This is a genomic window from Paenibacillus larvae subsp. larvae, assembly GCF_002003265.1.
GTDB classification, from domain to species: Bacteria; Bacillota; Bacilli; order Paenibacillales; family NBRC-103111; genus Paenibacillus_H; species Paenibacillus_H larvae.
In genome coordinates this window covers 3995458-4110800 of the sequence record NZ_CP019687.1, presented here as the reverse complement: position 1 = coordinate 4110800, position 115343 = coordinate 3995458, and the positions used below count along the sequence as shown (strand labels likewise).

127 protein-coding genes, 11 pseudogenes, 1 riboswitch and 1 other annotated feature (2 of these 140 only partly in view) are annotated in these 115343 nt (G+C 43.5%); of the genes and pseudogenes, 17 read left to right on the top strand and 121 right to left on the bottom strand.

Annotated elements, in window-relative coordinates; translation table 11 throughout:
* The 26 genes and pseudogenes from BXP28_RS21445 to BXP28_RS21325 form a co-directional block, all read right to left on the bottom strand.
* Positions 1-674, bottom strand: partial view of a YphF family lipoprotein gene (locus BXP28_RS21445; protein ID WP_235430626.1) — the 5' portion only. Its footprint begins 121 nt before the window's first position; 674 of the gene's 795 nt are visible here — the first part of the coding sequence; its start codon is at positions 672-674; the stop codon falls past the left edge of the window.
* A complete protein-coding gene (locus BXP28_RS21440; protein ID WP_023482639.1) occupies positions 668-1021 on the bottom strand; it encodes a 2Fe-2S iron-sulfur cluster-binding protein in 354 nt (117 codons plus the stop codon). Before BXP28_RS21440 ends, BXP28_RS21445 begins: the two co-directional genes overlap by 7 nt.
* Positions 1022-1044: 23 nt before the next feature.
* Positions 1045-1635 (bottom strand): nucleotidyltransferase family protein, encoded by a 591-nt coding sequence (locus tag BXP28_RS21435; protein WP_023482638.1) that lies wholly within the window; start codon positions 1633-1635, stop codon positions 1045-1047.
* A 50-nt stretch (positions 1636-1685) separates the two neighbouring features.
* Complete coding sequence (locus tag BXP28_RS21430; RefSeq protein WP_036657892.1) at positions 1686-1985, bottom strand: 2Fe-2S iron-sulfur cluster-binding protein; 300 nt, start codon at positions 1983-1985, stop codon at positions 1686-1688.
* A 189-nt stretch (positions 1986-2174) separates the two neighbouring features.
* Positions 2175-2456 (bottom strand): stage VI sporulation protein F, encoded by a 282-nt coding sequence (locus BXP28_RS21425; protein WP_024093744.1) that lies wholly within the window; start codon positions 2454-2456, stop codon positions 2175-2177.
* A gap of 80 nt (positions 2457-2536) precedes the next feature.
* Positions 2537-3582, bottom strand: a pseudogene (locus BXP28_RS21420) (NAD(P)H-dependent glycerol-3-phosphate dehydrogenase).
* Positions 3583-3629: 47 nt separating this feature from the next.
* A complete protein-coding gene (gene plsY / locus BXP28_RS21415) occupies positions 3630-4223 on the bottom strand; it encodes a glycerol-3-phosphate 1-O-acyltransferase PlsY (protein ID WP_023482636.1) in 594 nt (197 codons plus the stop codon).
* Between the two features lie 12 nt (positions 4224-4235).
* Positions 4236-5558 (bottom strand): ribosome biogenesis GTPase Der, encoded by a 1323-nt coding sequence (gene der / locus BXP28_RS21410; RefSeq protein ID WP_036657889.1) that lies wholly within the window; start codon positions 5556-5558, stop codon positions 4236-4238.
* A 104-nt stretch (positions 5559-5662) separates the two neighbouring features.
* Positions 5663-5842 (bottom strand): capping complex subunit for YIEGIA, encoded by a 180-nt coding sequence (locus BXP28_RS21405; protein WP_024093741.1) that lies wholly within the window; start codon positions 5840-5842, stop codon positions 5663-5665.
* The gene (locus tag BXP28_RS21400; RefSeq protein ID WP_036657887.1) at positions 5839-6756 is read right to left on the bottom strand and encodes a YIEGIA family protein; all 918 of its coding nucleotides are present in this window, start codon (positions 6754-6756) and stop codon (positions 5839-5841) included. Before BXP28_RS21400 ends, BXP28_RS21405 begins: the two co-directional genes overlap by 4 nt.
* Complete coding sequence (locus BXP28_RS21395; RefSeq protein WP_023482633.1) at positions 6756-7379, bottom strand: hypothetical protein; 624 nt, start codon at positions 7377-7379, stop codon at positions 6756-6758. Before BXP28_RS21395 ends, BXP28_RS21400 begins: the two co-directional genes overlap by 1 nt.
* A 161-nt stretch (positions 7380-7540) precedes the next feature.
* Positions 7541-8589, bottom strand: a pseudogene (gene fni, locus BXP28_RS21390) (type 2 isopentenyl-diphosphate Delta-isomerase).
* Positions 8590-8625: 36 nt separating this feature from the next.
* Positions 8626-9861, bottom strand: a complete 1236-nt coding sequence (rpsA, locus tag BXP28_RS21385) for a 30S ribosomal protein S1 (protein ID WP_023482632.1) — start codon at positions 9859-9861, stop codon at positions 8626-8628.
* Positions 9862-10001: 140 nt separating this feature from the next.
* Complete coding sequence (locus BXP28_RS21380) at positions 10002-10586, bottom strand: lysophospholipid acyltransferase family protein (protein ID WP_036657885.1); 585 nt, start codon at positions 10584-10586, stop codon at positions 10002-10004.
* Between the two features lie 2 nt (positions 10587-10588).
* Positions 10589-11269, bottom strand: coding sequence for a (d)CMP kinase (gene cmk / locus BXP28_RS21375; RefSeq protein ID WP_036657884.1), 681 nt, complete (start codon positions 11267-11269; stop codon positions 10589-10591).
* 105 nt (positions 11270-11374) lie between these two features.
* Positions 11375-11617, bottom strand: a complete 243-nt coding sequence (locus tag BXP28_RS21370; protein WP_024093736.1) for a hypothetical protein — start codon at positions 11615-11617, stop codon at positions 11375-11377.
* A 64-nt stretch (positions 11618-11681) separates the two neighbouring features.
* Positions 11682-12230 carry a flagellar brake protein gene (locus BXP28_RS21365; RefSeq protein WP_235430629.1) on the bottom strand — a complete coding sequence of 183 codons (549 nt, stop codon included), beginning with the start codon at positions 12228-12230 and terminating at the stop codon, positions 11682-11684.
* 339 nt (positions 12231-12569) lie between these two features.
* Positions 12570-13922 (bottom strand): germination protein YpeB, encoded by a 1353-nt coding sequence (gene ypeB, locus BXP28_RS21360; protein WP_023482628.1) that lies wholly within the window; start codon positions 13920-13922, stop codon positions 12570-12572.
* Positions 13923-14101: 179 nt separating this feature from the next.
* Positions 14102-14260 carry a hypothetical protein gene (locus BXP28_RS23410; protein WP_024093732.1) on the bottom strand — a complete coding sequence of 53 codons (159 nt, stop codon included), beginning with the start codon at positions 14258-14260 and terminating at the stop codon, positions 14102-14104.
* Between the two features lie 63 nt (positions 14261-14323).
* Complete coding sequence (gene prsW / locus BXP28_RS21355) at positions 14324-15013, bottom strand: glutamic-type intramembrane protease PrsW (protein WP_023482627.1); 690 nt, start codon at positions 15011-15013, stop codon at positions 14324-14326.
* Positions 15014-15053: 40 nt separating this feature from the next.
* Entirely contained in the window at positions 15054-16304 is a 1251-nt protein-coding gene (locus tag BXP28_RS21350; protein WP_036657882.1) for a Glu/Leu/Phe/Val family dehydrogenase, read from the bottom strand.
* Positions 16305-16440: 136 nt separating this feature from the next.
* Entirely contained in the window at positions 16441-17049 is a 609-nt protein-coding gene (locus BXP28_RS21345) for a genetic competence negative regulator (protein WP_023482625.1), read from the bottom strand.
* A gap of 224 nt (positions 17050-17273) precedes the next feature.
* Complete coding sequence (locus tag BXP28_RS21340) at positions 17274-17573, bottom strand: hypothetical protein (RefSeq protein WP_036657880.1); 300 nt, start codon at positions 17571-17573, stop codon at positions 17274-17276.
* Between the two features lie 182 nt (positions 17574-17755).
* A complete protein-coding gene (locus BXP28_RS21335) occupies positions 17756-17968 on the bottom strand; it encodes a hypothetical protein (protein ID WP_144029538.1) in 213 nt (70 codons plus the stop codon).
* Positions 17969-17973: 5 nt separating this feature from the next.
* Positions 17974-18594 (bottom strand): CPBP family intramembrane glutamic endopeptidase, encoded by a 621-nt coding sequence (locus tag BXP28_RS21330; protein WP_023482623.1) that lies wholly within the window; start codon positions 18592-18594, stop codon positions 17974-17976.
* Positions 18587-18904 carry a rhodanese-like domain-containing protein gene (locus tag BXP28_RS21325; protein ID WP_023482622.1) on the bottom strand — a complete coding sequence of 106 codons (318 nt, stop codon included), beginning with the start codon at positions 18902-18904 and terminating at the stop codon, positions 18587-18589. The genes BXP28_RS21330 and BXP28_RS21325 overlap by 8 nt, the downstream gene beginning before the upstream one ends.
* A gap of 186 nt (positions 18905-19090) precedes the next feature.
* Between BXP28_RS21325 and BXP28_RS21320 the strand changes: the two genes are divergently transcribed.
* Both BXP28_RS21320 and serA read left to right on the top strand, forming a co-directional pair.
* Positions 19091-19579: an inorganic diphosphatase gene (locus tag BXP28_RS21320; protein ID WP_023482621.1), complete on the top strand. Its 489-nt coding sequence runs from the start codon at positions 19091-19093 to the stop codon at positions 19577-19579.
* 160 nt (positions 19580-19739) lie between these two features.
* Positions 19740-19984, top strand: a binding site (T-box leader).
* A 58-nt stretch (positions 19985-20042) separates the two neighbouring features.
* Positions 20043-21626 carry a phosphoglycerate dehydrogenase gene (gene serA, locus BXP28_RS21315; RefSeq protein ID WP_036658397.1) on the top strand — a complete coding sequence of 528 codons (1584 nt, stop codon included), beginning with the start codon at positions 20043-20045 and terminating at the stop codon, positions 21624-21626.
* Between the two features lie 123 nt (positions 21627-21749).
* Here serA and BXP28_RS21310 read toward each other — a convergent pair whose 3' ends face one another.
* The 10 genes from BXP28_RS21310 to BXP28_RS21265 all read right to left on the bottom strand — a co-directional run bounded on the left by BXP28_RS21310 (position 21750) and on the right by BXP28_RS21265 (position 31501).
* Positions 21750-23558 carry an ATP-binding protein gene (locus tag BXP28_RS21310; RefSeq protein WP_235430627.1) on the bottom strand — a complete coding sequence of 603 codons (1809 nt, stop codon included), beginning with the start codon at positions 23556-23558 and terminating at the stop codon, positions 21750-21752.
* 46 nt (positions 23559-23604) lie between these two features.
* On the bottom strand, positions 23605-24318 hold the full coding sequence (locus tag BXP28_RS21305) for a response regulator transcription factor (RefSeq protein WP_023482618.1): 714 nt from the start codon (positions 24316-24318) through the stop codon (positions 23605-23607).
* A gap of 75 nt (positions 24319-24393) precedes the next feature.
* Positions 24394-25638 (bottom strand): c-type cytochrome biogenesis protein CcsB, encoded by a 1245-nt coding sequence (gene ccsB / locus BXP28_RS21300; RefSeq protein ID WP_036657877.1) that lies wholly within the window; start codon positions 25636-25638, stop codon positions 24394-24396.
* Positions 25635-27305, bottom strand: coding sequence for a cytochrome c biogenesis protein ResB (gene resB, locus BXP28_RS21295; protein WP_036657875.1), 1671 nt, complete (start codon positions 27303-27305; stop codon positions 25635-25637). The genes ccsB and resB overlap by 4 nt, the downstream gene beginning before the upstream one ends.
* A 14-nt stretch (positions 27306-27319) precedes the next feature.
* Entirely contained in the window at positions 27320-27886 is a 567-nt protein-coding gene (locus tag BXP28_RS21290; RefSeq protein ID WP_036657874.1) for a redoxin domain-containing protein, read from the bottom strand.
* 65 nt (positions 27887-27951) lie between these two features.
* Positions 27952-28701: a pseudouridine synthase gene (locus BXP28_RS21285; RefSeq protein WP_023482614.1), complete on the bottom strand. Its 750-nt coding sequence runs from the start codon at positions 28699-28701 to the stop codon at positions 27952-27954.
* A 19-nt stretch (positions 28702-28720) separates the two neighbouring features.
* Positions 28721-29059, bottom strand: coding sequence for an N-acetylmuramoyl-L-alanine amidase (locus tag BXP28_RS21280; protein WP_036657872.1), 339 nt, complete (start codon positions 29057-29059; stop codon positions 28721-28723).
* A gap of 90 nt (positions 29060-29149) precedes the next feature.
* Positions 29150-29683, bottom strand: coding sequence for a spore maturation protein (locus BXP28_RS21275; RefSeq protein WP_023482612.1), 534 nt, complete (start codon positions 29681-29683; stop codon positions 29150-29152).
* A 15-nt stretch (positions 29684-29698) separates the two neighbouring features.
* Entirely contained in the window at positions 29699-30289 is a 591-nt protein-coding gene (locus tag BXP28_RS21270) for a nucleoside recognition domain-containing protein (RefSeq protein ID WP_023482611.1), read from the bottom strand.
* Between the two features lie 24 nt (positions 30290-30313).
* Positions 30314-31501, bottom strand: a complete 1188-nt coding sequence (locus BXP28_RS21265) for a D-alanyl-D-alanine carboxypeptidase family protein (RefSeq protein ID WP_024093721.1) — start codon at positions 31499-31501, stop codon at positions 30314-30316.
* 239 nt (positions 31502-31740) lie between these two features.
* On the opposite strand from BXP28_RS21265, the gene BXP28_RS21260 reads away from it, so the two are divergent.
* The gene (locus tag BXP28_RS21260) at positions 31741-33042 is read left to right on the top strand and encodes an ArsB/NhaD family transporter (protein WP_023482609.1); all 1302 of its coding nucleotides are present in this window, start codon (positions 31741-31743) and stop codon (positions 33040-33042) included.
* Positions 33043-33162: 120 nt separating this feature from the next.
* On the opposite strand, the gene ytfJ is transcribed toward BXP28_RS21260, so the two are convergent.
* From ytfJ to BXP28_RS21195, 13 genes are all read right to left on the bottom strand, one after another.
* A complete protein-coding gene (gene ytfJ / locus BXP28_RS21255) occupies positions 33163-33669 on the bottom strand; it encodes a GerW family sporulation protein (protein ID WP_023482608.1) in 507 nt (168 codons plus the stop codon).
* A gap of 79 nt (positions 33670-33748) precedes the next feature.
* Positions 33749-34456: a DUF2953 domain-containing protein gene (locus BXP28_RS21250; RefSeq protein ID WP_023482607.1), complete on the bottom strand. Its 708-nt coding sequence runs from the start codon at positions 34454-34456 to the stop codon at positions 33749-33751.
* Between the two features lie 165 nt (positions 34457-34621).
* A complete protein-coding gene (gene scpB, locus BXP28_RS21245) occupies positions 34622-35263 on the bottom strand; it encodes an SMC-Scp complex subunit ScpB (protein WP_036658393.1) in 642 nt (213 codons plus the stop codon).
* Entirely contained in the window at positions 35232-36014 is a 783-nt protein-coding gene (locus BXP28_RS21240; RefSeq protein ID WP_036657869.1) for a segregation and condensation protein A, read from the bottom strand. Before BXP28_RS21240 ends, scpB begins: the two co-directional genes overlap by 32 nt.
* A gap of 430 nt (positions 36015-36444) precedes the next feature.
* On the bottom strand, positions 36445-36915 hold the full coding sequence (gene ribH, locus BXP28_RS21235; RefSeq protein ID WP_023482604.1) for a 6,7-dimethyl-8-ribityllumazine synthase: 471 nt from the start codon (positions 36913-36915) through the stop codon (positions 36445-36447).
* Positions 36916-36950: 35 nt separating this feature from the next.
* Positions 36951-38180 carry a bifunctional 3,4-dihydroxy-2-butanone-4-phosphate synthase/GTP cyclohydrolase II gene (locus BXP28_RS21230; protein WP_040931955.1) on the bottom strand — a complete coding sequence of 410 codons (1230 nt, stop codon included), beginning with the start codon at positions 38178-38180 and terminating at the stop codon, positions 36951-36953.
* 34 nt (positions 38181-38214) lie between these two features.
* Positions 38215-38880 carry a riboflavin synthase gene (gene ribE, locus BXP28_RS21225; protein WP_023482602.1) on the bottom strand — a complete coding sequence of 222 codons (666 nt, stop codon included), beginning with the start codon at positions 38878-38880 and terminating at the stop codon, positions 38215-38217.
* A 3-nt stretch (positions 38881-38883) separates the two neighbouring features.
* Positions 38884-40017, bottom strand: a complete 1134-nt coding sequence (gene ribD / locus BXP28_RS21220; RefSeq protein WP_226989802.1) for a bifunctional diaminohydroxyphosphoribosylaminopyrimidine deaminase/5-amino-6-(5-phosphoribosylamino)uracil reductase RibD — start codon at positions 40015-40017, stop codon at positions 38884-38886.
* 330 nt (positions 40018-40347) lie between these two features.
* Positions 40348-40531: riboswitch (FMN riboswitch) on the bottom strand.
* Between the two features lie 409 nt (positions 40532-40940).
* A complete protein-coding gene (locus BXP28_RS21215) occupies positions 40941-41378 on the bottom strand; it encodes a peptidylprolyl isomerase (protein ID WP_023482600.1) in 438 nt (145 codons plus the stop codon).
* A 224-nt stretch (positions 41379-41602) separates the two neighbouring features.
* Positions 41603-42940, bottom strand: coding sequence for a diaminopimelate decarboxylase (gene lysA, locus BXP28_RS21210; protein ID WP_023482599.1), 1338 nt, complete (start codon positions 42938-42940; stop codon positions 41603-41605).
* Positions 42941-43061: 121 nt separating this feature from the next.
* The gene (locus tag BXP28_RS21205; protein WP_046654989.1) at positions 43062-44816 is read right to left on the bottom strand and encodes a spore germination protein; all 1755 of its coding nucleotides are present in this window, start codon (positions 44814-44816) and stop codon (positions 43062-43064) included.
* 103 nt (positions 44817-44919) lie between these two features.
* Positions 44920-45339 carry a stage V sporulation protein AB gene (locus BXP28_RS21200; RefSeq protein ID WP_023482597.1) on the bottom strand — a complete coding sequence of 140 codons (420 nt, stop codon included), beginning with the start codon at positions 45337-45339 and terminating at the stop codon, positions 44920-44922.
* Positions 45332-45970, bottom strand: coding sequence for a stage V sporulation protein AA (locus BXP28_RS21195; RefSeq protein WP_036657866.1), 639 nt, complete (start codon positions 45968-45970; stop codon positions 45332-45334). Before BXP28_RS21195 ends, BXP28_RS21200 begins: the two co-directional genes overlap by 8 nt.
* 161 nt (positions 45971-46131) lie before the next feature.
* On the opposite strand from BXP28_RS21195, the gene BXP28_RS21190 reads away from it, so the two are divergent.
* Entirely contained in the window at positions 46132-46341 is a 210-nt protein-coding gene (locus BXP28_RS21190) for a DUF378 domain-containing protein (protein WP_023482595.1), read from the top strand.
* 44 nt (positions 46342-46385) lie between these two features.
* On the opposite strand, the gene BXP28_RS25435 is transcribed toward BXP28_RS21190, so the two are convergent.
* The 12 genes and pseudogenes from BXP28_RS25435 to BXP28_RS21125 all read right to left on the bottom strand — a co-directional run bounded on the left by BXP28_RS25435 (position 46386) and on the right by BXP28_RS21125 (position 58374).
* Entirely contained in the window at positions 46386-46586 is a 201-nt protein-coding gene (locus BXP28_RS25435) for an IS3 family transposase (protein ID WP_077585202.1), read from the bottom strand.
* 446 nt (positions 46587-47032) lie between these two features.
* The gene (gene narI / locus BXP28_RS21180) at positions 47033-47731 is read right to left on the bottom strand and encodes a respiratory nitrate reductase subunit gamma (protein WP_036657864.1); all 699 of its coding nucleotides are present in this window, start codon (positions 47729-47731) and stop codon (positions 47033-47035) included.
* A gap of 14 nt (positions 47732-47745) precedes the next feature.
* Positions 47746-48399 (bottom strand): nitrate reductase molybdenum cofactor assembly chaperone, encoded by a 654-nt coding sequence (gene narJ / locus BXP28_RS21175; RefSeq protein ID WP_023482593.1) that lies wholly within the window; start codon positions 48397-48399, stop codon positions 47746-47748.
* Positions 48399-49903, bottom strand: a pseudogene (gene narH / locus BXP28_RS21170) (nitrate reductase subunit beta). The gene narJ and the pseudogene narH overlap by 1 nt, the downstream one beginning before the upstream one ends.
* Positions 49893-53580: pseudogene (locus tag BXP28_RS21165) on the bottom strand (nitrate reductase subunit alpha). Before BXP28_RS21165 ends, narH begins: the two co-directional pseudogenes overlap by 11 nt.
* Positions 53573-53854 carry a hypothetical protein gene (locus tag BXP28_RS21160; protein ID WP_024093711.1) on the bottom strand — a complete coding sequence of 94 codons (282 nt, stop codon included), beginning with the start codon at positions 53852-53854 and terminating at the stop codon, positions 53573-53575. Before BXP28_RS21160 ends, BXP28_RS21165 begins: the two are co-directional and overlap by 8 nt.
* A 367-nt stretch (positions 53855-54221) precedes the next feature.
* Positions 54222-54662, bottom strand: coding sequence for a hemerythrin domain-containing protein (locus tag BXP28_RS21150; protein ID WP_036657862.1), 441 nt, complete (start codon positions 54660-54662; stop codon positions 54222-54224).
* A 450-nt stretch (positions 54663-55112) separates the two neighbouring features.
* Complete coding sequence (locus BXP28_RS21145) at positions 55113-55307, bottom strand: hypothetical protein (protein ID WP_036657861.1); 195 nt, start codon at positions 55305-55307, stop codon at positions 55113-55115.
* Between the two features lie 194 nt (positions 55308-55501).
* The gene (sigF, locus tag BXP28_RS21140) at positions 55502-56257 is read right to left on the bottom strand and encodes an RNA polymerase sporulation sigma factor SigF (protein ID WP_036657859.1); all 756 of its coding nucleotides are present in this window, start codon (positions 56255-56257) and stop codon (positions 55502-55504) included.
* Positions 56258-56268: 11 nt separating this feature from the next.
* Positions 56269-56724 carry an anti-sigma F factor gene (gene spoIIAB / locus BXP28_RS21135; RefSeq protein ID WP_024093708.1) on the bottom strand — a complete coding sequence of 152 codons (456 nt, stop codon included), beginning with the start codon at positions 56722-56724 and terminating at the stop codon, positions 56269-56271.
* On the bottom strand, positions 56721-57074 hold the full coding sequence (gene spoIIAA, locus BXP28_RS21130; RefSeq protein WP_036657858.1) for an anti-sigma F factor antagonist: 354 nt from the start codon (positions 57072-57074) through the stop codon (positions 56721-56723). The genes spoIIAB and spoIIAA overlap by 4 nt, the downstream gene beginning before the upstream one ends.
* 121 nt (positions 57075-57195) lie before the next feature.
* On the bottom strand, positions 57196-58374 hold the full coding sequence (locus BXP28_RS21125) for a D-alanyl-D-alanine carboxypeptidase family protein (RefSeq protein WP_023482588.1): 1179 nt from the start codon (positions 58372-58374) through the stop codon (positions 57196-57198).
* 156 nt (positions 58375-58530) lie between these two features.
* On the opposite strand from BXP28_RS21125, the gene BXP28_RS21120 reads away from it, so the two are divergent.
* From BXP28_RS21120 to BXP28_RS21105, 4 genes are read left to right on the top strand one after another with little or no spacing between them, the layout of a single operon-like run.
* On the top strand, positions 58531-59100 hold the full coding sequence (locus BXP28_RS21120) for an RNA polymerase sigma factor (protein ID WP_023482587.1): 570 nt from the start codon (positions 58531-58533) through the stop codon (positions 59098-59100).
* Positions 59075-59893, top strand: coding sequence for a hypothetical protein (locus BXP28_RS21115; RefSeq protein WP_036657856.1), 819 nt, complete (start codon positions 59075-59077; stop codon positions 59891-59893). Before BXP28_RS21120 ends, BXP28_RS21115 begins: the two co-directional genes overlap by 26 nt.
* Complete coding sequence (locus BXP28_RS21110) at positions 59868-60770, top strand: ABC transporter ATP-binding protein (RefSeq protein WP_235430628.1); 903 nt, start codon at positions 59868-59870, stop codon at positions 60768-60770. The genes BXP28_RS21115 and BXP28_RS21110 overlap by 26 nt, the downstream gene beginning before the upstream one ends.
* The gene (locus BXP28_RS21105; protein WP_023482584.1) at positions 60767-61450 is read left to right on the top strand and encodes an ABC transporter permease; all 684 of its coding nucleotides are present in this window, start codon (positions 60767-60769) and stop codon (positions 61448-61450) included. The genes BXP28_RS21110 and BXP28_RS21105 overlap by 4 nt, the downstream gene beginning before the upstream one ends.
* 49 nt (positions 61451-61499) lie before the next feature.
* On the opposite strand, the gene BXP28_RS23655 is transcribed toward BXP28_RS21105, so the two are convergent.
* From BXP28_RS23655 to BXP28_RS21045, 12 genes are all read right to left on the bottom strand, one after another.
* The gene (locus BXP28_RS23655; RefSeq protein ID WP_023482583.1) at positions 61500-61736 is read right to left on the bottom strand and encodes a pyrimidine-nucleoside phosphorylase-like protein; all 237 of its coding nucleotides are present in this window, start codon (positions 61734-61736) and stop codon (positions 61500-61502) included.
* Between the two features lie 59 nt (positions 61737-61795).
* On the bottom strand, positions 61796-62173 hold the full coding sequence (locus BXP28_RS21095; RefSeq protein WP_036657851.1) for a cupredoxin domain-containing protein: 378 nt from the start codon (positions 62171-62173) through the stop codon (positions 61796-61798).
* 248 nt (positions 62174-62421) lie between these two features.
* The gene (locus BXP28_RS21090) at positions 62422-63279 is read right to left on the bottom strand and encodes a purine-nucleoside phosphorylase (protein ID WP_023482581.1); all 858 of its coding nucleotides are present in this window, start codon (positions 63277-63279) and stop codon (positions 62422-62424) included.
* A 16-nt stretch (positions 63280-63295) separates the two neighbouring features.
* Positions 63296-64117 carry a purine-nucleoside phosphorylase gene (locus BXP28_RS21085; protein WP_077585293.1) on the bottom strand — a complete coding sequence of 274 codons (822 nt, stop codon included), beginning with the start codon at positions 64115-64117 and terminating at the stop codon, positions 63296-63298.
* Between the two features lie 71 nt (positions 64118-64188).
* Positions 64189-65364: a phosphopentomutase gene (gene deoB, locus BXP28_RS21080; protein ID WP_023482579.1), complete on the bottom strand. Its 1176-nt coding sequence runs from the start codon at positions 65362-65364 to the stop codon at positions 64189-64191.
* 161 nt (positions 65365-65525) lie between these two features.
* A complete protein-coding gene (xerD, locus tag BXP28_RS21075; protein WP_023482578.1) occupies positions 65526-66422 on the bottom strand; it encodes a site-specific tyrosine recombinase XerD in 897 nt (298 codons plus the stop codon).
* A 96-nt stretch (positions 66423-66518) separates the two neighbouring features.
* The gene (locus BXP28_RS21070; RefSeq protein ID WP_024093702.1) at positions 66519-66752 is read right to left on the bottom strand and encodes a DUF4227 family protein; all 234 of its coding nucleotides are present in this window, start codon (positions 66750-66752) and stop codon (positions 66519-66521) included.
* Positions 66753-66817: 65 nt separating this feature from the next.
* Positions 66818-67939: an alanine dehydrogenase gene (gene ald / locus BXP28_RS21065; protein WP_023482577.1), complete on the bottom strand. Its 1122-nt coding sequence runs from the start codon at positions 67937-67939 to the stop codon at positions 66818-66820.
* Between the two features lie 306 nt (positions 67940-68245).
* On the bottom strand, positions 68246-68731 hold the full coding sequence (gene fur / locus BXP28_RS21060) for a ferric iron uptake transcriptional regulator (RefSeq protein ID WP_023482576.1): 486 nt from the start codon (positions 68729-68731) through the stop codon (positions 68246-68248).
* A gap of 99 nt (positions 68732-68830) precedes the next feature.
* Positions 68831-69475: a stage II sporulation protein M gene (gene spoIIM / locus BXP28_RS21055; RefSeq protein WP_023482575.1), complete on the bottom strand. Its 645-nt coding sequence runs from the start codon at positions 69473-69475 to the stop codon at positions 68831-68833.
* Positions 69476-69707: 232 nt separating this feature from the next.
* The gene (locus BXP28_RS21050) at positions 69708-70901 is read right to left on the bottom strand and encodes an endonuclease Q family protein (protein WP_023482574.1); all 1194 of its coding nucleotides are present in this window, start codon (positions 70899-70901) and stop codon (positions 69708-69710) included.
* A gap of 2 nt (positions 70902-70903) precedes the next feature.
* The gene (locus BXP28_RS21045; protein WP_023482573.1) at positions 70904-71458 is read right to left on the bottom strand and encodes an NUDIX domain-containing protein; all 555 of its coding nucleotides are present in this window, start codon (positions 71456-71458) and stop codon (positions 70904-70906) included.
* Positions 71459-71573: 115 nt separating this feature from the next.
* On the opposite strand from BXP28_RS21045, the gene mciZ reads away from it, so the two are divergent.
* Positions 71574-71750, top strand: a complete 177-nt coding sequence (gene mciZ, locus BXP28_RS23075) for a Z-ring formation inhibitor MciZ (RefSeq protein WP_155116342.1) — start codon at positions 71574-71576, stop codon at positions 71748-71750.
* Between the two features lie 19 nt (positions 71751-71769).
* Here mciZ and BXP28_RS23070 read toward each other — a convergent pair whose 3' ends face one another.
* Complete coding sequence (locus BXP28_RS23070) at positions 71770-71907, bottom strand: hypothetical protein (protein ID WP_158529832.1); 138 nt, start codon at positions 71905-71907, stop codon at positions 71770-71772.
* A gap of 122 nt (positions 71908-72029) precedes the next feature.
* Positions 72030-72724, bottom strand: a pseudogene (locus tag BXP28_RS21035) (LCP family protein).
* Between the two features lie 302 nt (positions 72725-73026).
* On the opposite strand from BXP28_RS21035, the pseudogene BXP28_RS21030 reads away from it, so the two are divergent.
* Positions 73027-74482 (top strand): annotated as a pseudogene (locus tag BXP28_RS21030) (IS1182 family transposase).
* 22 nt (positions 74483-74504) lie between these two features.
* On the opposite strand, the pseudogene BXP28_RS21025 reads toward BXP28_RS21030, so the two are convergent.
* Together BXP28_RS21025 and padC are read right to left on the bottom strand one after the other, a co-directional pair.
* Positions 74505-74894, bottom strand: a pseudogene (locus BXP28_RS21025) (arsenic resistance protein); the annotation flags it as partial.
* Positions 74895-75237: 343 nt separating this feature from the next.
* Complete coding sequence (padC, locus tag BXP28_RS21020) at positions 75238-75738, bottom strand: phenolic acid decarboxylase (protein ID WP_036654254.1); 501 nt, start codon at positions 75736-75738, stop codon at positions 75238-75240.
* A gap of 117 nt (positions 75739-75855) precedes the next feature.
* On the opposite strand from padC, the gene BXP28_RS21015 reads away from it, so the two are divergent.
* Positions 75856-76452 (top strand): PadR family transcriptional regulator, encoded by a 597-nt coding sequence (locus BXP28_RS21015; protein ID WP_077584935.1) that lies wholly within the window; start codon positions 75856-75858, stop codon positions 76450-76452.
* Positions 76453-76806: 354 nt separating this feature from the next.
* Here the strand turns inward: BXP28_RS21015 and BXP28_RS21010 are convergent, their stop codons facing one another.
* The 11 genes and pseudogenes from BXP28_RS21010 to BXP28_RS25425 form a co-directional block, all read right to left on the bottom strand.
* Positions 76807-77133 (bottom strand): ArsR/SmtB family transcription factor, encoded by a 327-nt coding sequence (locus BXP28_RS21010; protein WP_046655380.1) that lies wholly within the window; start codon positions 77131-77133, stop codon positions 76807-76809.
* Between the two features lie 212 nt (positions 77134-77345).
* A pseudogene (locus tag BXP28_RS21005) lies at positions 77346-77895 on the bottom strand (transposase); the annotation flags it as partial.
* Between the two features lie 149 nt (positions 77896-78044).
* Positions 78045-78299, bottom strand: a complete 255-nt coding sequence (locus BXP28_RS21000) for a hypothetical protein (protein ID WP_036657849.1) — start codon at positions 78297-78299, stop codon at positions 78045-78047.
* A 26-nt stretch (positions 78300-78325) separates the two neighbouring features.
* The gene (locus BXP28_RS20995) at positions 78326-78835 is read right to left on the bottom strand and encodes a hypothetical protein (RefSeq protein WP_051428068.1); all 510 of its coding nucleotides are present in this window, start codon (positions 78833-78835) and stop codon (positions 78326-78328) included.
* Between the two features lie 433 nt (positions 78836-79268).
* Positions 79269-80138 carry an IS3 family transposase gene (locus BXP28_RS20990; RefSeq protein ID WP_237087288.1) on the bottom strand — a complete coding sequence of 290 codons (870 nt, stop codon included), beginning with the start codon at positions 80136-80138 and terminating at the stop codon, positions 79269-79271.
* A gap of 20 nt (positions 80139-80158) precedes the next feature.
* Positions 80159-80680 (bottom strand): helix-turn-helix domain-containing protein, encoded by a 522-nt coding sequence (locus tag BXP28_RS20985; RefSeq protein ID WP_202973275.1) that lies wholly within the window; start codon positions 80678-80680, stop codon positions 80159-80161.
* 33 nt (positions 80681-80713) lie between these two features.
* Positions 80714-80842 carry a hypothetical protein gene (locus BXP28_RS24725; RefSeq protein WP_257125652.1) on the bottom strand — a complete coding sequence of 43 codons (129 nt, stop codon included), beginning with the start codon at positions 80840-80842 and terminating at the stop codon, positions 80714-80716.
* A 164-nt stretch (positions 80843-81006) separates the two neighbouring features.
* The gene (locus tag BXP28_RS20980; RefSeq protein WP_036657847.1) at positions 81007-81396 is read right to left on the bottom strand and encodes a hypothetical protein; all 390 of its coding nucleotides are present in this window, start codon (positions 81394-81396) and stop codon (positions 81007-81009) included.
* A 237-nt stretch (positions 81397-81633) separates the two neighbouring features.
* On the bottom strand, positions 81634-82128 hold the full coding sequence (locus tag BXP28_RS20975; RefSeq protein WP_036657846.1) for a hypothetical protein: 495 nt from the start codon (positions 82126-82128) through the stop codon (positions 81634-81636).
* Positions 82129-82326: 198 nt separating this feature from the next.
* A complete protein-coding gene (locus BXP28_RS25430; protein ID WP_367869687.1) occupies positions 82327-82500 on the bottom strand; it encodes an IS3 family transposase in 174 nt (57 codons plus the stop codon).
* 70 nt (positions 82501-82570) lie between these two features.
* Entirely contained in the window at positions 82571-82771 is a 201-nt protein-coding gene (locus BXP28_RS25425; protein WP_367869720.1) for a DDE-type integrase/transposase/recombinase, read from the bottom strand.
* Positions 82772-82910: 139 nt separating this feature from the next.
* On the opposite strand from BXP28_RS25425, the pseudogene BXP28_RS20960 reads away from it, so the two are divergent.
* Positions 82911-84062, top strand: a pseudogene (locus tag BXP28_RS20960) (IS3 family transposase).
* Between the two features lie 696 nt (positions 84063-84758).
* On the opposite strand, the gene BXP28_RS20955 reads toward BXP28_RS20960, so the two are convergent.
* The 7 genes from BXP28_RS20955 to BXP28_RS20925 all read right to left on the bottom strand — a co-directional run bounded on the left by BXP28_RS20955 (position 84759) and on the right by BXP28_RS20925 (position 89346).
* On the bottom strand, positions 84759-84956 hold the full coding sequence (locus BXP28_RS20955) for a hypothetical protein (protein WP_036657844.1): 198 nt from the start codon (positions 84954-84956) through the stop codon (positions 84759-84761).
* 946 nt (positions 84957-85902) lie between these two features.
* Positions 85903-86076, bottom strand: a complete 174-nt coding sequence (locus BXP28_RS25420; protein ID WP_024093312.1) for an IS3 family transposase — start codon at positions 86074-86076, stop codon at positions 85903-85905.
* An 83-nt stretch (positions 86077-86159) separates the two neighbouring features.
* Positions 86160-87065, bottom strand: coding sequence for a hypothetical protein (locus tag BXP28_RS20945; RefSeq protein WP_023484389.1), 906 nt, complete (start codon positions 87063-87065; stop codon positions 86160-86162).
* A 229-nt stretch (positions 87066-87294) separates the two neighbouring features.
* On the bottom strand, positions 87295-87591 hold the full coding sequence (locus BXP28_RS20940) for a hypothetical protein (RefSeq protein ID WP_036657842.1): 297 nt from the start codon (positions 87589-87591) through the stop codon (positions 87295-87297).
* A gap of 392 nt (positions 87592-87983) precedes the next feature.
* Positions 87984-88553: a manganese catalase family protein gene (locus BXP28_RS20935; protein WP_040932682.1), complete on the bottom strand. Its 570-nt coding sequence runs from the start codon at positions 88551-88553 to the stop codon at positions 87984-87986.
* Between the two features lie 41 nt (positions 88554-88594).
* Entirely contained in the window at positions 88595-88861 is a 267-nt protein-coding gene (locus BXP28_RS20930) for a spore coat protein CotJB (RefSeq protein WP_024093310.1), read from the bottom strand.
* Positions 88862-89133: 272 nt separating this feature from the next.
* A complete protein-coding gene (locus BXP28_RS20925) occupies positions 89134-89346 on the bottom strand; it encodes a spore coat associated protein CotJA (protein ID WP_077585196.1) in 213 nt (70 codons plus the stop codon).
* A 180-nt stretch (positions 89347-89526) separates the two neighbouring features.
* On the opposite strand from BXP28_RS20925, the gene BXP28_RS20920 reads away from it, so the two are divergent.
* Complete coding sequence (locus BXP28_RS20920; protein ID WP_036656200.1) at positions 89527-90210, top strand: helix-turn-helix domain-containing protein; 684 nt, start codon at positions 89527-89529, stop codon at positions 90208-90210.
* A gap of 20 nt (positions 90211-90230) precedes the next feature.
* Positions 90231-91100, top strand: coding sequence for an IS3 family transposase (locus tag BXP28_RS20915; protein ID WP_104932592.1), 870 nt, complete (start codon positions 90231-90233; stop codon positions 91098-91100).
* Positions 91101-91259: 159 nt separating this feature from the next.
* Here the strand turns inward: BXP28_RS20915 and BXP28_RS20910 are convergent, their stop codons facing one another.
* The 6 genes from BXP28_RS20910 to BXP28_RS20885 all read right to left on the bottom strand — a co-directional run bounded on the left by BXP28_RS20910 (position 91260) and on the right by BXP28_RS20885 (position 97739).
* Positions 91260-92630, bottom strand: coding sequence for a hemolysin family protein (locus BXP28_RS20910; RefSeq protein ID WP_023484383.1), 1371 nt, complete (start codon positions 92628-92630; stop codon positions 91260-91262).
* Between the two features lie 52 nt (positions 92631-92682).
* On the bottom strand, positions 92683-93807 hold the full coding sequence (yfkAB, locus tag BXP28_RS20905) for a radical SAM/CxCxxxxC motif protein YfkAB (RefSeq protein WP_023484382.1): 1125 nt from the start codon (positions 93805-93807) through the stop codon (positions 92683-92685).
* A gap of 367 nt (positions 93808-94174) precedes the next feature.
* Positions 94175-95026, bottom strand: coding sequence for an undecaprenyl-diphosphate phosphatase (locus BXP28_RS20895; protein WP_023484381.1), 852 nt, complete (start codon positions 95024-95026; stop codon positions 94175-94177).
* Positions 95027-95170: 144 nt separating this feature from the next.
* Positions 95171-96586 carry a bifunctional metallophosphatase/5'-nucleotidase gene (locus tag BXP28_RS20890; protein WP_023484380.1) on the bottom strand — a complete coding sequence of 472 codons (1416 nt, stop codon included), beginning with the start codon at positions 96584-96586 and terminating at the stop codon, positions 95171-95173.
* 184 nt (positions 96587-96770) lie between these two features.
* Entirely contained in the window at positions 96771-96962 is a 192-nt protein-coding gene (locus BXP28_RS23405; protein WP_144029662.1) for a hypothetical protein, read from the bottom strand.
* Between the two features lie 60 nt (positions 96963-97022).
* Positions 97023-97739: a collagen-like repeat preface domain-containing protein gene (locus tag BXP28_RS20885; RefSeq protein ID WP_036656198.1), complete on the bottom strand. Its 717-nt coding sequence runs from the start codon at positions 97737-97739 to the stop codon at positions 97023-97025.
* Between the two features lie 192 nt (positions 97740-97931).
* Here BXP28_RS20885 and BXP28_RS20880 point away from each other — a divergent pair, with 192 nt between their 5' ends.
* The gene (locus BXP28_RS20880; protein WP_036656196.1) at positions 97932-98264 is read left to right on the top strand and encodes a hypothetical protein; all 333 of its coding nucleotides are present in this window, start codon (positions 97932-97934) and stop codon (positions 98262-98264) included.
* Positions 98265-98342: 78 nt separating this feature from the next.
* Positions 98343-99389, top strand: a complete 1047-nt coding sequence (locus BXP28_RS20875) for an HD-GYP domain-containing protein (RefSeq protein ID WP_023484377.1) — start codon at positions 98343-98345, stop codon at positions 99387-99389.
* 194 nt (positions 99390-99583) lie between these two features.
* Here BXP28_RS20875 and BXP28_RS20870 read toward each other — a convergent pair whose 3' ends face one another.
* The 13 genes and pseudogenes from BXP28_RS20870 to BXP28_RS20825 all read right to left on the bottom strand — a co-directional run bounded on the left by BXP28_RS20870 (position 99584) and on the right by BXP28_RS20825 (position 107614).
* Positions 99584-99979: a DUF3221 domain-containing protein gene (locus BXP28_RS20870; RefSeq protein WP_023484376.1), complete on the bottom strand. Its 396-nt coding sequence runs from the start codon at positions 99977-99979 to the stop codon at positions 99584-99586.
* A 233-nt stretch (positions 99980-100212) separates the two neighbouring features.
* A complete protein-coding gene (locus BXP28_RS25810; RefSeq protein WP_472462618.1) occupies positions 100213-100293 on the bottom strand; it encodes a YjcZ family sporulation protein in 81 nt (26 codons plus the stop codon).
* 90 nt (positions 100294-100383) lie between these two features.
* Positions 100384-100647 carry a hypothetical protein gene (locus BXP28_RS20865; protein ID WP_036656192.1) on the bottom strand — a complete coding sequence of 88 codons (264 nt, stop codon included), beginning with the start codon at positions 100645-100647 and terminating at the stop codon, positions 100384-100386.
* A 19-nt stretch (positions 100648-100666) separates the two neighbouring features.
* Entirely contained in the window at positions 100667-101710 is a 1044-nt protein-coding gene (locus tag BXP28_RS20860) for a hypothetical protein (protein ID WP_024093303.1), read from the bottom strand.
* A gap of 83 nt (positions 101711-101793) precedes the next feature.
* Positions 101794-102060 (bottom strand): hypothetical protein, encoded by a 267-nt coding sequence (locus BXP28_RS20855; RefSeq protein ID WP_024093302.1) that lies wholly within the window; start codon positions 102058-102060, stop codon positions 101794-101796.
* A 410-nt stretch (positions 102061-102470) separates the two neighbouring features.
* Complete coding sequence (locus BXP28_RS20850; protein ID WP_024093300.1) at positions 102471-102797, bottom strand: transposase; 327 nt, start codon at positions 102795-102797, stop codon at positions 102471-102473.
* 116 nt (positions 102798-102913) lie between these two features.
* Positions 102914-103033, bottom strand: a complete 120-nt coding sequence (locus BXP28_RS24720) for a YjcZ family sporulation protein (RefSeq protein WP_226989792.1) — start codon at positions 103031-103033, stop codon at positions 102914-102916.
* Positions 103034-103183: 150 nt separating this feature from the next.
* Positions 103184-104302: pseudogene (locus BXP28_RS20845) on the bottom strand (IS3 family transposase).
* Between the two features lie 189 nt (positions 104303-104491).
* Entirely contained in the window at positions 104492-104896 is a 405-nt protein-coding gene (locus BXP28_RS20840; protein ID WP_036656190.1) for a hypothetical protein, read from the bottom strand.
* 263 nt (positions 104897-105159) lie between these two features.
* Positions 105160-106140 (bottom strand): pre-toxin TG domain-containing protein, encoded by a 981-nt coding sequence (locus BXP28_RS20835; protein ID WP_040931737.1) that lies wholly within the window; start codon positions 106138-106140, stop codon positions 105160-105162.
* Positions 106141-106267: 127 nt separating this feature from the next.
* A complete protein-coding gene (locus tag BXP28_RS23060; RefSeq protein ID WP_155116292.1) occupies positions 106268-106438 on the bottom strand; it encodes a hypothetical protein in 171 nt (56 codons plus the stop codon).
* A 10-nt stretch (positions 106439-106448) separates the two neighbouring features.
* Positions 106449-106748 carry an SH3 domain-containing protein gene (locus BXP28_RS20830; protein ID WP_036656186.1) on the bottom strand — a complete coding sequence of 100 codons (300 nt, stop codon included), beginning with the start codon at positions 106746-106748 and terminating at the stop codon, positions 106449-106451.
* 599 nt (positions 106749-107347) lie between these two features.
* Positions 107348-107614: a hypothetical protein gene (locus BXP28_RS20825; protein ID WP_036656185.1), complete on the bottom strand. Its 267-nt coding sequence runs from the start codon at positions 107612-107614 to the stop codon at positions 107348-107350.
* 1553 nt (positions 107615-109167) lie between these two features.
* Between BXP28_RS20825 and BXP28_RS20805 the strand changes: the two genes are divergently transcribed.
* Complete coding sequence (locus BXP28_RS20805) at positions 109168-110391, top strand: IS256 family transposase (protein ID WP_023483236.1); 1224 nt, start codon at positions 109168-109170, stop codon at positions 110389-110391.
* Here the strand turns inward: BXP28_RS20805 and BXP28_RS20800 are convergent.
* From BXP28_RS20800 to BXP28_RS20770, 7 genes and pseudogenes are all read right to left on the bottom strand, one after another.
* Positions 110384-110752 (bottom strand): hypothetical protein, encoded by a 369-nt coding sequence (locus BXP28_RS20800; protein ID WP_144029696.1) that lies wholly within the window; start codon positions 110750-110752, stop codon positions 110384-110386. The two genes, BXP28_RS20805 and BXP28_RS20800, sit on opposite strands and share 8 nt — an antisense overlap.
* A gap of 336 nt (positions 110753-111088) precedes the next feature.
* A complete protein-coding gene (locus BXP28_RS20795; protein ID WP_046655151.1) occupies positions 111089-112084 on the bottom strand; it encodes a dimethylarginine dimethylaminohydrolase family protein in 996 nt (331 codons plus the stop codon).
* A gap of 452 nt (positions 112085-112536) precedes the next feature.
* A complete protein-coding gene (locus BXP28_RS20790) occupies positions 112537-112839 on the bottom strand; it encodes an STAS-like domain-containing protein (RefSeq protein WP_023483374.1) in 303 nt (100 codons plus the stop codon).
* A 112-nt stretch (positions 112840-112951) separates the two neighbouring features.
* Entirely contained in the window at positions 112952-113620 is a 669-nt protein-coding gene (locus BXP28_RS20785; RefSeq protein ID WP_158442223.1) for a DDE-type integrase/transposase/recombinase, read from the bottom strand.
* Between the two features lie 98 nt (positions 113621-113718).
* Positions 113719-114006 (bottom strand): transposase, encoded by a 288-nt coding sequence (locus BXP28_RS20780; protein WP_036655055.1) that lies wholly within the window; start codon positions 114004-114006, stop codon positions 113719-113721.
* 648 nt (positions 114007-114654) lie between these two features.
* The gene (locus tag BXP28_RS20775; protein ID WP_024093295.1) at positions 114655-114897 is read right to left on the bottom strand and encodes a hypothetical protein; all 243 of its coding nucleotides are present in this window, start codon (positions 114895-114897) and stop codon (positions 114655-114657) included.
* Positions 114898-115157: 260 nt separating this feature from the next.
* A pseudogene (locus BXP28_RS20770) lies at positions 115158-115343 on the bottom strand (peptidoglycan recognition protein family protein) (its annotated part continues 303 nt past the right edge of the window); the annotation flags it as partial.

The following is a 115343-nucleotide window of genomic DNA, read 5'->3' as shown; positions in this document are numbered from 1 at the left end:
TTCGCTTCCAGCTTAGATGCAAGCTGCTGCTTTTCAATTTCTTTTGCCAAATCAGGAGCGATATCGATACCGACTTTTCCTGAATCATGGAGTACAAAACTTACGGTTTGATTCCGGTTAAACAGGCTTTTAAGCTGTGGATCTTTCATTCCCAACTGTATAAAATCCAAGTAATGGAACCCGTTGCTTACAGGTTCACCCTTGGGCAATTTTCCATTCTTTGTTTTATATCCCTCCACCTTAGCCTGTAACTCTTGTACGGTTTGGTATCCTTTGAGATCCATCAGACGGACTTCAGGCTTCTCTTCTACATGGATTAACACGTAGATATAGGTACCGCCGCTTTCAAACGCATTGGGTGGAAGAGTGGACATAAGTCCGCGTTCCTTCAATTTTTGAAAATCAATTACATACTTCTCATATAAAGGTGTCTCTATCTCGCTATTTTTGATAGGAAGCACACCCGTTTTTTCCCGATAGACATCCACAGCCTGCTGGACGACAGGGAGGTATTCCTGCAAATTCACGTTATTTTGCTTACGCATTTCATCAGGGTACAGACACCCGTTCAAAAGCAGGATGCAGCTAAGCGAAACAAACACTCCCCATCTTCTTAAGAAGTTCCCGGCTGTTGTCTTCCGCCTGTTTCTTTGGCCATTCCTGACTCTTACCATAGATCTTCTTCCTGTTCCTTACGTTGTTTTTCGAGTTGTGCCCGAACTGCGGCCTTTAGGGGATCTTCCGGAATAATTACCTCAGTGTTTCCTATTATTTTGGCCTGGCAAGATAAACGCGTTCCTTTGTCCGCTAAACTTCCCAATTTCCTTTTTTCCGGATCATTCGCCTTACTTAGTCCGCTTGGTTTTGTAACCTGTATCTTGCACATCAGACAGCCGGCCTTTCCTCCGCAGCGGGTGCGGATAACTACTCCCGCTTTGCGGGCAGCATCAAGCACAGAAGTACCCGGGCGTACTTCCACTACCTTTCCCTGTGGTTCGAATCGGATCGTATACAGTTTCATTTAAACTCCTACCTTTACTTCATTCATGGATGTACAGGAAGGCGGAGCAGGGATTCCACTTTCTTCAGATGGCCGGGGTCCCAATGGTTTCTGCTGATTAAGGACCTGAATGCCGGAATATGATCCCCGGGGTGCCTATTGATCTGTTCGGCTATAGGCTGATACCGGTCTGGACGGTTCCTCAGAATATTAAATAAAAATTCATGAGCCAGAGGCATCATACGTACTTCCGCCCCCCCTACAGCCACGGATTGGGCAATATGATCATATAAGAACCGTGATTCTACTTTATATATAGACCCTTCCGCTTGCACTTCAAAACCAGCGACCACTTCCGCTTGCATGTTTTCAATCGAGTAATGACTTAGTTCTGATCGGTATATCGGCGTTGTACTGAAAACAGGTTTATCTACCGCTATGTGCCGAAGAGCCTCATAAACCAGAAGCGCATCCTGCTCGTCTATATAAATATCAATATCTCTCGGTTCTCTGCCAATCTCTACGCGCTGAAGAAGGAGAGCGCAGCTTCCTCCGAGCAGCCACTTAGCCTCTGTGCGGCTCAAATCTTGAGACAGGCGGGAAACAACCGGAAGTATAGAGGTTGAATCTGTCACTTTTCCTCCATCACCTTTCCTTGCCCTCTGGATGTATGCAGCTTAAAACGCTAAAAAAAGAAATAAGGCTTATGTACGGCAATCAGGCGTCCTTCATCCTTTATAACAGCTTGACAAGCCAGACGGTATGCTTGTTCAATTTCCTCAGGTTCCAGTCTTAATTCCTCTGCTTCCGTGGAATCCTCAAGAAGTGCCGCCCCTTCCTGAATAAAACACCGGCAGCGGGCGCAGGTACCCCTTTTGCAATTATGACCCCAATCCATTTTATTCCGGATAGCCAGCTGCAGCAAAGTCTCCCCAGGAACCGGTTCAATATCTTTTTGCATGGCGCGTGTCTTTAGTGTAACCATATGGTGATGCCGCTCCTCCTTCTCAAACTGGTGTCCCCCCGCAGGAAACAGACAAAGTTTGACAATCTCACTTGATTATAGCATTAGGCGATTGCTTTGTGAATTGATGCAAGAATAGAAAAATCAGGCACAGACCCATTTTGGTCCACGCCTGCTTTTTTATCATCCTATCGTTAATTCCGGTTTATATTACTGTTTCCCCATCATCATGCTCATCAGGCTCTGAATGTTGTTCTCATCCAGCTTGCTGTTTTTTATTGCCGATATGATTTCATTTGTCGTCTTCTCGGACACTTCTACATGAACTAATGCTGAGACTTGCCTGATCAGCTCTCTGAGTTGCGCTTCATCCTTCATTGTAGAAGACTTAACTCCGCTCGCCAGCCTATTGATATCTTGGGAGCTTACGGATTTCCCAGTCTTTTTCTTTACGACATTCAACACATCTTTGGACATATCTTTACCTGCCATTCTGCCCCTCCTTACCTAGAAAGTGCATGTTGCACTAGCTTCTAAAGTAATGTATGAAGGCAGGCTTTAAAGGGTGTAGGCTAACTCATCCATTTGCGGGTATCCGGGCTCGCAATCTCCTCCAGCTCATGTGTCCTTACACGGCCCATGAGATCTCTTACTGCCTCTTCTGCATCCTTATCCTCAAAGAGAACGCGGTGGAGTTCAGCGGTTATCGGCATCGTTACCCCGTATTTGGCTGCCAGGGCATGAGCCGCTTTGGTTGTTTTCACTCCTTCAACAACCATGCTCATCTCTTCTAAGACCTTATCAAGGGGTTTGCCTTGAGCCAATAAGTACCCCGCCCTCCAATTTCTGCTATGTTGGCTGGTGCAAGTCACAACCAGGTCCCCGATTCCTGCAAGGCCGGCAAAGGTCATGGGATTGCCCCCATGGTTACCCCTAACCTGGCGATTTCAGCCAGACCGCGTGTAAGCAGGGCGGCTTTAGCATTATCCCCAAAGCGGAGACCATCGGAAAGTCCTGCCCCTAATGCGATGATGTTTTTCAAAGCTCCGCTCACCTCAACCCCGACGACATCAGGGTTTGTATACACACGGAAGTAAGCATCATTAATAAACAAATCCTGTGCGGCATCAGCTGCCTGAAGATTGCCTGAAGCCACTACTACAGTTGTTGGACATTTGTGAATAACCTCTTCCGCATGACTCGGCCCAGACAGGACTACGATGCGTTCAGGCTCCATCTGAGGAAGCTCTTCCGTAATAACCGTGGTCATTCTATGTAAAGTATCGGTTTCAAATCCTTTTGTCGCATGGATGATAAGTGTTTCGGGCTTAATGTACGGCCTAATCCGGGCCGTCACTTCCCTCATCCCGGAGGAAGGGACAACCAGTACGACGGCTTCGGAACCAGTGACAGCTTCCTGTAAAGAAGTTGTGGCAATAATCCGGGAAGAAAGCGTAACTCCTTTTAAGAACCGCTCATTCGTATGTTTGGTATTTATTTCTTTAACCTGCTGCTCATTGCGCGACCAAATCATGACATCGTGCCCATTATCGGCAAGTACGGAAGCAAGGGATGTTCCCCAGCTTCCTGCCACAATCACTGATACTTTTTTACTCAAAGTTAGTCCCCCTTACTGTGACGGCTGATGATAAAACAAGTACAAGGTTATTTGGAGCCAATTTTATTTTCCCTGCCTTGAATCAGCTTCACTATGTTTGTACGGTGGCGCACAAAGGCAAAAACGCAAACAATCAGACTGGCCCAAACAATCTCCGGCGGCCGCCCCATTCCCCAAACAAATAATGGAAGAAGTGTTGTAAACAATAGGGAACCGAGCGAAACATACCGGGTAAAAAAGATGGAAGCTATGGCTATTATGCCGGCATAAAGAGCCGGAAAGAAACAAAGAGTTGCCGTAACACCAATTGTAGTTGCGATTCCTTTGCCACCCCGGAAACCAAAATAAATAGGCCAGTTATGGCCAATAATGGCGGCTAGTCCACACCATACTGGTACCCACTCATGATCGTACGTATTTAGCCACTTACCGATCAAAACCGCAAAAATGGCCTTCAGTACATCCAGGGCAAGAACAGCAATAGCAGGTTTTTTCCCAAGTACCCGTAAAGTATTTGTAGCCCCCGCATTTCCGCTTCCGTGCTTGCGGATGTCGATGCCCCTTACCCATTTGCCGATCAAAAAGCTGAAACTGATTGAGCCAATAAAATAACTAATAATTATCGCTGCCGCTGCAAGCAATAAACCTCTCCCCTATTCCTGATCAGATTTTCTGCGAGTAAATAACCGGACTGGAGTTCCTTCAAAATCGAAAGCGGCCCGGATTTTATTCTCAAGGTACCGTTCATAGGAAAAATGCATCAAGTCAGGATCATTGACAAAGAACACAAAGCATGGAGGCTTAACCGAGACTTGGGTAGCATAATTAATGCGAAGTCTTCTCCCTTTATCAGTTGGCGGCGGATTGAAAATCACCGCATCCGATACTACGTCATTGAGTACATGGGTTTGTACTCTCATAGCATGCTTTTCGGCAACCCGGTCCACAATAGGCAGCAAACGGTGCAGTCTCTGATGTGTTTTGGCTGAAACAAAAGTAACCGGTGCGTAGGTCATAAACAGGAAGTGGTCACGGATATTCTGGGTAAACCGCTGCATCGTTTTGTCATCCTTTTCAACAACATCCCATTTGTTAACTACAAATAAAGCTGCTTTGCCTGCTTCATGTGCGTATCCGGCAATATGTTTATCCTGTTCAATAATACCTTCTTCCCCATTTAGAACAACCAATACCACATCTGCCCGTTCGATCGCTTTTAAGGCGCGCATGACACTGTATTTCTCTGTATTCTCATATACTTTCCCGCGTTTTCTCATGCCAGCCGTGTCAATGATGACATACTTCTGGCCATCTTTTTCAAACGGAGTATCAATCGCATCACGCGTTGTTCCCGCCTGGTCACTGACAATGACTCTTTCTTCTCCCAATATCGCATTAACAAGAGAAGATTTCCCTACATTCGGGCGGCCGATAAGAGCTACACGGATAACTTCTTCACCGTATTCTCCGTCCTCTTCTTCCGGAAAATGGCGGGAAGCCGCTTCGAGCAAGTCACCAATCCCTAGACCGTGTGCGCCGGAGATCGGGATTGGATCGCCAAAACCAAGACCGTAAAACTCGTAAATCTCGTCCTGCCGTTTAAGATTATCGACTTTATTGACGGCCAGAACAACCGGTTTTCGGGAACGGTACAAGAGTTCGGCCACCTCTTCGTCAGACGGGGTCAGGCCGGATTTCGCATCCACCATAAATATAATGACGTCTGATTCTTCAATAGCCAGTTCGGCCTGAACCTTGACAGATTTCATAATATGGTCTTCCCCGTCAATTTCAATACCACCGGTATCGATAATACTGAATTCACGGTTCATCCATTCTCCTATTCCGTATAGACGGTCCCTCGTAACGCCCGGCCGGTCTTCCACAATAGCTAACCGGTCACCGATGATTTTATTAAAAATCGTGGATTTCCCAACGTTAGGTCGGCCCACAATTGCTATAATGGGTCTGCCCATTTCTTTCACTCCTCACAGTCGTACAAGCTACATATCTTCGGTTCGAATACATTCTACATCATAGCAAAAAAGAGGGGCCTTGGCTAATGTTTTGCTTCCATTCCCTAATGCCTGACCAGGATTATCGTCCCGTTCTTCAGATCATGCGCATTGGCATCAAGGATTTTTTCAAGTGTAAATGCAGTCTGTTGAAGTTCCTCTATATGCTGAACGACAAAACGGGGTGCTCCCCCTCCTGATACGGTATCCTTATGCAGTGTCACTACTGCCAAAATTTTCGTCATTCTGAACGACCTCCTGATTTATGCTGAGCCGATGATTCGGATGGAAGACGTACTGCACTTTCCAGGATAGGGACCTGCCTGACCGCTTCCGCCGCCTTCTCTTCATCTTTATCCTGGGGAAGAAGAAGAACTCCCAATATACCTGTTTCTAAATCCAGCTTGGCCATGGGAATCAGTGCCGGCTCGCCGGTATCCCGGTAAACCCCCAAAATGGTAGAGGCATCATGTAAAATAGCCTGCCGCTGCCCAATGTTGGCAATAGTGACCCGGCTGTTTTTATTCTTAGGCTTGATCAGCAGGCCAATGCTCTTTTTCTTGATAATCTCCCTTGAAGAGTCAAGGCCGACGTTCATAATATAAATGGAATCCACATACAAATCCGGGCCCTCGAGTCTGACTTCAACCGGAACCACGTCAGCAATATGGGCTAAACTTTTACCTGATTTCAACAGGTTGGCCGCCGCAAGAGCAGCGATCCCTACAGCTATTCCCCAGTACCAATGAAACATAATGCTGAACAGGGAAGCCATAAATGCTGTAAAGATCACAAGATAATTGCGTCCTTCAAACACCATGGCAATCCCTTCAATATAAGCTGCCCCCCTGGGGACCAGTTCCATGCTGTCAATCTGCATAAGGCTCTGCCGCTCCATATTCCTGACATCCCGGAATTGCTGGGCTGCGACCGTCAAAAATGTGACGGCTGTATAATCCTTATTCAGCAGAGCAGGAACGGCCACTGCCCCTAACCCTGCAGCAATTACACCAAGTGCCATATGAATAACCTTGCCGTGGGGATAAGTCGGGTACTGGCGGTAATCGGTCCTCAGCAGCTGAATTCTTGCCGTAACCCCGAACAGCACCCCAATAATAATGCCAACTATATAAGATTGATTAATCAACCAGCTAAACACTATTTGGCCCCCCGTTTCTTTTCCATCCACCCTGCTACTTTTTCCCGGCTTTCTTCCACCGCTTTTTGGATTAGAATACTGGTGACGCGTACTGTTACAACCGCTGCCCACCACATATCCCGAAAAGTGCCTCCTCCAATGATCTCCCCATTAAGCGGAATCCGTTCCCGAAATTTCCATAAATCAAGTATTATCAATATCAGGGTTAAGCAGCCAATCTGAGCAATAGGGTTGTATAAAGCTGCCGATGTCAGTAATCCAAGAAGTACCGCAGTGTCTATATATTCATTCCAGATAATAAAAAAAGGATCCTTTGTAATAATCCCTTCATATAAATAACCAATCACCGTGAGCAGTCCGCTCACAACCAGGACATGAATCCGGTTCATCTCAATATGAATGTTCAAGATACTTCCAATTCCCCAAACAGCGATGATAACAAAGCCTCCGGACAATCCTATATATTGACCTTCCCATGTAAACCAACCCAAGAGGCCATAACCCCATAAAAAAAGAAGCAGGCTCTTCTGTGAGCTGCTTCCATACAGGGTTTCTTTCCATCCGCTCGCATATAAAATAAGCGTGATTACATAAAGCAATCCTGCGAGATAACCTGAGTTCATGCAGTTCACCCTACCAGACATTAATCAAGAACAGGAGTTCTTGTACAAAATAAGAAAATATAAGAATCTTCTTAATTTTCTCCAGCGTAACGGCCAGATCCCGTAAGGACAAAGCCGTCTTTCGCTTTTGTCTTAGTATGGCAAAAGGATAGTTTTCTTACTCAGTTTCCTCGTCTTGCATAAGAAACGAAATCAATGCCTCTGGCTTTACACCACTCGGCAGTCCCCCCCGAAATTACAAGCGGAACCTCGGTCAGAGCGGGGATATTCTTTGCCACAAGGGCTGTCATAACAAGCTTAATCCCCCCTTCAAGCTCTTCTATGTATTGTATAAGGGAAGAAGTTCCTCTAGTCTTCAAAATATGGAGTAACCTTCCGGCCATCCCGACAGCAGAAGCCCCGAGCGATAATGCCTTTACTATATCCAGGCTGTTCCTAATTCCTCCTGAGGCAATAACTTGGCCTTTCGGGTAGACAGTCAGAGTTTCCAGAAGTGCAGTCGATGTCATCCCCCCCAATCGTTCAGCCAATCCAACTCTATATCTCTTCGGGCATTTTCAATCGCAGCAAAGTTGGTCCCTCCACTTCCCGCAACATCTACTATGCCGACACCGATTTCGTTGAGTCTAGCAGCACTTTCTTTCATAATACCGAAGCCCACTTCCTTCACTATAACGGGCACTCCTACACGGTCTATGATAGCAGATATGCGTTCCAGGGCCCCTTCGAAGCTGCGGTCACCCTCCGGCATGATCAGTTCCTGCATGACATTCAGGTGGATCTGCAGAGCATCTGCTTTCAGCATATCAACCGCTTCCTCTGCCTGTTCAGGTGTAGCTTCACTACCGAGATTGCTAATTATTATTCCGTCCGGATTCATTCTACGGACAACCTGATAGCTGGACCGCACTTCTTTGTTCTTAATGGCAGACATTTGCGATCCTACTGCCATAGCGAGCCTTTTTTCCCTAGATACTATTGCCAGTTCCCGGTTAATTTCTTCTGTTTCCAAGGCTCCTCCGGTCATTGCATTAATAAGAATCGGCGAGCTCAGTGTGAGATCGCCGATTCTGGTATCTAATACAATGGATTCTACCGAGGTGCCGGGAAGACAGTTATGGACAAATTTCAGATAGGCAAACCCTTGCTTGCCTGATTGGCCAAGTTCAAGCGCAAATTGGACATGTTCCATTTTACGCGACATGCGCATCCAGCTTCCTCCTTAACGAAGATCCAAAAGATCAGATTATTTTTTGAACTTGGAGAGTTTATCTCCAAAGCGCTCGCCTAGTGTCAAGGAAAGACCCTGATTGCTCAAAGAGACATTCTCATTGTTGGCCAGCTCTTTTTGGTGCGAAGCTTTCTCCGCTTTTGTAGCCGGCTCTGGAGCCTCTTCCGTTTCTTTAATGCTCAGGCTGATACGCTTTTCCGCCGCATTGATATCCAAAATCTTCACTTTAACCTCTTGTCCTTCTTTCAGGACTTCTTGCGGAGTGCCGATATGGCGGTGAGCAATCTGGGAAATGTGAACCAGACCTTCAACACCAGGAGTAATTTCAACAAAAGCACCGAAGGAAGCAAGACGCTTCACTGTTCCGTCAACAATGTCTCCAATGTTAAAGTTTTGTTCTACTTTGTCCCAAGGACCTTGTTCAGTAGCTTTAATGCTGAGGCTGACTTTATCATGCTCAGGGTCAACTTTCAATACTTTCACTTTTACTTTGTCGCCCTCTTTTACCACTTCAGACGGATGATCTACATGATGCCATGCCATTTCAGAGATATGAACAAGACCATCCAGTCCGCCGATATCCACGAAAGCTCCGAATTGAGTAAGGCGCTGGACAGTTCCTTCAAACACTTGGCCTACCTCAATGCTGTTTAAAATCTCTTTCTTTTTAGCTTCATATTCTTCATCCAACACATCTTTTTGGGATAGGATGACTTTATTTTTCTCCCGGTCTAGTTCTTTTACGCGCATACGAAGTGTACGGCCCTTGTAATCACTAAAGTCTTCAACAAATTGACGTTCCACCATGGAAGCCGGAATAAAACCGCGAACTCCTACATCCACGACAAGGCCGCCTTTTACTACTTCAGCCACAACAGCTTCCATGATAACTCTGTTTTCCATGTTTTCCTGGAGAACTTCCCAGGCCTTTTCACTATCAACAGCACGTTTGGAAAGGACCAGCTTTTCCTTGTTGTCATCAATTGTTACAACCTTGGCTTCCACCTCTTGGCCAACTTCCACCGCTTTATCGGCAGTATCCACTTGAACGGAGGACAGTTCTCGAACCGGAATAATGCCGTCATATTTATAGCCAATGTCAACGAAGGCTTGGTCCTGCTCAACCTTCACAATTTTTCCTTTCACAATGTCGCCTTTTTTTAAGGTTGCCACTTGGCTCATGGCTTCTTGAGCTTCCTGGCCTGCATCTTGTGCAGCTTGAGCTTCTTGGGATTTCATTTCTTCTGACATGGTATACCCTCCTTGTTAAAAACACATCCATAAATTGATATAGTAATCTGCGAAAAACGCAGGTTATCACAAAAATCACGATTAGTATAATTCTATTCAATCATTTCCATACCTGTCCAATCACACTTTGCGAGTCCTCTTTACGCTGAAGCAGAATGGGTTTGAATCAGATTGCGTATCTCCATCATGATCTTTTCCGTAGCTTTCTCCAAATCTTCGTTAGTTCCGCTTTCAAAAGGGGTCATATCCACAGCAGGACCATAAATAACCGTCATCTTACGAAACGGTTTGTAATTACCGATAATAGCTACAGGGATAACTGCGGCGCCTGATTTTACTGCAAACATGGCCGCCCCCTTTTTTCCCATCCCGGTGTTATTGCCGCGCGTGCCTTCCGGAAAAATGCCCATTACTTTTCCTTCACGCAGCAGCTTGATAGAAAGCTTGATCGTTTCCTTGCTTACACCCCCGCGTTTAACAGGGAAAGCATTCAGTTTTTTGATCAGCCAACCGAGGACAGGGATATTAAACAATTCTGCTTTGGCCATAAAGTGAACCTCCCTCTTAATCGGAACCCCGATGATGGGAGGATCTAAAGTGCTAATGTGATTGGAGCAAAGGAGTACTCCGCCGGTTGTTGGAATATGTTCAAGGCCTATCACCGTTAATCGGTAGAGAAGCTTGAAATAGCCGTAACAAACCGCTCTTGCAAACCGATAAAACATGGTCATTTCCCTCCGCCCACATTTGCTTTGCACAAATCGAGGATACGGTCTACAACCTGCTCAATACTTAGCTCTGTGCTGTCTAGTAACACGGCATCCTCAGCGCGGACTAAAGGGGAAATTTCCCTTTGTTCATCAAGTCGGTCCCGCCGGGCAATGTCTTCCACCAGCTGTTCAAAAGTGGTTTCCATTCCAGCTTCCTGCATTTCCTGAAGCCGGCGTTGTGCCCGTTTTTCTCTGCTAGCGGTCAGAAAAATCTTAACCTCGGCATCGGGAAGAACTTTCGTCCCGATATCTCTGCCATCCATGACTACTCCTTTTTGTGCGGCAAGCTCTTTTTGCATAGCAACCAGAACTTCCCGGACCGGTCCAATGCCGGAAACGGCAGAAACATAGAAGTTCACTTCCGGCTTGCGGATCTGATTGGTTACCGGATTGCCATCAACGAATACCTGCTGACCGTCTTCGTTAGGAATGAGTTCAATTTTTGTTTGTCTGGCCAATTCGATCACTGCTTCCGCCTGATCCGGAATCAGGTTCTGCTGGAGCATTTTCCAGGTAATCGCCCTGTACATGGCACCGGTGTCTACATAAACGAACCCAAGAGCATTAGCAACTAATCTGGCGATTGTACTTTTCCCCGCCCCAGCAGGTCCATCTATTGCAATATTAAATTTTTTCAAAACTGCGGTTCCTCCTAACAAGACCTTACGAACAAAAAAGCAGGCGTTGCCTGCTACACGTTGAAAATTATACCATACCTACAAGCCTGATGCAAAAGACAAAACTTATTTTGCGCCGCTTTTTAAGTCCCCGGTCAAGGAATAAGTAGAATAGGAAACCCCTTCCACAGACTCAATTCTGCTCAGAATCCGCCTTATATCCGGGATGAGAAGCATAGACTGTACGATAATTAACAAGGTCAAGAGAACTAAAATCATCCTCTTTAACCAAGTTTCAACATGAGTGGAGCAAACAATAAATTTCTGTTCGTAAGAAGATAATGGTTGTTTTTGCGATGCACGCCGCATCGGAGATCGCCCTCCCCTATGTAGGTTGATGCTAGTGTTTCCCCGACACGTCTTATTATGCGGCCTATTTTTTACGAAAATCAAGCTGTCTTTCAAAACAATATTGGATTAATTTTTGCCTATCACGGTCCGTAATCTCGATAAATCTCACCATGACTACTTTTTTGCCGCTTTCAGCTTCCCCAATACGTACGATCTCTCCTTGAAAAGGCAGGTGTTCAATTATACCGTTTTTGTAATGAACCAGCAGCCAACAAGATATTCTCTTCCCTTTATCCAAAGTCTCGTTCCGATCATAAACAAAGGCAATTCCCCCTCCACTCACATTGATTGTTTCGGTAACAAACCGGAAAACTCCATTATAATCAACGGCAACTTCAAGTTTGGCGGGAATACGGAGATAATTTCTGCGCTGCTTGCTTGTAATTTGGCCTTCTTCAGGTTTACTGATACCAATCATCCGGATTCCTTCTTCTTTATACCCGAGCACCTCAGATTGAAAGTAATGCTTGAGTCCTCCTTCTGTTACAAAACTCATGGAAAGCAAGTCTCCAAAATGCAATTTCTTATAGCATCCCGTTTCCATATTCATTGGAATCTCTATGTACAGCATCTCTTCATCTATGTCTGAAATACGCGATTTATAGTGTGATTTTGCTTCATTCACATCAAAAGATTCAATATGAAAAAAACAGTATCATTAATGGTTAGCAGCAAATTCATCACTCCTTTATCATACTTAAGACCTAACTATAAGTCCTATAGACGATTATATCACACCCTAAATCATACATAGATTCAAATTTTATACTAATGAATCAATTTCATAACTTAGATACCCATCCGAGTTGTATTATGAAATTGATTCTAATCATAAAGAGCGTTAATCAGTTCCAGAAATATTGGCACAAAAATAAGAGTTTGCCCCCTCATGAAGGACAAACTCTTATTTTTATTTTGAGGCTTCGACATCCTCTTTGCGAATTGTTTCAATTTTTTCTTCGGTTCCTAAATCACCATTAATATAAACCCGGTAGCTCTGGTCATTCATATTCCCGATAAATTCATAACACATCACGTCTTTATCGTTTTGATCCTTTATTACAGCCATTCCATCACTAACTACCTTAAGGTTTGAATTCAGCTTCTTCCTGGCTTCATCCAAAGATAATTTTGGTTTGGCAGGAATCTGATCTTTTTTGGAAAATACATAATCCGTAGTTTGCATTCCCGTCAATTCTCCATTGTCCAGAGCAACTGTTGTTACTAATTTTTGCGGATAATAAACAATATCATCTATTTTACGTGCAAAAGTGATATTTGCAGTGTTACCGTACTTGTCAAAGCTGACGGCCGTCATATTCGGGTAACCATGCTGATCCAAAAATTCATTAGCCTTATCCCTGGCTTCCCGGACACTGAGCTTCGTTTCTTTTACCTCCCGGGGCTTCATGAAATAAATCAATTCCCCGCCTTTTTTGGTAAAGTCCATCTGCAAAACACTTTCGCCACTCGCTCCCATGGCATTAGCACTGAGTGACTGATATTCGGAAGCATTCCCGTTTTCGTTTACTTTGATTTGTTCTGCCGGGAGACCCGAGAATTTCGCCGCTTTCTGCTGGATTTCCCCAGGCGTCATCTCTTTACCTGTCAGCACGCTAACATCACGCTTGGTGTGAAGGCTCATGGAAGTTACACCTGTTGAAAGTTCATTATAGTTACTTACCTTCTTGTCAACAGTTTGAAACCCGTCAATAATGGTGTTGTCCTCCGGCTGCTTATCAGAAGCCAGGGCCAGCTCAACATCCATCCAGCGCAAGCGGTTAGCGATGACTTTCCCCTGTACTCCACGAAGTTCATTTGATATTTCATTAGAGTGTTCATAAAGTGAACTAAGTGTTTTCATTTCTTCTTTCGACAGTGGTTTTTTGTTCAAATCACGAACAGCCGCTCCGTAGCTGAATTTTGCCAGTTTTGATAAAAATTCTTCAGTTTTATTAAACTCCATAAGTGAAAGCGGCAGCTGATTGATTTCATTCTGCGCTTCGCTCGTCAGTCTCCAAACGTTTACAAGACCCTTACGGTAAGAATCAGTGGATGCCGTATGAACAGCCAGGGCATTTCCCAGTTCACTTTTAAGCTTATCCATATGAAAGGACAAATCATGAAAGGCACGCTGATATTGATTTTCTGCCTTGATCAAAATTGAATTCTTCTCCTGATGTTCCGTGTACCCCCATACACCTGTGCCGATTAACGCGACAAGCAAAATAGGGAACATAACCATACTCAGTCTGCGGTACATATTTGGGTCGGCTCCTTTCCTTCGCCCTAAATTTTCTGTTAGTTTCCTCCGGGGAAAGAAACTTTATACGCCAGGACCCAAAACCAAGAAAAAACGGCTTAATCGACCTATTCAGGAACCTCTCCTCTTCTTAAAGAATGGAAATAAAACACAAAAAAGAGACCCCCTTCCTGGGATCTCTATTCAACCTGCTCTATGTCCAAATCAGTCTCATTATTGCACAAACATTGCTTAAAACCCGTTTCAATTTTTCCCTTTTCCAGTTTACCGCGCAATATAAACCGTTCTCCGCAATGCTTGCAGCGGATAGCTACCTTAACCCTATTGACGATCGACATAAGCTCCCTCCTACCGCCTGGATATTCCCCTCAAACCAGGGGGTATCTCCAGTATGGGCAAGTTCAGCTAATCTTAATCTCGTCATCATTCTTAATTACTCTAAATGGTGACCGGGCATTGGCCCGGTCCACCTTTGTAATGGTCCTTATCCAAAGGAAAATCATGAATGGGACCATAATCCAAACCCAGTTTTCCTTGGCCACAAGAAGAATATAATCAAACAACCCATGATAAAACATAGGGATCAACATGGACATCAGCATAAATTTACGTTCAGAATGAGCCATGAATTTGGCTTTGCCCATGTAATATCCCATGATCGCTCCGAATAGAGCATGTCCGGATACGGGCAGCAAAGCCCGGATTAGGAGACCCGAAAAGCTGGTTATATTAAAGATGGCGTAAAAAACATTCTCCAGGGTAGCATAACCCATGCTTACCGCAACAGAATAGACAATTCCGTCATAAGGCTCATCAAACGAATCATGGCGGTAAATCAGGTGGTAAACGACGAACCATTTGAGGAATTCTTCCAATCCCCCGGAAATAATAAAAGCAAAGGTAAAATGACTATCCCCAAGTTCCTGGGTCATGGCCCTTTGCAGAACCAATGAAGGGAATACAAGTAAAACACCGAATAAGAACAGTTTGAATACAAGATGAATCGGTTCGGAATCATATCTGTCTTTTAAATAAAAATAAGCAAGCAAAGAAAGTCCGGGAGCTATTGCAGCAACTAGAACGGCAAACATATAGGTAAGCTCCCCTTTCTTAGCGGTAATAAACGCTACATTATACCCAGCCTCTGAAACGAGCAGCCTCAGCCATTTTTCGAACGCCTACCATATAAGCTGCAAGCCTCATATCTACTTTCCGGGTACTATGAATAGTATAGACATTTTCAAACGCATTTTCCAATACCTCTTGAAGTTTGGAATGAACTTCATTTTCTGTCCAGTAATATCCCTGGTTGTTCTGTACCCATTCAAAATAGGAAACAACAACTCCTCCGGAGCTGGCCAGAACATCAGGAACAAGTAAGGTTCCTCTTTCCGTCAAAACTTTGGTAGCTTCAAGAGTAGTAGGCCCGTTCGCAGCTTCCACTACAATTCCGGCTTTAATCCTGTGGGCATTTTCCATTGTAATCTGGTTTTCAATAGCAGCCGGAACGAGAATATCGCATTCCTGTTCCAGGATTTCTTTGTTCGTCAGGGTATTCTTGAATAGCTTGGTTACCGTACCGAAAGAATCACGGCGGTCAAGCAAATATTCAATGTCCAGTCCTTCAGGGTTGTATAACCCCCCGTGTACATCCGAAATACCCACTACTTTTGCACCGGTATCGTGCATAAATTTTGCCAGATAGCTTCCCGCATTACCGAAACCTTGAATAATGACACGTGCATCTTTTAATTTAATACCACGTTTATCCAAAGCCTTGTTGATCATGATAGTGACCCCCTTGGCTGTCGCGGTTTCGCGGCCATGGGAACCGCCTAACACAAGGGGTTTACCTGTGATAAATCCGGGTGCATCAAACTCCCTGATGCGGCTGTATTCATCCATCATCCATGCCATAATTTGCGAGTTAGTCATCACGTCCGGAGCCGGAATATCTTTATTTGGCCCAACCATCTGGCTGATGGCCCGCACATAACCGCGGCTCAGCCGTTCCAATTCCCTGAAAGACATGTTGCGCGGATCACAGATAATTCCGCCTTTTCCCCCGCCATAAGGCAAATCTACGATGCCGCATTTCAGGCTCATCCATATCGAAAGCGCTTTAACTTCATCTTCATTAACATCCGGATGAAAACGGACTCCCCCCTTGGTAGGACCAACAGCATCATTATGCTGGGCACGGTAACCTGTAAAAACTTTGGTATTGCCATCATCCATACGGACTGGTATACGAACCGTTAGTAAGCGCAGCGGCTCTCTTAATAAATCAAACATCTCATCTGAATACCCAAGCCGCTTAAGGGCTTGTTCGATTACAACTTGCGTCGAGAGAAACACATTCAAATTTTCTGTGTTAGCCATTGATACCACCCCATCTAATTTGTTGTTGTACACAAAAGGCGCACTAAAATAAAGCACCTAACAGAAAACAAAACTTTTTCGTTAGATGCTTTATTATTATATTGAAGGTGCACATCTCGAACCATCATTCCAATGTTTATTTGAAATGCCGGCACAGCAGATTCACTGCATCGGATTCCATAACTTTCTTGCCGTATTCTTCCAGAACTGCTGCAGTTATAGAACTCGCTTCCCCATATTCAGACAAGATTGCAATGAATGTATGATACTGCTGCTCTTCGAGGTCCACCGATTCAAGCTGTAAAATCCATTTTTCTTGATATGAATATAGCGTTCCTCCCTCTTCAAGTAAAGGCTGAACTGCTTTTGCCGCCTGCACGACATCTTCGAAATCACGAAATGCAAAGGAAATAACGTCAGTTTGTTCCAGTGTAACTTCCATCTCATAAACTTCGTCCGGTTCATGCATATCGAACATATCGTTCGAAGGGGACAGCATATCCATCTTTCCTCTTGTAACGATGACAACCATACCCTGGGCAGGCAAAGCAAATACTTCGACTGCCAAAGGTCCGGATGGGTCGAAGCCAAGCTCTGAATAGGCCTGATCCATCATTTCGCTAAAGAGCTCATGCACCTTCGGAATTTCTCTCCACATATCATCCTTCTGAATGCCCCGCTCCGTTAAATCATCGAACGTAAGGAAAATCCGTATCTTATCCTGGCTCAATCTTTCTATTTTCATGACAGGATCCTCCTTTGCCTGACACCTTAATTTCTTTTATAAGCTATGAACAGATTTTGAAAAAGTGTGTGCAAACAAACAGAGCTTGTTTGGTGTCATTTCCTTTATTATACCATGTTATCACTAAATTGTTAGTCCTGAACGCAAGAAAAATAAAAAAGCACGGATGCCTACAGGCAAGGCGTCCCGTGCTTCTTTACTTTCATCTTATCCATGTTCATAAATTAAGAGTAAACAGGCGTCTTCGGTTTTTGGGCTTCACTCATAATTTCATCGACAACGGTTTTGATTTCAGGATTTTTTGCAATGATATCTTGGACTCTTTGTTTATCCATGGCATTTGATGTTCTTATGCTCTGCTTACCGGCGGAAGCAGCTTCTTTGCCTGCTGTCCCGATCATATTTTCCATCGCATTCCCGGTTGAATTGAACATTGCCATCATCTTGCCGCGGTTTCGTCTTCTGAAGAACATAAATACGGCCGTCCCGATTGCCCCCCAAAACAAAAGTGAACCAAGTCTCATGATATTCCCTCCAATTCTTAAATAGGATGACATCCATTTATAGCTTGTTCTTCCGTTTAAGACGATATTCACATAATGGGGAGGGAAAGGATGGAGACAAACAGCTTAGAAGTGATTCCACCTCTAAATAAGTCGACTTTCATACGCCAAAAAAACGATTCCCGCTTCATCGGCAACGGAACTTATGGTTCTGCGGTACACTGTATCCCCCAATAAGCAAGACCAATAACGAGCAAAATGAACATAAACAAAAGGATCTGATAAAAAATTTTGGCCACCTTCCCTTTTTGTGAAGGATGTACACTGCTGCGGGGCGGCAAAAAATGAGAGTCTTTTACTTCATCCAATTGATCTTTCATTGACATGCGCTCTCTGGTTTTTTTCGATCTCGCCAATATGTTCATTCCTCCTTGCTGTAGCGAAGCAAACAACCCATGATAAAGTCAATCACAAAATGTGCCAAAATTGGTGTCCACAAAGACCCTGTTTGTTCATAGACAAGACCTAATCCGTAACTGATAAGAAAAACAAGCCCCGTAGGAATCCAATGTCTTAAATACCGGACATGGATAACCGTAAATAGTAAAGCTGTCCAATAAGCTCCCAGATAATACTGAATTCCTCCACGGAAAAGAAGCTCTTCTGAGAAAGAGACTATGAGACAAATCAAAGCAATGTGCCAAAGGGGCCTGCGGGCAAAAAGCTTATTATTGATTCCCCCGTCATCCGTATATTCTGCCGGAACATAATTTGAGATGACGATATCCAGACAAACAGCAAAAAGGGCCAGATATAGTCCGTACCCTGCTATGGACAAGCCGGGCTCTAGAGTGAACAAACTTGAAAGACTTCTGGGCTGGAACCAAAAAAATAATCCGCCCAGCAGTAAAATGCCTGCTTGGGTAATGTAAAGATTTAAGAGCAGAACACGGTCGCCGATCTCGCTAATGTCCACCTTGGTAGTCAGTTTAAATCGCTTTACCCTCTTCTTCATCTCTGCTTCCTTCCTGATATTAATCATATTGAAAGCCTCGAAGACCGGAGACCGCGGCCATCCCGCCTCTTACATTTATCACCCTCTTTTTCCCCTGCCGGAGCAAAAAGCGGCAGACCATTTCACTTCGCACACCATGTGCGCATATGACGTATACCTCCCGGTCTTCCGGTATCTCATCCAGGTGCTCAGGAATTGTTTGCATGGGCATTAAACGTGGTTCTTCCAAATGATAATAAGACCATTCTTCCGGTTCCCTTGCATCCAGAATAAGAACTTCCTTCAACAATCCCTGGTCCAGTTGGTGCAAAAAATCTTCTGGTGCAATATGATCCATATTCAGCCTCCGTGGTGAGTAAAAATCACTAATTTGTTTCTTAGGGTACCTGAAAAAAACGGCAACTTCAAGCATAGCCATTGCATTCTTTCGGTAAGATGCTTTAAAATAAGAAAGGTTACGTACATAGTTACCGGCATATCAAAAAACCAATCTTATGATACAAATAAAAGGAGGCAACCATACATGTCTAATCTGGTTGTGGAAGCATTTATTGAAATACCTACAGGCAGTCAGAACAAATATGAATTTGACAAAGAGAGAAATGTATTCGTTCTGGACCGCGTACTTTATTCTCCTATGTTTTATCCTGCAGAATACGGTTATCTGGAAAACACTCTCGCTTTGGACGGAGATCCGCTGGACATTCTGGTTCTGTCCACCTTTCCGACATTCCCTGGATGTGTGATCGAGTCCCGTGTGGTTGGTGTGCTTGTCATGTCCGATGACAAAGGCCAGGACGAGAAATTGTTGGCTGTTCCAGTAAATGACCCCCGCTGGAATCATGTTCAATCTTTGAACGACGTACCTGAACATACACGTAAAGAAATCTCTCACTTTTTCCAAGTATATAAAGACCTGGAAAACAAAACAACAAAAATCGAAGGCTGGAAAGATGCAGACTTTGCGAAACAGCTTTACGAAGATTGCCTGAAGCGCTATAAAGAACAATAATCCGGCAAGCTAAATTATTCATCAGCTTTGCGGATGAATATTTCAGTTCCTAAAGATGAAGGAAATTAAAAGGGTGACCTATCATTTCTAAATCTTTTTTTGCAGACTGGGGATTGACATAATTTGGACCTCATGATAGAGTAAATTCAAATTATTCCACAGTAAAGCGTTGACGGAGCCAAGTATAAGTATAGGCCTTTCAGAGAGCCGGTGGGTGGTGGAAATCGGCAGGGTAAATTATACGGAGCACTCCAGAGCACTGGGCTGAACATTTTATGAAAATAGGCGCAGTCGGTTAGAACCCGTTACCGTTCCTGGTCTTTAAACAAAAGACCGCAGAGGCTGTATGTGTGAGCATACAGTAAATTAGGGTGGTACCACGATGAACGAACTCTCGTCCCTTTATACGGCATCCGTATGAAGGTTGGGAGTTTTTTATATGGTAGGAGGAGGAGAAGAGAACATGTTCAAAGTTCTAATTTCGGATCCCATCAGCGATATGGGAATCCAAAAGCTTTACGACGCAACTGATGTTGAAGTAGTGAAACAAACCGGATTATCCGAGGATGAACTTGTTGCACTTATCGGTGATTTTGATGCTTTGCTTGTACGTAGCCAGACGAAAGTTACAGACCGGATTATGGAGGCGGCCCCCCGCCTGAAAGTTATCGGACGTGCAGGAGTTGGGGTTGATAATATCGATCTGGAAGCTGCGACAAAGCGGGGAATTGTCGTTATTAATGCGCCCGATGGAAATACCATCGCAACCTGTGAGCACACTTTTGCCATGATCATGGCTGTTGCCCGCAATATTCCTCAAGCTTACAAAAAGACCATCAGCGGCGAATGGGACCGCAAATCTTTCCTTGGTGTTGAGTTGCGGAACAAAACACTTGGCGTAATCGGAATGGGACGAATCGGAAGTGAAGTGGCCAAGCGAGCCAAAGCCTTCGGTATGGAAGTAATCGGGTATGACCCTTTTCTCTCCGAAGACCGTGCTGAGAAATTGGGTGTTAAATTAGGTACAGTTGACGAAATTGCTTCCGGATCCGATTTTATAACCGTCCATACTCCTTTGACAAAAGAAACCCGTCATATTCTGGGTCCAGGCCAGTTTGCTATTATGAAAAAAGGAGTACGCATCGTTAACTGTGCACGGGGTGGCATTGTGGATGAAGAAGCACTCGTAGAGGCTATTAAGGCCGGGACAGTTGGCGGAGCCGCCTTCGATGTATTTGAACATGAACCTCCTGCTGCGGATCATCCGTTCCTGAATCATCCTAATATCATCGTCACGCCTCATTTGGGTGCTTCTACCGTTGAAGCCCAAGAAAATGTGGCGATCGATGTCTCGGAAGAAGTGCTTCACATTTTACGGAATGAGCCGTTCAAAAATGCTGTGAATATGCCCCCGGTACCAGCAAGTGTCATGAGAAAGCTGCAGCCTTATTTTCAGTTAGGTGAAAAAATCGGCAAGATGCTTGGCGAAATGCTCCAGGATGCTGTTAAAGAAATTACCATCCATTATTCGGGTGATGTAGCCGATACGGATACTTCCCCGCTTACACGCTATATTGTAAAAGGCATTTTTGAGCAGCAGCTGGAAGGGGTTAATGTAGTTAATGCCATGCATTTAACAAAATCCCGTGGAATCCGCATTCTGGAGCAAAAATCTTCAGATGCTAACACCTTTACCAACCTGGTAACCGTTAGTGTAAAAACAGGTAAAAAGGTCAAAATGCTGGCTGGAACACTGCTTGCAGGTTATGGGGAACGAATCGTCCGAATTGACCGGTTCCCAGTTGATTTCGCACCTGACGGCCATATTTTACTTGTATCACATAACGATAAACCTGGAATTATCGGGAAAGTGGGAACACTCCTCGGCACGAAAGATTTCAATATCGCCACCATGCAGGTCGGACGTGAAATCATTGGAGGTTCAGCTATTATGGTTTTGACCATTGACCGTCCGGTCTCCCAGGATGTGCTCGACCAATTTGTCCGCCTGCCGGAAATTGTAAACGTACGCGCTCTCACTCTATAATAATTCATAAATAAGTCCGGGAGTAAAGTTGTTTAACGTGTTTCACGACAAACAACTTTACTCCCTTTTTTTCTACAGTATGCCGGCCGTTTCGCCAGCATACACCTGATATGTTTACTTTACCTAATCTTCCCGAGCCGGACGGTACTTCGGCAAAAAAATAGAGAAGGTTGTACCTTTGCCCAGTATGCTTTGTACCTGTACCTTACCATCGTGGGCATCGATGATATTCTTTACAATAGCCAGCCCCAATCCGGTACCACCACTCGCTCCTCTTGTCCGTGCCTTATCGGCTTTATAAAACCGTTCAAACACATACGGAACATCTTCTGCGGGTATCCCCTGCCCCTCATCCTCTACTTCAATCAGGACCGCTTCTTCCTGATTGTACATAGAAAGTTCCGCGCGCAAAGTCACGGACATATGGGGATGAGTATGGCGGAATGCATTGTCCAGCAAGTTTGTAAGAACCTGTTCCAGACGGTCCTCGTCTCCCTCTATTACCAGGTGATTCCCTTCGGGAAGTTCACAGATTAACCTGATTTCCCTTTCCTTCGCCAACCCCGAAAATTTACGCTGAATACGCTGGAATAGGGTGTTTACATCTAATTCCCGGAAAGTCATGCTCATATGGCCAGCTTCCATTTTTGCTAAATCCAGCAGATCCTTAACAAGTCTTCCCATTCGCAGTGATTCGTCATGAATCACTTGAGCCAGTTCCTTTCTCTCATCCGGTGTTCCCGCAATATCATCGATAAGAGCTTCGCTATAGCCCTGTACCATGGAAAGAGGCGTCCTCAGTTCATGAGACACATTCGCCACAAAATCTTTCCGAAGCTTATCCATACGGTGTTCTTCCGTTACATCCCGAAGTACAGCTACGGCTCCAACTACCTGGTTTTGTCCGTATAATGGCGTCATTACTACAGACCATACTTCATTCTGCACATGGAGTTTAGTAAATGTTTCTTTAGCTTCCGTGATTACATAATCAAAAAGCCGCTGCAAGGGATCTGGAAGCGTTAACGGATGGGATAACTGGCTATCGGAATCCAAAATGGCTGTAGATGCATTACGGTTCCAGTCAATCTTGCCCCAATCCTTGATAATTTTCTGTCCCTGCGGATTCGTGAGCATCACATTGCCATCAGCATCCAAAGATATCACTGCATCTGTCATACTTCTCAGTACGCTGGACATCTGCTCCTTCTGATGACTGAGTACCCGGATTGTTTCTTCCAGCTGCCCGCCCATACGGTTAAAAGTCTTCGCCAGTTCCCCGATTTCGTCATTTGAAACAATAGGCACCTTAGTAGTATAATTCCCGCGGGAAATCTGGGCGGCAGCTTTACGGAGGCGGTGCAATGGCTGGGTAATCCGGTAAAACAGGAACAAGGCAAAAAAAGTGGTCATAAGAAATCCGATCATGGCTACATATACAAACAAACGTATGACCACTTGCTGAGTATCCTCGGATGTACTCAAAGACTGATAGAGGATAAAAGCCCCACCATCCGGAGTTTTAAGCGGTACCGCTACAGCCACATACTGGCTTCCCGTAGCTACCCTGCCGTTAACATGCTTGGGCACCTTGCTTAACAATTTTTTTCCTTCAAACACCTGCTTCAGCTCATCCTCACTAAAAAAGTCAGTGGCATGAAAAGAGGCCAGCTTATTGTTCGGGTTCTCTGGTAGAGTAAGCTCTTTCATGTTCTTCGTTACCACAATAAAGCTGGCATCCTGGTAGCCGAGCAGTTGGTTAGCAAATTCAAAATATTCTTTGTCATGAACATGCTGGGAGGCTCCGTCTGCAAATTCAACGGCCATTTTGCTCAGCCGGTCGGTTTGATCCGTCGCCTGATAAAAATACTCCTGAATGAATTGTACGAGAAAGAATCCGAGTATTAACAGCACGAAAGCGACTAACGCCATGATTGTTAACCAAAGCTTCCCAACTACGGTTCTGAAAATAAACACGTTATTTCGGTACCTCAAGCTTGTATCCGACACCCCATACTGTCGTTATCATGACTGCAGCCTCGGGAGATACTTTGTTCAATTTTTCCCTGAGCCGTTTCACATGGGTATCTACTGTCCGAAGATCTCCAAAAAATTCATAATTCCAAACATCCTTCAACAATTCTTCCCTGGAAAATACTTTATCCGGAGAAACCGCCAGATAATGCAGAAGCTCATATTCTTTTGGCGTAAGCGCTACCTCTTGTCCGCCTGCCGTTACACGGTGCGCATCATGCTCAATTACAAGATGAGGGAACACGATATTGTTGCTTGAATTGCTGTCTTTGGACAAGAAAGCCGTCGCTGATGAACGGCGTAAAATCGCCTTAACCCTATATATCACTTCCCGTGGACTAAAAGGTTTCACTACGTAATCATCTGCCCCAACCTCAAAGCCGTGCACCCGATTCGTTTCTTCCCCTTTAGCTGTCAGCATAATGACGGGAGTTGTTTTAAACTGGCGCAGCCTTGCACACACTTCTGTCCCGTCCATACCGGGAAGCATGATATCAAGAAGGATCAGATCATAATCTTTATCCATGGCCAGCTTCAATGCCGTTTCCCCGTCTTGTGATTCTTCAATATCGTACCCTTCCTTCTCCAGGTACATCCGGAGCAAGCGCCGGATTCTTTCTTCGTCATCTACAACCAGAATGCTCGAACTCTGTTCCATAGGGTTTCACATTCCCTTCCGATTTTAGTAATGCATTGGAGTATGAAACGGGCTTTTTACTCCATCTATAGATTATTATACACCTGCGTAAGAATGCAACCCTGCAATGATTAAATTCACTCCCACCAAGGTAAACATGACAATAATAAAGCCGACTACGGCGAGCCAGGATGATTTTTTTCCCTGCCAGCTTCTTGAAAGGCGAAGGTGCAGATAAGCCGCATAGAAGAGCCAGGTGATCAAGGCCCATACCTCTTTCGGATCCCAGCCCCAGAATCTTCCCCAGGCCTGATTGGCCCAAATCATCGCAAATATCAATCCTCCCAGAGTAAAGACCGGATATCCTATAGCAATGGACCTGTAGCTGATTTCATCAAGGTTCTCCGGATCCATTCCCTTTAACAGCGGAGAAATTTTCTCACTGATAGGCTTTCGGATAAACAAGCGTAAAAGACCATAAAGGACCGAACCTGCAAGAATAGACCAGACAATTGTATTTAATTTTCTTGCGGCCTTTTCTCCATTCATCCAGCCCGGAGCCTCAAGCAAAGGCTTTTCCATGCCAAGAAAGGCCTGCATTTGTACAGTTTCTGCCTTATGCGGCTGAATTAGCGGTGGCATTGAATATTTGGTTTCCACTTGTTTTGGTTCTTTATTTATGACAATTTCATGTTTAAAAGAAGCCTGGTAGTGGGTAGCCGAGAAATAAAAAGTGGATATGATAAATCCGATAAGGACCACAATGATGTACATGACCAGCTCAAGCCATCTAACTTCCCGTTTGCTGGACGCGCTGCTTTTGCTAAAATCAACGGTCCGTATCAGATGCATGAGTCCTGCCGCAAAACCGATAGCAAAAAAAGCATCCCCTGCAGAAGCCATGGTGACATGAATGCTCAGCCAAATGCTTTTTAGGCTTGGAATCAGGGGCTGGACTTCATTCGGAAAAGCCATAGCATAGGCCAGAATCAGGATGCTGACCGGAATGGCAAAAGCACCAAGCACCACGGTCTTATATATCGCATAAAGGATCAGAAAAGCCGTTACGATCATCATCGCCAGAAAGGTCATAAACTCGAACATATTGCTTGTCGGAATATGTCCCGCAACTACCCAGCGGGTAAAGAAAAAACCTAAGTGACAGGCATAACCGACCCATGTTACCCATAGAGAGACACGGGACCATTTCCGTACATGATCTTCCGGATTTCGTTTTCTCCACTTCTTTCCTGTGATGGATAGCACAAACAAAAGAAAAGATAGGCAGTATACTAAAAAAGCAGAGAGCAGCAAGATCATACTTATTTTACTGAGGGTCATTTCCGGTTTCCTCCTCTATCCAGCCGTTTATCATCTTCCAGTTTGATTCCATTCTGCGAAAGAGCGGAAGCGGATTCTTTGCGAATGGCATACCAGTTTTTATTGATATGGGCTCCAAGCAGCAGTTTACGTCCGTCGATCCGGATCCAGATACGCCGGTGCTGCCAATAAAAACCCATCACTAAACCGATCATGGAGATGGCGGCTCCCACCCAGATAAAAGGAAGCGCTCTGTCCATGCGGATATTAAGTGAAGAGACGAACTCAGACAGATGAACCTTATCCATGGAATCGACAGACAGCTCAAACCGTTTACCAAGCTCTCCATTCAGATCATCTTGGCGGAACCGGATTTTATCACTTTGCTTGGGAAAATACATAAAGTTCTCACCATTTTCGGTAATGCCCGGACCATTCAATTGGAAAATAAAAGCAGGAGCCTTAGGTTCATTGGATTTTGTAACGGGCTGGCCTTTATTATCTAAGCCGAACTCCGGAAAATAGGCTTTAAGCTGTAAAGTATAAGGACCAATTTTATATTGTTTTTCAGGGTTTTGCATTTTCAAGTCAAAACTGCCTATTTGTTCTCCGGTCTGTTTGTTAACCAGTGAAGGAGTAACTGAAATCAGAACCGGGTCCATTTCGTAGCTGTATTGGTAGGCCTTTATCCCTTGATAATTAAGGGGATGATTCACCATAATATTATGGCTCGTAACTTGCTCCAAAACCGGCTCTTGTCCCGGATCATCGCAGCGGTCCGTACATTTATACAGTACAGCTTTTGTTTCGAAACTTTTTGGAAGCGTTTGTCCCTCATCCTTCATTTTCTGTGTAAGTTCATTTTCATCATAAAAGTCAACCGTAAATTTTTCATTTTTTAAATAATAGGAAGTATTGGGAATCAGCTTGGTCTCTCCTTCCCTGATTTGTATGTATTGGTCCATTTGCCATCCGGGCAGACCTCTCATTAAAACCGCGAGCAAAAAAATGATCAAGCCGATATGATTTATGTATGGCCCCCAACGGCTGAACCGGTTCTTCTCGGCAAGCAGAGCCGTTCCATCGATGTTGACACGATAATGTTTCTTTTTTAGTGTTTGTCCCATTTGACGGATCCAATCTTCGGCAGATATCCCCGCCGGCAGTTCCTGTTCCAAACTGATCCGCTGACGGCTGATAAAACTGGGATGCTTGCGCACCTGCTGTTTGTTTAGCGCCTTATAAAGGGGAAGAACACGATCCAGGCTGCAGATAACCAAAGACGTGCCAATCATGAACAGCAGCGTGACAAACCACCACGACTGATAAGTATGCGATAATCCCAGTTTGTAATAAAGCTCCCCTGTCCATCCGTAGGTATCCTTATAATAGGTGACCGGATCTATACTAAGGAAAGAGTCCTCCTGAGGATAAATGGAGCCTAAAGCAGCTCCGATTAAGGTAATGATAATCAAATAAATGGCTACTCTTACCGAAGAAAAAAAACTCCAAACCTTAATGACTACATTCCGGTCCTTGCGCTGTGAGCGGCGGACGGCTCCGTCATACCGCATTTCAAGAATGCCGCCTGAATCCTCGTACTCCTCAGTCGGTTTTCCGCAGGATTCACAAAGAACCGTTCCCACAGGATTCTGATGGCCGCATTCGCATTTTGTGTTCTGAATCATGATGGGAACCTCCCTTATTGAGTGGTTAATGAAGTCAGCCTATCATTTATATACGCATCGTCCATGCCGCCAATTTTAATCTCCCGTATATTTCCTTTGGAATCAACAAAAAACGTAGTAGGATATTGGGTCACCTGGTATAATTTGCGGACTTGATCCGTTGCGTCCAATAAAATAGGCAGATCTTTGGTGAACGGTTTCCTATACGTTTTCTCTGAATTGGCCTTGCTATTGTCGATAAAGTTCTGGATGGTTACTTCGCTTTCACCAAGATTAACCGCCAAAACCTCTACACCTTTCTCACTCCACTGCTGGTACTGATGCATAATGGCAGGCATCTCTTCCTTGCAAGGTTCACAAAATGTGCCCCAAAAATTTATCATAAGGGCTTTTCCTTTAAAGTCGGCAAGCTCATGTGTTCGGCCGTCTATCCCGGCAAGTTTAAAGTTTGGGGCCTGGTCTCCTGCTGTCAGCGCTTTCTTCTCTTTGCCCGAGGAAAGGTTGCTGTAAATAGTAAATACGCCTATAACGAGTACAACCGCCAAAATACCGATTTGTATCCATTTCCGGTTTTTGCCCATCTTTTTTATCACCTTCTATTTTTTGGCATACTACATTCCATTATAACGAAAAAAAAGGCCGTCGATTATTGGCCTTTTTGAACTTTATGTGACTGTGAAGCCTCATTCAGGAGAGCCTGTACTTCTTCTTTCCGCATTCTCCGGAACTTCCCTCTGGGCAGCCCGACAAGCGGGATGGAACCGAATTTCACCCTTTTGAGCCTCGTGACCGGATAACCTACGGCTTCAAACATACGCCGGACCTGACGGTTTTTTCCTTCGTAGATTGTTATCGAAATGACCGACTGCTTCTTATCGGGATCTATATCATGGTACTCCACTTCGGCAGGGGCAGTCATGCCATCCTCAAGTTTCACTCCTTCGCGCAGCTTTTCCAAAACAGAACCGTGTGGAACTCCTTTTACCGTTGCGTGATAAGTTTTGGACACATGATGTCTCGGATGGGTTACCATGTTGGCAAATTCCCCGTCGTTTGTCAAAATAAGCAATCCTTCTGTATCATAATCAAGGCGTCCGACAGGGTATACCCGTTCCTTTATTCCTTTAAGAAAATCACCTACGACACGCCGGCCCTCCGGGTCTGAGACACTCGTAATAACCCCTTTAGGCTTATTAAATAAAATATATATTTTCTCCTGATTTTGAATAGCTCGTCCATCCACTTTAATGACATCCTGGTGTGGATTCACTTTCACACCAAGCGTACTTACAACTTTATCGTTAACTTCCACTCGGCCTGCCAAAATGATCTCTTCGCATTTGCGACGAGAGGCCACTCCTGCTGCGGCAAGCACTTTCTGCAATCTTTCTTCCATTGGGACTCTTCACCTCTCCCTAATGATAACCGCCTGGTGAAGAAATCACAAGTTCCTCCCATGGAAACTTTTCACCGGGACAGGTACGGGTATGAGGATATATATGACCCGCATTAAAACCCATCCGATTGGACAGGGCCCCCATCAGCTTTTGAACCACAAACAGCTGCTCCTTCTGAGATGCTTTCAGCGGCAGGCCTCCGCTGAAATCCCCTTCCAGGCAGACATGAAGGAAACTGGGATCGGCCCTTTCCGGTGACAAGAGTACTGTACTGTCTTTGGTGACAAAAAAATCATACCCTTTCCCGTTAATACAAGGGCAGATTGAATGATGAAGTATGATCCCGACAATCTGCATAGGAGCACCTCTTTTTCCTGACTGTTTCTTCATTATATGAAGAGAGCGGGAAAAGAGGTGACTATCCAAATAGGTAAACATACCTTGTTATTAAGCGAATACCATATAACATACGATAATGGAAGCAATGAAACCGATAAGATCGGAAATTAACCCTACTTTAAGTGCATAGCCGGCCTTTCGAATACCTATGGCCCCGAAATAAACGGTAATTACATATAAAGTGGTGTCCGTACTTCCCTGTACCGTAGAAGCAATTCTGCCAATCATGGAGTCCGGACCAAATTGCTGGATCAAATCCGCCGTAAAGGCAAGGGAGCCCGCTCCTGTAATAGGGCGTAAAAAAGCAAGAGGCAGCACCTCTGTCGGGACACCTATACTTTCCATAAATGGCTTCATCCAACCGATCAATAAATCCATGGCTCCGGAGGCCCTGAAAACACTGATGGCCACCATCATCCCAACCAAATGGGGAATAATCTTGATGGCCGTATCAAACCCGTCCTTTGCTCCGTCTACAAACGATTCATATACAGGCACTTTGCGATAAGCTGCGTACAACGGAATAAATACGATCATAACAGGAATGGCCCAGGCCGAAATGACGGAGATCAGGGTATACATGATAGCTGCTCCTTTCTAGACAGATTTCTTCAAGGCTTTTTTCCGGTAGAATCTGTCTACGATGATGGCGGCAACCGTTGCAACAAAGGTAGCCATTAAAGTGCTTCCGACAATGTCAGCCGGATTTTTCGAGTGGAAATTCATGCGGATCGCAATCAATGTCGTTGGAATTAAAGTAATACTGGCCGTATTCAGGGCAAGTAGTGTACACATCGCTGGACTGGCCGTATCTTTTTCCGGATTAAGCTTTTGCAGCTCTTGCATCGCTCTGATTCCCATAGGTGTGGCGGCATTCCCAAGGCCTAATATGTTAGCGCTCATGTTGGACATAATATAACCGACAGCTGGATGATCTTTCGGGATGCTGGGGAATAAAAAGCGGACAATCGGGCGCAGGAGCACGGCCAGTTTCTTAAGAAGGCCTGAATCTTCGGTGATCTTCATGATTCCAAGCCAAAATACAAGTATACTGATCAAGCCGAAGCAAACGGTCACCCCGCTTTTTGCCCCGTCAAAAACAGCTTGGGTAACCACGTCTATTTTTCCTTGAACTGCGGCTACGGCAAATCCCGCTACCAGAAAAAATAACCAGATCCAGTTGACCATCAGACTTCACCTGCTTTCTCATAGTTATTCCATTCCCGAACCCAACATCATAAACAAGGAAGCTATTACGGTACGAAAAGCATCCGTTGCCTTGCTGAATGCTGACATATGGACTTCCGTCGGTTTATATTCGAAGACAGACTGCTCAGTTTTGTTCAATCCGGGACTTTCCGGTTCATACAACGGGATAGTGCCTATTGGATGATCCTCCCCAAGGTAAAAGGTAAGCAGGCCCCTTTCTCCGGTTCTATATTCCAGCGATTTCGGATCGTGGCTTACTACTTTACTGATCATCTGTTTTTGTTCATCACCATGGAAAGGGTAGGCAAAGGACCTGCCTGCTACCCAATTGGTGCCCGAGACCGTTTCCCCTTTTTGCAGGACCTGCTTCAAAGGATACGTCTCAAATCCATAATCCAGAAGCTTGGCATGATCAGCCCAATCGTTACCGTCATTTAAGGTCACGGCAGCCAGCTGCTGATTGCCGCGAGTAGCCGAGGAAACAAGGCATCTATAGGCGAGCTTGGTATAACCTGTTTTAACACCGTCAGCTCCTTCATACAGGTTGAGCATTTTATTTTTGTTTGACCAGGAGTAATCCCAGTTCGCGTTGGGATTCGGCGCTTTTTTCGTCTTTGTCTTGACAATGTCGCGGAAGACAGGATTTTTAAGGGCATAAGCCGTCAGCTTAGCCATATCGTTGGCGCTGGAATAATGTTTCATTTCCTTCCCATCATCCAGACCGGAAGGATTCGTAAAATGAGTATGGGCCATGCCCAGGAGACTGGCTTTTTCGTTCATCAGGTAAGCAAAGCCTTCGATACTTCCGCCGATATGTTCGGCTATAGTTATCGCAGCATCATTGCCCGAACGGAGCATCATACCATAAAGCAAATTATGAAGACTCATTTCTTCACCCAATTTCAAATAAAGAGACGACCCTTCTTTACCGGCCGCATTCTTGCCGACCTTCACCATATCTGATAAACGCCCTTGCTCAATCGCAATAATGGCTGTCATAATTTTGGTGGTGCTGGCAACGCGCATCTCTTTATCTCCGCTTTGTGAATATAAAATTCTACCGGAATGTACATCAATAAGCGCGGCAGCTTCAGCATGAGTGGAGATGGAAGCCGGAGCGGCAGCTGCATGCAAAGGAAGCAGTATGATACTTATCAGCAGCACGAATGTAAGTAATACTCTTTTATACATGGCTATCCTCCTACTCCTCAAATGTAGTCAGTACCGGATTTGTACATATATATGCTTGTCTGATTGGGATATGACCAAAACAGTATTTACAAAAATCCCGTGAAAGCGTATAATTAATATGGAAAACTAAATGATGCAAGTCTTGGAGGAGCCTGTTCACCACAGGCTCCTTTTTGCCTTTTTTAGCTTTTTCCGTTTGCAACATCAAGTAATAGACAGAACACAAGGAGTGATACCCTTTGCTAACCTGGATTGCCTTGGCTATCTTTTTAGTCACTTATACCATCATTATTTCCGAAAAAATTAACCGGGCAGTTATTGCCCTGCTGGGTGCCGCTTTAATGATCATCTTCGGTATCCTGGACGTCCATAAGGCCTTGGAGCATTACATAGAATGGACTACCATAGCCCTTCTTATCGGAATGATGATTCTGGTGGGGATCGCCAATAAAACGGGAGTATTTCAGTATGTTGCAATAAAAGCCGCCAAGATGGCAGGAGGAAAACCTATGAACATCCTTCTGATCCTGAGTACACTTACGGCAATTGGATCCGCCCTTTTGGATAATGTGACAACCGTATTGCTTATGGTCCCCGTCACCTTATCGATTACCAAAATCCTGCACGTGAATCCTGTACCTTTTTTAATCTCGGAAGTAATTGCTTCTAATATTGGCGGGACAGCCACATTGATCGGAGATCCTCCGAACATTATGATCGGTTCCGCTAACGAACATCTTACTTTTAATGCCTTTTTGCTGAATCTGGCCCCGATTACAATTATTATTATGGCCGTAACACTTGGTTTGCTGTATCTGATGTACCGTAAAGAACTAAAATTCAATGAGAAATATAAGCAAAAACTGATGGAACTGAAGGAGTCAGACTATATTCTCGATCGCAAGCTGATGACCAAGTCATTGATTGTACTTGGCTTTACTCTGCTTGGTTTTGTTCTTCATTCCGTCATTCATCTGGATGCATCTGTCATTGCGATCACCGGAGCCGTCGTACTGATGCTGATTGGTTTGAAGGAAGACCAGATTGAAGAGGCATTAGACACAGTGGAATGGGTGACAATCTTTTTCTTTGCAGGCCTGTTTACCTTAGTGGGAGGCCTGCAGGAAGTTGGGATTATCAACCGGCTTGCACAGGGAGTTCTTGAAATTACGGAGGGAAATATCAGCTTTGCCGCTCCTCTCATTTTATGGGGATCCGGAATTGCCTCAGCTACGATTGACAATATTCCATTTGTAGCCACGATGATTCCTCTTATTAAAGATATGGGCGTACAGCTCGGCCTCGCTGTAGATTCACCGCAGCTTAACGCTTTGTGGTGGTCGTTGGCGCTGGGGGCTTGTCTCGGTGGTAATGGGACGATAATTGGAGCTTCCGCCAACGTGATTGTAGCGGGGATTGCCAAGAAAGAAGGACACGGCTTTAGTTATCTGGAGTTCCTTAAAGTAGGGGCACCCATTATGATCGTATCTTTGTTCCTCTCTCATATTTATATTTATTTCCGCTATTTGATTTTCCTATAGGAACAAAAAACAGGGCAGAGTATTCTGCCCTCTGCCCTCCCCCTATACTACCGGAAAATCCCCTGATGTGTCATCTGTTTCGGCTTTGAAAAAACCGCCCTTCGTGGGCGGTTTTTTACTTTAGATCTGAATGTTTGGAGCGGTTGGCTCCGTTTTGATCGTGGCATTAACTTCGGTCCCCTGATCTTGGGGCTGAGTCGTCCCCGTCGCATTCTTACTCTTCATCATGTTTTGCAGCTTTTCTACAAACTGGGGAGCGGAGTCAATCAAACGCTCAACAATATGGGTTTGATTGTCCAAAGGAACTACTTTAACGCCAGGTTTACCAACAACTAAAAAGGCGATGGGGGTAATGGAAATTCCCCCTCCGCTACCACCGCCAAACGGCATAGCAACTTCAGATGTATGGGTTTGGGAACCGTCAGTCTTACGAACCTCTCTGGCGGCATTATCGGTAACAAACTGGCTTCCTCCGGCCGCAAATCCAAAGCCTACTTTACTGATCGGCATAATGACACTTCCGTCAGGGGTTTCCACAGGATCTCCGACAATGGTATTCACATCAACCATTTCCTTAATGTTTTCCATTGCCGTCTTCATGAGCCCTTGAATCGGATGATCCGACATATTGTTCTCCTCCTTGCAATTCTTCTTGGTGAAAAGGATGGAATATCAGCACTTATAATATGCCCTATGCAGACCTAAGCTATGTACTTTTGGAATATAATACTTTCCTCCAGATTTTCGGACCGCCCGGCACTTTTCTGATCCTGTTCAAAAGACGGATACAAGCCAGAATAACGGAACCTACCCGTACATGAGCCCCAATTTTTAGTTCTGTCATGAATTGGGTACGGTTATACAAAGGGTTTACCGATAAATCCGGGACGGTTTCAAGCCGGACCAAATTGACTGCAAATCCGACAAGTGTTGATTTTAATGCCCAAATGGCCCCCGTACAAATTGCTGTCTGAGGAGCATCTCCTACTCCTACATAACTGGTCCATCTCAAATCATTACAGTGAACCAGCTTAAGTGTTTGTTTAATCCATCCCTGCAAATCTACCGTTTTGTTAATCAAAAGTCTGGTTTTTAAAGAAAATCGTTTCAACCACTTTTTGTTGATGTTTTTTTCATTGTTTTTGCTGGTTTCCCTCTGTATCTGCCTGTCTACCTGTTTGGATTTCACATAAATGCCCTCTCGAATATTAACAAACTGAATAATCGGAATATGAATTTTTGTTTTAACTAATCCGTATAATCCTTTTATTTCAATTGTCAGATTATCGTTATCCTGTAATTTTGTAAACGAAATAGTACCATAAACACGGCTAAAACAAATGGCCGTAAAAGCCAGGATGCCGATCCCCGCCAGAATTATCAGGCAGTTTACTATCCAGTGCCATATAACCATGGTCCAAAGCCTCCGGTATTAACCAAATTCATGTAACAACGGTTAGTATGACCCATTTGAATAAAGACATGCAAAAAAAGGCAGTTCTGTTCTCTATCCCGGTTACATTTAGAAAACGCGGTATCCCTAAAGGGACGACCGCGTTCTTCTTCTTGATGTGAATATTCAAATATCATTTGGTTCTTTAATAGAAGACTGTGCTGTCCCGGCAGATTCATCAAAAGAAAGCTGTTCCTCTTCTTCAAATTTATCAAACAGCAGCCGCGCTTCCTCTTCAAGATCAAAACCGTCGTTAATGGTACCCGCTTCCGGCAAATCGTGAATAGAACCAAGCCCAAAGTACTCCAGAAATTTTTTGGAGGTTCCATACAGAATCGGTCTTCCGATAGCTTCAGCTCTTCCTGATTCCTCGATAAGTTCCTTAGCCATAAGGGTATGTAAAGCACGGTCACATTTTACCCCGCGGATCTCCTCAATTTCAACACGGGTGATAGGCTGCTTATATGCAATGATAGAAAGGGTCTCAAGAGCTGCCTGGGACAATGTAGACCTTGACGGAGTATAAGCCAGACGTTCAAAATAAAGGGCATGTTCCGGTAAAGTAGTGCATTGATAGCATCCCGCCACCTCAACAATTTGAATTCCCCTCTCACTTTCCTGCAAATCCTGCTTCAGTTCTTCGATTAAATCCCGTAAAGTGGATTCATCCTGATCCAGAACTTCTGCAAGCTGTTTCACAGTTATTCCTTCATCGCCCGATACAAAAATAAGTCCTTCAATAACGGATTTCATCTGTTGGTAATTCAGCATGAAGTCCCTCCTCTCTTGATTTAATCATGATGTCGTCAAAAAGGTGATATTGGAAACATTGAATACGTTTTATTTTCATCAATTCAAGCAAAGCCAAAAAAGTAACTACAAGATCCTCGCGGGTCATATGAACATCAAACAGATCGGAAAACATCATGGTGCCACCTTGAACAGCAAGGTTTCCAACCACTTCCTTCATACGGTCTTTGACTGATATCTCATCCCGCTGAATCTTTGCTACAGAGTTCCGGTGAACCATCTTTCGAAACGTCCGCTGAAAAGCCAGTACCAAGTCACCGATTTCTAGCCCTTTAACCGGATTCTCCTGTTTTTCCGGCAGAAAAGGGCTCAGATCTTCAGGCTCTCTCGTATAAACCAGGCTTCTCTCCACTTCTTTTTCCCTTAGCACATCAGCAACTGCTTTAAACTTCCGGTATTCCACAAGTTTTTGCACCAGTTCAGCCCGCGGGTCCATCTCGTCCTCCTGGTAATAATCAAAATCCATTTCGATTTCAGGAGGCTTAGGAAGCAGCATTTTGCTTTTAATGGATAGAAGAGTAGCAGCCATGACTAAAAATTCGCTTGTTACTTCAAGCTCCAGTTCCTGCATAGCTTGTACGTACTCAAGATACTGGTCGGTTATTTCTTTAACCGGTATATTATAAATATCCACTTCGGATTTATCGATTAAATGTAGAAGCAGGTCCAGGGGGCCTTCAAACACATCTAATTTGTACAGCACTTTCAATTTCAGTAGTCCTCCCCCGCGGTTTTTCTTCCTTTTATGATGATACTGTATTCTAAAGAACGTTTCCACTGTTGTACAAGGAAAAATAAATACCAAAAGAGACCTTAGCGTTACTATCCCCTTTGTTCAGTAAAATACGGTTCAGTAAAAAAATGCGGTCCAGTGAAATTACGGTTCATCGAGATTCTATATCATCTTAAAGAATATTCCAGATACTTTGGAATTAGCATGTGATTTTTTAATACAGGAAGGGTAGAGGAAGAGTTCAAGAAAAATACAGGAAAAGTACAGAAGAATAAAAAAATCCGGAAGACACGATAATTCAAAGGAAACATATTTGTATACTTCCAAAGTCACAGAAATAAAACGAAAAACCTCCCATTACACCTGATCCAGGTGAAATTGGAGGTCTTTCCTTAAATCTGTCTGATTAAGCTTGCAGCTGTTTGGTCAGATTAGCCATTTCAATAGCGGCAGATGCTGCTTCCCATCCTTTATTCCCCGCTTTAGTTCCGGCGCGTTCAACCGCTTGTTCTATAGAGTCAGTGGTCAGTACGCCAAAAATCGTAGGAACGCCGGTTTTCAAATTGATGGCTGCTACTCCTTTGGATACTTCAGCACATACATAATCGAAATGCGGAGTAGAACCCCGAATAACCGTACCTAATGTAATAACAGCATCATACTTCCCGCTTTCTGCCATTTTTTGGGCAATGAGCGGGATTTCAAAAGCTCCTGGTACCCAGGCTACATCTATTTCTTCTTCTTTCGCTCCATGCCTTTTAAGTGCGTCCAATGCACCGGAAAGCAGCTTGGAAGTAATGAATTCGTTAAAGCGGCCAATTACAATCCCGAATTTTAATTGTTCTGTCACCAAATGACCTTCAAAATATTTAACCATATATATCGCCCCTTTTATGAATTAATTTCCTCTAATTAGATGAAATGCTGTTTTTCAAATTTCAGCATATGCCCCAGTTTCTCTTTTTTGGTATGCAGGTATAAAGAGTTATCTTCATTTTCCATCATTTGAATGGGAACCCGCTCCACCACTTCAAGCCCATATCCTTCTAACCCTTTAATCTTGCGCGGGTTATTCGTCAGGAGCTTCAGCTTGCATACTCCAAGATCTTTTAGAATCTGGGCACCAATTCCGTAGTCTCTCAGATCCGGAGCAAAACCGAGCTTAAGGTTAGCCTCTACCGTATCCAGTCCTTCTTCTTGCAGCTTATAGGCTTTAAGCTTGTTAATCAATCCGATTCCCCGCCCTTCTTGACGCATATACAACAGAATACCGCTGCCTGCCTCATTAATTTGTTTTAACGCAGCTTCAAGCTGCGGACCGCAATCACAACGATGAGAATGAAATACATCTCCTGTCAGGCATTCGGAGTGAACACGGACAAGTGTGGGCTTGTCACTGCTAATTTTTCCTTTAACCAGAGCGACATGTTCCTTATTGTCTACCAGGTTCGTATAAGCGACGGCTTTAAATACTCCGAAATCCGTAGGCAATCTGGTTTCGATCTCACGCTGTACCAGCTTTTCTTTATGATTGCGGTATTCGATGAGATCCTGGATTGTAATGATCTTTAAATCATGCTTCCGGGCTATTTGCATAAGATCGGGAACCCTTGCCATTGTACCGTCTTCTTTGATGACTTCGCAGATTACCGCCGCAGGATAAGAACAGCACATTCTGGCCAAATCAACTGCTGCTTCCGTATGACCTGCCCTGCGCAGAACACCGCCCTTCTTGGCAATCAAGGGAAACATATGGCCGGGCCTGCGAAGATGCTGGGGTCCAGTGTCCGGATGAATCAGGGCTTGGACAGTCTGTGAACGTTCATAAGCGGAAATCCCTGTGGAAGTCCCGGCACCGTCCACCGAAACCGTAAATGCTGTTCCATGATAATCGGTATTTTTGGAAACCATAGGAGCCAAATCCAGCTCCATTGCCCTTTCTTCCGTTATCGGCATACAAACCAGCCCGCGTCCCTCTGTTATCATAAAGTTAATAGCCTCAGGCGTTGCTTTATCAGCCAAGACAACGAAATCCCCTTCGTTCTCTCTATCTTCATCATCCACTACGATCACGATTTTCCCCAGCATGAGATCGTAAATGGCTTCTTCAATCGAATGAAAATGCATCGATGTATCGTTCATAGCCTTTCCCTCCTGAGCAACTGTACTAAAAGCTTTACATAAAGCCGTTTTCAGTCAAAAATGTCTCGCTTAAGCTGTTCGGCTTTAACCCGCTTCCTTCTGGTTCATCCGGTACTTTCAAAAAATGCTCAATATATTTGCCTATTATGTCACATTCAATGTTCACGGTATCTCCAGGCCCTTTATCATTTAATATCGTTTCAGCCAGAGTATGGGGTATGATTGAAACCGAGAATGTCCCTTCTTTTGTATCTACTACAGTTAAACTGATCCCGTCTATCGTAATGGAACCTTTCGGAATAATATACCGGGTTAATCGCCCTGTTAGAGGCCTGAATCTATAAACTACGGCATTTTCTTCCCGGTCTTTACCAATAACAACGGCGGTTCCGTCCACATGTCCCTGTACGATGTGCCCGCCATACCGGCCTCCCGCCTGCATGGCCCTTTCCAGGTTTACTCTGGAACCTGTTTTTAGCTTCGCAAGATTCGTACTGCGGAAGGTCTCAGGCATTACATCCACCGAAAATTCCTGATCTTGAAAAGCAACAACTGTCAAACAAACCCCATTAACCGCTATGCTGTCTCCAAGATGAATATCTTCCAATATCTTTTTGGCTCCGATCGTCAAAATCAAAGCCTGTCCCTGCCTGTCAATCCTCCGCATGGTGCCGATTTCCTCGATTATGCCCGTGAACATTTCTCAGTCCCCCTTCCTGATCTTCTCCGCATCGGCCGTATATACAGGGTATCCGCTTAAACAAATATCTTCTCCAACTGGTTCTGCTTGAAACCGCTCCAGCCTAAGGGCATCTTTCATTCGTTCCCAGCCTTCCATAGAGATGGCCTGGGGAGATAGCTTGCCGCCAATAATCTTGGGAGCCACAAAGAGCATAATTTTATCAACCAGCCCCTGTTCCAGCATGGCTCCGTTCAAACGCCCCCCGCCTTCCAATAGGATGGACCCGATTTCACGCTCGCCAAGCTGTTTCATCGCGAGACGCAAATCTACCTGCGGGCCACTGCCGCATGTCAGGACTGATGCGCTGAGCTCCTCCAGCGCACGGCGCCGTTCTGGTGACGACAATTCCGTCGTCAGCACGATCGTCGGCTGCCGGTCCAGATCTTGAAGCACCTGTGCTTCAAGGGGAAGGCGCAGCCGTGAATCCGCCACGATGCGCACAGGCTGCAAGGCAGGCACGGTCAAGCGTGTACTTAATTGCGGATCATCCGCAATTACGGTATCCACGCTAACAAGGATGCCTTGGTGCTGGTGGCGCATCGTATGCACGTAAGCACGCGAGAGATCGCCGGTAATCCACTTGCTGTCGCCGGTTTTAGCGGCGATTTTACCATCGAGCGTGCTAGCTGTCTTCATCGTCACAAACGGCATTCCTGTGACGATATATTTGTTGAAAGCCTCGTTCATGGCCGAGGCTTCCTCTGCGAGCAGCCCGACATCGACTTCGATGCCGGCGCTGCGCAGACGCTCGATCCCGGCCCCCGCCACCTGAGGATTGGGATCGACAGCAGCTATGACCACGCGCTTGACTCCGTGGTCGATCAGGCGCCCGCTGCAAGGGGGCGTCTTGCCGAAGTGGCTGCATGGCTCCAGCGTTACATACGCGGTGGAGCCTTCTGCTTCGGCCCCGGCCATCTGCAGCGCGTGGACTTCGGCATGGCCTTGCCCGCGATGTAAATGGGCTCCCATACCGATAATTCGTCCGTCTTTGACCAGAACGCAGCCCACAACCGGGTTCACTCCGGTCTGCCCTTTGGCTCCTTTGGCCATATCAAGGGCGAGGCGCATGTACATCTCATCTTGTAAGAGCTGCAACTGGAAACCCTCCTTTCCACAAGCTCGGAACCATCCTGCAAAGCAAAGAGCCCCTTTGAAATATTCCAAAGGGGCTGTTTCTATCCATCGAAATTAGAAAACGTGTTCACACTCAAGAAGCCTTCAAATCAGCCATTATGTACACATTGAAAGAAACCAAAGGAGTCCACAGAAAAGTAAGACGACGGATTCGCCGTTCAGATGATCTGTTCAAAATCCTATTGCCTACTCAATCATTATTCACAACAAACAGTCGGTTTCCAATCAGAAACCCGAATTTCCATTTTCATGTGAAAAAAGGTACATAAAGCTTTAATTTCAGGTTCTACCCGTTTCCTTCTCCCATCCAGACTTTTACTGTCGGTCCCGGATTTGCACCGGCTCCACCGTTCCATTCTTAACTTGACTATTTACAAGTCGGATTGGCCCGGGTCACGGACTGAACGAAGCAGCAGAATATCGCCATCTTCGTATCACCGTCGGTCGGGAATTGCACCCTGCCCCGAAGGATTGCTCATGTATATGGTTACTTGCTTGTAAGTTAAGTATACAAACTTCCTTTAATGCTGTCCAGCCGGTTAACCAGTTCGGCAATTCACGGATTCTAAAGGCGGACGTAAACTCTTACGGAATATACCACCCACCTCTGTTTACAGGCAATTCCCCATTATAGGGTTTCTAAGCTGTCAGAGAGCACTATCAAAGTACTCCGTTTTTTAATTATCGACAAAGGCTGTGATTCATCAATACCGGCAAAAGTTTTAGCTGGAGAGCGGATAGCGGGCCCCTTTCATTCCGGGCAATAACCTTAAACGCTATTCAGATTCTCTGGAATGAACAGTGCCGGAGCAAAGTTCACCTTTTTATATCGGACATACTTTGCTCTAGATGATTAAAGAGCCTTTCGGCTCTTTATCAAGGACTTATTCTTCGTCCCACACTTTTACTTCTTCCATACGGTCACCCTGGCCAATGTCGTCGACATATTCCATACCGCTGATCACTTTCCCAAAGACAGTATGATTACCGTCAAGGTGAGGCTGGGGCTCATAGCAAATAAAGAATTGGGAGCTTCCCGTATCACGGCCGGCATGGGCCATGGACAAAGTACCGCGCTCATGCTTGCTGGTGTTGGTTGCTACTTCACATTTAATGGTATAACCGGCACCACCGGTTCCGGTACCATTCGGGCATCCGCCCTGTGCAACGAATCCTTTGATAACACGGTGAAAAGTCAGTCCGTTATAAAATCCGCTATTAGCTAGTTTCTCGAAGTTGGCCACTGTATTCGGAGCTTCTTCCGGAAAAAATTGAATGATCACTTCTCCGCCTTTAGCCAGTTTAATACTACCTTTTTTCAATTGTTTTCCACCTTTCCTTACTCAGATGGTTTCTATTGTACTCTATTTGTCCCTTCCGGCACAACTGTGCTCCTTGTTTGCATTCCTGTTTACTAACGCTTCTTCCTTGACAGCATAGATGAATAAAAAGACCTCCAAACCTATACCTTTTAAGTATAATTGGAGATCTTACATTGATCTTTTATTTGCCTTGGAAAGCAGATTCAAAGATAGTATTCTCTATCCTATTTCGCTACTAAAGGAACAACCGGGCGAAGCCGTTTTGGAATTACATCGTTACCAAGCAGATATTCGAAAGATTCCCGCTTGACTACAATATCCGCTTGACCATTCTGTACAAACACCACAGCCGGACGGCGGATTCTATTATAGTTGCTGGCCATCGAATAGTTATAAGCCCCTGTACAGAATACAGCTAAAATATCACCTGTTTGCACTTTTGGAAGCTTCACATCCCAAATCAGCATGTCTCCACTTTCACAGCACTTTCCTGCAACAGATATAACTTCAGCCGCTTCTTCCTTCGCGCGGTTAGCTAATATCGCCTCATAAACCGATTGGTATAACGCCGGTCTTGGATTATCTGTCATACCCCCATCTACCGAAACGTATTTACGTACTCCCGGAATATCCTTGATAGTTCCGACCGTATAAAGGGTAGTTCCGGCATCCCCGACAATGCTGCGTCCCGGCTCCACCCAAATTTCCGGAATCGGGTATTTGTAGCTGGCAAAACAGGTTTTAATGCTGTTTGTAATAGCTTGTACATATTGTGAAACCGGCAGAGGTGTATCCTCTGCTGTATAGCGGATGCCAAATCCTCCTCCCAGATTTATGACCTGAAAAGATATTCCCATTTCATCTCTAACCTGTACAGCAAAGGCAGCTACTTTCTCAACCGCTATTTGAAACCCTTCCACTTCAAAAATTTGTGAACCGATGTGGGAATGTATGCCCAAAAGATGAAATGATTCCAATCGGGATGCTTCCTGAACAGCCTGAAAGGCGGAACCATTTTCAAGATCGAACCCAAACTTGGAATCCGTCTGCCCTGTAGAAATATATTCATGTGTGTGAGCTTCTACCCCTGGGGTTATCCGCAGTAGAACGTTCACACGAAGACCTTGTTCTGCAGCCATGGAATGAAGAAGCTGCATTTCCACAAAATTATCGACTACGAAACAGCCAATTCCTGCCCGCAGGGCCATTTCAATTTCCTGTGGAGTTTTATTGTTTCCGTGAAAGTGAATGCGCTCGGGTGGAAACCCCGATTCGAGAGCTGTCATCAGTTCCCCGTCTGATACTACATCCAGAGACATTCCCTCTTCAACAGCCACACGGCACATTGCTTTCACGCAAAAAGCTTTGCTCGCATAAGCTACCTGGAATTTTAAGCCGGAATCACGGAACGCACTTACAAATTCTTGGCAGCGCTGCCGAACCAAAGTTTCATCCACCACATATAGAGGTGTTCCGAATCTCTCTACAAGTTCCGTTGTATCCACACCGCCAATTTCCAAATGACCTTGATTATTGACTATACCGGTACCATGCAAAAACATTGATGCGTTCCCCTCTTCCCGCCTATAAAATGCCAGCCTGCATGTTATACATTAAATTACCATAAGGGTAGTCAATTTGACAATATCAGCTTTTCATTAACCATACATTTAAACGCCGAATTCAGCTTTTTTGGTTGTTATTCCCTGAAGAATCCGGGGATTTCTCCTGTTTTGAAGGCTGGCGGGTTGAGTCGATTGGCTTGGTCAGGCTGAGTCTGGTTTTATTATTCGTAATGGGTCGCCGGATCAGGATCGAATAAAACCCCATGGCATTAAATGGGATGAACGGCCACATATACGGAGAATTGTAGGAACGGAGTAAGGTCAGATAAAGGAGCCAAAAGGTAACAGCTACCACTAATCCCGGTCCCTTAAAGAAAGAAACAGCAATCAGAAAAAGCAATCTTGCTATCCGGTTAGCCAGCCCCAACTCATAGCTCGGAGTTGAAAACATGCCGATGGATGCAATTGAGAAGTACAAAATGACCTCATTTATAAACAACCCGGTTTTGACAGCAATCTCCCCAATTAATATCGCGGCTACCAAGCCCATTGTTACCGTAAGTGGTGAAGGGGTATGCACGGAAGCCATACGGAGCAGATCAATTCCAAGTTCAGCAATAATGAACTGCATAATGATAGGGATATCTCCTGTTTTTTCAGGGCCTATGAAATAAATTGCCTCCGGCTTATGAATAGGATCAATCACCATCAAATACCATAAAGGCAGCAGGATCAAAGAAGCCAAAATACCCAGGAAACGTACCCAACGCAGATAGGTCCCCATAAATGTGTTCTGCCTATATTCTTCGGCATGCTGTACATGATGGAAAAAGGTGGTCGGCAATATCATGACACTGGGAGACGTATCCACTACAACTGCAACATGCCCTTCAAGAAGATGTGTGGCGATGACATCAGGCCGCTCTGAATATCTTACGGTAGGATAAGGATTAAAAGGTTGGGGGATTATCATTTCCTCCAATTCTTTCTCGGCAAGCGGGAGCCCGTCAACCTGTAATTCCTCTATTTTAGAGCGCATCGCCTTAACAAGTTCAGGATCAGCAATATCATCGATATAAGCCATACATACATCCGTTTTCGTCCGGCGACCTACCTGCATAATCTCAAGCTTTAATTTAGGGTCGCGAATCCTTCTCCGAATTAAGGTTACGTTTGTGAGGAGAGTCTCTACGAAGCCGTCCCGGGCCCCCCTAACAACACGCTCCAAATCAGGTTCTTCCGTTGTTCGCGCCGGAAAGACTTTGGCATCTACGGCTAAGGCAGTGGATTCCCCTTCAATAAATATGGCAGTTGATCCAGATAGCACCTGACCGATAATTTCGGCCATCGTGGAGTAAGGTTTCACCTGAATGTGCGGGAGGAGCAGCTCATTAATGGCAAACAGAGGGTTCCTGCCGATCGTTTCTTCCGGTGCATAGGACAACCTTGTAATAATGTCGGTGAGTACCGAGTCTTTGGCAAAACCATTGGCGTAAAATATTCCTACCTTAACAGAACCGAATACCATTTCCCTCATAATCAGATCAAAGGACGAATTAAATCCCGTTTCCTGCTCAAGATACTGCTTTATTTCGTCTAAAGTTGAAAGTACGGGAGTTTTATCGTTATCCAAATTTTCTTCCTTATCCCCTTCTTTGGAAGAATCATCCGTTGATTTATTTTTTGAATCTGAACCCGATTTTGAATCTTGATGAGAAGACGAATGGCCCACCTCCTCCGGCATGACGGAAGAAGAAGTTAATTTGGGCATAATGTTTCCCTGAGGGTCTATCTCAATTTCATTCTCCCTAGGAGGGATAACCAAGCGCTTACGGGGTTTGCTTTTTCGAATTTCATCCATCAGTTTACGCATCATATCAACTCCCACTAATCAAGAAATGCTCCAGTTTTCCAGCTGCTGATCCCTTGATAAAATAAACTGTTAAAAGAATAAATTTCATAAAAAAGAAATGGATTCAAAAAATTAACCATTCAAACAATGAACCTAACACTTTTCCGAGCACCATAGCCATTAGAAGCCCGACCATGTATCCTTCAATCCCTATGCGTTTTGCCAAAATGGGCAGTACATTTATAATCTCAGTCAGGGCGGCCGCCAACATCCCGATAAACCCGCCGGCAAATAATCCAAATATACCTGCCGGGAGAATACCAATCTTCATCCGCCAATCAAAAAAATCAAAGACGGTAAATAAGAAAGATCCTGCAATCACAGATACTTCGTACCAACGGATCATACCCGGAGAACGGCTTAGCTGTACAAGACGGGGAATGATATCCAGAACAATCAGAAAAGCAACCATACCGCTCCCTACTGCAATTCCACCTGCCAAACCGACAAAACACGCCGCAAGCTGGTGAATGAAATCATTCATGTCTTTTTTTTCCTGCTTGTTTTTTTCGGTATTCCTCCGTTATGACATACTGGTCCAGGTTTTCTTGATATGTAAACATCTCAACGTCAAGCGGACTTGGTTCTTCATTAAACTTCTTTTTGAACAAATGATTGAAAAAGAGAACCATACCTATCCCAATACCTAAAGAATAGGGGATTTGCAGGATTAAGGGGTGAGCTACCCTCTCCCCGGTCAAAAGCTCATAAATACGCTGGTGGACCTGAAGCATACTGACATCGGCATGAAAGTTCATAATGGTTAGTCCTGAGCCTACAAAAAGAAGCAGCCAGACAGCCGCAACCAAAAGCTTACTTGTTTTTTTCTTCCGGTACGTCGAAACTTCAAGAAGCACGTGCGGCTCCCCAAAATGGACGACTCGAAGCTCAGGAGCTGCTTCATAAAGTTTTTCCATAATCCGCATCATATCAATTAAAATACGGTTCCCGTCTTCTACCCTGGATTCATAAATAAGCAAATTGCTTACCAGTTTTTCATACTTTGATTCAGTTATCAACTCGGCAATATCCCCTAGCCGGATCTGGTCACCCATGCGTATCTCCACTTTCCGGCGAAGGCGAAGATACAAATTCGGTACGGTATCTTGAACCATAACCATCCACTCCTAAGGACATCCTTGTTCATCAGTAGTATGCAATAACCGTTATCTGGGTACTCACTTTTATTTATTCCAATATTTATCAAAGCATATTTTTCATATTGGCTTGGAATAGTAATACTGAGAACCAATTCTAAAAAAGTAGGTGAACCTTTATGGGAAGGCTTGCATTAACTTTAGTGATTATCGGCGCACTGAACTGGCTCCTTGTAGGGATTTTTGAATGGGACTTAGTTACTGCTCTGTTCGGCGGTGATATACATCGCCCATCCTCCGCATTCAGCCGGATTATTTATACGCTGGTTGGCCTTGCAGGTTTATACAGCATCTCGTTTTTTTTCCGCGATAATGTTACTGAAAGATAAGAACAGCAAAAAAGACCAGGTTTCCAATTGGTCAAGACCCCGTTTCATGAACATTGAAAAAAGACCCGAGCCGAAAACTGACGCCGGTATTCCGATCTTACCGGCATCAGTTTTTTGCGCTCGATGTCGGTTCTGGTATTGTAGTACAATTCTATATATTTATATTTTTTTCGGGCTTGTTCAGGTGTTTGAAATGTAATACCTTGAATCAGCTCTCTTTTTATGGTTTTGTAAAAATATTCCATTCATGCATTGTCATAAGAGTTTCCTTTTCTAGTGGTACTTGAAATAAGATTTTGAAATCTCACACATTCTTTTTCCTCAAGAAGACCTGAAACTTTTTTAGTAAATCGAGTTTTTTCTGAATTCCTCATTCTCGCGCTTGAGCTTTTTTATTTCATATTGAGAATAATAAAGTGCGCTTCCATGACTGGAAACGCACTTTTCCCATATTCTTCATACTCACTAATCCAACGGTAAAGGGTATTAGAATAAATCGATCATTTTTTGGCAAACTCTTTCACAAACATGTTTTCTTCCAATACTATCTGAACTGCAGCCATTTTAATTGACGATCATAGACTTTTCTGCTCATATACTTTGGAGACAAAGTTGGCTGAATATTTTCCGGACGTCCTGTACGCACTTGATCACATACCCGTACACATGAAAGCGGTCAGCAATTGCCTAATCAGGTTCTCTCCCTTCTCCGATAACTGTTTCTGGAACGGTACTGCTGCGGAGCTCTCGCCGGATAACGTGCGGGAAGAGAAAACATATGGACCAGATGAGTAAACGGAATGGAAGCGAACAGAAGAAACGCCAGGATGATGTGAAGCTGAAACACGAAAGGGACCGTTTCCATCAACCGGTATTGCGGATTGAAGGTAAACAGGCTGCGAAACCAAGGCCCGATGGTTGTACGGTATTCATAGGCCACCACAGTCGTATTGTACACGATGGTCATATAGGTCCCGATCGCAGCGACGATCAGCACTAAAATCACGGCAAAATAATCGCCAAAGTCCGCATGGGCCCTTACCCGGCGGTTGAGGATTTTGCGTACGAGCAGAAGAACCAGACCGCCGACGACCATCAGACCGGCAAAACCGCCCCCCACGATCGCGAATAGATGATAAGTCTCATCAGATACGCCCAAGGACCAATAAACGCTGCGCGGGATTATCACGCCCATGATATGACCGACAAACGCGAAAATGATCCCGTAATGAAACACGGTTGAGCCGATTCTGAGCCATCTTCTTTCAAAAATCTCCGTGGAAGGCGCCGTCCAGCTGACCTGGCGAAAAGCAAACCGATAGAGCAAGCCGAAGATCATCACGGCCAAGGTGAGGTAAGGAAACACGACCCACCAAAAGATAACAGTCATCGTTAAACCTCCATTCAATTGCACATTTTGTAGACGGGCAGATCCGAATCACTGCGAGCCGTGCCGTCCATGCCAAACAGGATGGGGTAAGGCAGCTCATCCAGATCGGCACTCTCCCGCTTGCTCTCCAGCATGCGAATCTCTTCTTCCGTAGGCACCTCGAAAACATCGGTCATCAGAAAGTTCAGCAATCCCGAATAGGGGCTATCTTCAGACAGATGCTTCCGAATCCGCTCCGTGGCTGCGGCAAGCCGGAGTTCCAGCGCACGCACATGAACATGGTCGGACCTAACCGCCAGCAGTTCATACAGCAGCGGAATGAAGTCACACAGTTCCCCGCTCGGCGGCGTAAAGCCCGCATCCCGGACAATATGCTGAAGCAGGATCAGAGCAGCCCCCCGTTCCCTGTTGTCACCCAGTTCGTGAGCGGTCAGGTAGAGCCCGGTCTTTTCCTTCCAATCGAACGTCCAAACATAGGTTTCCTGCAGCTCCCTGAGCGGACTCGAGAACAGCGCCTCCACTGCCTGGGCTAGCCGGCTCGCTAGCTCATCATTCTTTGTTTCCTCCCGGACGGCTGTAAGCAGGTCCTCTTTCATATCCTGAAAATCCTCGGCGGGATACCCGAGCAATCTTGCACAGGCCGCCAGCAAAACGGGCTTATGTCCCATTATCCATGATCCTCCCTTGCGAAAAGATGCGACATGACCGCAGATGACGGGGTGATGGATTCGATGCTGCAAGCTCCCTGCTTGTAATGAAGCTCTTGCTCGCCGTCCATTTCCCTCCGTGCGGTTGGAATCACAAATCTTTCGTTATATTTGGCAACAGCAAACAATCGGGTCATCTCTTCAATTTCCTCCACCGTAATCCCCGCCTCCTCCAAAAGCTGGCTGTGCCTGAGATCATCCATGTCGCCAACGGCCCGCTCCCGCATGTGTACGCGCATGACGGTCATTTTAAGCAAAACCCTGCGGATGACGGAGATATCCCCTGCCGTAAGCAGAGATGCCAGGTACTCCATCGGAATCCGCATCTGATCGACGGCGGGAATATAGTGATCGGTCTGAAGCTCGTCTTCTTCAATATGGTTCATAATCGGGCTAAGCGGCGGAACGTACCATACCATAGGGAGCGTACGGTATTCCGGATGAAGCGGCAGAGCAACCTTCCACTTCATGGCAAGCTTATAAATCGGCGAGCGCTGTGCCGCATCGATCCATGAATCGTTAATCCCGTTTCTCCTCGCCTCCTTGATCACTTCCGGCTCGAAGGGATCAAGGAACACCGAAAGCTGGGATTCATACAAATCCTGTGGATTCTCCACGGAAGCGGCCGCCTTGACCCGATCCGCGTCATAAAAAACGACGCCGATATAGCGGATCCGGCCCACACAGGTTTCCGAGCAAATCGTGGCTAAGCCCGCCTCGGTCCGCGGGTAGCAGAAATTGCATTTCTCCGCCTTATGCGTATTCCAGTTATAGTACACCTTATGGTAAGGACAGCCGTTTGTACAAAATCTCCATCCCCGGCAGGCATCTTGGTCCACGAGGACAATGCCGTCCTCCTCACGCTTGTACAGAGCTCCGGAAGGACAAGAAGCTACGCAAGAGGGGTTCAGGCAATGCTCGCAAATGCGGGGCAGGTACATCATGAACGTCTTTTCGTACTCCATGGCAATATGCTCCTGAAGCTTCTTGACATTCGGGTCCAGCGGTACGATCTCGCTTCCGCCGGCCAGGTCGTCATCCCAGTTCGGGCCCCATTCCGGCTTGTCCATATATTCACCGGTAATCAGCGATACGGGCCGACCGACCGGAAGATGCTTCCGTTTGGGGCTATGAATCAAGCTATCTTAATCATAGGTCCAGGGCTCATAAAAGCTGTCCAGGCTGGCCATATTCGGATTGTAAAAAATATTCGCCAACTTGGTTATCGGCCCCCCTGCCCGGAGCGCCAGTTTTCCGTTTCGCAGAACCCACCCGCCTTTGAATTTCCTCAGGTCTTCCCATTCCCGGGGTAACCGGGACCCGGTCGGGTTTCCACATTGTTGTACCACATATACTCCGTTCCGGGCCGGTTGGTCCACGTGTTCTTGCAGGTCACCGAACAGGTATGGCAGCCGATACATTTGTCCAGGTTCATGACCATGGCGACTTGCGCTTTAATTCTCAAGCCAGTCAACCTCCTTCAACGGTCGGATGATTGTCATCGTATCTCTTTGACTTCCCGTCGGCCCGTAATAATTGAACCCGTAGCTCAATTGGGCATATCCGCCAATCATATGAGTCGGCTTCATCGTAATCCGGGTCACACTGTTATGCGTGCCGCCGCGCTGCTTAGTGATGGAGGTGCCCGGAACGCCAAGCGTGCGGTCTTGGGCATGGTACATATAAGCGATTCCTTCTGGAATTCGGTAGGTCAGTACCGCTCTTGCTGCCACTACCCCATTCCGGTTGTATACCTCAATCCAATCGTTATCCTTGATCCCGATCGAGGCTCCGTCTTTTTCGTTCAGCCAGACGACCTGCCACCCGCGGAACAGCGTTGACATTTGATTGGTGTCGGTAAACATTGTATGAATTCCCCATTTTTGGTGCGGGGTCAAATAACGGATCGTGATCGATTTCCCTTTCCCTGGCACCTCTTTCTCTCCCTTGAAAAAAGGAACATGCTCCAGCGGCGGCAGGTAAATCGGCAGCCCTTCACCGAAATCCAGAATCATCTCATGTTCTAAATAGAAACTCTGTCTTCCCGTTAAAGTACGCCACGGGATGCTGTACTCCGTATTTAAGGTGAAGGGCGAGTATCTCCGGTTGTCCTTCTCCAGTCCGCTCCAGACCGGAGTAGAGATCGTATGCCGGGGCTGCGCGGTAATATCCAAAAGCGTAAAGGCCTCTTCTTCCCGTGGTTTTGAGATGTCCTCCAGCTTTTTACCGGTTTTGGCCTCCATCGAACGCCAGCCTTCCACGGCCCGTTCCCCGTTCGTGGCGCCAGACATCAGCAGAATCGCTTCGATCGCCTGTTTATCCCGGAACAGATCTGGCTGCCCTTTGCCAATCCCCTCATGTTTTGACGTCCCCAGCCGCTCCAAGAGCTGGTCGTACACCTTATCGCCGGGAATTTTAATCCCCTTTGTCCCATAACCCTTTTTAATATTGGGTCCAATGGTGATCATTTTTCCATAAACGTTCGGATAGTCGCGCTTCACCAATAAAAAATGGGGCATCGTTTTGCCGGGCACCGCCTCCGTCTCTCCCTTGCGCCAATCTCGGATTTTTCCGTGGACTTGGGCGATTTCATCGGGGGTATCATGGCCGAGTGGAGTCATGAGAATATCCTCGCAGGCCGGCAAATGTTTCTCCGCCAATTGGGAGAACGTATTGGCGATTTCACGAAAGGCGTCCCAATCGCTTTTGCTTTGCCAAGGCGGTTCAATCGCCGGATTAAACGGATGGACAAATGGATGCAGATCTGTCGTACTTAAATCGTATTTTTCGTACCAGGTCGCTGCCGGCAGCACGATATCCGAAAACAGCCCTGTGCTCGTCATTCTGAAATCCATACTTATGAATAAATCGGTTTTGCCTTCCGGCGGAACGTCATCCGTCCTTCACTGTCTCCGGCCGCCACGAATGGCTCGGGTCCGTCAACACCTGATTGTCCGCCCCGATCAAATACTTGGCAAAGTACTCATGCCCTTTACCGCTGTCGCCAAGCAGATTGGACCGCCAGTTGAAAAAGACGCGCGGGAAATTGTTCGGTTCATTGGGGTGCTCCACCGCAAAATCCAATTCCCCCTCCTTAACCATTCTCGCGATTTCCTGGATGGCCTCCTGGTCGTCCGAAACCCCTTTTTCCCGAACCTGTCTGGCCACATCGATGGAATTCTGATTAAACTGCGGGAAAAAAGGCAGCCACCCGAGCCTTACGGCCAGCGCATTGACATCCGCAGGATGCATATTGTTAAACCGTTCACCCCAGGATGGTTTCTGCTCCTCGTTTACCCTGGCCTCATAACGGAACTGCTCCGTTGCGAAGTAGAAAAAGGAAGTTCCATTTTGTAACCGGGGAGGCTTGATCCAATCTCCCGCAAACGCAATCTGTTGCCAGCCTTCCACCGGTCTCACCTTTTCCTGTCCCACATAATGGGCCCATCCTCCGCCATTTACCCCCTGGGAACCCGTTAGCAGCACAAGATTCAGAATGGACCGGTAGATTTGATCACTGTGATACCAGTGGTTCGTTCCGCCGCCCATGGCGATCATCGATTTGCCGCCCGTTTTGGCCGCATTTTCGGCAAACTCCCTCGCTACCTGAATACAATGGGATTTCTTAACGCCGGTAATCGCCTCCTGCCAGGCCGGAGTGTAAGGCTTCAGGTCGTTGTAATCAGCCGGATAATCGCCCGGCAGTTGCTGTCTAGGTACGCCCATATGAGCCATCATAAGGTCATAAACCGTCACGACCTTGAGCGTCCCGCCTTCCGCATTCGGCAAATGCTTTACTGGAACTCCCCGCCGGACCGGATCCCCCTCCGCTTCCGCAAAATAAGGAAATTCAACGAGAGCCACTTCATCCGCTTCATCAATAAATGACAACAGGGGATCTATCGCCGTCCCGTCGGGATTTTCGAGGTCCAGGTTCCACCTGCTGTCCGGATCCCAACGGAAGCCCTGACTGCCGTTGGGAACCACAGGTGCTCCCGCCGCGGCGTCCCAGACTACCGTTTTCCATTCGGCCAGCTCCTGGGCGTCGCCCAAATCTGAGGCCCGCAAGAATCGGCCCGAACGGAGCGCACCGGAATGTTCCCCCAGAATAACAAGGAAAGGCAGGTCGGTAAATTTTTTCACGTAATCCGTAAAATAAGGGACTTGCTGATCCACGTATAATTCTTTAAGAATGACGTGGGTCATGGCCATGGCGAGCGCCGCATCGGTCCCGGCTTTGGCCGGCAGCCAGATGTCCGCGAACTTTTCGTATTCGGAATAATCGGGGCTGACCCCGACCACCTTGGTGCCGTTATAACGGGCTTCCACCATGAAATGCGCATCAGGAGACCGGGTTTGCGGAATGTTGGTTCCCCAGATAATGAAATACTTAGTGTTATACCAGTCGCCGCTTTCCGGCACATCCGTTTGTTCTCCCCAAACCTGCGGCGAGGCAGGAGGAAGATCCGCATACCAATCATAAAAACTCAGGATGGTCCCGCCAATCAGCGACAAGAAGCGTGTCCCTGCGGAATAACTCACCATGGACATGGCCGGGATCGGACTAAAGCCGACGACACGATCCGGACCGTATTGTTGAATTGTATGGATAATGGAGCTGGCAATCATCTGACAGGCATCATCCCAATCCGCCCGGACGAAGCCGCCTTTCCCCCTGGCCTTGACATATCTGTCGCGCTTTTTAGGATCGCTGACGATGTTTTTCCAGGCCGTGACCGGGTCATGGACAACTGCTAGCTCCTCACGCCACATTTCGTACAAATCGCCGCGGATATAGGGATACTTCACCCGGATCGGGCTGTAGGTATACCAGGAAAAGCTGGCCCCGCGCGGGCAGCCCCGGGGTTCATACTCAGGGAAGTTGGCTCCCGTGGTCGGATAGTCCGTTTTTTGCGTTTCCCAGGTGATAATGCCGTCCTTGACAAAAACATTCCAACTGCAGGAACCGGTACAGTTTACTCCGTGCGTTGACCGGACGACTTTGTCATGCTGCCAGCGGCCGCGGTACAGGCCCTCCCAATCCCGGGATCTGGGGCTCTCCTCGGTCCATCCCTCATTAATGGCCTCTCCGCGCTTCAAGTATTTTAACGCTTCAAGCAGCTTGTTTTTATGTTCAGCCATTGCACAGATGCTCCTTTCCCTGCTGGTTTACCGGGTTAAACCTTTCTCCCGTCAGTTTGAAGCTTTCTTGTCCCGACTGAAGCTCTTCCATAAACACTACCCAATCCGCTGCGTTGCAAGCCGCGATAATCATGCGCTGAAGCTCGTTCAGATCCTGCAGCTGGCAGATTTGTTCTTGTACAGGCTGCGGCACTCCGCCGAACCTCATCTCAAGCAAGACAAGCAAATCGTTCCGGTCATCCCGGACAAACTGTTCCATTTCCACCTGATTCATCTGATTCGCCTTCTTTCGTAACAGTTTTTTACCTTATCCCGCCGGCCTCTGTCAGAATTTTATCATTTTAAAATAATCGGCAATCATTGATTTCTTTATCTTTTCTGCCGCCTGCCTAAAAAAGGTCAGGGCCTCCTCGTCGCCGTTTTCCAGCGACGCCCAGAAAAACCTCCTGCTGGTGACCTGCCCCAATTCCTCGCCAAATCGGAGGTTGACGGTAATACCGTGATCATCGGTCCGGCCGCCCGCCTTCACATCATAAGGATGGAGATGGAGCTACTCGAGCTCTTGTACCAGCAACCGGTACAGCCTCGGCTCCACAGATTGGAGCGGTTTATCGGGAAGCATCGCCGCCAGTGTATAAGTCTTATTTATCATGAAGCATCCCCTCCACTTCTTTTTCGAGCATTTTCATTTCATCTCGGTTATGCAACTCATCAACAACGATCAAGGCTTGAAAACGGGCAAGCAGCTCATCCCCTACCTTTCCTTGCGCCAGCAGTTCCTTAATCTCACCGACAATCTCTCGCATTAATTGATGATCGCGAGTCAGTGAAATAATGACTTCCTTCAACTCCGGCTTGATACCGAGGGCCTCCACATATAATCCTTCCTCTTCACTTGACGCATGCTGAAGCGTACGCGCCTCCCAATGCTCCACCGTGATATAGGCGATTTCCGCCGCCTTTTCGAGTTCGCCTTTTCTTATACTTCTGTCCAACAGCTCGGTCAGCTCTCTCGCTTCCCCCAAGGCCGCCTCATGAATCAACGAGTGACTGTCCATATGTCTCAGTGCGGGTCCTGACATGAATCCCGCCTCCTCTCTTATCGCTTTTTTGCGAAATGATTTTGCGCTAGCCGATCACCTTCCCCAATCACAGAAGTAAAATATTTCTATGGGATAATATTATCTTTGGCTTATGTAAGAAATCAGTGAAGAGATCAAGACCCAGGCCATAAAGGAGACAACAAGACTTAGGGTTTGTAATGGCAGATGATTTTTTTAACTATTTATAGCTCCCTTTGTATTTTCTATGTTTTCTAACTGATATTTTGAAAAAAAGGGAAAACATGTATATTATACAGTAGTCATTCTTCGCATTTTTCTTATGATATATACTCCCTCAACAGAGCGATCTGGTCAGAAGCCCTCTCACATATTGCGGCTGCCCATTCGGCAACTAAAATCCCCAAAATATGGTTGAAAGCCATAAAAAGAAGTCCTGTCGCCATTTTTCCTGGCGATCAGGACTTCTTTTTATTTTTTATAGCGAACAAAATCAATTTGATCGGCAATAAATTCGTTAGCTTTCTCATCATGTGATGATGCATATCTGTTTTGTGACTGGATGGAGCAAAATGACAGCTTCGCCGTTGCCGTCATCCGGCCAGCCTTCCATTCTTCATAGGCTCGGATAAACGTCTCGTCAAATGGGCTGCCGGGGCTTCCCAAACGTAACACCTTTTAAATTGACGATCATAGACTTTTCTGCTCATAAACTGTATCACCTTTTTCCCTTAACTTAGTGTCCAGTTTATTGTACCCTCTCCACCCTAGGGGGTCTTCCAATCTCTAAGGGGTGCACTTCAAATGGGATCTGGTGTTTTCTTTTAGAAGTTCATAACGGCCGGGTCATTTCCTCTTGATTATTGCGCTATCTGGTTACGGATGGACTGTAATATTTTCTTTTCAAGCCTGGATACCTGCACTTGGGAAATGCCTAACCGGTTCGCTACCTCAGATTGGGTCTGGTCCTTAAAATACCGCAAATAGACAATCAACCGCTCCCTCTCCGAAAGTCCCTCTATAGCTTCATTTAATGCCAGCTTATCAAACCATTTTTCCTGGGAATCATCCGCAATCTGATCCATTAGTGTGATAGGATCCCAGTCATTTTCAAATACAGTTTCATGAATGGAAGAAAGCGGTTTATTTGCTTCTTGAGCAAATACAACTTCTTCCGGGGTTATCCCGAGAGCATTTGCCACTTCTTTAAGTGTCGGGAGCCGCTCCAAATTTTTGGAAAGCTCATCTTTTGTTTTTCTGACCTTATTAGCCAATTCCTTCAGTGACCTGCTGACCTTCAGTGTCCCGTCATCTCTGAGAAAACGCTGAATTTCCCCGATGATCATCGGCACTGCATAAGTAGAAAACTTTACTTCGTAGGATAAATTAAATTTATCGACCGACTTGAGCAAACCGATGCAGCCGATTTGAAACAAATCATCCGCCTCATAGCCTCTGTTCAAAAAGCGTTGAACTACTGACCATACTAAGCGTATATTGCAATTTACAAGCGTGTCTCTGGCGATGGTATCGCCGGATTGGCTGAGCGCAATGAGTCTTTTTACTTCTTGATCATCAAGGTAACTGTGTGAAGCATTCTTCAGATCGACATCCATATGCAAAACCCCTAATTATACATGGCTTTGGTGGCGTTTTTTGATTCAATCCTTTTCTTCATGATGATTTTGGTTCCTCTGCCTACGGATGAATATACTTCAACGTCGTCCATGAAATTTTCCATAATCGTAAATCCCATCCCGGACCGCTCCAGCTCCGGCTTAGACGTGAACAGCGGCTGTTTGGCCAGCTCCAAGTCGTCGATACCTGTACCCTCGTCTTCCACAGTAATCCGGACCTCATCTTCCATTATCTCTGCTTCAATGGTGATAATTCCATCCGGAGCATTATCATAACCATGAATAATGCTATTGGTTACCGCTTCAGAAATCACCGTCTTGATCTCCGTCAGTTCTTCTATATTAGGGTCCTTCTGGGCAATAAATGAAGCAACGGCAACCCTGGCAAACCCTTCATTCTCGGATAAGCTGGGAAATTGCATTCTCATAAAGTTTCTCGAACTCATAATGCCACCTCCAGACTGGAGATTGCCTTTCTCTCGTTATCTTCAATCGCTACGATTTTGAATAAGCCGGATAGTTCAAACAACCTGTAGATAGAGGGGTTGACATCACAAACAATCATCTTGCCACCTCTTCCGGTTATCTGCTTGTACCGTCCCAATATGACACCAAGACCCGAACTATCCATAAAGCTTAAATCCCGCAGACTGAGCACGAGATTCCGGGCATCCCCTTTAGCAATGGCTTCTTCCATACGCGTTTTCACCATATCGGCTGTGTGGTGGTCAAGTTCTCCTTGCAATCTGACAATTAACGCTCTTCTTCTCTGCTCGAATTCAATTTGCAAACTCATGGTCAATAGCTCACTCCTTCCATCGTGAACAATGACTTCGATTTTACCTTTGTTAATTCCTGCCACTTGACAAAACTAGAAGAAAAGCGCTAAAACCCGTCAAAATAAGTGTTTTCCGCAATTAATTTGTCTGAAACAGGCTGCCTACTCCCCGCTTAAAAATGGTCCACCATCCGGCTTTCTCTACAGCGACCGGACTTGTAAGCGAAAATTCCTTGAGTTTGACATCCCCTTTATATACCACCAGTTTCCCAATCGGCTCGCCTGCTTGAACCGGTGCCTTAAGGTCAGGTAATATCTGGACTTCATGACGGATGCCTTCCTTTCCCTCACTCTTTTTAAGCAATACACCGTAAGGATGCTTGGCAATAAGAGGAACTTCTTGCACCTTCCCTTTGCCCACACGGAACGATCCTATCTGGTCACCGGCTTTAAAGATGGGATAATTGGTGTACTGGGAAAAAGAATAATCAAACAGCTTCGTTACTTCCGCATTCCTAGTTTTGGTATCCGGCTCGCCCATAACAACGGCAATCATACGCAAATTGTCTCTCTTCGCCGTGGCCGCAAGACAAAATTTTTCCTCACTGGTGAAACCGGTTTTAAGACCGTCTGCCCCGTTATAAAAACGAACCAGCTTATTGGTATTCACAAGCCAAAACGGTTTTTCGCTATCCTTACGCAAGTAATCCTGATATGCACCTGTAAACGCAGTAATTTTCTCGTGCTTGAGCAATTCACGGGACATTAGAGCAATATCATAAGCGGTTGAATAATGATTTTCCGCAGGCAGTCCGTTGCAGTTAGCAAAATGGGTGTTTTTCATGCCTAGCTGCTTGGCCCGTTCATTCATCATTCGTACAAAGTCTTCTTCCGTTCCCGCAATTTTTTCGGCCATAGCCACAGACGCATCGTTCCCGGAAGCCATCGCAATGCCTTTAAGCATTTCTTCAACCGTCATTTCTTCTCCCGGCTCCAGAAAAATCTGGGAACCTCCCATTGAAGCCGCGTACTCGCTGGTGCGGACTTTCTCATCCATTTTAAGAGTGCCTTTATCTACTGCTTCCATAATGAGCAGCATTGTCATAATTTTGGTAATACTGGCCGGAGGCAGTTTCGCATCTTTATCTTTTTCCGAGATAATGGTACCTGTATCGGCATCAAGCAATATCGCAGACTTGGCGTTAGGCGTAAGATCCGTCTGCTGCGGGACTTTTTCCTCAGCATGAACATAGGAAAATCCTGTCCAGAACAACAATTGGCTGCAAAGAAGCAGGCTTGTCACCCACTTGGTTTTCATAGGTTGTACCCTCCAGAATATTCGCAATTTAAGCAAGAAGCTGCTTCTATACAGTTTTAACCCATTTGAAGATAAATATTCCATGTCTTTTTTTTGAGGTACAATTAAAACCTGATGCCCCTTTAACCGTCACTTATATAGATAGGGGGAAAACATGTGTTAACAGATGAAGAATTAGTAGAAGAAATCAGGCGGGGAACCCAAAGTTCAATGGAATTGTTAATCCAGCGGCATTATCCTATGATTTTCGCGTATTTATACCGGATGACTGGAGAATATCACAGTGCATGTGATTTGACTCAGGACACATTCGTAAAAATGGTAAGATATCTTCCTAACTACCGTGGAGAAGGCAAATTCAGGTCATGGTTACTTTGTATCGGAGTAAATACTGCCCGGGACTATTTTAGAAGTACGGTTTACTCCAACTACAGCAAATCGGGAGAGATAGAAGATACAATTCCTTCTAATGATAAGAGCCCTTTGGAACTCGTCAGTTACCGGATGGAGAGCGAAGAAGTGAAAAAAACAGTTCTACGCCTGCCTGATTATCAGAAAGAAGCGATTATCTTAAGGTATTACCATGATTGCTCAATTAAAGAGATTGCCGAACTAACCAACGCCGGGGAAGCTGCCGTCAAATCCAGGTTATATCAGGGAGTTCAAAAATTGAAAAAATGGCTTGGAAAGGAGCATAACGATGAGCAAATTTCCAAAAACGTATGAGAATAAAAATGCTGATAAGGAAACTATGTTGAAGCAAAAGCTCGAACAGTACCAAGTCAGATTCCCGGATGAGTATGTGATGAAATCGGCAATTGAAGCGGCGCGCACAGCTATGCTTGAATCTTCATCAGAATCCCAAAAGAACCCTGCGGGTACGTCCAGGTCTTTAGTCAATTTACTTGTGTCCGACGCATCTGCTGTACACCCATGCTTTTGGTTATTCAGTTGTATATGTTTCACGGCAACTTCCTTTTTATTAATGCATTTGTTGAGTGTCGAAGCAGCTATCGGGTTCACAGCCCCACTCCCGCTCCTCATCGGCATTAACGATGTTTTTCGCAGCCGGGATAAAGGTCTGTTCGAACTTGAGATGGCCTGTAAATTTACAGGATCTGAACTCCTTCTGGCCAAGCTTTTCCTGATTGGTTTATACAACTTTTTATTAATTGTTTTGTTTTGTTTTGGCCTTACTATCTTTGATTTTACTTCCGCTTCTTGGAGACTGCTGTTTGACGGGATGGCTTCATTCCTCGGTCTTACCGGAATTTCGCTCTATTTTGCTCTACGGTTTAGGGCAGCTTATGTTTCTTTTCTTATGTTTCTTTTGTGGAGTTTTAGCATTCTGGCCCTTGAGGTACTGCCATTTTTAAAAGAAGCCTATCTATTCGTTCGCACACCTTTTACGTTTTTTTCCTTCATCTTCGGTGCGCTGCTGATACTATTCCAGATGAAAAAAATTTATTCACATGATTTATTCACAGGGAGGAATGAAAGTATTGAAATTGGATATTGAGAAACTCACCAAACGATTTAGTCAACACGTGGCTGTTCATGAGATTCAAACCGTTTTATCACCGGGAATTTACGGTCTTGTAGGACCAAATGGTGCCGGTAAAACTACTCTGCTTCGTATGCTTGCAGGTGTCATGCACCCTACAAGCGGCCATGTGCTCTGGAATGGACAGTCAGTGAAAGGTAAAGCAGGGGAACAATACCGGAATCAACTGGGTTACTTACCCCAGGAATTGGGATTATATCCTTCTTTTACAGTAGAACGCTTTTTACGCTATATTGCCGCTTTGAAAGGTCTCTCTAAAGCAGAAACCGGAGAATCGATCGAACGCGTACTCAATCTGGTAAATTTGAAATCTAAACAATCAGTAAAGATTAAGGAACTGTCTGGAGGAATGAGGCGAAGACTAGGCATCGCCCAGGCATTGTTAAATGATCCCAAAGTTATGCTGCTGGACGAACCCACTACAGCCTTGGACCCGGAAGAGAGGCTCCGTTTCCGAAACGTCATTCAAAGTTTATCCGGTAACCGGATTATCATTATTTCAACACACATTATGTCCGATATCGAACAACTTGCAGATTATTTACTTATCTTGAAAGAAGGCCGTTTGGTAGCAAACCATTCACCCGGAAAATTGATTGAAGAACTGGAGGGAATGGTTTGGAATGTAACTGCAGATACAGAATTGCTTCATACATTAAGCAGGAACTATTTAATCGGTAATCTGGGCAAACAGGAAGACCATTATCGGGTAACCGTTATTGCGAAAGAGCCTCCTTCCCATAAAGCAGTCCCACAACGGCCATGTCTTGAAGATGTCTATGTTTGGCTGTTTGGATCTATTGAACTACCTGTAGAAGGAGTGCAGCCATGATAGAATTAATCAAAATGGAGGCAGGGAAATTATTCAAAAACCTTCCGGGCTTGGTTATTTGGGCTGCGGGCGGGTCCTACAGCTATGAATATGCAAAAAGAATGGATCAGCTCATCTTCAGTTCCGGTACGGGGAGAAGAAAGGTGTTCTGGGCCAAGCTTGTGGCGCTATCGATGTATACCATTGCGATTACCCTTGCCTCTACCATCTGGATTTTACTAGCACATACAAGTAATTATGGATTTGGGGGCTGGAACTCTAAACTAATCCAATTGGACAACGCTTTTAATCGAAGAGGATTTTATTTTGACCTTCCGGTATGGCTCTTTATATTGCTTTTTGCAGGTATGATTTGGGCTGGTTTACTTGCTCTGGCTGTGTTTGTCCAGTGCTTGTCCTCGCTTACTAAGCTGGCTTGGTTGCCTTTTATTATAGGAGGAATTCTATATATCCTCGGAGCCTTCTACGAATACCAATATTCGTATGACCCCAGTAAAGTCGTACAAGCATTCAGCTACAGTGCATTGTTGTATTTGGAAGACTTTGGAAAAATTGAATACCGCTCCCTAGCTGGGATTCCTGTTCCTCTTCACATTTGGTTTTTACTGCATTCATTAATATTGCTTATACTACCCTTGGGATTTCTTTCCTGGAGCTGGAAACGGAAACAAGCCTACTGAAAAAATAATACGCTCTAAGGATACGTTATCTCGTCCTTAGAGCGTTTTGTTAAATTTCTGTCTTATCATTGAATGATTTCATAAACCATCTCCGGTACTTCCGGTTTTTTTCTGAGATGATAAAGCTCCCAAGTGATGCTACCAGAGGGGAGATAATCAAAGTAAGCTTGTCGCCAACTCCGCCAGTGGAATGTTTATCTACAATATGATCACTGATCTCAGACAGATCAATACGGTCTCCTGAGTGGACCATAGCATTGTCATATAAGTAATTTAATTTCTTCATCTACCTAAAGGGGATAATATCATACTCCGCTACTCTTTTGTCCATTTATTCTTATGAAATTATTCTACAACTAATTTGGATACCATTTGATCATGACCTTCTCCGCATGGCAGAATGCATTTCACTTCATAAGTTCCAGGATTATCAAATTTCACTTTTTGACTCGGCGTGTTTTTGTCAAGCTTCACGTTCATACCGACGATTTCCATTGCATGCAAGCCTTCTTTGCTAGTGAAAGAAACGGTCTTTTCTTCTCCCGCTTTTACTTTGTATACGTCCTCATTAAATTTAAAGTTCACAGCCAATATTTTCAAATCATTCTTAGTTGCCTTTTCATTAGCCATTTCAGCCTGTTTCTCCGAAATATTCTGATACAGGACGCTGATTCCCAATACAGATGCAGCAATCACCAAAACAGACATAATCCACTTGTACATGCCAATTCCCCTGTAACGTTTATCACACTTCTCCTATTTTACACTAAATCAACTAAAATTTCCGCTTTTTTACATGTCAAATCTTTGAAATATTTGTGTCAAAATTGTGAAAACGCGAGATTTGTCCTTGCTGTCTGTATAGAAAAAACCTGCTTTTAGTACATGAATGTGAGGGAATTACCGGTAACAGATAAGCATTTTCTTTTTAAAAAGCCGCTTTCATCCGAAAATGAAAGCGGCTTAACCATTTATAAAGTAGAATCAAACCGGCGGACAAATGTTTTGACCAGCTGAATAAATTTGGGCTTTGCTTTATTGGCAACTTCCACTACCTGCTCGTGGGTCAAAGCCTCCAGTTCTTCCCCAATTGCCATATCCGTAATACAGGAGATGCCCAGTACTTTCAGTCCGCAATGGCGGGCGGCAATTACTTCCCCGACGGTTGACATGCCAACCGCGTCCCCGCCTAATTTGGCAAGCATAGTCAGCTCCGACGGAGTCATGTAGGTGGGCCCTGTAATTCCCGTGTAAACCCCTTCCTGAAGTTCCAGTTCTTCTCCATCGGTACCGCGAACATCCTTAGATATCTCATGCGCAAGCTGGCGGTAAGGCCGATAATAAGCTTCCGACATATCCGGAAACCGGACACCAAGTTCAGCGGAATTAGGTCCAATTAAAGGGTTATCTCCGGTCATATTAATATGATCCGTGATGAGCATAAGATCCCCCGGCTGGAAGGCCCGGTTCATTCCTCCGCAAGCATTGGTTATGACAAGTGCTTTGACTCCTAACTGATTTAAAACGTAAACAGGAAAAACTACTTTTTTCATGGAATAGCCTTCATAATAATGAAAACGGCCTTGCATTACAATGACAGTTCTGCCTTCCAACTCCCCGATGACAAATCGCCCTGCATGGCCTTCTACAGTAGATACTGGAAAATGCGGTACGTCTTGATAATCAATGGAAACGGGTGACTCCACCTGTTCAGCCAAATCGCCTAGACCCGATCCCAAGATCAGCCCAATTTCAGGTTTTTTACCTTGCAGCCTGGCCTCAATGGCCTTCACCGCTTCTTTAATCTGTTCAACATAACACAATCCCATGTCGATCCCCCTTGTTTCACAGCGCTTCGATAATACCAAGAACCAATTTCAAGAATTTCGGCTTCACACGCTCTGTTGTCTCAATAACCTCCTCGTGCGAAAGCGGCTGATCCAAAATACCTGCTGCCATGTTTGTTACGCAGGAGAATCCCAATACTTCAATACCGGCATGACGGGCAGCAATGACCTCAGGCACAGTTGACATCCCAACTGCATCCGCCCCTATCGTACGAAGCATACGAATTTCGGCGGGGGTCTCATAAGAAGGCCCCATCACAGCCGCATACACGCCTTCCTGAAGCTTAAAGTTTTGCTCTGCGGCTACTTCATGGGAAAGCTGCTGAAGTTTTTTGCTGTAAGCTTCGGACATATCCGGAAACCGGACGCCAAGATCATTGTTGTTAGGTCCGATAAGCGGATTGCGGAACATGAAATTGATGTGATCTTTAATCACCATCAAGTCGCCCACGTTAAAGGAGGTGTTCACTCCCCCCGCGGCATTCGTAACAATTAATTTGGTTACTCCCAGCTGCTTTAACACGCGTACAGGAAACGATACTTTGACCAGATCATAACCCTCGTACGGATGGAAGCGGCCTTTCATCATGATCACATTTTTCCCTTTAATCTGTCCCGCTACAAGTTCACCTGCGTGTCCTTCAACCGTAGAAACCGGGAAATGCGGAATGTCCTGATAAGCTATTACTTTGGCATCTTCAATAAGGTCAGCAAGTACACCCAGACCCGAACCCAGGATTAGACCGATTTGGGGGTTAAATCCAATTTTCTCTTCAATAAATTGGGCAGCTTCTTGAATCTGGTTTTTTACCAATGGCATCATCGTCGTTTCTCCTCCTTAACATCAACCGTTCTATTGAACCCATTCAATGTTCTGCCTTATTCACCGGGTTATTTTAATTCATTCAGGAAGCTCGTTCCGTTTCCGGTAGAGGCAACCCCGAAGTTCTCCGCGATGGTAGCCGCCAGGTCAGAATAAGTCTGCCTTACGCCGATCGAACCCGTCTGCTTGAATGAAGGGCTGTAAAGCAGGATCGGGACGTATTCACGAGTATGGTCAGTTCCGCTATGAATGGGATCATTCCCATGGTCGGCCGTTAAAACAAGCAGGTCATCTTGACCGATTTTACTGAGAAGCTCCGGAACATGCTCGTCAAATTCCATCAAGGCGTCGGCGTAACCCTCCGGATCTCTGCGGTGTCCGTATAAAGAATCAAAATCTACCAGATTAGTAAAAGCCATTCCCGTAAAATCTTCAGACAGCACCTCGATTGTTTTATGTATTCCATCCAGGTTGCTTTTGGTTGGAGTAGCCTTTGTTATACCTTCCCCTGAGAAAATATCATTAATTTTGCCGATGGCAATGATTTCATAACCGGCGTCCTTAATATGATTGAGCACGGTTGCTTCAGGCGGCTTCAAAGCATAGTCATGTCGGTTCGGAGTTCTCTTGAAGGCACCCGGCTGCCCAACATAAGGACGTGCAATAACGCGGCCTACAGCAAACTCATCCTGAAGTGTCAATTCCCTGGCAATCTTGCATGCTTTATACAGTTCTTCAAGAGGAATAATGTCTTCATGCGCAGCGATCTGGAAGACACTATCAGCGGATGTGTATACGATCCAGGCCCCTGTTTTCATTTGTTCTTCGCCGAGTTCGTCCAGAATTTCAGTACCTGAAGCCGGTTTATTGCCAATTACCTTGCGGCCGGTCAATTCTTCAAATTTTTGAATCAGTTCCGGAGGGAACCCGTCAGGATATACTTTGAAAGGGATCATCACCTTCAGACCCATTAATTCCCAGTGACCGGTCATCGTATCTTTTCCAACGGAAACTTCGTTCATTTTCCCGTAATAAGCCTGGGGCTTCTCGGCAGGTTCAATTCCTTGCAGTGCAGCAATATTACCAAGCCCTAACCGCTGCATATTCGGTAAGGTTAGTTTAGAAACACGCTCCGCGATGTGACCAAGCGTATGCGAGCCCTTATCGCCGAACTTATCGGCATCCGGAAGTTCCCCAATACCTACACTATCCAGTACAATAACACCGATTCGTTTAAAACGCATATGAGTTGCCTCCTAATCATGTTTAACCAAGTTCATTATCTCATTATCGCCTGACGAATGCAAAAATACCCTGTTCTCTGAACGCGCTGCCTTTTCCTTTTTTTTCCTGAACCTATCAGAACAAAAAAAACGGCCACTTCCAGTGAAGTAAACCGTCCTATTTATAATTTGGCCCGGGGGTGCGTAAGGTCATACACTTCCTTCATTTTGGTTTTGGTGACAAAGGTATACCTTTGTGTCGTGGACAAATCCGAATGTCCGAGCAATTCCTGAACAGCCCGTAAATCAGCCCCGTTTTCAAGTAAATGAGTGGCAAAGCTGTGCCTTAGGGTATGCGGGGTAATTTCTTTATGGATTCCGGCCTCCGTGGCGTATTTCTTCATCATTTTCCAAAAACCCTGCCTGGTCATCCTTGTGCCTATGTGGTTAAGGAATAATGCCTTGTCCGGCTTGCCTTCCTTGAGCAGAGCCTCTCGCGCTTCATTCAAGTAACGTTGAATCCATAAAGTGGCAACTTTGCCCATCGGAACGATCCGTTCTTTCCCTCCCGTGCCTGTGCATCTAACGTATCCCAGGTCGGCATATATATCCCCTTTATTTAACGTAATTAACTCAGAAACCCGGATTCCGGTTGCATACAAGAGTTCCAGCATAGCTTTGTCTCTTAATCCGCTGGAGGTACCTGTATTGGGTACGCCGAGCAGGTTGTCCATTTCTTCTACAGTCAAAATGACAGGGATCTTCGTTTCCGCTTTAGGGCTCTCAACTTGGCCGGATGGATCAAGGGTCATCACTTGCTCTCGGATTAAGTAGTGATACAAAGCCCTGATGGATACAAGTGTCCTGGAGATTGTGGCAGGGGCCCGTCCAAGCTGCTTTAAGTTATTCATATAAGTGATAACATGTACGCGCTGGGTTTCCTCCCAGGCAAGAATTCCTTCAGACGAAAGGAAATCCGCATATTGGGCAAGATCCTTCTTATAAGATTCCACTGTATTTGGGGCCAGACGGCGTTCGTCCTGCAAATAGATAATAAATTCATCCAGCTTTTGTTTCAAGGCACATTCTGCTCCTTCTCCTAGTGTTGTTCCATAAGCTGATCTACAGATGAATATATGTTCAACACGTAAGAACCAAATTCCTGCTTGCTCCTGTCATTCTCCATACCAATAAAAAAAACGGAGGCGGTCAAGCATCCGGACTGGTTCCGTCTGATCCTTAAATTGGCTGAAAGCTTTAACAGATTCCCCATCCGGTTCTTTATATTTGTGTATCGGTTCAATCCATACGGAACATATCCTGAGGGCCTGATACATGATAAAAGTAAGCACTAAGAACAGGAAAAGAAACTTTAACCGGGCCATCCATTTGCGCAAAGAAAAAATCATAAGCTGCCCTCCTTATAGGACAGCTTATGATCGTTTTTTAAAGCTTATACCTTTTAAACGGGAATTTAACCGATTAAAATCTCGGTAAGACCCTTATATGGAAGACTGACCGCCTCAGCAACCGCCCTATGCGTAACTTGTTCTTCATACGTATTCACACCGTGACTGAGCATCTCATTCGTCATAATGGCACCTTTTACACCTTTGTTTGCCAGTTCCAATGCGTAAGGAATTGTCACATTAGTAAGTGCTAGGGTGGAAGTTCTCGGTACAGCCCCCGGCATGTTGGCAACAGCATAATGGACAACACTGTGCTTAATATATGTAGGCTCGCTATGGGTGGTTACCCGGTCCACGGTTTCAATCGTTCCGCCCTGGTCAACCGCCACATCTACTATAACGGCACCCGGTTTCATCTGTTTTACCATTTCTTCAGTAACCAATTTTGGCGCCCGGGCACCTGGAATCAACACGGCTCCAATCAGCAGATCCGCTTTTTGAACAGCACTTGCTATATTATATGGGGTAGACATCAGGGTCCGAATTCTGCCCTGGAAAACATCATCCAGATAGCGCATCCGGTCGGGGCTTCGTTCAATTACGACCACATTGGCACCCAGCCCCAACGCCATTTTGGCGGCATTAGTCCCCACGATGCCTCCCCCTAAAATGATTACATCAGCCGGTGGTACGCCAGGCACACCCCCAAGGAGAATTCCTCTGCCCCCTAAAGGCTTCTCTAAAAACTCGGCTCCAACCTGGACGGACATGCGGCCCGCCACCTCGCTCATAGGGGTGAGAAGCGGAAGTCCTCCGCCCGGCTGCTGAATCGTCTCATAAGCGATTCCTGTTACGCCGCTTTTCACAAGCTGATGAGTTAACTCCGCTTCAGCCGCGAGATGAAGGTAAGTGAATAGAACCAGATCTTTACGGAAAAATTCGAATTCCTCCGAAAGAGGTTCTTTGACCTTCATGATCATTTCCGAGCGTCTCCAGACTTCTGCATCCTGTTCAATCAGAAGAGCGCCTTCGCGTGCATACTCTCCATCTGTAAAACCGCTTCCTTCCCCGGCCCCTTTCTCAACTAATACCTGATGTCCTGCTTGAGTAAGCATACCAGCACCGCCGGGAGTAAGTGCAACCCGGTTTTCATTGTTCTTAATTTCTTTCGGTACTCCAACTATCATGGTATTTCCTCCTTAGATCATATCGGATTGTGCCCAAAGACAAGTATAACGTACAATTGCTGAGCTTAACACCTTTTTTTACAGCCGTTTGCCCCGCCGGTGAAGATTCCAGTCACTTTCCTCTTTAAATACTTATCCCTCATAGAGACCGCTTACATCTGCTCGGGCCGCCTCGATTTGAAATGATAAATATTGAAAAAAAGAAGCAAATAACCCGGCTGTCTTTTTTAGAGCAACCGGGTTATTTGATGTTTCTATATGATTAACTTTCTGACTTTAAAAAACCTTCTACTTGGTAATATCAAGTCAGAAGGTCTGATGGGCGGGTTTGGTTTCTTCCGGTTTTTTTTCCTTTTCCCTGCAACGGTGGCAAATCCCCTGAAAATCAAGCCGGTGATCCAGCACTTTAAAGCTATACTCTCTCTCTAGACGATCCTCCAGAGGCCCTAGCCAATCTTCCATAATTTCATCCACTGCACCGCATTGCACACAAATAAGATGATGGTGGTGATGGTGTGAACTGTCATTTCTCAAATCGTATCTGGCCACGCCATCTCCAAAATTCATTTTCTCTAAGACGTGCAATTCGCTCAGCAGCTCCAATGTACGGTATACTGTGGCCAATCCGATTTCCGGGGCTTTATCCTTAACCAGCATAAATACATCTTCTGCACTGAGGTGGTCTTCTTCGTTCTCAAGCAGCACACGAACAGTCGCTTCACGCTGAGGAGTCAACTTATAACCTTGGGATTGCAGCTGCTGTTTGATCTTATCTATTCTTGATTCTTCCATAACTCCTCCCCCTACTCTGCATTACATTGTACGTTCGGCGCATGAAGCCCCTTTTTTCATTATAGGGGGTTAGTACTTGATAAGTCAACGTTCTCCCCTCTACCCGGGATAGAGCGCAGCCAAGATAGGCGTGACCCACCTCATCATATGAGGAGAAATAAAGCCTTCAAATAAGGCTACGGCCAGTAATACGGCAGCAGCCGTCAAGGTGATACCCGAATGCCTCATAAAAGGTTCATGTATACTTCCTTTCCGCTGGAGCAGTCTGAATTTGATTATATATAGGGAAAATGAAATCGCCGATACACTGCAGATCAATAGTGCCGGTATTATAATCAGATTTTGCGGAGCTACAGAAACAAGCGAAAAGAGCATGCCTTTCCAGGAAAGCTGCCCAACCAGATACCCGACTGTAAATCCGACCAAAACACCTTTTAGAAAATCAAGAATCAAAATCAAAGGAAGCCCAATAATAGAAAGACCTAATACCCAGATTAGGAGGACCCACCTTATGTGCATCCCAAAAGTTTGAAAAAAGGAGTCTTTTCCATCCAGTGAGGACCCGTCGTTAACGGATTGAAAAAAACTCCCCAAATGGCGGGACATATCCTGTTTTTGTTCCAAAGACAGTGCATTCACCATTACAGCACCAAATATAACCCCTACCACAAACAAAACGGACACAAATACATATAACGTCAAATTTTCCTTCAAATAAAGCTTCATCGTTTGCTTCTTTAACATCCGTTGTTCCTCCCCTTACAACAACATACCCCGTTTCGGAATTTATCTAAGACTACTATATGAGTCTCAAAGGATTGATATGATGAATAAGCAGCTAAAAAATCCCGCGAAAAGAAACAAAAATGCCAAACCCCGCCCGGGGTCTGGCATTATCTATTAAACAGGATGTTTAGTATCAGTAGGATTCGTGTATCCCTTTTGCTAGGTTTAATCAATGAAGGAACGGATTTCTTTATACGATTTGCCCTTTTTTTACCTTGCCATACTGTCCCCCGCCGCCAGTTTGCAGTTCAAGCCTTCCTTCCCGGGCCAAATGGATCATGTGAGCAATATCTTGCCCCGCCACGTGGACAAGATCCTGCTCCCTTGCTTCGTGTAAAATATTCATTTCCGTACCAAAATGATTAAGTAAAGCAGCCATCTTCCGTTTACCAAGACCCGGTATGAACTCAAGAGGAATTTGATAATGGTAAGGGGGCCGATAATCGGGCAAAACCGGAAGCTCCCGGTCGGCAATACTTTGGATCCTGTCCATAACTCCACGGAGCATTTTAGAACTTCCACAATACAAACAGCGTGAAGCAGCAATTTGTTCTTTATCCAGAAGGCTGCTGCAATTCAGGCAATACGTGCGGTGATATTTACCGAGCCGGGGATTCAGGCCATAATTTGCTTCCACATGGCGGCCCTCTTCACGGTGAAGCGCCTTAACTACTTCCTCATAAGTGGGGTTTGCCAAAGCCATCCGGTTATACTCTCTCCCGATTTTAGGCAGGGAATGGGCATCCGAATTCGTAAGAAATGTGAACGGGTCAAGTTCCGAGATCAGCCCCGCCATCGTGGAATCCGCACTCAGCCCCAATTCAACAGCACTAATCAGATTAAGTTCAAGCAGGTGTTCCATACGGGTTGACCCGCTGCCATATATACTTTTATGAGGAGTGAAAATATGGGCCGGTACAAGAATGCCGCCTCTTGCTTCCACCTCGCTTTGCAATACTTTCGCAGGAACATACAACCTTTGTGAACTGAGCTCGACATTTTTCATATGAAGACGCAGCCAGGACGTAAAAGATTCCATTGAGGACAAATCGGGCAAATAGACCAGTAAATGGACCGGTCCCATTCCGGGATCTCTGACTTCCAGCTCACAACCGAGAAGTACTGTCGTTTGATGATAGCGGATTCCTCCCCCTTGCAATTCCCTCATTTCACCGGATTTTACATATTGCCTAATCTCGCGCTGCACACCGGGAGAATGACAATCAATGATGCCAATTACTTCAATTCCCTTACGTTCCGAAGCCTCATGTGCAATATTATAGAAGGTTAGGTTGTTCGCGGCACTGATTTTAACAGCTTGTCCGGCCTCTGTCCTTCCAATGTGAATATGCAAATCGACGTAAACAGAATGCAGTGTATCCACTTTTACAGTTGTCCTCTTTGGATATGCTGCTCCCAGACATAAACGGCCAAAATCGTCTTTGCATCACTGATTCTTTGTTCAGCTATATATGCTTTGGCTTCTTCAAGCGTAATGGCGTCATTTTCCAGAAATTCATCCTCATCCAGTTGAAGGGTTCCCTTTGTAAGCTGATCCGTGAAATATAAATGAATTAGTTCATCTGCAAAACCAGGGGAAGTATAAAAGGAATGCACCAGCTTTAAGTTTTCGGCCTTATATCCGGTTTCTTCCTCTAATTCCCGTTTAGCTGCATCAAGCGGGTCTTCACCCGGATCCAGTTTACCTGCAGGAATCTCAACTTCACATCTGCCAAGAGGCTTACGATATTGGTCCACAACCAGCATTTTACCGTCCCGGATCGCGATTACTGCAACAGCCCCCGGATGGCGGACAATTTCCCTTTTGGAGGTTTCCCCGTTTGGCAGCTTTACCTCCTGTACTTCCACGTTAATGATTTTCCCTTGATAAATAGACTTTGTTGACAAAGTAACTTCTTCAAATTTATGTGCGTTTGTCACTATTCTTCCGGCCTCTCTTTCCCTTTTTACGAAAATGACTATCCCAAGTATAACTTGTCTTCTGAATGCATATGGTCTTATTATATCAAATTCGCAGAGGAAAAGAGGCATTTGAATGAACAGACATATGACGGACAATCAATTTTGCCTGATCGGAAAAGGATGGGAAGTCCGTGAATATTGGAAACAGGCGGCCAGAGAGAATCCTGGGATGACAATGGAACAATTTTTGCAGCGGAAGAGAAAAGGTCTTATCCGCCGAATTAAAAGTAACCTTTCCCCCGTGAAATAAAGCAAAAAAGGGTTTCCGGTCAATCATCTACCCCGTCTGTAGATTCATGAATATATGATTTTGTACTTTCTTCATTATTTACTGCAACATCCTCTCCAACTGCAATGCGTTGAAGGAGTTCCGAAATCCTTTTTTGTTCCTGATTCGTCACCTTCATGTATGAGACCCCTCCGATACTGACCGGAGCTGCTTTCAAGGTAAGAGTCGATACATCGTTTCCTGTTAAAGAAGGTACTTTTGCAGCTAAAGTGGTTAGCAGAGTGAATGGAATATCTGTTTTTACATTATCCCCATTACTGAAAGCAGTCTGTTCAGTTTCAGAACATTCCGGTAATTTGTTGTTTGGTTAAGTAATTCTTTCACCACCTGCTGCTGCCGGCGCATTCTGGCGAAATCCCCCTCTGCATCTCCGCGGTACCGTGCATAGTTAAGTACCTGCTCCCCATTCAGCTTTTGCCTTCCCTTCTTTAGTCTGAACGGTTTATGGGTAATCCGGTCCTGAAAAACCATATCTTTTTCTACATCGATTTCAATCCCCCGAGTTCGTCCACAAACTTCTTAACACCATTGAAATTGAAAGCGACATAATAATTTACCGGGACATCCAAAAAATATTCTACTGTACGGATTGAACTATTTACTCCACCGTATGCATAAGCATGATTGATTTTATCATATCCTTTTCTTCCATAGATGTGTACGTAGGTATCTCTTGGTATGGAAAGGAGCCACACCTTATTCAGTCTTGTGTTCAGGTGGGCTAGTATAATGGAATCCGATCGGCCTACCTTGACATCTTCAGAATCAATTCCCAGAAATAAAAAGGAGTATACATTTTCCAGATTTTGAACCGCAGGGGTCGGTGCATTTTGGTCTGTTTGAGGAGGCCTTGCCTCATACACCTTTCCCCACTGAGTATATATCCGCCAGACGGCAAAACCGGCTATAAGTAAAATGATGATCAAAGGAATCATCCAAATTAGCCTTCTTGTCTTTTTTTTCATATCTGCACCCTCTTGATGTGAAATGGCCTCAGCTTTGCCATATCGCTACACAAGCTTATCAAGGCGTCGTTCTTTTTTGATTATTCCCTTAGAAAGGCTATGTGATTGCATGCAGAATCTGGGTTGGCAGCCAAATAAAAAACACCCTTTTCAGGGTGTTTCAGACTGTCGACAAAGTCCTGTCGACAGTCTTTTTTACGAAAATACACCAACCATTCACCGCATTCATATAGTATCATATAGGTAAATAACTAGTGCGGGAGCGCTTGAATATGTTGCGAAAAACCGGTTACGAAGGACGTTCTCAAATTTCCATGGTCTCCTTGGACGAGCTTGTACCTATAGATCATTTGGTCCGCAAAATCGAATACGCCATCGATTTTAGTTTCATCTATGACATGGTTCGGGATGTTTACTGTGAGGATAACGGCCGCCCTAGCATTGATCCGGTTGTTCTTATTAAAATTGCGCTTATTCAATGCCTTTTTGGTATTCGCTCCATGCGTCAGACCATCAAAGAGATTGAAACCAACGTCGCGTACCGTTGGTTTATTGGCTATGACTTCAGTCAGCCCATTCCTCATTTCTCCACGCTGGGTAAAAATTACGTGCGCCGTTTTCGGGATACTGGACTGTTTGAGGGAATCTTTCATCGCATCCTCGAAGAAGCTGCCCGGCATGGTTTCATTGAACCTGACGTACTCTTCATCGACGCGACACATGTTAAAGCAAGCGCGAACAAAAACAAATATGTAAAACAGATCGTTCAGGAGCAAAGTCGAAAGTACCAGGATCAGCTTGATGAAGAGATCAATCAAGATCGGGCTTTACATGAGAAAGAAACCGTTCGAAAAAAAGCCCAATGTCACGCAGAAGGAGGTGAAGGTGAGCACGACTGACCCGGAGTGTGGTTTGTTCGTGAAGGGAGAGTAAGAACGTGTTTTCGCCTACAGTTTCCATACCGCGTGTGATCGGAACGGGTTTGTACTCGGCGTCAAAGTAACCCCTGGAAATATCCACGACAGCCAAGTATTTGAAGATGTTCTACACGAGGTTACTCGCGTAGTTCCGGCTCCACAAGCGGTTGCCGCGGATGCAGGTTATAAAACACCAGCCATCTGCAAAATGCTGCAAGAACAAGAGATTCGTCCCGTCCTGCCGTATACCCGTCCCAAGACGAAAGAAGAATTCTTTAAAAAGCATGATTACGTTTACGATGAGCACTACGACTGCTACCTGTGTCCGGCAAATGCCATACTGTCTTACGAAACAACGAACCGTGCTGGTTATAAAATGTATCGCTCGAATCCGGCAATCTGCCAAGCCTGTCCTTTCCGGACACAATGTACAGAGAGTAAAGAGGCAGTGAAGCGTATTAGTCGTCATGTTTGGGCTGAATGTGTGGAAGAGGCGGACCACCTTCGCCATACAGAAGAAAACAAACGGATTTACGCAGAGCGAAAAGAAACCATAGAGCGAGTTTTTGCTGATTTAAAGGAGAAGCATGGTATGCGGTGGACGACCTTACGAGGACTTAAAAGCGTCACCATGCAGGCAATGCTTGTTTTTTCTGCCATGAACCTCAAAAGAATGGCGACCTGGCTCTGGAAGAGAGGTCGCCCATCTGATAAATTCAATTTTGTATTTGAAATAGGGATAAAAAACATAAAGAACTCCCGCTACTGTAGTATTTCGCGGGACTTTGTCTTCAATCTGAAAGGAGCCTAATAGGGCTCCTTTACTGTTTGACTTAAGTGAAATATTTGTGTTTGAATCGCAATGATATATTGACCAATGCGATCATCACAGGAACTTCTACAAGCGGACCTATCACGGCTGCAAATGCGGATCCTGAGTGGATGCCAAAGACGCCTACAGCGACGGCAATAGCCAACTCAAAGTTGTTGCTGCCTGCTGTGAATGCCAACGATGTACTGACTTCATAGCTTGCACCTGCACGTTTCGATAAGAAGAATGATACAAAGAACATAACGACAAAATAAATCAACAATGGAATCGCTATACGGACAACATCCATCGGCAGTTCAAGGATTTTATCGCCTTTTATCGAGAACATGATAACAATGGTAAACAATAAAGCGATCAATGTCAGGGGACTAATTTTCGGTATAAACGCCTCCCCTGTATCTTTCAATTTCCAATGAGTATGGTGTCATTCTGAGGCATACCTGATATGGACAGCAGCCCCCTACTGATGATAGGTTCCTGACTTTTGGACTTGTTTATAATTTGTATGAGATTGAAATTGCTTTAAATAGCAAAAGAATAACTACGAGCAAGCAAGTAGTTATGGGAGCCAAGACTCTATTAAATTTCATATGTCAAATATGTCCAAAGACTAGCGGCATACAGAATTAGAAGTTGAATCTTTTGATAAGCCGTGCCTTAGTATGGCACGAATGGTTCAATCAGGCGGAAACTATAAGAGTGGTTTTCCTATTTTAATTCAATCCAATTTTTCATTAAAAGGTTAACTTTCCTGAACGAATATCATTAGTCATCCCATTATACGGAGCCTGAGATATAACTTTTTCATTATTGACTCCCTCATTTTTGTAAAAAGTGATGTCAGCAAACTCGGGGACAACATACTTAGGATAAGTCTCATATCTTAAGCGGGATTCTTCCATTAAGGTGATGAAGTCATTTTGGTAACAAACCGTTATTTCTGGATGTTCATGAACCCATTTAGGAAAGAAAATAACTCCATGCATTCGATTATCATTAGGCATAAAATTGAGTGAAACATCAGTACCTGTCGGTTCAGTCCATGAAACTTTAAAAACTCCATCCACGATTTTAACAATATCTGCTTTTTGGTCGCGAACCCAGCGTCCTCCTACCATTCCACTATGGATTCGATAATCGACTGTATCTTCATTTTTAATATAAAATTCATATTCCCAACCATTTCTATAAGTGTAAATGAAGTGACTTCCTAAAAATTCATTTAGATCTTTCATCAAAATTCGCTCCTTAATTATTATTAAATATTAAACATGTAATATGTTACATGTTATAGTTTTGAGTATAATTTTGTTTTATAATAATGTCAAGATCTAGTAAACGGAGGTTATATGGTGAGTCGCCGAATTTTAAAACACGCTATTTTAGGGTTAGTAAGCAGAGAAGATATGAGCGGATATGATATTACATCTGAATTTAAAAAAGCCATTGGACAGTTTTGGAGTGCAAAGCACAGCCAGATCTATGTTGAATTAAAAAACTTATTAAATGACGATTTAATCACGCAGTATATAGAGATGTCTGGGGCCAAACTTGAGAAAAAGATGTACAAACTTACTGAAAAAGGAAAGATGGAGCTAGAGAAATGGCTGCTTGACATGGATAACAGTGTAGAAACTGAAAAGGATGTTTTTGCTTTAAAGGTTTACTTTTTGAAGGATATCCCAGAAAAGGGTGTGTTATTCAAAAACCAATTAAAAATAAAGAAGGATAAGTTACTTTATCTTAAAGAACAGTTCAATTTACTATTTGGAGCAGAGAAAAATCCAAGGGATCTGAATACGGAAGAATTAGGCCATTATTTGGTTTTGACAAAAGCTATTTACCGTGAAGAGGCTTATATTTGCTGGCTAAATAAAAGTCTGGATTTAATAAATATCCATCGAGATAGCTCTAACTATACGAGTAAAAGGGGTGTTCTCAAAGCTTAACTATACTTATCATCAGAACTAAATTACTCTGCTCACATTGCGCTAATGCCGATCACGAACCGACCGTACTTCGGAAGCATTATACGCAATCTGGCCGCCGAAATAACCTTAATCTCAGGAATGATGTGATGTTTGGCATAGAAGTGTAACTGTCTCGCACTCTTGAGCAGCGCTTCATAACTTTTAAATCTGGAAATTTAATAAATTCTAGTAATTTTTTAACTCAAATAGCAATGCCTTAGCTAATTACGCTCAATTAATAATCCTTAGCGTGCTATTTTTTCCGTTTCGTGAGCAGACCCCTAAATGATCTTTTTGTTTGAGTTCATCTTGATGACCACCTTGTAATTAAGATTAAAGACACGTCGTGTTCTTTATTTTTAGATAAGATTTTACGACTTCACTTTTAGAGGGAAGGGCATTAATGATCTCTCTGACATAGGGTTCTAGTTCAGTATTGAGACGAACATGCACCCATGTGCCAACTTTACGCTCTGTGATGATATCCGCTTTTTTGAGCTTCTTTAAGTGCTGACTAATTGCAGGTTGTGACAACCCAAGCAGAGCCACCACATCGCATACGCACAGCTCCTGATTCACTAAGCAAGCGATTATGGATAGGCCCAGTACCAGCGTAGCTGACACAGACCGCAAAGTAACTTGAAAACACTTAAGAAACATTGTAACCACAACGAGTTAGCGAAGTTCCGAATTTATTTTTGGAATCGGAACTTGGCATTTTTACCAGACATAGACTCAGACAATCAGGTGGAAAAGGGCCTTGCTAGGATTGAATTAGTTCCGATACTCACCATTTGCGGAACTTTCAATAATGGACATCCATTTTTTAACAGGCGCTTGCGGGTGGTGTCAGCAACGCTGGTACTACCCCTTAGCGTACGTTTTCCGCGTTTTGTTGGCGGTACCCCATCAAGCTGATCCTGGTACTTTCGACTTTGCTCCTGAACGATCTGTTTTACATATTTGTTTTTGTTCGCGCTTGCTTTAACATGTGTCGCGTCGATGAAGAGTACGTCAGGTTCAATGAAACCATGCCAGGCAGCTTCTGATTCCCTCAAACAGTCCAGTATCCCGAAAACGGCGCACATAATTTTTACCCAGCGTGGAGAAATGAGGAATGGGCTGACTGAAGTCATAGCCAATAAACCAACGGTACGCGACGTTGGTTTCAATCTCTTTGATGGTCTGACGCATGGAGCGAATACCAAAAAGGCATTGAATAAGCGCAATTTTAATAAGAACAACCGGATCAATGCTAGGGCGGCCGTTATCCTCACAGTAAACATCCCGAACCATGTCATAGATGAAACTAAAATCGATGGCGTATTCGATTTTGCGGACCAAATGATCTATAGGTACAAGCTCGTCCAAGGAGACCATGGAAATTTGAGAACGTCCTTCGTAACCGGTTTTTCGCAACATATTCAAGCACTCCCGCACTAGTTATTTACCTATATGATACTATATGAATGCGGTGAATGGTTGGTGTATTTTCGTAAAAAAGACTGTCGACAGTCTGAAACACTTGGGGATTATTCCCAAGTGTCTTTAAATAAATGTACAGTATACAATCATTTATTTATGGAATCAATCAACTTTTTTGCGTCCAACATAGACATTCCCTTTTCTTTTCTTAATTTCTTTATGACCTTTATCTCTGATTCTTGTTGAAGTAACTTTTTTGCATAGGACTGTAAATGAGCATTTTCTGTTGGATTATGATGCAATTGTTGCCTAAGTATCTTTATTTTATTAGATTGGATTAGAATTGCTACAAAGAATACAATAATGATCAGAATAGAAGAAAGAGCAGTATAAACCTTCATACCTTTTCACTCCTTCCTATAGAGTTTTAATCCCAACATGCTTTTTTAACAGCTGTAAAACCGGATAACTCAGCAATTAGAGCACCTAAAGCCCCTAATTTTTCAGAAGCATTTGTTGCACCTACAAGTAATTTTGCCGTATTCCAGACTCCACCTAAAGCTTTAACATATTCTTTTATTTTTACTATTTTAGCTATAGGCAGGGCATTCATCACTACTAATTTACCAATTTCTAGAGAACATTTCCATACGCCTCTTTTTGCCCTCTTTAGTATTACTTCATCATTTAAAGATTCCTTCTCACTAGTCACATATAAATCGCTATTTATAGAATTTAAATGATTCTTTATTGCAGAGGCATCATTTGTTTTTATTAATTCCAAAGGAATACTTTCTATTTCCTGCAATAAATTATTTACACTATAAATGTCAGCATCTACAAATATATTCTCTTTAGAAAAACCATCATTATTTCTCGCTGAAACTCCATTTGGAACAAGAACAAAAAAAGTAAGAAAAAGATCATAGCAAAACATAAGTTTTTTTGTTCAAAATCACACTCATTTTTCTTCAACAATCTCCTTTTCAAGTAAAATATAGGTTAAATGGAAATAACCGAGATAAGATTAACACGACTTCAATTACATGTCAAACATAAATTAAATTCAACATGTAGCTATTCTTAATGGAAGTCCGCGATTTTTTTTCACCTTATAAGCACCTCTTTATGTTTTTGCAACCATTCTCCAATAATGAACCTATTTTTGCAACCAGAACGTTTTATCAAGAAAACACAAAAACCAGCCAAATGACTGGTTCGTATGCTGATTAATGGTTCAGCGGCTGAATAAAAACCGCCTATTAAAGTCAAAAGAGCCTTGAGGTGTGAACTGACCCCTGTCAAGTAGACAGTGTAAAAAACAAAAAAAGTTGTGGCACTAACCGTATCCCCATGGTTGGTGCCATTTTCTATGCTGCTGAACTTAGAAGGTATTGCCTATATTCCAACGGCGTCATACAATTAAGTCTTTTCTGGTATCGACGAGTATTGTAGTAATCGATGTATTCTATCACGGTTGCTTCCAGTTCCTCATATGTATAGAACTTACGAAGATAATACATTTCGGATTTCATCATTCCCCAGAATGATTCCATTGGGCCATTATCTATACATCTTGATACCCTGGACATGCTTTGAGTCATACCTGCATCGTCTAGTTTTTTCTTGAAGATTTTACATGTATATTGGAAACCCCGGTCACTGTGAAAGAGGGGTATAGCGTCAGGATAAGTCATATGGGCGATATCAAAAGTTTTAAATACAAGTTCATTGTTGTTGGAATGCCCCACCACAAAAGAAACAATGCTTTTATCCGATAAATCAAGGATTGCACTAAGATAAGCCTTGTTTTGGTTGCCATACTTCATTTCAGTCACATCTGTGAGCCATTTTGTACCGAACTCAGAGGATTCAAAGTCTCTGTTCAAGATATTTTCCGCCGTAATTTCAGGCGTGGAATGGATGTAGTTTTTTCGCTTCCTGCGGCATACCGATTTAAGGCCTAGGATGCCCATAAGTCTGTATATTCGCTTATGATTGACAGTTAAATGGCGTTCCCGGTTTAGTTTAATGGTCATCTGGCGATATCCAAGGATGCCATCCTTTTCCTCGTAGGCATCTTTAATCATGGGAAGCAACGCTTTATTAAAGATCTCATTCATGCTTTCTTTCCGGTTGATCCATTTATAATACGATGAACGTTGGATCCCAATAAGATCACATAGTTGACATATGGGATATGACTTCGTTTCATGGAGCTCGCGTATTGCAAGGTATATCGTTTCATACCTTACCTGGCTTAGAACCGCCTCCTTTCGATCTCGTCCAGCTTTTTTAGCAAATCGATCTCCATCTGCTTCCTTCTGTTCTCAGCCTGTAACAGCTTATTCTGAGCCCTTAGTTTCTCCACTTCGGACATCTCATCCTCAGATTTTCTTTTCCCGCGTCTGTCCTGAAGTGCATCCACACCAGATGTTAAGTATTTATTTGTCCATGAATACACTTGCTGATAGGATACCTGGAATTTATCAGCTGTCTGGGCATAATTGTGTTGATGTTCAATGCAGAATCTGACGATTTCAACTCTCTCATCGTAAGTAGTTGTTCGTCCTTTTGTCATGATCGGCGCTCCTCCCGTTCCAAAAGTGTTCAACTTCTCATGACCATTATACTTCAGAATCCAATCGCGCAATTGGCAAGTTGACTTAATGCCATATCTTTTACAAATATCCATGTGAGAACCGCCGCCAGCCAAATAGTCCTCGACAGCTATTCTTTTTAACTCTGCGGAGTAAGATGCATTCTGTGATGTTTGAAGCAATCCGTTTGGGCCTAGTGACTGGTAAGTCTGAAGTCATTGCCTAACGGATGAATGGTGTACATCAAGAAGTGCTGCTAAATGATTAAGCGAATCTTCTCCACGTAAATACTTTTCAACAGCTGCAATCTTTTCTGATCCTGATACTTTTGCTTTATGGGACATGAAAAAATGCTCCTCCTTACAGTAAACAGTTTTATTATTTCAACTGTCTACCGCAAGGGGAGCATATCAGTGCTTCCTCAAAGGCTCTTTTTCTTCTGTTTGACTGGATGTATTTGTATACGTGGTTTGTAGTACCTATGTAGTCTAGAATTCCTTTACATGAATTACTCAATTACTTTCTCAATGGTAGGTAAGATTGCAATTGGTGGATTCGAAGGATGCATGATTTGATAAAAGACATTTACTTTATCCCCAACCACAAATTTTTCGTTTTGTGGAACAGGAACAAGTAATACTTTATTTTGATTGACTAAATCTACCCAATTTCCTTTCAAGGCCTCTTCTTTTGTGGAGGCGTCTACAACTGTTGCATACACATCACCAATGGAAGTGATGTATCCAGTGAATTTAATTTGATCCTGTTTTTCAACAGAAGATACGGACGGACTCAGAGTGTCGTTTGAATGTGCAAAAGTGGGGGTAGCTCCAGCCGCGAATCCTAAACCTAATGTAAGAGAGGTTGCTACAGCTACTAATTTCTTCTTTGTGATCATAGTTCTAATCCTCCTTGTATTTTTTGGTTACATAAACTTATTTCTACAAACAGATTGAATATCCTTTATATTTCCATTTATTTAATAAATTTGTCACAAAAGAGAAAAAGAGTACTCAGGAAATTATCTAGGCACTCTTTTTTGTATTAGCTCTTAAAGCCCGGTTGCAAAAACATGGGTTTTTAGGTAAGACAGTTACAATGAGCTTCTGTCAAGACCTCTTACCAAAATTGGATGCTAATCAATTTGCTCTAGCACAAAACCTTGTAAAGAAACCTCTGGGTCACCCCATAAAGCAAATCTAACAACAGGACCTTCAGCTGTAAAAACATGAGTAATATTATTTCCATGATTATCATTGTCTTCCCATTCAAGATCTTTATTCTCGCTTAGACCTACACCAACAACTAAACTACCTTGAACTTTTTTTAATGTAATTTTATATTTCTTTCCAGGTTCTACTTTTATAAGATCGGTAACTACCATTCCTAATATCGAATAGTTTAAGGATAACGTTCCATTATTTATAGTAGCCGCCTTATGAGAAAGGGGTACAAAAATACTACTGTCCCAACTAGCAAAGTTATCCTCCGCTATTACTTGTGACTTAAAATGGTTACTTTCAATGGGGATTTTCTCAGTCTGATCTAACGAATTAGCTTGAACCAGCCCTACTGTACTACTTCCAGCCAACATTCCCACCAACGCTATTGATGCTATTATCTTTTTCATAAACTATAGCCCTCCTTTTATTGTATTAGGGAGATAATAGATATCCCCCCTTTTAGTTTAAATCATAACACATTTTACCTTTATATGGAATATTTTTGAAAATTCTGCCGAAGAAAATGTAACGCAAGCCATTGGAGAGCTGGCGTCGGTACTCTGATCTTACCCCCGTCAAGTAGACAGCATTAAAACTGATAGGTCCTAAGCAACCTTAGTACGGTATTCCACCGGACTAAGGTTGCTTAATTTTTCCTGGAACCTGTCGTAATTATAAAACCGTATGTATTTATCTATAGCGGTTTTGAGTGCCTCTTCAGATTCAAAAGATTGTATGTATAGACACTCTGATTTGAAATGCCCAAAAAAACTCTCCATACAGGCGTTATCCAAACAGTTGCCCTTTCGAGACATACTTGCTTTCATCTTGTATTGTTTCAGAAGTTTGCTAAAATGCCCTGGAAGTATACTGATACCCCTGGTCACTATGGAGGAGGACACCTTTTGTTTTACGTACTTTTCGAGCTTTCTCCAATGTATCAATCACTAGTTGTAAGTCATTTCTGGTACTTAGGTGGAAAGCAATGATTTCGTTGTTGAATAGATCGCATATAGCGGACAGGTATAGGTTTTTCTGTTTATATGGAATGTAAGTAATATCGGTGACCCATTTTTCATTTGGCCGGGTTGCATGGAAATCTCGGTTTAATACATGATGCTAGACTTTAAATTGGACACAGAGAACTGAGAGTGCGACAATAAAAACATTCATAATCGAGGTGTCCGACATGACGAAAAAGTATGACAAGGAATTCAAACTTCAATCCGTAAGACTTATCCAGGAAGAGGGAAAATCGGTGGCGCAGGTAGCCCGGGAAATGGGCTTGCATGAGAACACGCTTTACCGCTGGATCGCGGAATTTAAGAACGCTGGCAATCAGGCATTCCCTGGTAGTGGACAACTAAAGCCGGAGGACAAAGCTTTACGCGACCTCCAGAAGCGAATTCGCAATCTGGAAGAGGAGAACGACATCCTAAAAAAGGCGATGCACTACTTCGCAAAAGACCGGCGCTGATTTATCCATTCATCCATGATCACCGCTTCCAGTTCCGTGTCACGAAGATGTGCGCTCTGCTCAGCGTTTCCAAAAGCGGTTATTACGAATGGACGAAACGCAAGGAAAGCGAACGCCTCAAACGTCGCAAAAAACTCGAACGATGGATTCGCAGAACTTTCTTTGATTCCAGGCAGTTGTACGGCAGTCCAAAAGTGTGGTATGCATTGAAAAAACAAGGTATTCACGTCTCTCAGAAGACCGTTGCTCGTATCATGAAGGAACTTGGTTTGAGATCCCGTACCGTTAAGAAGTACAAGGCGACGACGAATTCGAAACACAACCTTGCCCGTAGCGGAAAATGTCTTGAATCAATCGTTTGCTGCGGAAAAGCCCAATCAGGTCTGGATGGCGGACATCACGTATATTCCGACTGACGAAGGATGGCTCTATCTCGCCAGTCTGGAAGACCTGTGCACACGTAAGATCGTCGGGTTTCACATGGGCGAGCGAATGACCAGGGAGCTCTGCCTGAGGGCGTTGGATCAGGCGTATCGCCATCAACGGCCGAAAGGAACCGTGTTGCATCATTCGGATCGCGGTAGCCAGTATACGTCCTCGGACTATCAAACGCAGCTACGACAATACGGCATGACAGGCAGCATGAGCCGTAAGGGCAATTGCTACGATAACGCCTGTATTGAATCGTTCCACAGCGTGCTGAAAAAAGAACTCGTTTACCTGCATAAATTCAAAACCAGGAAAGAAGCCAAGAAGAAGATTTTTGAGTACATTACGTGCTTTTACAATGGAAAAAGAATCCATTCCTCTATCGGATATCTTACGCCCAATCAATGTGAACATATGATCTGTTTAGCTGCATAATTCTCTCGGTTTTAGGTGTCCAATCTATTGACAGAAGTCCAATCCACTTATCCCCTAGCCATGTGGACAGTTTAAACCAGCCATCCAGCCTTTTTTCTAAGACCTTTACTTTTTGCGGGCTTATCGTATAGATAGTTTTCGTAGAGAAAGAGGGAGCATCGTAGATCGCTGTTTCCTTCTCCAAAGTTAACCTTGTTTCTTCTGCAAAAATGAAAAAAACATCATCGCATTGATGAATAGAAAAGATCTGGTTGTAAAAAAGGATTCATTATTGGAGAATGGTTGCAAAAGCATAAAGAGGTGCTTGTAGGCGACAGAAAAGGTGTCTTATTAAACAAAAGGACTATTCTTGAACTGGGGTAAAAAATCGAAAGCCATACCTTTTAGACGAATGGGCATGGTTAATAACAATTACGGCAAATAGCCTGTAGAATAGAAAATAGGCCATCACGGCAACGCTTTTGTGTCCAATCCTGGATGCTAAGCGAAAAACCGTGCGGCCTATTTCCTTCTGCCAGAAGAGAAGCACCACCCCCACAACCTGAGAATTCCGTTCATGACTCAAAGGGGAAGTCTAAGGGTGGTAATACCATAATATGCTGACAATGTATCGTTGATGCACGAATTTATGACGGTAAAGAAAAGCCCGCCATAGCGAGCTATAACGGACTCTCCTTGGCAGAGTTTAAATTTTGTTTATTCATCTTGATCCTGGTCTTGTTTTTGATCCTGGTCTTGGTCTTGGTCTTGTTTTTGCAAGGATTTTGCAAGAGCGTCGGCAAAGGCTTTAGATGTAGCTTGTGCATCTACGAATACATGGGAATTTCCTCTCTTTACTACCCTTGCAATATTAACGTCATGATCGTGATTGTGATTGTGACTGTGCTTACTCATAGCTTTAACCTCCTTTCCATCTAGATACTTCATACTATGAAAGTTAAAGAGAAAGTTTCAGGCTTTTTACTAACTTTATAGAAAATAGATTCATATCTTATAAAGGGCTTTTTACTAATATTAGTGCATTGACTGTCAAACTTGGTTGCAAAATCATGGTCTTTTGGGTGAGATGGTTGCAAAGAGCTTTTGTCAAGACCTACATTAAGTTTTTATTGGCAATTTTGCAAACAACCAATTTATTTCTACCATTTACACCATCTCCTATAAGGAGATCAGTTCAATTCTTGTTAATAGAGATAAAGTATGATAATCTTATGTTGTACATCCCCTTGTCAAACACTTGTGCTACCAATTTTTAGAAAAAATTACATTGGCAACTCTAAGCCTTTGTGGTTTTTTTTACCAGTATATCTAACCAATACTTTCCATGTCTTATAAGGACATCAGTTCTTGTCTGTAGTTATAGAGTATGTTATCATTATATCGTTGGCTTACCTCGAGCGAGATCCAATGTTCACAAAAAAAAGAAGATCACGAAGGCGCGAACTTTGCCAACGTGATCTTCTTTTTATGCGTAAGGAGAGTAACCAGATTTATGGTACCCCAGAACTAAGAAAGATATCCTAAACTGTTAGATCATGTTTTCAATTAGGTGCGTCTTGATCGATGACCATTCCTTCATCGGTTACTACCACATATTACCTGGAATAATATCGCAACGTATGTTATTCTTGCATCACATCTTTTGTTACCCAACCGAACATTTTCATATTGGCTCCCTGCACCGGGAGCTCTTTTTTTTGTACATTGCCATAAAAAGCGCGAGCGCCTAGGAAATTTGGTCTTAACCCCCTCAAGTAGACAATAAAAAAGAGCATGTTTATGAAGCGACCGCAAACCTGTATTCTTCAAGTGACCGGTCGCCTATTTTTTTCTGAAATCGCTAATTTTTGTAGAAGCGAATATATTCATTCATCATAGCCTCGGCTACTTCTAACGTCTGAGGCTTCTCTAAATAGACTTTCTCGGTCTTTAGATGCGAGAAGAAGGAACTTCTATCCTTTAATGACCATGACAAAATCCCCTTTAGAAAAATAGTGCAGATCACATCATACATGTGCTCTTCTAACACTGTCTACCTAAAGGGGATAATATCACAATGTCTCACTGCTCTTTTTGGTGCGGTTCCAGTTTACCTATCTACTCAGTAACTTTAGTAATAGAATTGTCTGGAGCAAATATTGCTCCCTCTCCAAAACCTTGTGGGGTTTTCCAATCTTTTTTATTCGTTACCTTAACTTTGTCGCCTATATTATATGTTTGGTCGCCAGAATGTTTTACAAATACATATTCGTTCCCTCTATTTTTGTATTCAACAAGAATAAAATTACTACCATCTCTGTTATCCTTGCCTAAATAAGTCACAACCCCGGTAACAAAGTCTTGCCCCTCTGTTACTTTGGGAGCAGAGCTTTGTTTATTCTCACGAGTCTCACCATTTATTTTTTCTATAACTGCACCTTCAGCAAAAATAGGACCGTTAAAAATAGGCGATTGTACAAATTTAGGTGCATATAGGTTTACTGTATCTCCTACTTTAATATTATCAGGAATCTTTGAGGATATAGCTAAAATTTCCTTCTCACCTTGTGAAATCGTAAGCCGATTTCCTGTTTTCGCTATTACTTCCCCTGTACGTTTTGGATAATGCTTTTCCAAGAATTTTGGTTCTCCTATTTTTTCAATAAAGGGATCTATAAAAAAATAAGTACCGGCCCCTCCCACAATATTATTTGAAGCATAAACATGAACCGGATCTCCTACTTTAATATTTTGGGTAATATCTGGAGAGACTCTGGCTAGATAGGTATCCGTATCCGATCCGAGCGAGATTCTAATTGTATCCGTATCTTTATATACTCCAACTACTTTTCCTGTATGTTTTCCGCGTTGTTGTTCAAACAGAACTTGCAATTTATCAGTAGACTCTTGAATAGAAAAACTTGCAGGGGTCGCAGCTTTTGCAGTTATTGCTTCCATTCCAGGTATATTCGTTCCTAATAAAGTACCGACACTTAACAAACCCGTTAATACTAATTTCTTCATACTTAAAACTCCTCCATGATGTATAAATGTCTAGGCCTAGATAAAATCAAAACCGGTGTAATTATTTTAATTGCAATAAGGAATTAGGTCAATACAAAAAGTTTGTTTTTCAATAAGTTCACAATAATATTTTCATATTCTCTTTCAAAATAAGTATAAATTTGTGAAGGTAGATAAAGTTCTTTTGTTAAAGACACATGTTTAAGCTTGCGTTTCTGATAGATAAACCCTAATTGAAAAGACATCTATTCTTCGTTGCTTCTTTCATCGTTTCCCTGCCTGCATGAATTCGAGCTGATACCTCTGAGAATTCTTCATCAAATGTCTTTTCCTGTTTCAAGGCTTCAGATATCCCATCACCAATAAATCTCTTTAGTTCTCTCCTCACAGTGTCCACCCCTTCACCATTCTTTGCCATTTCCTTTAAGAAGATCAGATCATTATCGTTATTACGCCAACAATATTTGTTAGTAATACCCGCACTTTTGTTAGTGAGTGAGCATAATTTGTTATTGAGCAAGTCCATTTCGTTATTCTTCTTAATGCGTCCCTGCTACCTTTCAAACAAAAAAAGACCCGTGGACTATGAAATGCACCCCTTATAGTGGACATAGGAAAAACACCCTGGTGTTAAACCGATGAAAACTGATATGCTCCCCTCATAGTAGACAGGTAAAATAATAAAAACCTGTTACTATGAGGGGTGCAGTTCAATACTGAGGCGGTCTTCCTCTATATAAACTTTTTTGACTGTGATATTTGGATCAAGCCAGACCCCGCCGGCCCCAAGCCAGCAGAGCCCTTAGATCCCGGTTAATTCGGCACCGGTCGCCGTCTTACTTATCTATTTCAAGGGGAGGTATGTTTAAAGTATAGAGGGTCGACCTTAATGTTAACTTAGTACAGCCTGAACATAAATTAAAAAATATGCTGTGCGTCCCGTTCCGCTTTTAATATTTCGACAGCTTCACGGAAACGCAGAGAATGGACTATTTCCCTTTCCCGCAAAAACTTAAGCCCATCCTGCAAATCCACATCATCCGTCATATCAATAAGCCACTGATAGGTAGCCCTTGCTTTTTCCTCCGCTGCAATATCTTCATATAAATCGGTTATCGGGTCACCCTTTGCCTGAATGTATGTAGCCGTAAAAGGAACTCCTGCCGCATCATGGTAAAACAGTGCTTTATCGTGATTCACATAATGTTCTCCAAGTCCAGCCTCCTTCAACTGCTCAGGAGTAGCATCTTTTGTCAGTTTATAGACCATCGTGGCAATCATCTCCAGATGGGCGAATTCTTCTGTGCCAATATCATTCAGCAATCCGATCACTTTTCCCGGAATGGTATACCTTTGGTTTAGATACCGCAATGCCGCCGCTAATTCCCCATCTGCCCCTCCATATTGCTCCAATAAATATTTGGCCATACGTGGATCACACTTACTGACCCTGACGGGGTACTGCAGTTTTTTCTCATAAATCCACATTCGTTTCACACTCCTTCTCTACGAATCAACATTTACATGGACTAAACCTGCCAAGGCCAAGGAGTAGGGGCCCATTTTGCAGGGTCACCGAAGGGGCTTTGCCCGAAATGTTTAAGTGGCCCGAATTTTTGTTCAAATTCAGCTGCCAGATAAGCCCGTTTTCTTGAACATTCCTCGTATTGGTGAAAAGCGGCCGCGTCATCAGGATGGGTATCCAGATAAAGTGTTAGTTCTACTAGAACAAAATCAATCGCCTGCAAATCGTATAGCATTACATAATACTCCTCGGGAAGCGGATGAGGGTACATGACCGGTCTCTCCTTTCTTCGCTTTCGTCAAAAACTCATCCTAAGAAGGTGAGGGAGCTTGACCGAGAAACCCACTTCACGTAGAAATGGTCTGTACAGGGCAGTGGGGAAATCCCTCCAGCCTCTGCCCGTAACCCAAGAAAGGGATTGGAAATTAGCGGTATTTTTACGGGTTCCAAAGACAGACGTAAACGGGATATCCTCCATCTCAATTTCAGTTTTACATAACCATTTCTTCATTATAGGGTTTTGTCGGCAGTCTCTGACTCATCCTAAGCAGGATGAGGTCCGTATGGGCTGTATAGATCGGGCCATAAAGTACCGCGGCAAAGAGCTTCATGCGGACTGTATTGCGGTAAATTGCACGGTTGAAACACCATATACAATTGAGGAGGGGTATTATATAGCTTTTTGCGGATAGGCGGACAAGGATCAAACACGCTGACATAAGGGTAATATACTTTCCATTGGGACGGTTTTTCCATGTTGGAGGCGCCTCCTTTCCTAAGCAGACTTGCTGTATTTATTCAGGTATTGGTTCATTACCACTTTATGAGGAACAAATACGGTTTATGAAAGGACAAAACCCGCCTAAATGATATGCTCCCCTTGCGGTAGACAGTTGAAATAATAAAACTGTTTACTGTAAGGAGGAGCATTTTTTCATGTCCCCTAAAGCAAAAGTATCAGGATCAGAAAAGATTGCAGCTGTTGAAAAGTATTTACGTGTAGAAGATTCGCTTAATCATTTAGCAGCACTTCTTGATGTACGCCATTCATCCGTTAGGCAATGGCTTCAGACTTACCAGTCGCTAGGCCCAAACGGATTGCTTCAAACATCACAGAATGCATCTTACTCCGCAGAGTTAAAAAGAATAGCTGTCGAGGACTATTTGGCTGGCGGCGGTTCTCACATGGATATTTGTAAAAGATATGGCATTAAGTCAACTTGCCAATTGCGGGATTGGATTCTGAAATATAATAGTCATGAGAAGTTGAACACTTCCGGAACGGGAGGAGTGCCGATCATGACAAAAGGACGAACAACTACTTACGATGAGAGAGTTGAAATCGTCAGATTCTGCATTGAACATCAACACAATTATGCCCAGACAGCTGATAAATTCCAGGTATCCTATCAGCAAGTGTATTCATGGACAAATAAATACTTAACATCTGGTGTGGATGCACTTCAGGACAGACGCGGGAAAAGAAAATCTGAGGATGAGATGTCCGAAGTGGAGAAACTAAGGGCTCAGAATAAGCTGTTACAGGCTGAGAACAGAAGGAAGCAGATGGAGATCGATTTGCTAAAAAAGTTGGACGAGATCGAAAGGAGGCGGTTCTAAGCCAGGTAAGGTATGAAACGATATACCTTGCAATACGCGGGCTCCATGAAACGAAGTCATATCCCATATGTCAATTATGTGATCTTATTGGGATCCAACGTTCATCGTATTATAAATGGATCAACCGGAAAGAAAGCATGAATGAGATCTTTAATAAAGCGTTGCTTCCCATGATTAAAGATGCCTACGAGGAAAAGGATGGCATCCTTGGATATCGCCAGATGACCATTAAACTAAACCGGGAACGCCATTTAACTGTCAATCATAAGCGAATATACAGACTTATGGGCATCCTAGGCCTTAAATCGGTATGCCGCAGGAAGCGAAAAAACTACATCCATTCCACGCCTGAAATTACGGCGGAAAATATCTTGAACAGAGACTTTGAATCCTTTGAGTTCGGTACAAAATGGCTCACAGATGTGACTGAAATGAAGTATGGCAACCAAAACAAGGCTTATCTTAGTGCAATCCTTGATTTATCGGATAAAAGCATTGTTTCTTTTGTGGTGGGGCATTCCAACAACAATGAACTTGTATTTAAAACTTTTGATATCGCCCATATGACTTATCCTGACGCTATACCCCTCTTTCACAGTGACCGGGGTTTCCAATATACATGTAAAATCTTCAAGAAAAAACTAGACGATGCAGGTATAACTCAAAGCATGTCCAGGGTATCCAGATGTATAGATAATGGCCCAATGGAATCATTCTGGGGAATGGTGAAATCCGAAATGTATTATCTTCGTAAGTTCTATACATATGAGGAACTGGAAGCAGCCGTGATAGAATACATCGATTACTACAATACTCGTCGATACCAGAAAAGACTTAATTGTATGACGCCGTTGGAATATAGGCAATACCTTCTAAGTTCAGCAGCATAGAAAATGGCACCAACCATGTATGGTTAGTGCCACAACTTTTTTTTGTTTTTTACACTGTCTACTTGACAGGGGTCAGTTCAAAATGGCGGGTTTTGTCTCAGACTATCGACAAAGTCCTTGGATTCAACGCTGAGAGAAAAGAATTTCAGCTGGAGAGCTCTATTCATCAGATATACCGGAAAAATCATCTTTGGGTGAAGAGGGCTGGTCCTTTTTCTTAAGATGAACACGCATAATCCGAAGACGGTCCACTTCTCCCACTTCAAAAATGTAATGGCCAAATATCACTTGCTGGCCTTTAACCGGGGAGCCTTCCAACTTTTTAAATAGCCACCCTCCTATCGAATCGACTTCTTCATCCTCTATATCAAGCCCGAGCAGGTCATCCAGATCTTCGATAAGCATCCGGCCGTCTACGGAAATCACATTGCCGTTGTATTCTACTTCCGGCCGTTCGTTTTCATCAAATTCATCATGCAGCTCTCCTACGATTTCTTCCATGATGTCTTCCAGAGTAAGCAGCCCCGCAGTACCCCCATACTCGTCCACCACAATGGCAAGCTGAGAGTGTTTTTTTTGCATAAGCCTCAGTACACGGCTGATTTCCATAGATCCAGGCACGCTCAGAATAGGACGAATAAACCGTTTCAGATCTTTTTCTTCCCGGTCACGCTCCTCTCCATCCGGCAGCAGCAAATCCGTAATATGAACGAATCCCACGACTTGGTCCTTATCTTCTACAGCAATCGGATACCGCGTATGTTTTGTTTCAAAAACCAGTTTAAGGTTATCTTCGTAGGACTGGCTCAGAAATAAGCAGTCCATGTCCATCCGCGGCAACATCACTTCCCTGGCTACACGACCGGAAAATTCAAATACATTATCAAATAGTTCCATTTCTTCTTTATCGATCTGCCCGCTTCGTGCACTCTGATTCATGAGAATCCGGATTTCTTCTTCCGTATGAACCTCTTGTTCCGTAGCAGGGTCAATACCAAACAGGCGAAGCAACAGATTAGCGGCCCCGTTCAGCAGCCAAATGGCTGGAAGAAAAATTTTGTAAAACCAAAGCAGCGGGACAGAAAGCCATAACGCGGTTGATTCCGGCTTTTGGATAGCTAAAGACTTGGGAGCAAGCTCACCTAATACAATATGAAGAAAAGTCACTAATGCAAACGATAAGATAAAGGAGATTGTCGTTGAAATTGCCCCTATATCCAAGTGGAAAAGATGAAACAACGGCTCAATAATTAAATGGGCTATTGCTTTTTCTCCTATCCAACCGAGTCCGAGAGAAGCAAGGGTAATTCCAAGTTGGGTTGCGGACAGATAGGCATCAAGATGACTGGTTACCGACATGGCATATTTGGCTCTGATATTCCCTTCGTTCACCAGTTGCTGAAGTCTGGATTGGCGGACTTTAACAAGTGAAAACTCAGCCGCAACAAAAACCCCGTTTAAAAGAACTAAAATGAAGACAAGAGATAAATGAAGAACAATCTGTCCCCATTCAAATGTAGTATTTCCCAATGGTCTCTAAACCCCTTCATTCATAAATATCTGCAGCCTACCAGTGGGATTGCTAGATAAGGGCCTTCCGCCCCATAAAGTCCACTTTCGGATAATAAGCATGGACTACAAGCAAGTTTGGCCCACAGCAGTTTGCTTGGGGACAATGACAATTAACCTGACGGTTCAAAGGGTGTCCTTCCCACGTGGCAAACACATCGTCCATCCGGTCCTGTTTCACATTGCCCAATGGCGGAACATCTGCAAAATCAGTCACATACACGTCACCTGTAAAGAGATTCACATTCAATCTATTTCGCCCATCCGGATCATTCCGGACGGTTAGATTCGGCTCGGAACGAAGCCGACGAATCAGCTTGAGGTCTTCTTCAGACGGATTACACGAAAAGAAAGGAAGCGTTCCAAACAACATCCACATCTGCGGATTCCGTACATCCAACAGTTGATGGCAGGCTTCCCGGAGCTGATCAAGGGACAAAATAGGGAGATTGGAAGCAAATGAGCTTGGATACATAGGATGAACTTCGTGGCGTTTACAGCCCATCTCATCGATTAGCTTATGTATATGACCCAGTTTCTCATACGTCCGGTAATTTATCATGGTTTCCGCCGAAACAAACAGCCCCGCTTTACTTAATGCTACTGTGTTTTCAACCATCCGGTCGTACAGCCTAGTAGCGGCAGTTTTCCCTACTTCACGATCCGCACGCACGAAACCTACCTGATGGAAATCTTCCACATTCGTATAGTTAAAGGAAATGTGCATCACATCCAGAAAAGGCGCGATCAGCTCATATCTGGCTAAATCCAGAGTCAGATTGGAATTGAGCTGGGAGCGGACTCCTCTTTCCTTGGCATATTTCAACAAAGGTATAATTATATCCTTTACCGTTTTGAGGTGGAAAGTGGGTTCTCCGCCTGTAATACTGATTGTTTCCAGATGTTCTACCTCGTCTAATCGCTTGAATATCAGGTCAAGAGGAAGCTTGCTTCCTTCAGAAGCCGTCAGGGTATCTCCTACAGCACAATGTTCACAACGCATATTACACATATTAGATACCGTGAATTCTACGCTGGTTAATGTATGCTTGCCGTACTGCCGCAAGGAACGGATCGGATCCCAAGGATCATTTTCCGGCGACAATAAAGCGTTCATAGTTGTTACAGATTGATTCATGCTCTCTCACATCCGATAAAATATAGTTTGCTTTCATCAATTTTCCGAAATTGATTCTAATAAAACTTATGTATTCTATATTCTACCTGATGACGGCTAAAAACAAAACCATCCGCTTTCAGCCTTCCTGCTTTTCCCCTTTGGAAACCCGGTGGGGTTTAAGCCATCCTAGTCCCCACCAATTTGCTTTTCACAGGCAGCTTCATAAGGGAGGGGGCAAGCAGTATTCTGACCACTGTAGCATCCACGAGTACCGCAAGCGATAGTCCAAGACCAAGTGCCTTCATGATTTCAATATCGGTAATAATAAAAAACCGTGTTTCGTTTCAACACGGTTTGGTTGTTTCTCTGTCTGCTTTGCAATTTTTTATCTAAACCATAAATAGATCCCAAAAACAAGAGCCAATAGAAAACGATAATAAGCAAAATAGGTCAGCTTCATACTCTGTACCAGCTTAATAAAAGTTACAACAGCCAGCAGTGCTACGATAAAGGAAACAACAAATCCAACTGCGAAAAATCCAATGACGTCTCCACTGAAATGCTGCAAATGCTTAAGCAGGGAATAGCCGGTTGCTGCGAACATAATGGGAATCGCCATGATAAAAGTGAAGTCTGCGGAGGCTTTACGGCTTACCCCAGATAGCATTCCTCCTGCAATCGTAGAACCGGAGCGGGAAAATCCGGGCCAAAGGGATAATATCTGATACAGCCCAATGACAAAGGCCTGTTTATATGTAATTCCATCCAAATCTTGAATCATTTTGGAATTATCTTGCTTTTCACCCGCAATCAGCAGAATTCCACCCAGTACCAATCCGATCAGCACCGTAACCGGAGAAAACAGATATTCATCAATAAAGTCATTCAGCAGAAATGCCAACAGCATGACCGGAACGATCCCGACCAGGATATGAATGACATTCATTTTCTGTCCCTTCTGCTTGTCCGTGCTGCGGAACCCTCTGCGGACAATTTGATAAGCTTCCTTCAGGCGTTTGGGACCGAGCAAATCGATGATGCGTCTCCAGTAAATCAGGACGACCGCCAAGATGGCGCCAAGCTGAATCACGATTTCAAACACCTTCATCATCTGGTCGGATTCATTGATGTTCAGCAGGGCTTGGGTCAAAATCATATGGCCGGTTGAAGATACAGGTAAAAATTCGGTCAATCCTTCTACAATCCCGATAATAATTGCTACCCAATAATCGTACATATACTCCTCCTGGGAAAGGTAAGTGTTCAGAGCAGCCGAGCATCAACGGCTTGGGCTTGGCTCCCGATAATTCATTCTATACAGGTAAAGGCTCCGATACAACTAAAAAAAGACAACAAATTAGAGAATGTAAAAAGAAAAAGATTAGGAATGAGGGTAGGAATGATTTAACAAGATCAATTCCTCACAGAGCAGATCCCTTAGGAAATCCGGAAGCAAATACTCCACCTCTTCACCTTGACTGAGAGAAAGATAACCTACGCCGAATGTAAACATATCAATTGTTCCAACTGAATATACCCGATCATCCTGCAGTGGTCTGCCATTCACCCGTATGGAAGTCCATTTATGACCGGACGGTGCATTCGGATTAACTTCTCCTTCCACTCCACTCATACAGAGCGTTCCCAGTACTTTTCCCCGGAAACCAAATCCCCGGATGGGCTTTCTTATAAATTCATCCAGCAGTGATTCTTCCAGAGCCTTTCTTATTTGTTTCCCCCGCAATTTTATACGGCAGGGATTAATCGGGCTTGGGCAAATTTCCAATAGCCTCCCTTTTGTTACACTCCCGGCTTCCAACCCTCCAAGCAGTTGCCCGGCATTAACCAGGCTTAGTTCGGTACGGGTAAACCTGCGAAGAGAGTCGGCAAGTAAATTCCCGAGCGGGGAGGCGGCATACCAGTCATTTTTGAGGGGGGAGGACAATCTTGCAACCTCCACACCGAGGGCCAGTTGTGCCTCCTTCCTGCTTTTTGTAAGCAGATGTAGAATGTCCGGATCATCCTGCAGCCCTTCTATTTCAACTACTCCTGCATCCATACCGGTAATTGTATGATCACGCGGGTCAAATTCGATATGAATCTCACCTACATATTGTCCAAACTTGCCTGCTGCACAGATCATGGTTCCGTTAATCCGCTCCGGTTCCTCCAGAAGGTGATGAGTATGACCCCCCAAAATAAGGTCAATCCCATCGACCTGCTCGGCCATCATGCGGTCCATAAGGATACCTGTATGCGATAAAACAATAAGCACATCCGCTTTAGAGCGAAGCTCTGAGGTCCAATTGGCGACTGCTTCAATTGGATTGTCGACCTTCCAGCCAAGCAGGTCGTAAAAGTCCGGATAAGTGGCTGTGACCCCTAAAAGGCCGATAGTCAACCCTCCTTTTTCAATTAACCGGTAAGGCACCATCCACGACGGATAGTTTCCTGTATTTGTTTCCGTTATATTACTGCCGATCACAGAAAATCCGGCATGCCTTGCAAAAATGGCTCCGATCGCATCCGGTGTAAAAGTCAGACCTTCGTTATTTCCAACAACCATGGCTTCATAGCCGGTTGCATTCATAATTTGCACATTGGCAAGCCCATCGGTTCCTTCCGTTTCAGGCCTCATCCGGTCCAGGTGATCTCCTATATCGAGAGTTAATACAAGGGAAGGGTCATGCTTTTGTCTGACCTCGTTCATATAAGCAGCAATCTTAGGTGTTTGCTCCAGATGACTGTGAATATCGTTCGTATGCAGCACAATCAGCTTTTTACGTTCAGAAAGCATGTGCCGTTCACCTCTCTCTCTGTATCTTATCCTATCTATGCAATGACAATCTTCACTATGACTGAATAGGCTTATTATATCACCTTTTACAAGTACTCTTCACCTTCTTCGTTTTATATAATACCAAGGGCATATGCAAAACACTGATGTATACGGATAATTGGCCTAATAAGTTAGTCCATTCCTAAGTTCGTCCGTTTGCTAGGTTCCCGGATACTTTACCGATTGACTCTTGAACCGATTGGAGCAGGGTTGTGATGGTCTGCTTGGCCTGAAATCGAACATTGAACAGAGGTATCCTGATGCAAATTTCGTGTAACAAACCGGTTAACTGGGAAATCAGTTCTTTTGCAGGAAGGGGAGTTTGATGTAACAAAGATTGAACTCTGCCAATTAACGTGCTGATAAGCGTAAAAGAGTCAGGATCAAGCCGGATTTAACTGAACATAAATGCAAGTTGGGCTACCATGTTCTTTAACCGCCTGATACTGTCGGAGTCTTGATTAACCAGAGCAAGGCAGATGCCTACAGGAAGATTTTGAAGCAGGTGTATAAAAGGCTGGATTAGGCTCTCAGGAAACAATATCACTTCTTCTTCAGAAACGGGATACGATTCTTTAATCTGTCCGACAACTGATTTCAGTGCATTCAGCAGTTTTTCTTTGTAAACTTCCCCGGTACGTAAACCAGTAAAAATCATATCAAGTCCATCCAGCCAATACTGAATCCGACCAGCCAGATCAAAAGCGGGATAAGGGAATGAATGCAAAAGTGATAGTACATCATCTATACACGAACAGTTGCTTTCAGCCTGCGATACCGGAAGGGGGATGGTGAAAAACAAGGCTCTAAACTGATGAAACAAGGAATGAAGCCTGGACATACTTGCTGGATTTGGGTTGGACAAGGCAAGGGGGATTTCAGCCGATAAAACTTCGAGAAGTTTGACCAGATCATCAGCTTGTGACGAAGTGAAAACAATATCTGTAGACCCATCAGGTAAATGAGTATTGAATAGCCGTTGATATGCTTCCTGCCACTTGTTCCATCCTCGCGAGTCGCCCCTCTGCCTTCCTTTTTTTTGAACAGGCAGATGTCTGCGAGCCTCGGAAAGATGAGATGCAGGGGGGTGCTTCCGATCTCTTTTCCTCACTGGATCTCTCCTCCTTATACGGCTAATATATGAGGGTGGAAAACCTGCTGCTTCCATATTTGTCTATTCTCTTTTGACCAAATGTTCTGGTTTCCCCGGAACTTTCCATGTATTCCTGTTTCCAGTTCCTCTTCTTCTTTCTTGTGCTACAATAATAACCAAGCAGAAATAAATGGGAAGGAGCCCAAGGAAATGAATGATTTTCCATCTTCCTCCGCGGAAGACCGAACCCCAGTTCCCGAATTGGAATCCTTACCGGATTCTTCTGGACGTGTGCTGCCTGTTTTTACTCTTATATGCGGTATTTTGGCATTCGTGCTAAATGCATTGCTTATTCCCGTATTTCTCGGTATGATATTCGGAATCACCGGGTTTATAACGGGGATCATCTCTTTGGCTAAATATCGTAAATATGGAGGGCTTATTTTTTCCCTTTTGTCCTTGATTATCCTGTTTCTGTGGCTGATCAGTATTTTGGTCCCTCTCTTGAATGACCCTACGATTTCCCTTACAGATTGGGAATAAGAAAGTTTATTGTTAGATCAAGGAATACGATATGTCTTATAAGTCCTTTTAATATGTCCTAAAGGCAGGGAAGAGACAATGAACGTACACATATATGAACTTCACAACGGTGACCGCTTGTTAAAAGACATCTATAACGGGACAGGACTTCACATTTTGGCAGCCGGTACAGAGATCAATCAGTCAAATATAGAAAAGCTGCTGCTCCACCGCATTGAATACGTTGATATTATCAGAATAGATAATTCTGACGGGGAAGAAACCACTTCTTTAATGTCACCTTCTTCCGGACAAGCCGAAATATTTATAGGTGCCATGGCTAACATGCAGCAAATGTTTGACCAAGCCAGTGTAAGCGGGTTCATTCAAAATGATCTGGTGGAAGAACAGGTTGATCCTTTGCTTGAACACATCCAGAAGGAAAAAGACATGGTATCCCTCTTGCTAAAGGTTAACTCACCCGATGATTACACTTACAGGCATAGCCTGAAAGTGAGCATGATCGCCTATCATTTATCCATATGGTCGGGTGAATCCGAAGAATACGCCCGATTTGCGGCAAAAGCGGGACTCCTGCATGATATTGGGAAAAGCAAAATCAACCCGGATCTGCTGGCCAAACCCGGTTCCCTCACTCCTGAAGAGCACGCTGCTATACAAAAACATACTATCTATGGTTATGAGATGATCCGGTCTTCTCTGCAGGATGAAATCCTTGCTCTAGTCGCCCTGCAGCATCACGAGAGATTAGACGGGTCCGGCTACCCTTATCAACGAAAAAAAGATCAGATTCATCCGTTCCCCCGTATTATTTCAATTGCAGACGAATACAGCTCCATGACTTCTGAGCGTACATACCGTGCCAAGAAAGACCTTTTGGCCGTTCTTAAAGAACTTCATAAACTCAGTTTCGGGAAGTTGGATCCAAGGCTTACATATGTATTCATCGAACATATGATTCCTAATTTTATTGGCAAAAAAGCCCGGCTATCCGACGGACGTGAAGGAGTTATTGTCATGACGAACCCCACCTCCTACTTCAGGCCTTTAATCCAGGTAGAGGGAAACTTTATTAACCTGGATCATCTGCCTCAACTGGAAATTACCCATATTATGCAGGAGTAAATCGAAAAAAGACATGAAGCTGCTACCGCGCATCCATGTCTTTTTGGCTTCAAACCGGATAACCGATTCACCTTCCATACAACTGATTCCATTTAATGCCTCACAGATTTCCTGTACGGATGCAGAAAACTAAAACCCAGCACTTTGACGGCGCTGGGTTTATAGTACCTATACAGGCAATTACGTTATATAATTTAATCTAATATTTTTTCAATGGTAGGTTTAATCGCAATGGGGGGTAGTGATTTAGTCATTGCTTGGAAATAGACATTTACTTTATCTCCTACTATATATACTTCATTTTTTGGAACAGGGACTATCAATATCTTACCCTGATTCACCAGATCCCTCCAGTTTCCTTGCAAAGCTTCTTCTTTTGTTGGGGTATCTGCAACAGTCATATACTTGTCACCAACCGTCATGATATACCCGGTGAAAGAAAATTGTTCTTGTTTGCTGGCAGATGAGAGAGAAGTTCTTTTCAATGAAGATTCATCTGAATGCGCAAATGCGGGGGTAAGTCCTGCTGTTAATCCTAAAGCTAATGTAAGAGTGGTTGCTACAGCTACTAACTTCTTCCTTGTGATCATCGTCCTGATCCTTCTTGTATTTATTGGTTGTACTTACATATTTCTATATATTAATGTTAATTTCCTGTATATTTACCAGAAATTAATATTATTGTCACAAGTGATAAATAAGAAGAGTACCCCGATACAAGTACTCTTATTACAGCATTGTATTGAACAGAGAAACCAATTGTGGCTATCCTTTGTTGAGTCCGTAAAAAACGGAATTTGGGTCTCTTCCCCGCAAACATTCTTTAAAAACAAATGGTACGAGCAACGATAACCAATAAAATGAACAGGACTAGAATGGTTGATGTACCTTGTGAATGTTCCATAATAAAAAGGACGCTCACCATCCAAAAAGACAGTAAGCGTCACCTATTTCATCGACGTTTTCTGGCATATAATTTTTTACAAACTACAATCTACCAGACAACCATAAAAAGTAAAGCCACTCCTGCATAAAAAGGCCATAACTTCCCATCCAGAAAAGCTCTCTTCCATTTTTCCAGATCGGTCCCGGTTTCCTTTAGAGTTCCATAAAAAAGGACAACTATATAAGAGATTTCAATTAATATATTGGACAAAGAAAAAATCATGAATTTATAATTTTTTCTTACTGTACAAATGATAGTAGAGACTAAAGAAGCAAGAAAAGTAATGACTAGAAATAGAAACCCCCATGACATAGATAAAATCCCCCTTTATTTACAAAACAGTAAATCCACTGACGTTGTAATTATTTGGTCCTGACGGGAGAACTAAACTTCCTAATCTCTCCCAAGTATCAAGTTTGTAAACACTCAGCTCTCCTGATATTCCTCTTTCTGGGTCATTTCCTCCGCTATAAATATAAATTTTATCGTCCTTATACTGGTCCCCAGAATATACAAGGCCTAGATCGACCTTAGACACTTCGTTAAAATTACGATCCAATTTTATTATTTTAAGTCCAGATAAATCAACGTCACTTCGTAGAGTCACATATAAGTGGTCATCTCTAGTATAAAGAGAAACAGGCCTTACGTCTGGGTAGGAAAGTTTGACGGTAGATACTTTCCAGTCTGATCGGTTTACTACGGTAAGGGAAGTTTTGGTCGCCAAGACCACTTTATCTTGATAAATTACCATATCATCCGCCACACCTTCCGGTAATGGAACTGTATTCGTTATTTTCTCGGAAGGAATGTCAACCTCATAAAGAACACTTGTCCCTTTGGCAATGAAATCAGCAAAAATATAAAGTTTGTCACCGTCTTTTGCAAACTCCCTCAAAAAACCTTCAAGTTTCATTTGGAAACTTTTCTTCTCGCCTTCATACCACAATTTGTTAAAATCTATATTAGAGAGATTAGAATGGCTGCTTACTTTATCTCCATTTAAGATCTTGAAATTCTTGGTTGTTCCTGGTGTCCTACTTGTTTCAACTTGATAATCAGAGGTTAGTTTATACAGCTTGTCATTCTTTGTACTTGGTGTCCATAAATTCCCTTGCAGATCTGGTTGGATATACATAATAGCGATTCCGTTGATCGTCTCTTCATGTATGAAGCTCCCATCTTTGGTCCAGACTATTTTACTAGGTGAGTTCAATGGATGTGAATAAGTATATATAATTTCCCCTGGTACCTCACCATGCTTAATTATACGAGTTTCGGGCTTTTCCTTAAATCCCAATAACCAAAAGAGAGCGATCCCTACTACAGCAAATATTACGAATGCTAAATAAACCTTTACATTTTTCTTTAACAAGCATTTGCCTCCTCCACCATCTTCTTTATGTAATTATGAATAAAATTATAAACATACCTATAAGTTATTCCTTCAATAATCGATTAAAGACCTCTTGAATACCACGTTCGGGTATTATTATCCTGAGCTATGTCTGCTGGGGTAACAAAAGCAACAGAATTATTCGAAACATCATAACCCGAATCTTTCCATACTCTCCAAAGTAATTGTGAGCAATAGAATTGGTCTGTTCGATACATATTTACAAAAGTTTTATTATAAGGTTTGCCAACATGATAACCTGCATTGCTACCCGCCCAAGTGTAGTATTTCTGTTCTGCTTTTACTCCATTATTATCTACAACATACATCGCTCTTACTTCATTGTTCGTTCATCTACTGGAAAATCTAAAGCTAACACAATTATTGGTAATCCACCACTTGGGGTAAAAGAGTATGTACTTACCATTGAACAAGGAGATACATCGGAATGTCATGCATCTTTTAAGTTTATACCAATAGAATAGGATGTGCTTGCCATGAAATTCGGTGTACTCGTCGGCCAGCAGTTCCATGATCCATTCACAAATCTGTTCATCGCTAACCGGCTTTCCATCTTGTGTACATGAATAACCAGGCGCAGGGCGACCTCTCCTATGGACTGTATTCGGTTCTTGCTGCCTTCGATTCACATGTGTATAGTACGTAGAGCGTTCCATTTGCAGGATGCGCAGCACGAGAGAAATGCAATTCCCCTGCTGAATATACTTTTGGGCAATAGCTATTTTATCCGCAAGTGTGGGTTCGTTTTTTTTACTAGGTCGCGGAGGATTTCCCTCTCTAATGCTTGTTCAGCATATAGCTTCTTAAGCTTCTCATGCTCTTTTGCAAGAGCCGCATAGTCAGCAGCCGTTCGAACATATGCAGCTTGTTTCAAGCTTGTCCCGTCTAACTGTCCAATATCCTTACGATCTAGCTCTCTGGCCCATCGAATCACCATCTTTGGATCGAGCTCATGCTGCCGGGCTACAGCCGTCATATTGCCAATCTCTTTACCTTTAGCAACGACCATTCTCTTAAAATCTAATTCATATCGTTTCCTCTTCATTACATTCCCCTCCGACTTGATTTTATTGTATCGGAATAAGGGGTGTACTGTCCAAGATCATTTGGGGGCTAAATAGATGCCACAAAGACAGGTTATCCTATTTCTCCTACACTTGTTTAATACAAAAAGGTTCGAGAAATAATGACCAATAGAATGAACAGGACTAAAATGGTTCCTGTATTCGTGAATAAACCTCCGTAACATGAAGTGCCGTATCCTCCACAAGATGAGCTCATAAGTAACACTCCCTTCCTTTAGACTCTATATATTTTATGACAGAGATCAAACGATGCTTGGACTTATGGAACAAAAAGGGTTGCGGTAAGGAATTTAAGAGCTATTTTTTTGTTCTTTTCTATTTACTTCCTTGGATTGTCAACATAAAATTAGACAGCTTTTTTAAGGGATAATCTTCTGTAATTTATCGGGCTCATATAGCCCAGGGTTCCATGAATGCGATGCCTGTTATACCAATTTATGTAATCATTGAGCTCCAATATTAGATGCTGTAAACTTTGAAAGTTCATCTGACTAATGAATTCGGTCTTCATAACTTTAAACGCAGCTTCAGCAACGGCGTTATCATAATGACAACCTTTCATACTTAAAGATCGACCAATCTGGAACGTAGCAAGCGTCTCATCAATCAATTTATTTTTGAATTCACTGCCACGATCTGTATGAAACAATTGAATTTGTCGTAAGTCTCCTTGTACAGAGGAAAAGGCACGCGCGACTAGAGCTGCGTTCTTTTTCGGGCCTGCGCTGGAGCCAATGATCTCTCGATTGAAAAGATCGACAAATATACAGATGTAGTGCCATCTATTTTTAACTTTGACATACGTTAGATCGCTTACAACAACACGCTTAGCTTCAGACTGCTCGAACTTACGGTTCAGTTCATTAGGCTGTTGCGATTCGTTACATGCGGCTTTGTGTGGTTTGTATTGAGCCACCGTGTACGTGGAAACAAGGCCCTGTTCCTTCATAATACGGCCAATTCGGCGTCTGGATACGATGACTCCACGTTCATGAAGTTTTGCTTTAATCTTTCTTGTACCGTATGCTTTCCGATTTTTTTCAAAGATTTCAACGATATGATGGGTTACATGGTCTTCATTCTGACGCTCTTTGGCTTCATAATAGTACGTACTTCTAGAGATTTGTAGGACGTCGCACATTGCTGATACCGAGTATTTGTCACGATTACGCTTCATGACATTTACTTTCGTCCCATGATCAGCGCTGCTTGCTTTAAAATATCGACTTCCATCTTAAGACGTTGATTTTCTTTTCGCAATGCAATAAGTTCATTCTCTTCTAGAGAACGGTTATCCTTCTCAGAGAAGGATCCTGACTGATTTGCTTGCTTGATCCAGCGATTCAATGCAGATGCACTCAGTTCATACTCATTTATAATGGCTGCTCTTGATTTTCCATTCTCGTGAAGTTGGACCATTTGTCTCTTGAAATCTATCTGTGAATGTACGTCTTTGTCTTGGCATAGTAGATCCGCTCCCTATAATAATATGTTTATTCTACTAGCCCTTAATTTTTCTGTCCAACTTAGTGTAGCCCATCCACCTTTTTGGTCATACAAAAAAGGCTCATTCCCCCATCGTTCAAGTTGGAATGAGCCTGTTGACATTTTCAATGAATTTTATGTGGTTGTGGATTGTACGGTGTAACCTATCTTATCTAATTTTTATTTCTGGTTCGTACGCGGCGATAACATCTACAATTGAGTCTCTTGCCACAAAAGAGAAGTGTATGAGTGTTTCTGATTCTGCAATTCCATATGACTGTTCTGATAACCATTGTATATATTTAGAATTATTAATCTCAAAAAAGGTCCATTCTGCGTAGAACTCGGTTCCATATTTTTCATCAATAATATTTATTGAACTTTGTCTAAAACTTTCATCTGTGCTCCTATATGCATGCACTGAATCTTTAAATGTCACTTCAACTTTCTTTTTTTCGTCATTAACGTCAGACAATAAAATTCTAAAACCCTTAATACTATCTGATAACGACTCTACATAGTACTTCGATGACAAACCAACTTTTGGTTCCCAGCGTCTCCATTTTTCTTCCATTATCCCACACTACCTTAGTAACGAATTTAATTGATTTTTTTCCATCATATATTTCTAATGTCGGCCTGCCGTCAGAACTTTTGTTTCTTACATTTACAGTTCGCCCATCTGGTAATTTTCCTACCTTACCCCCTGGTATATCTTTTACATCGGACACTCCCATACTGTTAAAATCGTTAAGAGCTTGATCGAATCCACCATTTTTTTCGAACTGAATAGCTTTCCCTTAGGTTGTTCTCCCCGGTTTAGCTTCTTCCAAAATTTCATCCAGACTTTATTGAACCTTTTGCCGTCCCCTTAGTTTCAGTAACCATTGATTTTGTAATTTTATTTGCTTTCGCCTCAAGCTCTGTTGCCTTACCCGCAATTTTACCTACCTGCTTGAATTCACCGCCCACAATAATACCAATGATACCTAGCACATAGTCAGGTCCCTCTAAGCGAACACCCGTTATCGGGTCGTATCCGGATATAACTTTGCCACCAGCCTTTATATTTCCTACAATAGGAATTAAATCAATCGCTACTGAGACGTTTTCTAGCGTCAGATAAGAACTAAAATCAAAATCAAATCCTAAGCTTTTTAATTTAGGAAGCTCAGAGCCTCTGGTTTCTTTTTTAATCTTAATAGGGTCTTTAAGATACTTCTGTAGAGTGTCATGGGCTTTTTTCGCTTGATCTATGGCTGAATTCGCCACGCTCATCCCATTGTTCGCCTTATTGAGACCTGCCTGAGCCTGCTTCATTCCCGTATTCATGTCCGTAAGATTCTGAAGAATGTTCGAGACCGCACCATTGATGACATCTAATCCAGACTTCATTTTTTTAAGCCCTTCATTTACTTCATCACAGGCTTTTTTAATCATATCACCAGCTTCTTCTATTTTAGAAGTACCAATGTGAATATTTGAAAGGATTTCTCCCACAGAAGAGCTCATATGTTGAATGCTTGCATTAAAATCTTCCCAATAACCATCCATGGACGCTGACCATTCAGCTAGCTCTTCAAAAGACTTATTAAGCTCTGAAAAATCTAAATTTAAATCGAAATTATCAAAAAAATTTCTAAATTCATCCCAATCAAAAAATGTTAATTTCTTTTGAAGTTGAGCAAGGTCATCATAATATTTTTGAAGGTCTTCTTTAGAGCTTTGCAGATTCACAAACATATCGGATTGCAAAATACTGTTCGCTTGAGAATTATCATAATTAATATATTTATCGCTAACTTCAATAGTATTCAATAATACATCTATCCACTTTTCACCGACCCAAGTATTTACCTTATGGTACCATGGCGATTGGAATTCTAACAAAGTAACGGTTTGTGGAGATAGTGAAAAACCTGATTTAGCAGAAAATTGAGGTTGGTCATATAGTTCCGCTTGTCTTGCTACTTTTAGTTAACTGTAAAGGAACTGTGTCTGCTATGATCCACATATCCCCTCTTTCCGTTTTAACTTTAACAAATCCATCGGCAGTTCCATCAAGACCCAAAACATAATTTATGTATGACAATTTGTATTTTGTGGTTTTATCCAAATCTGGCCCCTCACCTGAGAGATCGTTCGGTTTCTCTAGGTATTACAACTGCCCCTTTGGGTGCAATCCACTTATCCCCTAGCCAAGTGGAAACTTTAAACCAGCCATCCGGCCTTTTTTCTAAGACCTTTACTTTTTGCGGGCTTATCGTATAGATGGTTTTCGTAGAAAAAGAAGGAGCATCGTAGATCGCTGTTTCCTTCTCCAAAGTTAACCTTGTTTCTTCTGCAAAAACAGTTTGGGTATAGGGGGTAACAAAGCTAATAACTGCAAAAATAAACAAAACTACAACATTCGTTATTTTTCTCATAGAATCCAACCTTTCATTATATAATATCTACTTCCTTATACTCCTCTTACTTCCATAAAATAAGAGACCGCATAGAAGTTTGCCATATATTTCCCTGTTATGTAAATATACAAGTGCGATATAATCAAATTGATTAATATAAAAAATCTGGTTGCAAAAATGGGTTCATAATTGGAGAATGGTTGCAAAAGCATAAAGAGGTCATTTGGAGATGGTGTTTACTCATCATCCGTACATTAAGTAACAAAAGAGCACTTAGGAAATAAATCCTGAGTACTCTTTCTATAGCGTGCTTCAAGTTTGGTTTCAAAATCATCTTAGGTATTTTTGTACTAGCCAAGATAAATCATATATAAAAGTATAATGCAAAAATTAAACGGAAATGTTGCAAGGAACCAAACGCTTTTTGTTCCCGCGTGTGTCTTTTGTTTAACAAGGTTTCCATGTAAACGTTAAGGGCAGTAATAAATAGAACAACAGAAATATAAATAGGAATGCTTCTGCTAAAATTTGCTGTTATTAGGGAAGACAAAATAATCAATGGTACTAATTGCAAGATAGTTAATTCGTACTTTTTTAAAATGTTCATTACGACCACTTTATTTCGGACAATCTAAACTACCCAGATAGTATGCAGCTCCAATTCCCGCTGAGACTCCTAAACCAAGAGGACTAGGTACCTTTAATAAAACTCCAAATACTCCATTTGCAAATGAATGTGCCCAACCTATTCCTCCTAATACGTCAGAACACCCAAGTGTCCTTACGCCTGAGGCATGTTCTGCTTTTATAATCTCATTTTCAACTTCTTGTAATGCTTTAAGTAACTGTTCTTTTTTATCTTGTCCTTGCAAACCAAGTAACATGGTATTGAAATTATCTACTTGTGATTGAATATCTTGTACAGAAAGTTCTAAATTGTTTGATTCTAAATCTTGCTTAAGTAACGTGTCATTCGATGTAGGCTGTGTTGACGAATAGTTTGATTGATCATTTGATAACGCTCGGAGGGCGTTAATATTTCCTCAGCATTTTCTGCCTTTCGAGCGCATCGAGCTTTTTTAAAAAGTCATTTTCCACCTCAAGTAACTTAATATGTGCTTCGGCCCGTTTTAGCTTTTCCTCTACAGATACCTTTCGAAGGCTAACCCTCGAGTAGCTGGTGTAATGTGTGCATATGCAGGTATAGGTGGGGGTATTCTGTACGGGCATGTTATTCGCTTAGCTTTACCAGCGGCTCTATTGATTGTCACTGCCTTCTGGGGTGTTTGTCATAAAGAGAAGTCCTTGGCAGGTGATGTTTATGAAATTCGGTGTACGTAAACCAAACATAAAAAAATCACTTTCAGCTCGGACAAATATAAAACGTCAGGGGTTGTACATAAAGCCGGTATAAAAATGCCGCGGGGGTATGGGGCTGCAAGGAATCCAAAAAGAGCAGCGAGAAATAAAGTATATAACAAAACAACAGTAAGCTTCTGGGGTATGTTGAAAAAACTATTTTAATAAGCCCTTAGGGGCTTTTTATTTTGAACAAAAATAAGACCACATTGGGTAATTATGCCTCCTTGTCTTCTTCAGTAAGTTGGTTCTGCACTTGTGAATGCTCTATAATAAAAAAAGACGCTCACCATCAATAAAGACAGTAAGCGTCACCTATTCATTGGGATATCCTGGAATATATTTTCTTACAGACTATAACCCACCAGACAATGATAAATAGGAACATTGCTGTTACATAAATGGGCCACCATTTTCCGTCATCTAAAGCCCTCGGCCATCTCTCCAATGGTGTTCTTAGTTGCTTGTATTGTAATTCTCCATAAACATCAATAATAATACCAGAGATTTCAGCGAATATATTTAGCAGAGAGAAGAAAAAAAATTTAAACCGTTTTTTGACTAAACTGATAATAAGAGCCGTTAGAGAGGCCAGGAAGGTCAAAAGTAGAAAAATCCAAACGACATGACCCAAAAAATCTATGAAATCCGATGACATAAGTAAAGTAACCTCCCCCCTTTAGAGAACAGTAAATCCGCTCACATTGAACTTTTTCGGTCCTATTGGAAGTATTAAACTCCCTATCTTTTCCCAAGTATCTAGTTGATACACACTTAATTCTCCAGAAAATTTCTTTTCCGGGTAACCTTCTCCACTATACACATAATATTTATCGTCCTTAAACTGATCTCCTCCGGAGTGTACAATGCCAAGATCGACTTTAGATATCTCCTTAAAGTTGGAATCCATTTTTATTAACTTTAATCCAGACAGATCCACATCACTACGCAAAGCCACAGTTGAGTCCGTATAATTGTGTAAAAAGCTAGGTTCCAAAAAATGAAAGGAGCCATATTCATAGCCCTCAGTTAGAATAATGTTGGGACACAAAATTCTAAATATACGAGGTGTTATGAAATGGCTCAATACCAGATTAACGTAGATTCGCAGCTTTTGCATCAACTATTTTTGGGAAATTCTCAGGATGCGGGTGTAGCCAAGCTGCTCGAGTCTGTACTGAACCAAGTCTTACAAGCACAGGTGAGTGAACAAGTGGAAGCAGATCGTTATGAACGAACAGAGAATCGAAAAGCGTACCGGAATGGATCGTATCCACATGGGCTGCATACGAGGGTGGGAACCATTACACTAAGTGTTCCGCGCATCCGTGGTGGGAAGTTCACGACAGAGCTCTTTAGTCGTTACCAGAGAAGTGAACAAGCGTTAATCTTAGCGATGATGGAAATGGTCGTAAACGGCGTCTCTACGCGTAAAGTCTCGCAAGTAACCGAAGAACTCTGCGGAACCGAGTTTTCTAAATCCACTGTTTCAGACCTTTGTAAGCGGCTGGATCCCATCGTAACTGCTTGGAATAATCGAAGCCTGGCAGACAGCCTCTTTCCGTTTGTTCTCGTAGATGCGATGTATCTCAAGGTCCGTGAAGACGGTCGTGTACGCTCACGAGGCATCATGATTGCCATTGGTGTAAACACCGAGGGCTATCGTGAAGTCCTTGGCCTGATGCTGGGTGACACAGAATCTGAAGCAAGCTGGAGTGAGTTTTTCAGCTCTCTAAAAGGACGTGGATTACGAGGTGTGGATCTCATTACCTCCGACGATCATGGCGGCCTTGTACGCGCGGTACGGCAGCAGCTGCAAGGGGTAACATGGCAGCGATGCCAGACTCACTTCACGCGAAATGTATTAGAAGCCTCACCCAAAGCCTTGAAGGATGAGATCCATGGCCGTCTACGGTCGATTCTAGATGCTCCTGATACTGGAACGGCAAGGTTTTTATTAAAACAGACCTTAGCGGCTTATGAAGATAAGGCGGGTAAGGCGATGGGCGTGCTGGAAAGCGGATTTGACGATGCTACCGCCGTCTTAATGCTGCCAGAGCGTTACCGAAAACGGCTGCGCACGACAAATAGCGTTGAGCGTCTCAACGAAGAGGTTAGACGCCGGGAACGTGTCATTCGCATCTTCCCAAACCGTGAATCCGTGATTCGTCTTATTGGTGCTCTATTGATGGAACAGGATGAAAAATGGGCAGCCGGCAAGAAATATCTCGACATGACCGAGTACATGGAATGGCGGAAGGATCGGCCAAAGTCCGATGCCAAAGTGACTCGCATTATGTAGCACAGTCTAGCTGAGGGAATTTACACACAAATTTGGACTTGATCAAAGCCACATATAGATGCCCATTTCTATTATAAAGTGAAACAGGCCTCACATCGGGGTAAGACAACTTTATGGTTGATACTTTCCAGTCTGATCGATCTACTACCGTAAGGGAAGTTTTGGTCGCCAGGACCACTTTATCCTGATAAACTACCATATCATCCGCCACATCCTCAGGTAATGGAATAGTGTTCATTACCTTCTCGGAAGGAATATCAAGCACATAAAGAACACTTTTTTCTTTGGCAATTAAATCAGCAAATATATAAAGCTTGTCACCCTCTCTAGTAAACTCCCTTAAAAAACCTTCGAGTTTCATTTGAAATTGTTTCGCTTCACTCGCATAGTTCAATACATGGAAATTTATTCGCCTGATGAATGACTGCTAATCCGGGCCCCTTCGATTATTTTGAATTTTTGAGTTTGCCCTGGCGTTGTACTTGTTTCGACTTGATAATCAGGCGTTAACTTATACAACTTATTGTTTCTAGTGCTAGGAGTCCATAGATGGCCCTCTTTATCTGCTTGAATATAGCCAATGCCTACAGCACCCTTAAGTATGGTATGGTGTTGATAATGACCATCCTTGATCCAAACCACTTCACTTGGTGAGTTCAATGGATGCCCGTAAGTATAAATAATGTCGCCTGGAACCTCACCCGTCTTTGTTATTTGAAGCTCTGACTTTCCGGCTCCGTCTTTTACCATAATAAAACAAGTAATGACTACAGCTGTGGCTAATATGGCCAACATCAACCCATAATTGCTCGCCTACTGATGATTGAAATTCCGGGTCAGTTACGTATACCTTTTCATTTAAAGGTAGCCCATTTGTTATTAATTTTTGTGCATCTTCAAGAGGAACAGTTATTTTATCCCATTCTTTCAAAGACTCTGGGATACCTTCCAGAAATGCTTCTTTACAAATAATCATTAATCCGTCTCTAACTAGACTTAATGCACAGTCCAAATGTAATATTTCAGGATGAAGTGGGACTTCAGTGACTGTATAATCGAAATTTGACAGAAAATTTCTTAACCATACTATTCCATTATGATTGGAAGCAAGCCCCGATGTTCCAACGAAAATTTCTTTGTTCAGAACTAAGACATCGCCACCTTCAAGAAAAGGCCCTTTCCTCTCATGAAACTCACCTGATCTATCTGCCTGTGGCGTAGCTAAATATAAACACTCGTTTTTTTCAGCTTCCTGTTCTAGAATATGTCGTACAGTCATAACTTCTTCTTTTCTATGTTCAAATTTCATTGTTCCCTCAATGATAAATGGCCCTATAGTAAAGAAAGGGTCTCTTGCAAAGAAATTAGTATAACCAACTTCTTTTCTATCTTTCTTTTCCTTTTCAGTAAGTAGCCTTGGTCGTAATACTTCAACTCCGTATTTTTTTAGCACTTTTCCAAGGTTTTCTTTTTCAGCTTCCCACCTCTTTTGCAATTCTGGATAAACTTCTGCCACATCCTTCCCATATAGTTTTTCTATATCTATATATTTGGAAGGGGGACCAGGTAGTTCAATCTTCTCTTTCTCTACATTTTCTTTAATTGGAACACCATATTGTGATTGCGCTAGAACAACTCTTTTTAAAGGAGCAAATTCGCTTTCAACTAAAACTTGTTCATTTTTCTTATTCATAATAACACGCCTTTCTTCAAAATTTTTTCTGTAATCTTTTTTTGTTCTAATGTCTTCTTCTAGTAATTATGTTTTTTTACAACCAACCTCCTTTCGCTTCCACTTAAAATATAACTTTATAAATGTCTAAAAAAACATAGATTTTTTCACCCATTGATGAAAAAAATGTATCGAAACCAAAAAAAGAGTGAACCTGAATAACAGGCCCACACCTCTTCATGCTTTTGCAACCATTCTCCAATAATGAACCCATTTTTGCAACCAGACCGTTTGTGTTAAGGAGAACAAAAAAACAACCAAATGACTGGTTCGTATGGCCGCTGATTAATGGGTTCAAGGGGAAAGTAAAAGAGCCTTGAGGTGCTTCCTCTAAGGCTCTTTCTGTAATGGAGGTTCCGCAATCCATATTGTACTAATAAAAGGAACAAATTGGTCTAGACCGTGGCGAGGTACTATACTTTAATTAAGTTTTTTCTTTCATTCACTTCATAATTAAAACCCTTTTTCATCATATCGTTTATTGTTTTTGTTGAATGAACAATCTTCAAATGTTTTTTTATTACTTCGAAACTGACATCGTCAAGCAAAGCAATAAAAGCTGAATTCATAAAAGAGGATGAAACTCCAAGTACATTCTTAAACGAAACAGTTACAATATTCTCATTTAACAGCTCACCAAGAATCAGATTGCGGATTATGTCGCCATCAGCATTAGTAACGCAATGGTTTACGTGGTCAGTTATTTGAATTACCATATAAAATCCTCCTCCTCTTCTTCCTCAATTGTGTCTTTCGGAAAACAATCTCTAAAAGTGTACCTGGGTAAAAACCAAAAGCATTCGTTCTTCCACTTTTATAGAACCGAAATCAAAATTCGTACCGTGCCAAACACTCATCTTGAAGAAGTTGATGAAATGACTCAATGTGAGCATTCATATTCGGCGTTTTTGGTGGAATTCGTTCGTGTTCCACTCCGAAGCTTGTACAGGCTTGTTGAAAGGCATGGGAAACAAACTGTGGTCCGTTATCCGAGCGAATTACGGGCTTTTCTAGAGTTTCAAATAACTGACGTTTCATCAAGGCACTTTGAAGTGTACTTGCAACATCTTTTGCTTCGCAGCTCAGTCCTATGTGAAAGGCTACAATCGAGCGGTCGTATACATCTATGCAAGACAGAATAAAGAAAAATCGTTCTTCACCTGCTATAAATCCGTATTTAATGTCTGTTTCGAAGAGCTGGTTGGAGTCAGTAACCGTTCGGTTACGAGCCAGTTTTCGTGGATACACAACAGGTTTCCGTCGTTGTGGAAGCAGGATGTCCAGCTTCTTACATAGGCGATACACTTTCTTCTTATTGATCTGTAACTGGTATTCTCGGCGCAAGCAAACGGTCAGCTTCCGGTATCCATAAGCAAATCCATCTGACGAAATCAGTTCCATGAGCCATTCTTGAATCTGTTCATCAGGTACTTTTGTTCCATTCGCTTGATAGGAATACCCTGGCGCTGAACGTCCCTCACTAACTGTTTTCTTCATGACTTTTTTATTTTTCATGTAATAATAAGTTGAACGTGGGACTTTCACCAAACGTATCACGAGCGTTATAGCGTATCCCTGTTGAATGTAGATTTCGGCTACTTCAACTTTGTCAGCAAGTGAGGGTTTTTCTTTTTTACCAGGTCACGCAGAATAGTGATCTCAAGATCTTTTTCCCCTAGCAGCCGTTTTAAGTGGTCATTTTCTTGGGACAACTTCTTTGTTTCCAGAGGGGAAATCCCCTCTACCGAAATCACTCCCCATTTTCCTGACTCAATATTGGAGGCAAGCTCGTAACGTCTTGCCACGGCTGCTTTGTTTCTGGTTTCCAGAGCTTCCTTTACAACCTGTACCTTAAACTCGTTGGAATATTTCGTTCGTCTCATTTATTCATCCTCCCCTATCACTTGTAGTATAAACAATACACACTCTTTATTGTCCAAGTTCATTAGGGGGCTTTAGAGAGAATCATTTAAACCTGGATGTATTTTTTGAACGTTAAAGGGGATGCCTACCCCAAAATCAGATATTGCAATTCTTACAATATTTTTTCGAGGATAATGCTGTGCAAAAACACATCCTGTGTTCTCTGAGGAATGATCATTAATGTTATTGAATATCTCCCCAAGACATGTATGTATATCTCTTAAAGAACTTTTTTGCTTTGATAAAATACTCGCCAACCAATTAATTGTTTCATCTAACCACTGAACGCTTTGGTGGAAAGATATTATGGATAAAGGTATTGATGATTTCCTGGGTTAAATTAGAAAAATCCAATGAAATCGATTTATTTTTGGCCGAAGGTCTTGATCAACGATCTTCTTTATTAGTTTATACATCGAAAATCTGTTAATGCCTTCAGGCAATGTTACTTTCACTGTATCACCACCAATATTATTTCTTGCATACCCGGTTAATTTTACCATTAAATCGGCAACAAAAAAAGACCCGCAAGCCTATGTGATATGTTCCTTTAGATAGACAGATGAAGCAAAGGAAGCATATCAAAGCCCGCGGGTTGATGTATATTACTATTCCTTCTTCACAGCACCCTTACCAGCACTATATAGCCCACATGATGTAAGACCGCAAATAATCCCATACAAAATGCCTGTTTTAATGTCCCATACTGCCATATATGCAATACCTGCCGCGATACCCAGCATAACAGATAAAACCGGGGCCAGACGAACCGGGAGTCCAATCCCTTTCGCCATTTCAACAAGACCGACTATGACCGCAACAATGACAACATCTGTGATTTCTATATTCATATAACTTCCTCCCTTAGTTAACTTAGTAAACCATGTTAACTCATAGTTAATACTGAATATTTTAGTTAACGAAACCTCTCCTACAGGCTGCTCGCCAAAATGTGGTTATTCAGTCATGCCAGCTCATCAACGGTAAGACAACGATTTTCAATCTTAACCATCCAATTCCAGTCACTAAACTTCCCTGCATTCCAGGCTTTCCCCATATTGTCAAAAAGCTGTTTCCATTGCCAGTCTTCCAACTGTAATGTTCTATTCATGTCTTCCTCTCCTTCATATGCTTGTTTAATTCGCTCTATAAAGCTTGGTATTCTTCCCTCATCTAACATTCTGTGCGGGCAGTATTTACCACTCCAGTGCTGGTGTGGAACCACATTCTCAATAGGAATGCAAAACTGTTTCATAAGCTGGGCAATAACAATAGCTGCATTATCTTCTGCTTTGTA

Coding starts and splice junctions, on each gene's coding strand:
- BXP28_RS21270 (WP_023482611.1), bottom strand. CDS start 30,289: ATGGTCAACTGGATCTGGTTATTTTTTCTGGTAGCGGGATTTGCCGTA.
- BXP28_RS20935 (WP_040932682.1), bottom strand. CDS start 88,553: ATGTGGATTTATGAGAAAAAACTGCAGTACCCCGTCAGGGTCAGTAAG.
- BXP28_RS21200 (WP_023482597.1), bottom strand. CDS start 45,339: ATGAATGATTTCATTCACCAGCTTGCGGCGTGTTTTGTCGGTTTGGCA.
- BXP28_RS21195 (WP_036657866.1), bottom strand. CDS start 45,970: ATGGTTCAAGATACCGTACCGAATTTGTATCTTCGCCTTCGCCGGAAA.
- BXP28_RS20840 (WP_036656190.1), bottom strand. CDS start 104,896: ATGGAAGAAAAATGGAGACGCTGGGAACCAAAAGTTGGTTTGTCATCG.
- BXP28_RS20975 (WP_036657846.1), bottom strand. CDS start 82,128: ATGAAAAAGATAATAGCATCAATAGCGTTGGTGGGAATGTTGGCTGGA.
- spoIIAB (WP_024093708.1), bottom strand. CDS start 56,724: ATGAGTTCGAGAAACTTTATGAGAATGCAATTTCCCAGCTTATCCGAG.
- BXP28_RS23410 (WP_024093732.1), bottom strand. CDS start 14,260: ATGTCGATCGTCAATAGGGTTAAGGTAGCTATCCGCTGCAAGCATTGC.
- spoIIM (WP_023482575.1), bottom strand. CDS start 69,475: ATGTTAAAGAAGCAAACGATGAAGCTTTATTTGAAGGAAAATTTGACG.
- BXP28_RS21325 (WP_023482622.1), bottom strand. CDS start 18,904: ATGGATCATATTGCACCAGAAGATTTTTTGCACCAACTGGACCAGGGA.
- deoB (WP_023482579.1), bottom strand. CDS start 65,364: ATGCGTTTTAAACGAATCGGTGTTATTGTACTGGATAGTGTAGGTATT.
- BXP28_RS20870 (WP_023484376.1), bottom strand. CDS start 99,979: ATGATCACAAGGAAGAAGTTAGTAGCTGTAGCAACCACTCTTACATTA.
- narJ (WP_023482593.1), bottom strand. CDS start 48,399: ATGGGACATAAGCCCGTTTTGCTGGCGGCCTGTGCAAGATTGCTCGGG.
- BXP28_RS21125 (WP_023482588.1), bottom strand. CDS start 58,374: ATGAAAACCAAGTGGGTGACAAGCCTGCTTCTTTGCAGCCAATTGTTG.
- BXP28_RS20825 (WP_036656185.1), bottom strand. CDS start 107,614: ATGTTACTTGGTTTGCAAGGACAAGATAAAAAAGAACAGTTACTTAAA.
- BXP28_RS20925 (WP_077585196.1), bottom strand. CDS start 89,346: ATGGAAAAACCGTCCCAATGGAAAGTATATTACCCTTATGTCAGCGTG.
- BXP28_RS21150 (WP_036657862.1), bottom strand. CDS start 54,662: ATGTCAGGACCCGCACTGAGACATATGGACAGTCACTCGTTGATTCAT.
- lysA (WP_023482599.1), bottom strand. CDS start 42,940: ATGTTTTTGCATGGTACCGGTATAGTCAATAATCAAGGTCATTTGGAA.
- ribH (WP_023482604.1), bottom strand. CDS start 36,915: ATGGTTAAATATTTTGAAGGTCATTTGGTGACAGAACAATTAAAATTC.
- BXP28_RS21280 (WP_036657872.1), bottom strand. CDS start 29,059: ATGCAGATTGTCGGGATCATACTTCATCATTCAATCTGCCCTTGTATT.
- BXP28_RS25420 (WP_024093312.1), bottom strand. CDS start 86,076: ATGTATGATGTGATCTGCACTATTTTTCTAAAGGGGATTTTGTCATGG.
- BXP28_RS21010 (WP_046655380.1), bottom strand. CDS start 77,133: ATGTTTCTTAAGTGTTTTCAAGTTACTTTGCGGTCTGTGTCAGCTACG.
- BXP28_RS21425 (WP_024093744.1), bottom strand. CDS start 2,456: ATGGCAGGTAAAGATATGTCCAAAGATGTGTTGAATGTCGTAAAGAAA.
- prsW (WP_023482627.1), bottom strand. CDS start 15,013: ATGTTTGCCGTTCTAGTTGCTGCAATAGCTCCCGGACTTTCTTTGCTT.
- BXP28_RS20790 (WP_023483374.1), bottom strand. CDS start 112,839: ATGGTAATTCAAATAACTGACCACGTAAACCATTGCGTTACTAATGCT.
- BXP28_RS21250 (WP_023482607.1), bottom strand. CDS start 34,456: ATGGTTATATGGCACTGGATAGTAAACTGCCTGATAATTCTGGCGGGG.
- BXP28_RS21440 (WP_023482639.1), bottom strand. CDS start 1,021: ATGAAACTGTATACGATCCGATTCGAACCACAGGGAAAGGTAGTGGAA.
- BXP28_RS21330 (WP_023482623.1), bottom strand. CDS start 18,594: ATGATTAATATCAGGAAGGAAGCAGAGATGAAGAAGAGGGTAAAGCGA.
- BXP28_RS21190 (WP_023482595.1), top strand. CDS start 46,132: ATGGGAAGGCTTGCATTAACTTTAGTGATTATCGGCGCACTGAACTGG.
- BXP28_RS20875 (WP_023484377.1), top strand. CDS start 98,343: ATGAACGTACACATATATGAACTTCACAACGGTGACCGCTTGTTAAAA.
- der (WP_036657889.1), bottom strand. CDS start 5,558: ATGGGCAGACCCATTATAGCAATTGTGGGCCGACCTAACGTTGGGAAA.
- BXP28_RS20945 (WP_023484389.1), bottom strand. CDS start 87,065: ATGAAGAAATTAGTATTAACGGGTTTGTTAAGTGTCGGTACTTTATTA.
- BXP28_RS25430 (WP_367869687.1), bottom strand. CDS start 82,500: ATGGAGAGTTTTTTTGGGCATTTCAAATCAGAGTGTCTATACATACAA.
- BXP28_RS21085 (WP_077585293.1), bottom strand. CDS start 64,117: ATGCCATTGGTAAAAAACCAGATTCAAGAAGCTGCCCAATTTATTGAA.
- BXP28_RS21265 (WP_024093721.1), bottom strand. CDS start 31,501: ATGTATAAAAGAGTATTACTTACATTCGTGCTGCTGATAAGTATCATA.
- BXP28_RS20955 (WP_036657844.1), bottom strand. CDS start 84,956: ATGAGTAAGCACAGTCACAATCACAATCACGATCATGACGTTAATATT.
- BXP28_RS20830 (WP_036656186.1), bottom strand. CDS start 106,748: ATGAGAAAAATAACGAATGTTGTAGTTTTGTTTATTTTTGCAGTTATT.
- BXP28_RS21305 (WP_023482618.1), bottom strand. CDS start 24,318: ATGGAACAGAGTTCGAGCATTCTGGTTGTAGATGACGAAGAAAGAATC.
- yfkAB (WP_023484382.1), bottom strand. CDS start 93,807: ATGAATCAATCTGTAACAACTATGAACGCTTTATTGTCGCCGGAAAAT.
- BXP28_RS20940 (WP_036657842.1), bottom strand. CDS start 87,591: ATGGACTTGCTCAATAACAAATTATGCTCACTCACTAACAAAAGTGCG.
- BXP28_RS21380 (WP_036657885.1), bottom strand. CDS start 10,586: ATGTTTTATCGGTTTGCAAGAGCGGTTTGTTACGGCTATTTCAAGCTT.
- BXP28_RS25810 (WP_472462618.1), bottom strand. CDS start 100,293: ATGGAACATTCACAAGGTACATCAACCATTCTAGTCCTGTTCATTTTA.
- BXP28_RS21160 (WP_024093711.1), bottom strand. CDS start 53,854: ATGAATCAGGTGGAAATGGAACAGTTTGTCCGGGATGACCGGAACGAT.
- narI (WP_036657864.1), bottom strand. CDS start 47,731: ATGACTGTTATCTTTTGGTGGGTCGTGTTTCCTTACCTCACCTTGGCC.
- BXP28_RS21310 (WP_235430627.1), bottom strand. CDS start 23,558: ATGGCGTTAGTCGCTTTCGTGCTGTTAATACTCGGATTCTTTCTCGTA.
- BXP28_RS25435 (WP_077585202.1), bottom strand. CDS start 46,586: ATGGAATATTTTTACAAAACCATAAAAAGAGAGCTGATTCAAGGTATT.
- BXP28_RS20920 (WP_036656200.1), top strand. CDS start 89,527: ATGTCCCCTAAAGCAAAAGTATCAGGATCAGAAAAGATTGCAGCTGTT.
- serA (WP_036658397.1), top strand. CDS start 20,043: ATGTTCAAAGTTCTAATTTCGGATCCCATCAGCGATATGGGAATCCAA.
- BXP28_RS21285 (WP_023482614.1), bottom strand. CDS start 28,701: ATGGAAGAAAGATTGCAGAAAGTGCTTGCCGCAGCAGGAGTGGCCTCT.
- BXP28_RS21105 (WP_023482584.1), top strand. CDS start 60,767: ATGATAGAATTAATCAAAATGGAGGCAGGGAAATTATTCAAAAACCTT.
- BXP28_RS21230 (WP_040931955.1), bottom strand. CDS start 38,180: ATGAACGATACATCGATGCATTTTCATTCGATTGAAGAAGCCATTTAC.
- BXP28_RS21275 (WP_023482612.1), bottom strand. CDS start 29,683: ATGTATACCCTGATCTCCGTCATTTCGGCCTGGGCCATTCCTGTTATG.
- BXP28_RS20890 (WP_023484380.1), bottom strand. CDS start 96,586: ATGCTTTCTGAACGTAAAAAGCTGATTGTGCTGCATACGAACGATATT.
- padC (WP_036654254.1), bottom strand. CDS start 75,738: ATGAAAGATCTAAATGAATTTTTAGGAAGTCACTTCATTTACACTTAT.
- BXP28_RS20775 (WP_024093295.1), bottom strand. CDS start 114,897: ATGAATATAGAAATCACAGATGTTGTCATTGTTGCGGTCATAGTCGGT.
- BXP28_RS21345 (WP_023482625.1), bottom strand. CDS start 17,049: ATGAAAATAGAAAGATTGAGCCAGGATAAGATACGGATTTTCCTTACG.
- BXP28_RS21320 (WP_023482621.1), top strand. CDS start 19,091: ATGTCTAATCTGGTTGTGGAAGCATTTATTGAAATACCTACAGGCAGT.
- fur (WP_023482576.1), bottom strand. CDS start 68,731: ATGGAAGAATCAAGAATAGATAAGATCAAACAGCAGCTGCAATCCCAA.
- BXP28_RS24725 (WP_257125652.1), bottom strand. CDS start 80,842: ATGTCCCATAAAGCAAAAGTATCAGGATCAGAAAAGATTGCAGCTGTT.
- BXP28_RS20795 (WP_046655151.1), bottom strand. CDS start 112,084: ATGAATAAGAAAAATGAACAAGTTTTAGTTGAAAGCGAATTTGCTCCT.
- BXP28_RS20785 (WP_158442223.1), bottom strand. CDS start 113,620: ATGAAGAAAACAGTTAGTGAGGGACGTTCAGCGCCAGGGTATTCCTAT.
- BXP28_RS23070 (WP_158529832.1), bottom strand. CDS start 71,907: ATGAAGGTGACGAATCAGGAACAAAAAAGGATTTCGGAACTCCTTCAA.
- BXP28_RS20880 (WP_036656196.1), top strand. CDS start 97,932: ATGAATGATTTTCCATCTTCCTCCGCGGAAGACCGAACCCCAGTTCCC.
- BXP28_RS21430 (WP_036657892.1), bottom strand. CDS start 1,985: ATGGTTACACTAAAGACACGCGCCATGCAAAAAGATATTGAACCGGTT.
- BXP28_RS23655 (WP_023482583.1), bottom strand. CDS start 61,736: ATGAAGAAATTAAATTACTTATATGACAATGCTATGGTCCACTCAGGA.
- ccsB (WP_036657877.1), bottom strand. CDS start 25,638: ATGACCCTCAGTAAAATAAGTATGATCTTGCTGCTCTCTGCTTTTTTA.
- ribE (WP_023482602.1), bottom strand. CDS start 38,880: ATGTTCACGGGCATAATCGAGGAAATCGGCACCATGCGGAGGATTGAC.
- BXP28_RS21290 (WP_036657874.1), bottom strand. CDS start 27,886: ATGGGCAAAAACCGGAAATGGATACAAATCGGTATTTTGGCGGTTGTA.
- BXP28_RS21365 (WP_235430629.1), bottom strand. CDS start 12,230: ATGCTGTACATAGAGATTCCAATGAATATGGAAACGGGATGCTATAAG.
- BXP28_RS20930 (WP_024093310.1), bottom strand. CDS start 88,861: ATGTACCCTCATCCGCTTCCCGAGGAGTATTATGTAATGCTATACGAT.
- BXP28_RS20895 (WP_023484381.1), bottom strand. CDS start 95,026: ATGTACGATTATTGGGTAGCAATTATTATCGGGATTGTAGAAGGATTG.
- BXP28_RS20780 (WP_036655055.1), bottom strand. CDS start 114,006: ATGAGACGAACGAAATATTCCAACGAGTTTAAGGTACAGGTTGTAAAG.
- BXP28_RS20850 (WP_024093300.1), bottom strand. CDS start 102,797: ATGAAGAGGAAACGATATGAATTAGATTTTAAGAGAATGGTCGTTGCT.
- spoIIAA (WP_036657858.1), bottom strand. CDS start 57,074: ATGAGTTTGCAAATTGAATTCGAGCAGAGAAGAAGAGCGTTAATTGTC.
- BXP28_RS21395 (WP_023482633.1), bottom strand. CDS start 7,379: ATGAACTCAGGTTATCTCGCAGGATTGCTTTATGTAATCACGCTTATT.
- BXP28_RS20865 (WP_036656192.1), bottom strand. CDS start 100,647: ATGTCATGGGGGTTTCTATTTCTAGTCATTACTTTTCTTGCTTCTTTA.
- ald (WP_023482577.1), bottom strand. CDS start 67,939: ATGATAGTTGGAGTACCGAAAGAAATTAAGAACAATGAAAACCGGGTT.
- BXP28_RS20980 (WP_036657847.1), bottom strand. CDS start 81,396: ATGATCACAAAGAAGAAATTAGTAGCTGTAGCAACCTCTCTTACATTA.
- BXP28_RS21405 (WP_024093741.1), bottom strand. CDS start 5,842: ATGACGAAAATTTTGGCAGTAGTGACACTGCATAAGGATACCGTATCA.
- BXP28_RS20855 (WP_024093302.1), bottom strand. CDS start 102,060: ATGTATGTTGTAGATAATAATGGAGTAAAAGCAGAACAGAAATACTAC.
- BXP28_RS21205 (WP_046654989.1), bottom strand. CDS start 44,816: ATGCGTAAACTGATGGATGAAATTCGAAAAAGCAAACCCCGTAAGCGC.
- mciZ (WP_155116342.1), top strand. CDS start 71,574: ATGAACAGACATATGACGGACAATCAATTTTGCCTGATCGGAAAAGGA.
- BXP28_RS21095 (WP_036657851.1), bottom strand. CDS start 62,173: ATGTACAAGTGGATTATGTCTGTTTTGGTGATTGCTGCATCTGTATTG.
- ytfJ (WP_023482608.1), bottom strand. CDS start 33,669: ATGTCGGATCATCCGATTCAAGGGCTCATGAAGACGGCAATGGAAAAC.
- BXP28_RS21115 (WP_036657856.1), top strand. CDS start 59,075: ATGAGCAAATTTCCAAAAACGTATGAGAATAAAAATGCTGATAAGGAA.
- BXP28_RS21370 (WP_024093736.1), bottom strand. CDS start 11,617: ATGCGGCGTGCATCGCAAAAACAACCATTATCTTCTTACGAACAGAAA.
- sigF (WP_036657859.1), bottom strand. CDS start 56,257: ATGGATGTCGATCTGAAGAATGCTTCACACAGTTACCTTGATGATCAA.
- BXP28_RS21110 (WP_235430628.1), top strand. CDS start 59,868: ATGAAAGTATTGAAATTGGATATTGAGAAACTCACCAAACGATTTAGT.
- rpsA (WP_023482632.1), bottom strand. CDS start 9,861: ATGTCAGAAGAAATGAAATCCCAAGAAGCTCAAGCTGCACAAGATGCA.
- BXP28_RS21090 (WP_023482581.1), bottom strand. CDS start 63,279: ATGGGATTGTGTTATGTTGAACAGATTAAAGAAGCGGTGAAGGCCATT.
- BXP28_RS24720 (WP_226989792.1), bottom strand. CDS start 103,033: ATGAGCTCATCTTGTGGAGGATACGGCACTTCATGTTACGGAGGTTTA.
- BXP28_RS20800 (WP_144029696.1), bottom strand. CDS start 110,752: ATGAAACTCGAAGGTTTTTTAAGGGAGTTTACTAGAGAGGGTGACAAG.
- BXP28_RS21070 (WP_024093702.1), bottom strand. CDS start 66,752: ATGATTTTTTCTTTGCGCAAATGGATGGCCCGGTTAAAGTTTCTTTTC.
- resB (WP_036657875.1), bottom strand. CDS start 27,305: ATGATTCAGAACACAAAATGCGAATGCGGCCATCAGAATCCTGTGGGA.
- BXP28_RS21350 (WP_036657882.1), bottom strand. CDS start 16,304: ATGGCTAACACAGAAAATTTGAATGTGTTTCTCTCGACGCAAGTTGTA.
- BXP28_RS20805 (WP_023483236.1), top strand. CDS start 109,168: ATGGCTCAATACCAGATTAACGTAGATTCGCAGCTTTTGCATCAACTA.
- BXP28_RS21000 (WP_036657849.1), bottom strand. CDS start 78,299: ATGAAGGTTTATACTGCTCTTTCTTCTATTCTGATCATTATTGTATTC.
- ypeB (WP_023482628.1), bottom strand. CDS start 13,922: ATGTACCGCAGACTGAGTATGGTTATGTTCCCTATTTTGCTTGTCGCG.
- BXP28_RS20995 (WP_051428068.1), bottom strand. CDS start 78,835: ATGTTTTGCTATGATCTTTTTCTTACTTTTTTTGTTCTTGTTCCAAAT.
- BXP28_RS21340 (WP_036657880.1), bottom strand. CDS start 17,573: ATGAGACTTGGTTCACTTTTGTTTTGGGGGGCAATCGGGACGGCCGTA.